87 protein-coding genes, 5 tRNA genes and 1 pseudogene (2 of these 93 cut by a window edge) are annotated in these 115,343 nt (G+C 72.9%); 47 read left to right on the forward strand and 46 right to left on the reverse strand.

What is annotated here, in order from left to right:
• The 11 genes from AACH11_RS09050 to AACH11_RS09100 all read left to right on the forward strand — a co-directional run.
• A protein-coding gene (locus tag AACH11_RS09050; protein WP_341373893.1) for an efflux RND transporter permease subunit crosses the window boundary here: on the forward strand, positions 1-1,758 show its 3' portion. Its footprint begins 1,461 nt before the window's first position; only the last 1,758 of its 3,219 coding nucleotides appear in the window; its start codon lies off the left edge, out of view; it ends in the stop codon at positions 1,756-1,758.
• Positions 1,759-1,916: 158 nt separating this feature from the next.
• Positions 1,917-2,003, forward strand: a tRNA-Leu gene (locus tag AACH11_RS09055).
• A gap of 46 nt (positions 2,004-2,049) precedes the next feature.
• Positions 2,050-3,360, forward strand: coding sequence for a trigger factor (tig, locus tag AACH11_RS09060; RefSeq protein WP_341373894.1), 1,311 nt, complete (start codon positions 2,050-2,052; stop codon positions 3,358-3,360).
• Between the two features lie 135 nt (positions 3,361-3,495).
• Positions 3,496-4,104 (forward strand): ATP-dependent Clp endopeptidase proteolytic subunit ClpP, encoded by a 609-nt coding sequence (gene clpP, locus AACH11_RS09065; RefSeq protein ID WP_341373895.1) that lies wholly within the window; start codon positions 3,496-3,498, stop codon positions 4,102-4,104.
• Between the two features lie 166 nt (positions 4,105-4,270).
• On the forward strand, positions 4,271-5,542 hold the full coding sequence (gene clpX, locus AACH11_RS09070; protein ID WP_341373896.1) for an ATP-dependent Clp protease ATP-binding subunit ClpX: 1,272 nt from the start codon (positions 4,271-4,273) through the stop codon (positions 5,540-5,542).
• Between the two features lie 125 nt (positions 5,543-5,667).
• Positions 5,668-8,106, forward strand: a complete 2,439-nt coding sequence (gene lon, locus AACH11_RS09075; RefSeq protein ID WP_341373897.1) for an endopeptidase La — start codon at positions 5,668-5,670, stop codon at positions 8,104-8,106.
• A 182-nt stretch (positions 8,107-8,288) separates the two neighbouring features.
• Positions 8,289-8,364: transfer RNA gene (locus AACH11_RS09080), tRNA-Gly, on the forward strand.
• Between the two features lie 79 nt (positions 8,365-8,443).
• Positions 8,444-8,517 (forward strand) — tRNA-Cys (locus AACH11_RS09085).
• A gap of 25 nt (positions 8,518-8,542) precedes the next feature.
• Positions 8,543-8,618 (forward strand) — tRNA-Gly (locus AACH11_RS09090).
• A gap of 80 nt (positions 8,619-8,698) precedes the next feature.
• A tRNA-Gly gene (locus AACH11_RS09095) sits at positions 8,699-8,774 on the forward strand.
• A 583-nt stretch (positions 8,775-9,357) separates the two neighbouring features.
• Positions 9,358-11,295 carry a hypothetical protein gene (locus tag AACH11_RS09100; protein ID WP_341373898.1) on the forward strand — a complete coding sequence of 646 codons (1,938 nt, stop codon included), beginning with the start codon at positions 9,358-9,360 and terminating at the stop codon, positions 11,293-11,295.
• 106 nt (positions 11,296-11,401) lie between these two features.
• On the opposite strand, the gene AACH11_RS09105 is transcribed toward AACH11_RS09100, so the two are convergent.
• From AACH11_RS09105 to lptF, 5 genes are all read right to left on the reverse strand, one after another.
• The gene (locus AACH11_RS09105; protein ID WP_341373899.1) at positions 11,402-12,565 is read right to left on the reverse strand and encodes a pyridoxal phosphate-dependent aminotransferase; all 1,164 of its coding nucleotides are present in this window, start codon (positions 12,563-12,565) and stop codon (positions 11,402-11,404) included.
• 138 nt (positions 12,566-12,703) lie between these two features.
• Positions 12,704-13,750 (reverse strand): CysB family HTH-type transcriptional regulator, encoded by a 1,047-nt coding sequence (locus AACH11_RS09110; protein WP_341373900.1) that lies wholly within the window; start codon positions 13,748-13,750, stop codon positions 12,704-12,706.
• Between the two features lie 87 nt (positions 13,751-13,837).
• On the reverse strand, positions 13,838-14,293 hold the full coding sequence (locus tag AACH11_RS09115; RefSeq protein ID WP_341373901.1) for a sirohydrochlorin chelatase: 456 nt from the start codon (positions 14,291-14,293) through the stop codon (positions 13,838-13,840).
• 90 nt (positions 14,294-14,383) lie between these two features.
• On the reverse strand, positions 14,384-15,502 hold the full coding sequence (gene lptG / locus AACH11_RS09120) for an LPS export ABC transporter permease LptG (protein ID WP_341373902.1): 1,119 nt from the start codon (positions 15,500-15,502) through the stop codon (positions 14,384-14,386).
• Positions 15,499-16,617: an LPS export ABC transporter permease LptF gene (gene lptF, locus AACH11_RS09125; RefSeq protein WP_341373903.1), complete on the reverse strand. Its 1,119-nt coding sequence runs from the start codon at positions 16,615-16,617 to the stop codon at positions 15,499-15,501. The genes lptG and lptF overlap by 4 nt, the downstream gene beginning before the upstream one ends.
• On the opposite strand from lptF, the gene AACH11_RS09130 reads away from it, so the two are divergent.
• The 3 genes from AACH11_RS09130 (at position 16,616) to AACH11_RS09140 (ending at position 20,391) form a co-directional block, all read left to right on the forward strand.
• The gene (locus AACH11_RS09130) at positions 16,616-18,211 is read left to right on the forward strand and encodes a leucyl aminopeptidase (protein WP_423228713.1); all 1,596 of its coding nucleotides are present in this window, start codon (positions 16,616-16,618) and stop codon (positions 18,209-18,211) included. The genes lptF and AACH11_RS09130 overlap by 2 nt on opposite strands.
• 2 nt (positions 18,212-18,213) lie before the next feature.
• Positions 18,214-18,786, forward strand: coding sequence for a DNA polymerase III subunit chi (locus AACH11_RS09135; RefSeq protein ID WP_341374083.1), 573 nt, complete (start codon positions 18,214-18,216; stop codon positions 18,784-18,786).
• Between the two features lie 474 nt (positions 18,787-19,260).
• Positions 19,261-20,391, forward strand: coding sequence for a branched-chain amino acid ABC transporter substrate-binding protein (locus tag AACH11_RS09140; RefSeq protein WP_341373904.1), 1,131 nt, complete (start codon positions 19,261-19,263; stop codon positions 20,389-20,391).
• Between the two features lie 108 nt (positions 20,392-20,499).
• Here the strand turns inward: AACH11_RS09140 and malQ are convergent, their stop codons facing one another.
• The 4 genes from malQ to AACH11_RS09160 all read right to left on the reverse strand — a co-directional run bounded on the left by malQ (position 20,500) and on the right by AACH11_RS09160 (position 28,989).
• Positions 20,500-21,996 carry a 4-alpha-glucanotransferase gene (malQ, locus tag AACH11_RS09145; RefSeq protein WP_341373905.1) on the reverse strand — a complete coding sequence of 499 codons (1,497 nt, stop codon included), beginning with the start codon at positions 21,994-21,996 and terminating at the stop codon, positions 20,500-20,502.
• 151 nt (positions 21,997-22,147) lie between these two features.
• Positions 22,148-24,316: a glycogen debranching protein GlgX gene (gene glgX, locus AACH11_RS09150; RefSeq protein ID WP_341373906.1), complete on the reverse strand. Its 2,169-nt coding sequence runs from the start codon at positions 24,314-24,316 to the stop codon at positions 22,148-22,150.
• Complete coding sequence (gene glgB, locus AACH11_RS09155) at positions 24,304-26,532, reverse strand: 1,4-alpha-glucan branching protein GlgB (protein WP_341373907.1); 2,229 nt, start codon at positions 26,530-26,532, stop codon at positions 24,304-24,306. Before glgB ends, glgX begins: the two co-directional genes overlap by 13 nt.
• A 27-nt stretch (positions 26,533-26,559) precedes the next feature.
• Positions 26,560-28,989 (reverse strand): glycogen/starch/alpha-glucan phosphorylase, encoded by a 2,430-nt coding sequence (locus tag AACH11_RS09160; protein ID WP_341373908.1) that lies wholly within the window; start codon positions 28,987-28,989, stop codon positions 26,560-26,562.
• 174 nt (positions 28,990-29,163) lie between these two features.
• Between AACH11_RS09160 and glgC the strand changes: the two genes are divergently transcribed.
• Together glgC and glgA are read left to right on the forward strand one after the other, a co-directional pair.
• Positions 29,164-30,441 carry a glucose-1-phosphate adenylyltransferase gene (gene glgC / locus AACH11_RS09165; protein ID WP_341373909.1) on the forward strand — a complete coding sequence of 426 codons (1,278 nt, stop codon included), beginning with the start codon at positions 29,164-29,166 and terminating at the stop codon, positions 30,439-30,441.
• A gap of 53 nt (positions 30,442-30,494) precedes the next feature.
• Entirely contained in the window at positions 30,495-31,949 is a 1,455-nt protein-coding gene (gene glgA / locus AACH11_RS09170) for a glycogen synthase GlgA (protein ID WP_423228720.1), read from the forward strand.
• A gap of 84 nt (positions 31,950-32,033) precedes the next feature.
• Here glgA and AACH11_RS09175 read toward each other — a convergent pair whose 3' ends face one another.
• Complete coding sequence (locus AACH11_RS09175; protein ID WP_341373911.1) at positions 32,034-33,929, reverse strand: aminopeptidase P family protein; 1,896 nt, start codon at positions 33,927-33,929, stop codon at positions 32,034-32,036.
• A gap of 182 nt (positions 33,930-34,111) precedes the next feature.
• Here AACH11_RS09175 and AACH11_RS09180 point away from each other — a divergent pair, with 182 nt between their 5' ends.
• The 7 genes from AACH11_RS09180 (at position 34,112) to AACH11_RS09210 (ending at position 42,876) form a co-directional block, all read left to right on the forward strand.
• Positions 34,112-34,843: a response regulator transcription factor gene (locus tag AACH11_RS09180; protein ID WP_341373912.1), complete on the forward strand. Its 732-nt coding sequence runs from the start codon at positions 34,112-34,114 to the stop codon at positions 34,841-34,843.
• Complete coding sequence (locus AACH11_RS09185; RefSeq protein ID WP_341373913.1) at positions 34,843-36,363, forward strand: sensor histidine kinase; 1,521 nt, start codon at positions 34,843-34,845, stop codon at positions 36,361-36,363. Before AACH11_RS09180 ends, AACH11_RS09185 begins: the two co-directional genes overlap by 1 nt.
• A gap of 28 nt (positions 36,364-36,391) precedes the next feature.
• Positions 36,392-36,712: a nucleotide pyrophosphohydrolase gene (locus AACH11_RS09190; RefSeq protein WP_341373914.1), complete on the forward strand. Its 321-nt coding sequence runs from the start codon at positions 36,392-36,394 to the stop codon at positions 36,710-36,712.
• A 181-nt stretch (positions 36,713-36,893) separates the two neighbouring features.
• Positions 36,894-37,034: a hypothetical protein gene (locus AACH11_RS09195; protein WP_341373915.1), complete on the forward strand. Its 141-nt coding sequence runs from the start codon at positions 36,894-36,896 to the stop codon at positions 37,032-37,034.
• 474 nt (positions 37,035-37,508) lie between these two features.
• The gene (locus AACH11_RS09200; RefSeq protein ID WP_341373916.1) at positions 37,509-38,963 is read left to right on the forward strand and encodes an HlyD family secretion protein; all 1,455 of its coding nucleotides are present in this window, start codon (positions 37,509-37,511) and stop codon (positions 38,961-38,963) included.
• Positions 38,960-41,206: a peptidase domain-containing ABC transporter gene (locus AACH11_RS09205; RefSeq protein WP_341373917.1), complete on the forward strand. Its 2,247-nt coding sequence runs from the start codon at positions 38,960-38,962 to the stop codon at positions 41,204-41,206. Before AACH11_RS09200 ends, AACH11_RS09205 begins: the two co-directional genes overlap by 4 nt.
• 35 nt (positions 41,207-41,241) lie before the next feature.
• Complete coding sequence (locus AACH11_RS09210; protein WP_341373918.1) at positions 41,242-42,876, forward strand: TolC family protein; 1,635 nt, start codon at positions 41,242-41,244, stop codon at positions 42,874-42,876.
• Positions 42,877-42,882: 6 nt separating this feature from the next.
• On the opposite strand, the gene AACH11_RS09215 is transcribed toward AACH11_RS09210, so the two are convergent.
• Both AACH11_RS09215 and AACH11_RS09220 read right to left on the reverse strand, forming a co-directional pair.
• Entirely contained in the window at positions 42,883-44,004 is a 1,122-nt protein-coding gene (locus AACH11_RS09215) for an NADH-quinone oxidoreductase subunit B family protein (RefSeq protein ID WP_341373919.1), read from the reverse strand.
• A gap of 50 nt (positions 44,005-44,054) precedes the next feature.
• Entirely contained in the window at positions 44,055-45,596 is a 1,542-nt protein-coding gene (locus AACH11_RS09220; RefSeq protein ID WP_341373920.1) for a sigma-54-dependent transcriptional regulator, read from the reverse strand.
• Positions 45,597-45,839: 243 nt separating this feature from the next.
• On the opposite strand from AACH11_RS09220, the gene AACH11_RS09225 reads away from it, so the two are divergent.
• Positions 45,840-47,129: an AGE family epimerase/isomerase gene (locus AACH11_RS09225; RefSeq protein WP_423228714.1), complete on the forward strand. Its 1,290-nt coding sequence runs from the start codon at positions 45,840-45,842 to the stop codon at positions 47,127-47,129.
• A gap of 358 nt (positions 47,130-47,487) precedes the next feature.
• Positions 47,488-49,152: a dienelactone hydrolase family protein gene (locus AACH11_RS09230; RefSeq protein WP_341373922.1), complete on the forward strand. Its 1,665-nt coding sequence runs from the start codon at positions 47,488-47,490 to the stop codon at positions 49,150-49,152.
• Positions 49,153-49,191: 39 nt separating this feature from the next.
• Here AACH11_RS09230 and hypE read toward each other — a convergent pair whose 3' ends face one another.
• From hypE to AACH11_RS09330, 20 genes are all read right to left on the reverse strand, one after another.
• Complete coding sequence (gene hypE / locus AACH11_RS09235; protein WP_341373923.1) at positions 49,192-50,256, reverse strand: hydrogenase expression/formation protein HypE; 1,065 nt, start codon at positions 50,254-50,256, stop codon at positions 49,192-49,194.
• 11 nt (positions 50,257-50,267) lie between these two features.
• Positions 50,268-51,521 (reverse strand): hydrogenase formation protein HypD, encoded by a 1,254-nt coding sequence (gene hypD, locus AACH11_RS09240; protein ID WP_341373924.1) that lies wholly within the window; start codon positions 51,519-51,521, stop codon positions 50,268-50,270.
• Positions 51,522-51,558: 37 nt separating this feature from the next.
• Positions 51,559-51,858 (reverse strand): HypC/HybG/HupF family hydrogenase formation chaperone, encoded by a 300-nt coding sequence (locus AACH11_RS09245; RefSeq protein ID WP_341373925.1) that lies wholly within the window; start codon positions 51,856-51,858, stop codon positions 51,559-51,561.
• 97 nt (positions 51,859-51,955) lie between these two features.
• Entirely contained in the window at positions 51,956-54,919 is a 2,964-nt protein-coding gene (locus AACH11_RS09250; protein ID WP_341373926.1) for a carbamoyltransferase HypF, read from the reverse strand.
• 90 nt (positions 54,920-55,009) lie between these two features.
• Positions 55,010-56,113 carry a hydrogenase nickel incorporation protein HypB gene (hypB, locus tag AACH11_RS09255; protein ID WP_423228715.1) on the reverse strand — a complete coding sequence of 368 codons (1,104 nt, stop codon included), beginning with the start codon at positions 56,111-56,113 and terminating at the stop codon, positions 55,010-55,012.
• 15 nt (positions 56,114-56,128) lie between these two features.
• A complete protein-coding gene (locus AACH11_RS09260; protein ID WP_341373928.1) occupies positions 56,129-56,476 on the reverse strand; it encodes a hydrogenase maturation nickel metallochaperone HypA/HybF in 348 nt (115 codons plus the stop codon).
• Positions 56,469-57,953, reverse strand: a complete 1,485-nt coding sequence (locus AACH11_RS09265) for a hypothetical protein (protein ID WP_341373929.1) — start codon at positions 57,951-57,953, stop codon at positions 56,469-56,471. Before AACH11_RS09265 ends, AACH11_RS09260 begins: the two co-directional genes overlap by 8 nt.
• Before the next feature lie 81 nt (positions 57,954-58,034).
• Positions 58,035-58,925: a [NiFe]-hydrogenase assembly chaperone HybE gene (gene hybE, locus AACH11_RS09270; protein WP_341373930.1), complete on the reverse strand. Its 891-nt coding sequence runs from the start codon at positions 58,923-58,925 to the stop codon at positions 58,035-58,037.
• A gap of 69 nt (positions 58,926-58,994) precedes the next feature.
• The gene (locus tag AACH11_RS09275; protein ID WP_341373931.1) at positions 58,995-59,216 is read right to left on the reverse strand and encodes a rubredoxin; all 222 of its coding nucleotides are present in this window, start codon (positions 59,214-59,216) and stop codon (positions 58,995-58,997) included.
• Between the two features lie 54 nt (positions 59,217-59,270).
• Positions 59,271-60,146: a hydrogenase expression/formation protein gene (locus tag AACH11_RS09280; RefSeq protein ID WP_341373932.1), complete on the reverse strand. Its 876-nt coding sequence runs from the start codon at positions 60,144-60,146 to the stop codon at positions 59,271-59,273.
• A 44-nt stretch (positions 60,147-60,190) separates the two neighbouring features.
• Complete coding sequence (locus AACH11_RS09285; protein WP_341373933.1) at positions 60,191-60,685, reverse strand: thioredoxin domain-containing protein; 495 nt, start codon at positions 60,683-60,685, stop codon at positions 60,191-60,193.
• 88 nt (positions 60,686-60,773) lie between these two features.
• Positions 60,774-61,124 (reverse strand): HypC/HybG/HupF family hydrogenase formation chaperone, encoded by a 351-nt coding sequence (locus AACH11_RS09290; protein ID WP_341373934.1) that lies wholly within the window; start codon positions 61,122-61,124, stop codon positions 60,774-60,776.
• Positions 61,125-61,129: 5 nt separating this feature from the next.
• The gene (locus AACH11_RS09295; RefSeq protein ID WP_341373935.1) at positions 61,130-61,870 is read right to left on the reverse strand and encodes a HyaD/HybD family hydrogenase maturation endopeptidase; all 741 of its coding nucleotides are present in this window, start codon (positions 61,868-61,870) and stop codon (positions 61,130-61,132) included.
• A gap of 139 nt (positions 61,871-62,009) precedes the next feature.
• Positions 62,010-62,414, reverse strand: a complete 405-nt coding sequence (locus AACH11_RS09300) for a HigA family addiction module antitoxin (RefSeq protein ID WP_341373936.1) — start codon at positions 62,412-62,414, stop codon at positions 62,010-62,012.
• A gap of 10 nt (positions 62,415-62,424) precedes the next feature.
• The gene (gene cybH, locus AACH11_RS09305; RefSeq protein WP_341373937.1) at positions 62,425-63,156 is read right to left on the reverse strand and encodes a Ni/Fe-hydrogenase, b-type cytochrome subunit; all 732 of its coding nucleotides are present in this window, start codon (positions 63,154-63,156) and stop codon (positions 62,425-62,427) included.
• 72 nt (positions 63,157-63,228) lie between these two features.
• Complete coding sequence (locus tag AACH11_RS09310) at positions 63,229-63,411, reverse strand: hypothetical protein (protein WP_341373938.1); 183 nt, start codon at positions 63,409-63,411, stop codon at positions 63,229-63,231.
• Positions 63,412-63,517: 106 nt separating this feature from the next.
• On the reverse strand, positions 63,518-65,377 hold the full coding sequence (locus AACH11_RS09315) for a nickel-dependent hydrogenase large subunit (protein ID WP_341373939.1): 1,860 nt from the start codon (positions 65,375-65,377) through the stop codon (positions 63,518-63,520).
• Positions 65,378-65,431: 54 nt separating this feature from the next.
• The gene (locus AACH11_RS09320; protein WP_341373940.1) at positions 65,432-66,532 is read right to left on the reverse strand and encodes a hydrogenase small subunit; all 1,101 of its coding nucleotides are present in this window, start codon (positions 66,530-66,532) and stop codon (positions 65,432-65,434) included.
• A gap of 311 nt (positions 66,533-66,843) precedes the next feature.
• Entirely contained in the window at positions 66,844-68,007 is a 1,164-nt protein-coding gene (locus tag AACH11_RS09325) for a LacI family DNA-binding transcriptional regulator (protein ID WP_341373941.1), read from the reverse strand.
• A gap of 113 nt (positions 68,008-68,120) precedes the next feature.
• A complete protein-coding gene (locus AACH11_RS09330) occupies positions 68,121-70,253 on the reverse strand; it encodes a sigma-54-dependent Fis family transcriptional regulator (protein WP_341373942.1) in 2,133 nt (710 codons plus the stop codon).
• A 357-nt stretch (positions 70,254-70,610) separates the two neighbouring features.
• On the opposite strand from AACH11_RS09330, the gene exaC reads away from it, so the two are divergent.
• The 8 genes from exaC to AACH11_RS09370 all read left to right on the forward strand — a co-directional run bounded on the left by exaC (position 70,611) and on the right by AACH11_RS09370 (position 79,818).
• A complete protein-coding gene (gene exaC, locus AACH11_RS09335; protein WP_341373943.1) occupies positions 70,611-72,134 on the forward strand; it encodes an acetaldehyde dehydrogenase ExaC in 1,524 nt (507 codons plus the stop codon).
• 135 nt (positions 72,135-72,269) lie between these two features.
• Positions 72,270-72,671: a DUF779 domain-containing protein gene (locus tag AACH11_RS09340; RefSeq protein WP_341373944.1), complete on the forward strand. Its 402-nt coding sequence runs from the start codon at positions 72,270-72,272 to the stop codon at positions 72,669-72,671.
• Between the two features lie 265 nt (positions 72,672-72,936).
• Positions 72,937-73,890 (forward strand): helix-turn-helix domain-containing protein, encoded by a 954-nt coding sequence (locus AACH11_RS09345; protein ID WP_341373945.1) that lies wholly within the window; start codon positions 72,937-72,939, stop codon positions 73,888-73,890.
• 204 nt (positions 73,891-74,094) lie between these two features.
• On the forward strand, positions 74,095-75,162 hold the full coding sequence (locus AACH11_RS09350; RefSeq protein WP_341373946.1) for an ABC transporter substrate-binding protein: 1,068 nt from the start codon (positions 74,095-74,097) through the stop codon (positions 75,160-75,162).
• A gap of 61 nt (positions 75,163-75,223) precedes the next feature.
• Positions 75,224-76,039: an ATP-binding cassette domain-containing protein gene (locus AACH11_RS09355; protein ID WP_341373947.1), complete on the forward strand. Its 816-nt coding sequence runs from the start codon at positions 75,224-75,226 to the stop codon at positions 76,037-76,039.
• Positions 76,036-77,295 carry a sugar ABC transporter permease gene (locus AACH11_RS09360; protein ID WP_341373948.1) on the forward strand — a complete coding sequence of 420 codons (1,260 nt, stop codon included), beginning with the start codon at positions 76,036-76,038 and terminating at the stop codon, positions 77,293-77,295. Before AACH11_RS09355 ends, AACH11_RS09360 begins: the two co-directional genes overlap by 4 nt.
• Positions 77,296-77,323: 28 nt before the next feature.
• A complete protein-coding gene (locus AACH11_RS09365) occupies positions 77,324-78,052 on the forward strand; it encodes an SDR family oxidoreductase (RefSeq protein WP_341373949.1) in 729 nt (242 codons plus the stop codon).
• Between the two features lie 116 nt (positions 78,053-78,168).
• Positions 78,169-79,818 (forward strand): FGGY-family carbohydrate kinase, encoded by a 1,650-nt coding sequence (locus AACH11_RS09370; RefSeq protein WP_341373950.1) that lies wholly within the window; start codon positions 78,169-78,171, stop codon positions 79,816-79,818.
• A 186-nt stretch (positions 79,819-80,004) separates the two neighbouring features.
• Here the strand turns inward: AACH11_RS09370 and AACH11_RS09375 are convergent, their stop codons facing one another.
• Entirely contained in the window at positions 80,005-80,982 is a 978-nt protein-coding gene (locus tag AACH11_RS09375; RefSeq protein WP_341373951.1) for a DUF6976 family protein, read from the reverse strand.
• A gap of 100 nt (positions 80,983-81,082) precedes the next feature.
• Positions 81,083-81,298: a hypothetical protein gene (locus AACH11_RS09380; RefSeq protein WP_341373952.1), complete on the reverse strand. Its 216-nt coding sequence runs from the start codon at positions 81,296-81,298 to the stop codon at positions 81,083-81,085.
• A gap of 262 nt (positions 81,299-81,560) precedes the next feature.
• On the opposite strand from AACH11_RS09380, the pseudogene plsY reads away from it, so the two are divergent.
• From plsY to AACH11_RS09400, 4 genes and pseudogenes are all read left to right on the forward strand, one after another.
• Positions 81,561-82,190, forward strand: a pseudogene (plsY, locus tag AACH11_RS09385) (glycerol-3-phosphate 1-O-acyltransferase PlsY); the annotation flags it as partial.
• Between the two features lie 167 nt (positions 82,191-82,357).
• On the forward strand, positions 82,358-82,702 hold the full coding sequence (locus tag AACH11_RS09390) for a RidA family protein (RefSeq protein ID WP_341373953.1): 345 nt from the start codon (positions 82,358-82,360) through the stop codon (positions 82,700-82,702).
• A gap of 315 nt (positions 82,703-83,017) precedes the next feature.
• Positions 83,018-83,644: a HupE/UreJ family protein gene (locus tag AACH11_RS09395; RefSeq protein WP_341373954.1), complete on the forward strand. Its 627-nt coding sequence runs from the start codon at positions 83,018-83,020 to the stop codon at positions 83,642-83,644.
• Positions 83,641-84,300 carry a hypothetical protein gene (locus AACH11_RS09400; RefSeq protein ID WP_341373955.1) on the forward strand — a complete coding sequence of 220 codons (660 nt, stop codon included), beginning with the start codon at positions 83,641-83,643 and terminating at the stop codon, positions 84,298-84,300. The genes AACH11_RS09395 and AACH11_RS09400 overlap by 4 nt, the downstream gene beginning before the upstream one ends.
• Before the next feature lie 58 nt (positions 84,301-84,358).
• Here AACH11_RS09400 and AACH11_RS09405 read toward each other — a convergent pair whose 3' ends face one another.
• The 6 genes from AACH11_RS09405 to AACH11_RS09430 all read right to left on the reverse strand — a co-directional run bounded on the left by AACH11_RS09405 (position 84,359) and on the right by AACH11_RS09430 (position 91,595).
• A complete protein-coding gene (locus AACH11_RS09405; protein WP_341373956.1) occupies positions 84,359-84,991 on the reverse strand; it encodes an L-threonylcarbamoyladenylate synthase in 633 nt (210 codons plus the stop codon).
• A gap of 132 nt (positions 84,992-85,123) precedes the next feature.
• On the reverse strand, positions 85,124-86,137 hold the full coding sequence (locus AACH11_RS09410; protein WP_341373957.1) for a DMT family transporter: 1,014 nt from the start codon (positions 86,135-86,137) through the stop codon (positions 85,124-85,126).
• Complete coding sequence (locus AACH11_RS09415; protein ID WP_341373958.1) at positions 86,134-86,985, reverse strand: 3',5'-nucleoside bisphosphate phosphatase; 852 nt, start codon at positions 86,983-86,985, stop codon at positions 86,134-86,136. The genes AACH11_RS09410 and AACH11_RS09415 overlap by 4 nt, the downstream gene beginning before the upstream one ends.
• Before the next feature lie 242 nt (positions 86,986-87,227).
• Positions 87,228-88,379 carry a PQQ-dependent sugar dehydrogenase gene (locus tag AACH11_RS09420; RefSeq protein ID WP_341373959.1) on the reverse strand — a complete coding sequence of 384 codons (1,152 nt, stop codon included), beginning with the start codon at positions 88,377-88,379 and terminating at the stop codon, positions 87,228-87,230.
• Between the two features lie 46 nt (positions 88,380-88,425).
• Entirely contained in the window at positions 88,426-90,321 is a 1,896-nt protein-coding gene (locus AACH11_RS09425; RefSeq protein ID WP_423228721.1) for a single-stranded-DNA-specific exonuclease RecJ, read from the reverse strand.
• Between the two features lie 263 nt (positions 90,322-90,584).
• Positions 90,585-91,595: a hypothetical protein gene (locus AACH11_RS09430; protein WP_341373960.1), complete on the reverse strand. Its 1,011-nt coding sequence runs from the start codon at positions 91,593-91,595 to the stop codon at positions 90,585-90,587.
• Between the two features lie 80 nt (positions 91,596-91,675).
• Here AACH11_RS09430 and AACH11_RS09435 point away from each other — a divergent pair, with 80 nt between their 5' ends.
• From AACH11_RS09435 to AACH11_RS09445, 3 genes are all read left to right on the forward strand, one after another.
• A complete protein-coding gene (locus tag AACH11_RS09435) occupies positions 91,676-92,953 on the forward strand; it encodes a lipoprotein-releasing ABC transporter permease subunit (RefSeq protein ID WP_341373961.1) in 1,278 nt (425 codons plus the stop codon).
• On the forward strand, positions 92,946-93,683 hold the full coding sequence (gene lolD / locus AACH11_RS09440; RefSeq protein ID WP_341373962.1) for a lipoprotein-releasing ABC transporter ATP-binding protein LolD: 738 nt from the start codon (positions 92,946-92,948) through the stop codon (positions 93,681-93,683). The genes AACH11_RS09435 and lolD overlap by 8 nt, the downstream gene beginning before the upstream one ends.
• A gap of 188 nt (positions 93,684-93,871) precedes the next feature.
• Entirely contained in the window at positions 93,872-96,004 is a 2,133-nt protein-coding gene (locus AACH11_RS09445; protein WP_341373963.1) for a response regulator, read from the forward strand.
• A gap of 18 nt (positions 96,005-96,022) precedes the next feature.
• On the opposite strand, the gene AACH11_RS09450 is transcribed toward AACH11_RS09445, so the two are convergent.
• On the reverse strand, positions 96,023-97,486 hold the full coding sequence (locus AACH11_RS09450; RefSeq protein WP_341373964.1) for a nickel-dependent hydrogenase large subunit: 1,464 nt from the start codon (positions 97,484-97,486) through the stop codon (positions 96,023-96,025).
• 434 nt (positions 97,487-97,920) lie between these two features.
• Here AACH11_RS09450 and AACH11_RS09455 point away from each other — a divergent pair, with 434 nt between their 5' ends.
• Positions 97,921-99,027 (forward strand): DnaJ domain-containing protein, encoded by a 1,107-nt coding sequence (locus AACH11_RS09455; RefSeq protein WP_341373965.1) that lies wholly within the window; start codon positions 97,921-97,923, stop codon positions 99,025-99,027.
• Between the two features lie 136 nt (positions 99,028-99,163).
• A complete protein-coding gene (locus AACH11_RS09460) occupies positions 99,164-99,523 on the forward strand; it encodes a hypothetical protein (protein ID WP_341373966.1) in 360 nt (119 codons plus the stop codon).
• A 174-nt stretch (positions 99,524-99,697) separates the two neighbouring features.
• On the opposite strand, the gene gloA2 is transcribed toward AACH11_RS09460, so the two are convergent.
• Together gloA2 and AACH11_RS09470 are read right to left on the reverse strand one after the other, a co-directional pair.
• Entirely contained in the window at positions 99,698-100,099 is a 402-nt protein-coding gene (gloA2, locus tag AACH11_RS09465; RefSeq protein WP_341373967.1) for an SMU1112c/YaeR family gloxylase I-like metalloprotein, read from the reverse strand.
• A gap of 134 nt (positions 100,100-100,233) precedes the next feature.
• Positions 100,234-103,662, reverse strand: coding sequence for a response regulator (locus AACH11_RS09470; RefSeq protein WP_341373968.1), 3,429 nt, complete (start codon positions 103,660-103,662; stop codon positions 100,234-100,236).
• 243 nt (positions 103,663-103,905) lie between these two features.
• Between AACH11_RS09470 and rimO the strand changes: the two genes are divergently transcribed.
• Positions 103,906-105,324 carry a 30S ribosomal protein S12 methylthiotransferase RimO gene (rimO, locus tag AACH11_RS09475; RefSeq protein ID WP_341373969.1) on the forward strand — a complete coding sequence of 473 codons (1,419 nt, stop codon included), beginning with the start codon at positions 103,906-103,908 and terminating at the stop codon, positions 105,322-105,324.
• Between the two features lie 453 nt (positions 105,325-105,777).
• On the forward strand, positions 105,778-107,019 hold the full coding sequence (locus tag AACH11_RS09480) for a PLP-dependent transferase (protein WP_341373970.1): 1,242 nt from the start codon (positions 105,778-105,780) through the stop codon (positions 107,017-107,019).
• Positions 107,020-107,047: 28 nt separating this feature from the next.
• Here the strand turns inward: AACH11_RS09480 and AACH11_RS09485 are convergent, their stop codons facing one another.
• The gene (locus AACH11_RS09485; protein ID WP_341373971.1) at positions 107,048-108,676 is read right to left on the reverse strand and encodes a methyl-accepting chemotaxis protein; all 1,629 of its coding nucleotides are present in this window, start codon (positions 108,674-108,676) and stop codon (positions 107,048-107,050) included.
• Positions 108,677-109,014: 338 nt separating this feature from the next.
• Here AACH11_RS09485 and AACH11_RS09490 point away from each other — a divergent pair, with 338 nt between their 5' ends.
• The 3 genes from AACH11_RS09490 to AACH11_RS09500 all read left to right on the forward strand — a co-directional run bounded on the left by AACH11_RS09490 (position 109,015) and on the right by AACH11_RS09500 (position 113,194).
• Positions 109,015-110,364 (forward strand): putative bifunctional diguanylate cyclase/phosphodiesterase, encoded by a 1,350-nt coding sequence (locus AACH11_RS09490; protein WP_341373972.1) that lies wholly within the window; start codon positions 109,015-109,017, stop codon positions 110,362-110,364.
• A 35-nt stretch (positions 110,365-110,399) separates the two neighbouring features.
• Positions 110,400-110,819 (forward strand): BLUF domain-containing protein, encoded by a 420-nt coding sequence (locus AACH11_RS09495; protein WP_341373973.1) that lies wholly within the window; start codon positions 110,400-110,402, stop codon positions 110,817-110,819.
• A 143-nt stretch (positions 110,820-110,962) separates the two neighbouring features.
• The gene (locus AACH11_RS09500) at positions 110,963-113,194 is read left to right on the forward strand and encodes a phospholipase C/P1 nuclease family protein (RefSeq protein WP_341373974.1); all 2,232 of its coding nucleotides are present in this window, start codon (positions 110,963-110,965) and stop codon (positions 113,192-113,194) included.
• A 103-nt stretch (positions 113,195-113,297) separates the two neighbouring features.
• Here the strand turns inward: AACH11_RS09500 and argG are convergent, their stop codons facing one another.
• Positions 113,298-114,650 (reverse strand): argininosuccinate synthase, encoded by a 1,353-nt coding sequence (argG, locus tag AACH11_RS09505; protein WP_341373975.1) that lies wholly within the window; start codon positions 114,648-114,650, stop codon positions 113,298-113,300.
• Between the two features lie 108 nt (positions 114,651-114,758).
• A protein-coding gene (locus AACH11_RS09510) for a DMT family transporter (protein WP_341373976.1) crosses the window boundary here: on the reverse strand, positions 114,759-115,343 show its 3' portion. Its footprint extends 303 nt past the window's final position; the window shows 585 of its 888 coding nt (coding positions 304-888); its start codon lies beyond the right edge, outside the window; its stop codon occupies positions 114,759-114,761.

Here is a 115,343-nt window from a genome sequence, read left to right on the forward strand (position 1 = left end):
ATCTTCGCCGTCACCTCGGCCGCGCTGATCATCAGCTGGCTGGTGTCGGTGTACTTCGTGCCCTGGCTCGGGGCGGCGCTGCTGCGGGTGCGGCCGCATGCGAAGGCGGCGCCGGTGCCGGCCGAAGGCGTCGCCGGCAGCGCCTCGCCCGCCCACGACGCCTCCGATGCCGACGACGAATCCTTCGACGGCGGCTTCTACGATCGCCTGCGCCGTGCCGTGGCCTTCTGCGTGCGCCGGCGCTGGCTGACCATCGGGCTGACGCTGGCCCTGTTCGTCGCCGGGCTGGCCGCGATGGGCCGGGTGCAGCAGCAGTTCTTCCCGGATTCGAGCCGGCCCGAGATCCTGGTCGAGCTCTGGCTGCCCGAGGGCTCGACCCAGGCCGAGACCGCGCGCGTGGCCGGGCGCTTCGAGGCGCGGCTGATGCGCGAGACCGGTGTGCACTCGGTCAGCACCTGGATCGGCAGCGGTGTGCCGCGCTTCTATCTGCCGCTCGACCAGGTCTTCCCGCAGAGCAACGTGGCCCAGGTCATCCTGCTGCCCGAGGATCTGGCCGCACGCGAGCGCCTGCGCCGCGGCCTGCCCGAGCTGCTGGCCGCCGAGTTCGGCGAGGTGCGGGCCCGCGTGCGCCTGCTGCCCAACGGCCCGCCGGTCGCCTATCCGGTGATGTTCCGCGTCGTCGGCGACGATCCGGTCGTGCTGCGCGACTGGGCCGAGCAGGCCAAGGCCGTGCTGCGGGCCGACGCGCGCATGCTGGGCGTCAACGACAACTGGAACGAGCGCGTCAAGACCGTCCACCTGAGCGTGGACCAGGACCGTGCGCGGGCGCTCGGCATCAGCAGCCAGCAGATCGCGCAGGCCGCGCGCACGCTGCTGAGCGGCCGCACCGTCGGCGTCTACCGTGAGGGCGATCGCCAGATCGACATCGTGCTGCGCGAGCCGGCGCAGGGGCGCCAGGCCCTCGATGCGCTGCTCGGCGGCCAGCTGCCGACGGCCAGCGGCCGGGCGGTGCCGCTGAGCCAGCTGGTGCAGGTCGGCCTGGGCTGGGAGGAGGGTGTGATGTGGCGCGAGGGCCGTCGCTGGGCCATCACCGTGCAGGGCGATGTCGTGGAAGGCCTGCAGGGGCCGACGGTCTCGGCCGCGCTGTGGCCGCAGCTGCAGACCCTGCGCGACCGCATGCCCGAGGGCTACGACATCCAGATCGCCGGCGCGCAGGAGCAGAGCAGCAAGGGCCAGGGGTCGATCGCCGCCGGCCTGCCGATCATGCTGTTCATCACCTTCACGCTGCTGATGCTGCAGCTGCAGAGCTTCTCGCGGGCGCTGCTGGTGTTCCTCACCGGCCCGCTCGGCCTGGCCGGCGTGGCCGCCGCGCTGCTCTTGCTGGACCGCCCGTTCGGCTTCGTCGCACTGCTCGGCGTGATCGCGCTGATGGGCATGATCATGCGCAACTCGGTGATCCTGATCGACCAGATCGAGCAGGACCGCGCGCGCGGCATGCCGGCCGCGCGGGCCATCGTCGAGGCCACCGTGCGGCGCTTCCGGCCCATCGTGCTGACGGCCGCGGCCGCCGTGCTGGCGATGATTCCGCTGTCGCGCAGCGTGTTCTGGGGGCCGATGGCGGTGGCCATCATGGGCGGGCTGATCGTCGCCACGGCGCTGACGCTGCTGGCCCTGCCGGCGATGTACGCCGCCCTGCTGCGCGTGGATGCCAGCGCCCTGGACGCGGAGGACGGCGGAGGGCCCGTCACAGCCGGCTAGAATCCAGGGTTTACCGAACGCCCGGCCCGGGATTTCGGCATCGAGCGGGCAGCTTGTTTGGCGGCCACCGATGCAGCACACCGGGCCGCAGTCCAGTCGGGCGATGCTTGAAGGCACGGCGGTCCGTCGCGACCCCGGGCCCGAGACAGGAACGACACGCGCGGGTGGCGAAATTGGTAGACGCACCAGGTTTAGGTCCTGACGCCTTCACGGGCGTGCCGGTTCGAGTCCGGCCCCGCGCACCACGTGCTTCACGGCCCCTCAAGGGCCTCCTTTTGCAGCGAGTCCATCATGGCTGTCACTGTTGAAACCCTCGAAAAACTCGAACGCCGCATCACGCTGACCCTCCCGGCCCAGGAGATCGCCAGCGAAGTCGACGCCCGTCTGCGCAAGCTGTCGCGTTCCGTCAAGGTCGACGGCTTCCGCCCCGGCAAGGTGCCGATGTCGGTCGTCGCCCAGCGCTATGGCTACTCGGTGCAGTACGAAGTCGTCAACGACAAGGTCGGCCAGGCCTTCAACAGCGCCGCCAACGAGGCCCAGCTGCGCGTGGCCGGCATGCCCCGCATCGAGCAGAAGGACGAGGCCGGCGAGGGCGAGCTGGCCTTCCTGGCGACCTTCGAGGTCTACCCGGAAGTGACGATCGGCGCCCTCGGCGAGATCGAGGTCGACCGCGTCAACGCCGCCGTCGATGACGCGGCCATCGACCGCACCGTCGAGATCCTGCGCAAGCAGCGCCGCAGCTTCGTCGAGCGTGCCGCCGATGACGGCGCCGCCGAAGGCGACCGCGTGACCATCGACTTCGAAGGCAAGATCGACGGCGAGCCCTTCCAGGGCGGCAAGGCCGAAGGCTTCCAGTTCCTGATCGGCGAAGGCCAGATGCTGGAGCAGTTCGACAAGGCCGTGCGCGGCATGAAGGTCGGCCAGGGCAAGACCTTCCCGCTGCAGTTCCCCGAGGACTACCACGGCAAGGACGTCGCGGGCAAGGAAGCCGACTTCCTGGTCACGATGAAGAAGGTCGAGGCGCAGCAGCTGCCCGAGGTGACGCCGGAGTTCATCCAGTCGCTGGGCATCGAGGCCGGCACCGAGGAGGCCCTGCGCGCCGACGTGCGCAAGAACCTCGAGCGCGAGGTCAAGTTCCGCGTGCTGGCCCGCAACAAGTCGGCCGCCCTCGATGCGCTGATCAAGGCTGCCGAGCTCGACGTGCCCAAGGCGCTGGTCGACAACGAGATCGAGCGCATGACCCAGTCCGCCCGCGAGGACCTGAAGGCCCGCGGCATGAAGGACGCCGACAAGGCCCCGATCCCGGCCGAGGTGTTCCAGCCCCAGGCCGAGCGCCGCGTGCGCCTGGGCCTGATCGTGGCCGAGCTGGTCAAGGGTCAGAACCTGCAGGCCAAGCCCGAGCAGCTGCAGGCCCACGTCCAGGACCTGGCCCAGAGCTACGAGAACCCGGCCGAGGTCGTGGCCTGGTACATGAGCGACCGCTCGCGCATGGCCGAGGTCGAGGCCGTCGTGATCGAGGCCAACGTCACCGAGTACGTGCTCGGCCAGGCCAAGACCCAGGACAAGACCCTGGCATTCGACGAGCTGATGACCGCGGCCTGATCACCGCCACGCCCTGGGTCAGGGCGTGCATCGACGGGGCGTCCGACTGCGTGGTCGGCGCCCCGTTTTTCATCGCCTGCACGCCTTGGATGCTGGGGACATAATCGCCACCAGTTCATTGACACGAGGGATTCCATGAGCGCACTGGATACGCAAGCCCTGGGCATGGTGCCCATGGTCATCGAGCAATCGGGCCGGGGCGAGCGCGCGTACGACATCTACAGCCGTCTGCTGCGCGAACGCATCGTGTTCCTCGTCGGGCCGGTCAACGACGCCACGGCCAACCTGGTCGTCGCCCAGTTGCTGTTCCTCGAGAGCGAGAACCCGGACAAGGACATCTTCCTGTACATCAACAGCCCGGGCGGCAGCGTCTCGGCCGGCCTGTCGATCTACGACACGATGAACTTCATCAAGCCGGACGTCTCCACCCTGTGCATGGGCATGGCCGCCAGCATGGGCAGTTTCCTGATGATGGCCGGCGCGCCGGGCAAGCGTTTCGCCCTGCCCAACAGCAAGGTCATGATCCACCAGCCCTCCGGCGGCGCCCAGGGCCAGGCCACCGACATCGAGATCACCGCGCGCGAGATCCTCAAGACTCGCGAGCAACTCAACCGCATCTATGCGGAACGCACCGGCCAGAGCTACGAGAAGATCGCTGCCGACATGGAGCGTGACTACTACATGTCGGCCGACGAGGCCAAGGCCTACGGCCTGATCGACCAGGTGATCGCCAAGCGCGGCTGAGTGCCGCGCGGGACGGACATCCGGCCGCTGTTCCGTCAAGCGGGCTGCCCCTGCCGGTGCGCGCATCCGTCAAGGATTCCGCACTGCGGTCGGCCTGATTTCCCACCGGGGCGCTTGAACTATCATCGCCCCGACATCCATCCGCCCTAGCAACGCACGCACACCCATGGCCGACAAGAAGGGCGCCTCTGGCGAGAAGGTCCTCTACTGCAGCTTCTGCGGCAAGAGCCAGCACGAGGTCAAGAAGCTGATCGCCGGACCCTCGGTGTTCATCTGCGACGAGTGCATCGAGCTGTGCAACGACATCATCCGCGACGAGACCCCGGCTGAAGCGCCGGCGGGCGGCAAGTCCTCACGCAGTGACCTGCCGGTGCCGACGGAGATCAAGTCCACGCTGGACAACTACGTCATCGGACAGGACGCGGCCAAGCGCACCCTGTCGGTGGCCGTCTACAACCACTACAAGCGCCTGAAGCACATGGGCGCCGGTGGCAAGGACGAGGTCGAGCTGACCAAGAGCAACATCCTGTTGATCGGGCCCACCGGCTCGGGCAAGACGCTGCTGGCCCAGACCCTCGCCCGTCTGCTCAACGTCCCCTTCGTGATCGCCGATGCGACCACGCTGACCGAGGCCGGCTATGTCGGTGAGGACGTCGAGAACATCATCCAGAAGCTGTTGCAGAACTGCAACTACGACGTCGAGCGGGCGCAGCGCGGCATCGTCTACATCGACGAGATCGACAAGATCAGTCGCAAGGCCGACAACCCCAGCATCACCCGCGACGTGAGCGGCGAGGGCGTGCAGCAGGCCCTGCTGAAGCTGGTGGAAGGCACGATGGCCAGCGTGCCGCCGCAGGGCGGACGCAAGCACCCGAACCAGGACTTCCTGCAGATCGACACGACCAACATCCTGTTCATCTGCGGCGGTGCGTTCGACGGCCTGGAGAAGGTCATCCAGAACCGCACCGAGAAGTCGGGCATCGGCTTCGGTGCCAGCGTGCACTCGAAGACCGAGAAGCGCGCGGCCGAGCTGTTCCGTGACGTCGAGCCCGATGACCTGGTCAAGTTCGGCCTGATTCCCGAGCTGGTCGGTCGCCTGCCGGTGGTCGCCACCCTCGGCGAGCTGACCGAGAGCGCGCTGGTGCAGATCCTCACCGAGCCCAAGAACGCGCTGCTCAAGCAGTACCAGAAGCTGTTCGCGATGGACGGTGTCGAGCTGGAGATCCGGCCCTCGGCGCTGAGCGCCATCGCCCGCAAGGCCCTCAAGCGCAAGACCGGTGCCCGCGGCCTGCGCTCGATCATGGAGCATGTGCTGATCGACACCATGTTCGACCTGCCCACGCTCGACGGCGTGGACAAGGTCGTCGTCGACGAGCACATCGTCGAGGAGGGCGCCAAGCCGCTGCTGGTCTATCACGAACAGAAGGCCTCCGCCTGATCCGCGTGCCGAAGTCCGCCGACGCCCGCCCGCGACCGTCGAGGTTGCCGGCGGGCGTCCGCACTTTCGTCGCCCTTGCATTCCCCGCCTCGGCCCTCACGTCGGCCTGAGAAAGAGAGGTTTTCATGTCTGGACACCCCATCCTGCCCCCGGATCCGATCACGCTGCCTCTGCTGCCGCTGCGTGACGTGGTCGTGTTCCCGCACATGGTCATCCCGCTGTTCGTCGGTCGGCCCAAGTCGATCAAGGCGCTCGAGGCGGCGATGGAAGCCGGCCGCCAGATCATGCTGGTCGCGCAGAAGGCCGCCGGCAAGGACGAGCCCAAGCCCGAGGACATGTTCGAGGTCGGCTGCGTCTCCAGCATCCTGCAGATGCTCAAGCTGCCTGACGGCACGGTCAAGGTGCTGGTCGAAGGCGTGCAGCGTGCCAACACCATCGCCATCCACGACGGCGAAGAACATTTCACCGCCGAGGTGTCGCCGGTGCAGCCTGATGCCCAGGCCTCGCCCGAGGTCGAGGCGCTGCGTCGTGCGGTCACCCAGCAGTTCGACCAGTACGTCAAGCTCAACAAGAAGATCCCGCCGGAGATCCTGACCTCGATCGCCGGCATCGACGATCCGGGCCGCCTGGCCGACACGATCGCCGCCCACCTGCCGCTCAAGCTTGAAGCCAAGCAGGCCGTGCTCGACCTCTACGAGACGGCCAAGCGGCTGGAGAAGCTGCTCGAGCTGCTCGAGCACGAGGTCGACATCCTGCAGGTGGAAAAGCGCATCCGTGGCCGCGTCAAGCGGCAGATGGAGAAGAGCCAGCGCGAGTACTACCTCAACGAGCAGGTCAAGGCCATCCAGAAGGAGCTCGGCGACGGCGAGGAGGGCGCGGATCTCGAGGAACTCGAGAAGAAGATCGCTGCGGCGCGCATGAGCAAGGAAGCGCGCAAGAAGGCCGAGAACGAGCTGAAGAAGCTCAAGCTGATGTCACCGATGTCGGCCGAGGCCACGGTCGTGCGCAACTACATCGACACGCTGGTCAACCTGCCCTGGGCCAAGAAGTCCAAGGTCAAGCATGACCTGCCGCTGGCCGAGGACGTGCTCAACGAGGACCACTTCGGCCTCGACAAGGTCAAGGAACGCATCCTCGAGTACCTCGCGGTGCAGCAGCGCGTGGAAAAGGTGAAGTCGCCGATCCTGTGCCTGGTCGGGCCTCCGGGCGTCGGCAAGACCTCGCTCGGCCAGAGCGTGGCGCGCGCCACCGGCCGCAAGTTCGTGCGCATGGCGCTCGGCGGCGTGCGTGACGAGGCCGAGATCCGCGGCCACCGCCGCACCTACATCGGCTCGATGCCGGGCAAGGTGCTGCAGTCGCTGACCAAGGTCGGCACGCGCAACCCGCTGTTCCTGCTCGACGAGATCGACAAGCTGGGCATGGACTTCCGCGGCGACCCGTCGTCGGCGCTGCTGGAGGTGCTCGATCCCGAGCAGAACCACACCTTCGCCGACCACTACGTCGAGGTCGACTTCGACCTGTCGGACGTGATGTTCATCGCCACGTCCAACAGCATGAACATCCCGCCGGCGCTGCTCGACCGGATGGAGGTCATCCGTCTGTCGGGTTACACCGAGGACGAGAAGGTCAACATCGCCCAGCGCTATCTGCTGCCCAAGCAGAAGAAGAACAACGGCGTCGAGGATGCCGAGCTGGAGGTGACCGAGGCGGCGATCCGTGGCGTGATCCGCTACTACACCCGCGAGGCCGGCGTGCGCTCGCTCGAACGCGAGATCTCCAAGATCTGCCGCAAGACCGTCAAGAGCATCCAGCTGAAGAAGGTCGAGGGCCAGGTCGTCGTCACCGAGGACAACCTCAACGACTTCCTGGGCGTGCGCAAGTTCGACTTCGGCCGCGCCGAGAAGAAGAACCAGGTCGGCCAGGTGGTCGGTCTGGCCTGGACCGAGGTGGGTGGCGATCTGCTGACCATCGAGGCGGCGGTGATGCCCGGCAAGGGCGGCACCATCCGCACCGGTTCGCTCGGTGACGTGATGAAGGAATCGGTCGAGGCGGCCCGCACGGTGGTGCGCAGCCGCGCCCGCAGCCTGGGCATCAAGGACGAGCAGTTCGACAAGCGCGACGTGCACATCCACGTGCCTGACGGCGCCACGCCCAAGGACGGCCCGAGCGCCGGCATCGCGATGACGACGGCCTTCGTCTCGGCCCTGACCGGCATCCCGGTCAAGGCCGACGTGGCGATGACCGGCGAGATCACGCTGCGCGGCGAGGTGACGGCCATCGGCGGCCTGAAGGAAAAGCTGTTGGCGGCCCATCGGGGCGGCATCAAGACGGTGCTGATCCCGGAGGAGAACGTCAAGGACCTGCAGGACATCCCCGAGAACGTCAAGAACAGCCTCGAGATCGTGCCGGTGCGCTGGATCGAGAAGGTGCTCGAGACCGCGCTGGAGCGTCTGCCGGATGCCTTGCCTGATGACGAGCCGGTGCCGGTGCCCGTGGCCGCCGATGCGGCCAAGGCCGACGGGGTCGGTGGCGCGGCTGCTGCCGGTGACACGCTGCCGCACTGACGGCGCGGTCTCCAGATGGGCGTGTGGCGGGTGATGAAAATTATTTTGATCACCCGCTTGCACAAACAGCTGAAGCCTGTATAGAATTCGAGCTTCGCTGGACGGCAAACGAAACCAAACGGTTGCAACGGTCAGCGAGGCCTGAAGCAGGTGGGGCAACCCAGACCGATCAGGGCACCCAAGCGGGAATAGCTCAGTTGGTAGAGCGCAACCTTGCCAAGGTTGAGGTCGCGAGTTCGAGCCTCGTTTCCCGCTCCAGGTTTTCAGCGTGGTGATGTCGTGTGGACGAAAGTCGATGCAATGTCATCAGGGCGGCGGAAGCTGTCCAGGGCGCGCCGGCGCGATAGCAAAGCGGTTATGCAACGGATTGCAAATCCGTCTAGTCCGGTTCGACTCCGGATCGCGCCTCCACCGCACCCACGCAAGCGGTATCCCCGCGGGAATAGCTCAGTTGGTAGAGCGCAACCTTGCCAAGGTTGAGGTCGCGAGTTCGAGCCTCGTTTCCCGCTCCATCCTTCCCACCAAGGTCGGATGCAGCACCCGATACCGTTGAAGCAGAGTGATGTCGACATTCGGTGGTCGGCAGAACCATGCGGGAATAGCTCAGTTGGTAGAGCGCAACCTTGCCAAGGTTGAGGTCGCGAGTTCGAGCCTCGTTTCCCGCTCCACACTCAGGACAGCACCGCTGTCCCGCAAACCCCGGCAGATCTTGCATCTGGCCGGGGTTTTTCGTTTTCACGGTGCTCATGCCGGGCGGGTGGAGCCGGCATCCCGTCCCCTGTCTTCTGCAGGCTTCGCCGTGATCCGGTGGCGGTTCAGAGCGGTGTGGACGCGTTTGCCGATGCTCAGGGCGCAGGTTGCGCCCCGCGTCGCCGAGGCACGCTGCCCAGCGTGCCGCGCGGCGGCAGGTCATGGTCTTGGGGGCCTGCCCGACATCTTCGAGCGTCGTCCACGGGCCCTAGGTCGCGGGGGATCGGACGAAGTCGCCTTTCGGCGGCTTGGGCGCTGGATCCTGCGTGCTAGAGTCCGCGCAGTTTTGCGGATTTTCCGTTTCTGTTCTTGCCTCCAGACGCCGTGCGCCGACCGTTGTCCCGCCTGAAGCCCGCCAGTGCCGGGCTTTTCTTGTGCCTGCTGCTTGCCTTCGGCCCAGCTTCTGCGGTCGAGGTCTCGCGCGCTGCCGCGCCTGTGCCCGATCCGGCGGCCACCGGTCTGCGGACTGCCGCCGGATCCGGTGACGTCCAGTTGCAGGAGATGCGCCAGGCGCTTGAGCGCCAGCGCCAGGAGGTGGGCCAGTTGCAGGCCCAGCTGGGTTCCGCGCAGCGGGCTTCGACCTGGATCCCCGTGTTGCTGGTGGGTCTGCTGGGTACGGCGGCCCTGGCGATCTGGCTCGGTCTGCGGGCACGCGCTCTGCATCGTGAGCTGACGGCGGCCCAGGCCGGCATCCCGGCGACCACCGGTACGCTGACGCGCGAGCCCTCGACATCCGGTGGTGGCTGGAACACCGCCTCGGGCGGTGAACAGGTCGGGCCGGGCAGCACGTCGGCGGCCGGCACGATCGGCCTGCGAGCCGTCGGTGGTGCCCGGTTGAGTGACGAGCGGGTGTCCGGTTTCGGTGGCATGTCGCCGTTGTCGGGTACCGCTCGGGGTCTGGTGCCCGGTGTGCGGCCGCAGCCAGCGGGTGCGCCGGCCCATGCCCGTGACGCCGAGCCGACCTCGCCCGCCGTCGCGCTGGTCGAGCGTGGTGGTGCGTTGCGCGAAGCCGCCGACCGTGGCGATTCGACGCTGATCACCGGCGTGCCGCCGCGCGAGGTCTCGGTCGAGGAGTTGATGGACCTGGAACAGCAGGTCGACTTCTTCATGGTGCTTGGTCAGCAGGAGGCGGCGGTCGATCTGCTGGTGGGGCACATCCGCAACACCGGGGGAACCAGTCCGGTGGCCTACCTGAAGCTGCTGGAGATCTATTCCGCGCTCGGTCAGGCCGAGGGCTACGAGCGCACCCGTTCGCGTTTCACGAAGCGCTTCGCCGCCCAGGTGCCGGAGTGGGGTCAGCCGCTGGATGAAGGGCGTGCCCTGGACGGTCACCCCGGCGTGCTCGACCGGCTCCAGCTGCTGTGGCCGCGTCCGGTCGAGGCCTTGCGCGAGCTCGAGCGGATGTTGCGGTTGAGTGCGGGTACCGCGCTGTACGAACTGCCGGCTTTCCGTGAGCTGGTGCTGCTGCACGGTGTCGTCACCGACCTGATCGGTCACCCTCTGGTCGAGCGGGTGCAGGACATCGACATCCTGCTGCCCATCGGCGAGCCTGAGCGCGCCGCCACCTCCGCCGTGCCGTCCGGCGGGGTCTGGGCCGCGTTGCGCGGTACCGAGTCTCCGCGGACAAGCCGGGCGGCCGCCCGCCGCGAGGAGCACGACGCCACGCGGCCCCACGTCGCGACGCCCTTGCCGGAGTCGGGATTCGGCCCCGCGGCCCGGCTGGACCTCGACCTGAGCGATTTCGGGCCGGCGCCGCGCGATTTCAGCGAAAGCTCATCCTTCACGCAGCCGGCGGCGTTCACCACCCATCCGCATCTGTTCCGTGAGAGCCGCGCCGCGGGCCTGTCCGGTCTGGCGCCCTTCGATGGCGATGCCGCAGGCGCACCGAGCTCCCGTCAGGGCGAGTTGTCGGCCTCGCGTCGGCCGGGTGAAGGGCCGGCGGATGCCGCGCATGCGGCGGCTTCCGCCAGGCGGGCGGCCGTGGTCGGCGCGGGGGCTGGCGTGGCGTTGGGTGATCTGGCGGCGATCGATCCGGAGGCGACGCTGGATCTGGCCATGGGCGGCGATCTGGGCGATTCGGCGAGCCGCCCCGCGCCGTTCGATGTCGATCCGATCGCGCCGGGCCGCTCGTCGGCCCGGGCGTCCCATGACGTCTTCGGCTCTGCCGGGGACTCGGGCGCGCTGCTGCCCTTGCCGACGCTCGATCTGGGCGATGACGCGCCGCTGGCTGACGCGCTGCACGCGGCCGCTGCCGGCACCTTGTCGCCGTCCGCGGCCTTGTTGCCGGCCGAGGCCGACGACGCGCCGTCGTCGGCGGCCGCCGTGGTCCTGGGCGATGCCGAGGATCCGCTCGAACTGCCCGATGATCTGGTGTTGCAGGTCGTCGGTGGCGGTGTGGCGCGGGTGGACGATCCGGCGGTCCGTCCCGCGGACAGCTGAGCCTGGGCGCCGGCTGACCAGCCAGCCAACTGGCCTGGCTGGCTGCCTGGCTGCCACATGCCGGCCGGCTGCCGATCGCCGGCCGGACCGCCGGCCGTGCGGCCCCTCAGAGCCTGGCCAGCCGGGTGAGCGCCTGTCGCAGTGTCTCGTCGCGTTTGGCGTAGCACAGGCGGGCCAGGCCCTGGTCCCGCCCGTCACGGTAGAAGGCCGACAGGGGGATCGCCGTGACGCCGATCTCGGTCGTCAGCCAACGGCAGAAATCAATCTCGCCCAGGCTGCTGACCGCGCTGTAGTCCACGCACTGGAAGTAGCTGCCTTCGCTCTGCAGCAGGCGCAGGCGCGTGTCGGCGAGGCCGGCGCGGAACAGATCGCGCTTGGCCTGGTAGAAGGCCGGCAGTTCGCGGTACGGCCGCGGGTCGGCCAGGTGGCGGGCCAGGCCGTGCTGCATCGGCGTGTTCACGGTGAACACGTTGAACTGGTGGACCTTGCGGAATTCGGCCGTCAGCGCGCTCGGCGCCGCGACGGTGCCGACCTTCCAGCCCGTGACATGGAAGGTCTTGCCGAAGCTGCTGACGACGAAGGCACGGGGGGCCAGGCCCGGATGGCCACTGGCGCTCAGGTGCGGCCGGCCGTCGTAGACCATGTGCTCGTAGACCTCGTCGCTGATCAGCAGCACCTCGGTGGGGGCCAGCAGGTCGGCCAGGCCGTCGAGCTCCGCCCGGGTCCAGACCGTGGCGCTCGGGTTGTGCGGGCTGTTGATGATCAGGGCACGGGTGCGCGGCGTGATCGCGCGTGCGATGGCCGCCAGATCGGGCCGGAAGTCGGGCATGGCCAGCGGCACCCGCACCGCCACGCCGCCGGCCAGCGCGATGTTGGGCACGTAGCTGTCGTAGCAGGGGTCGAGCACGATCACCTCGTCGCCCGGGTGCACGACAGCCAGGATGGCCGTGAGGATGGCCTGCGTGGCGCCGGCGGTGATGGTGATCTCGCGCTCGGCGTCGTAGCGCCGACCGTACAGCGCGGCGATCTTGTCGGCCACCGCCTGGCGCAGCGCCGGGATGCCGGCCATCGGCGGGTACTGGTTCAGCCCGTCGGCCATGGCCTGGCTGACCTGGGCCGGCAGGGCCGGATCGCAGTCGAAGTCCGGAAAGCCCTGGCCGAGGTTGACGGCGCCGTGCTCGGCGGCCAAGGCCGACATCACGGTGAAGATGGTGGTGCCGACCTCGGGCAGGCGACTGGTCAGGGTGGGGGTGTGCTCGGGGCGCATCATCGGGATGGGTGTGGAGCGGGCCGGCGGAAGTGGGCTGGCACGGGGTGAAGGGTCGTGACGGCGGGGGGCGATGCGCAGCGGTGCGTGGCGGGTGAGCCGGTGCGGGCCTGTCCCGGGCCTCCGGTCGGGGCGGTCAGCTTACAGCGCGTCGTCCGCGCCGCCGCGGCCCGAGGCGTGTTCAAGGGGTGGCGCGGCCAAGGCGCCCGAGGCCGCCGACGAGGCCGAGGACGACGGCGACGCCGCGGGTGCGGGATCGGGGCGATCGGCCATCGCACGTTCGATCATCGGTCGGCTCAGCCGCTCGGCATCGAGCAGCGCGGCGAAGGCGTAGACGTAATGGCGCAGGTAGGCGCCACGCTTGAAGGCCACGCGCGAGGTGTTGTGGCCGAACAGATGGCCGGCCGGCCGCCAGACCAGGCCGTCGGCCGGTGGATCGTCGCGCACCGCCAGCTCGCTGACGATGCCCACGCCCATGCCCAGGCGCACATAGGTCTTGATCACGTCGGCGTCGATGGCCTCGAGCGCGATGTCCGGCTGCAGCCGGGCGCGGGCGAAGGCGTCGTCGAGCCGGCTGCGGCCGGTGAAGGTCGGGTGGTAGGTGACCAGCGGCTCGGCGGCCAGCTGCGCCAGCGTCGGCCGTTCGACCGCGGCCAGCCGGTGCTCGGCCGGCATCACCAGCACGTGCTGCCAGCTGTGACAGGGCAGGCTGACCAGGCCCTCGGCCTCGCCCAGCATCTCGGTGGCCACGCCGATGTCGGCCACGTCCTCGGCCAGCATGCGGGCGACGTCGGCCGGCGTGCCCTGGTGCAGCACCACCTGCACCTTGGGGAACAGCCGGCGCAGCTGCGCCACCGGTTGCGGCAGGAAGTAGCGGGCCTGGGAATGGGTGGTGGCGATCGACAGCCGGCCGGCGTCCTGCTTGCCGTAGTCCTCGCCGATGCGCCGCAGGTTGCCCACCTCGCGCAGGATGATGTCGACCGCGCGCAGCACCAGCGCGCCAGGCTCGGTGACCCGCCGCAGGCGCTTGCCGTGGCGGGCGAAGATGTCGATGCCCAGCTCTTCCTCGAGTTCGAGGATGGCCTTGCTGACCCCGGGCTGCGACGTGTGCAGGGCCTTGGCCGTCTCGGTCAGGTTGAGGTCGCGGCGCACCGCCTCCTGCACGTAGCGCAGCTGCTGGAGGTTCATGGGCGGGGCTCCGGCCGGTCGGGGGTGGGCAAGGGGGCTGGGTGTCGGGTGGTCGGGTGTCGAGATCCGGCGGCTGCGCGCGGACGCTCAGCGGCGGCCGGCCTGCAGCGCGACATCGGCCATCGCGGCGACCACCGCCTCGGCCTGGCCGATGGCCGGCGCCAGGCGCCAGACGACCTGCGGATGCTGCTCGGCCAGGCGGGCCATCAGCAGCGGGATGTCCTTGCGCACATGGCCGCCGGCCCCGAGGAACAGCGGCACGATGTCGACCTCGCGGCAGCCGGCGGCGGCCAGCTGCTCGCCGGCACCGGGCAGGTCCGGGCTCATGAATTCCAGGAAGCCGAGTGCCACGGCCGGTGCATCGGGCTGCGCACGGCAGCGTGCGGCCACCGCCTCGAACGGGGCGGACCAGGCGGGATCGCGTGCGCCGTGGGCGAACAGCAGCAGACCGCGGGCGGTGGTCGCGGCCTGCGTGCCGTCGCCGACCGGAGCCGGAACCGGAGACGCAGCGGACGGGGCGGACGGGTGCGGGACGGGAGTCATCGGCGGTGGGCGATGGGGTGGGCGGAGGGCGGTTGACGGGGCCGGAGGCAGCAGGAGTCGGCGATGGCCCGGGCCGTGCCGGCGCGCGGATCAGCGGTAGCGCACCAGCCAGGCGAAGGCGGCCATCGACAGGCCCAGGTAGATCAGGCCGGGCATGGCCGCAGCGATCCACGGTGTCCAGCCGTTGAGCACGCCCAGATGGCCGCTGGCATTGTTGAGCAGCACGAAGCTGATGCCGAGCATGATGCCGCCGAAGACCTTGTAGCTGGTGCCGCCAGCGCGCGCGTGCAGATAGGCGAAGGGCAGGGCGAGGGCGACCATCACGATGCAGGCCAGCGGATAGAGCGCCTTCTTCCAGAACTGGATCTCGTGGCGCTGCACGGCCTGGTCCTGCCGTGCCAGGTGGCGCACGTAACGCCAGAGCTCGAAGGTGCCCATCGTCTTGAGCGGCAGCAGCGCGCCCGCGACCACGTCGCGGCCCAGGCCGCTGGGCCAGGCCAGTTGCGGCAGGCTGTCGCTGCGGATGCCGGCGCCTTCGCGCGCGGCCTGCGGCTGCGGCCATTCGACGACCACCGCCTGCTCCAGCTGCCAGGTGCCGCTCTCGTCGACGGTGGCGCGGGCGGCGGTGATGCTGCGCCGCAGCCGGCCGTCGGCGTCGGTCTGGTAGATGCGGATGCCGTCGAGGTGGCTGTCGTCGTCGGCGGCGGCGACGTGGACCGAGACCACCTGCTCGGGCTCGTCGGCGGTGGCGGGGCGGCGCTCGCGCAGCCAGGCGCCAGGGCCGCGCGCGGTGGCGTTGCGGCTGCCGGCCTCCTGCAGCACCGCCAGGCGCTCGGCCAGCGGCGCCACGTAGTCGCCGACGACGAAGGTCAGTGCCGCACCGATCAGGCCCGGCACCGCCAGCAGCCGCAGCGCGCGGCCCGGGCCGAGCCCGGCCGTGCGCAGGATGGTGAATTCGGACGACTGCGCCAGCCGGGCCATCGAATAGATGGTGCCGATCAGCATCGCGATCGGACTGAGCTCGTAGAAGTGGCCGGGCAGCTCCAGCAGCGCCTGGACGAAGGCGCTGCCGACGCCACGTCCGGCGCGGCTGGCGCGGTCGAGCTCGTCGACCACGTCGATGAAGAAGAACAGCGCCAGGAAGGCCACGGCCACGAAGGCCACCGACCAGCCGATGTCGCGGTAGAGCAGGCGGCGGACGGTTCTCATGCGGCCCCCGTCGCGGCGGTGGTGGTCGGCCGCTGGCGCCGCCATGGCCAGCGCAGGCCGTGGCCGCCCTGGTCCCGCCAGCGGATCAGGCCGAGCGCGCCGGCGGCCACCAGCCCGTGCAGCACCAGCAGCGCGGCCGCCAGCGAGAAGCGGCCCGAGGCCACCCAGGCCTGGCTCAGGTTGACCAGGTTGAAGTAGACGATGAAGGCCAGCAGCGCGAACAGCAGGTTCCAGTTGCTGGGCCGGCGCGGCGTGGTGGCCGCCAGGCCGATGCCCAGCAGCGCGAGGTTGACCGAGGCCGCCAGCATGCCGAAACGCCAGGCCAGCTCGCCGCGGTGGCGGCGGTCGTCGCTGCGCAGCAGCTCCAGCGTGTCCATCACCCGGGCGTCGCGCTCCTGTGCGCGGCGGGCGGCCTGGTCGCCGATGATCACCTCGTAGCGTTCGAAGCTGGCCACGGTGCGCCCGCCGTCGTCGGCGGTGGCGTTGCGTTGGCCCTGCTCCAGCCGCAGCAGGCGATCGTCACCTTCGGGCACGACCTGGCCGCGCAGCGCGGTGGTCAGCGATTCGCCGTGCGTGCCGCGGGCCAGCACGAACACATGGTGGCCGAGCACGCCCTGCTCGCTGGCCGAATCGACGAAGAACACGCGGCTGCCGTCGCGCGAGCTCTGGAACACGCCGGGCGAGACGCGCGAGAGGTCCGAGCGCTGCTCGTAGCGCTGGCGCAGTTCGTCACCGGCGCGCTTGGCCCAGGGCCAGACCACCAGCAGCATCGCGCCGGCGGCCAGCAGCACCGGCCAGGCCGTCCACAGCACCGGCCGCACGAAGCGCCGCAGCGTCAGGCCGGCGGCGAACCAGACCGCCATCTCGCTGTCGCGGTACATGCGCCCGAGCGTGACGATGATCGCCACGAACAGCGACAGCGCCAGCATCGTCGGCAGGTAGCCGAGGGCGAAATAGGCCAGCAGCAGGGCCACGTCCTGAGGTGCCACGTTGCCGCTGGCGGCCATGCCGATCACGCGGATCAGCATCATCGTGATCACGATCGTCAGGATGACCACCAGGGTGGCGCCGAAGCTGCGACCCAGCTCTCGGCGCACGGATGAATCGAATAACATGAACCGTCACTTGTCCTTCTGCCCGATTATGGACTTCCGTACTCTCGTGCCCGGCGCTGCCGGTCCTGGCCGCGTCGCCGCCGATGCCCTGCTGCTGCTCGTGGCCGGTCCGTCTCTGCCCGAGGGGCTCGACCCCGCGCTGCAGGCGGCCGTGGCCGGTGCGCTCAAGCTGGGCGACCTGGAGTGCAAGCCGGGCCGTCAGCTGATGCTGCGCGGCGTCGCCGGCTTCAAGGCGCCGCGCGTGCTGGTGGTCATGCTGGGCGAGCCGGGGGCCGACGGCCGCATCGCCGCCAAGGCCCAGCGCCAGGCCGCCCAGGCCGCGCTGCAGACGCTCAAGGCGCTCGACGTCGCCGAGCTGGCCGTGCAGGTGGCGGGCACCGTGCCCACGCCGGCGCTGGCCCGCACGCTGGCGCTGTGCGCGCTGGAGGCCACCTACCAGTACCGGCTGACCAAGCCGAGTGCCGCGGCACCGGCCAAGCTGGCCCGCCTGAGCCTGCTGGCCGCCGACAAGACCGAGGCCGCGGCGCTGCAGGCCGCGCTCGACGAGGGCGCCGGCATCGGCGAAGGCATCGCGCTGGCGCGCGAGCTGGGCAACCGCCCCGGCAACCACTGCACGCCATCCGATCTGGCCGACGAGGCCCGCGCGCTGGGTCGCCAGGGTGCCAAGGCCGGTCTGAAGGTCGACGTGCTCGAACGCAAGCAGATCGAGGCCCTCGGCATGGGCAGCTTCCTGGCGGTGGCGCGTGGCTCCGAGGAGCCGCCGCGCTTCATCGTGCTGGACTACAAGGGCGGCGCGCGTGGCGAGGCCCCGCTGGTGCTGGTCGGCAAGGGCATCACCTTCGACTCCGGCGGCATCTCGATCAAGCCCGCGGGCGAGATGGACGAGATGAAGTTCGACATGTGCGGGGCGGCCAGCGTGCTGGGCACCTTCCGCGCGCTGCTGGCCCTGAAGCCTCGCCTCAACGTCGTCGGCCTGATTCCCGCCTGCGAGAACCTGCCGGACGGCCGCGCGCTCAAGCCGGGCGACGTGGTCACCAGCCTGTCGGGCACCACCATCGAGGTGCTCAACACCGATGCCGAGGGGCGTCTGATCCTGTGCGACGCACTGACCTACGCCGCGCGCTACAAGCCGCGCGCGGTGGTCGACATCGCGACGCTGACCGGTGCCTGCGTGATCGCGCTGGGTGCGGTGCGCTCGGGCCTGTTCAGTGCCGACGATGGCCTGGCCGCCGAACTGCTGGCCGCCGGTGAGGCGGCGCAGGATCTGGCCTGGCGCATGCCGCTGGATGACGACTATGACGAGGGGCTGAAGTCCAACTTCGCCGACGTGGCCAACGTGGCCGGCCGGGCTGCCGGCTCGGTGACGGCGGCGAAGTTCCTGCAGCGTTTCGCACGCGATCTGCGCTGGGCCCATCTGGACATCGCCGGCACCGCCTGGAAGGGCGGCGCGGCCAAGGGGTCCACCGGCCGTCCGGTCGGTCTGCTGGTGCAGTGGCTGCTCGGTCAGCAGGCCGAGCAGGCGGCCGCGCCGCGGCCGGCCGCCCGCACGGCGCGTGCGACGGGCAAGGCCTCGGCCGCGAAACGCGGCGCGTGAGCATGTCGGGCGAGGCCGACGGCCGGGTGCCGACGCCCGGCGCCACCGCGGTGGCCGGCCGGGACCCGCGGGCAGGCGCGCCGGGTACCGGTCGCGAGATCGAGTTCCACCTCGGCGTGGCCGACAAGTTCGACTACGCCTGCCGCCTGCTGCGCAAGATCCACGCGCGCCAGTTGCGCTGCGTGGTCATCGGTGACGCCCGCGCACTGACGCGGCTGGACGCGCAGTTGTGGAGTTTCGATCCGCAGTCCTTCCTGCCGCACATGCGCCTGCGCGCCGGCCAGGCCATCGATCCGGTGCTGGTCCGCACGCCGCTGTGGCTGGCCGACGAGGCGGCGGTCGCCGGCCCGGCCGACGTGCTGCTCAACCTCGGTCCGCAGCCGGCCGACCCGCAGACCCTGGCGCAGTGGGCGCGGGTGGTCGAGCTCGTCGGCGATGACGAGGCGGATCTGCAGGCCGCACGCCAGCGCTGGCGCCTGTACCGCCAGGCCGGCCATGCACCGCGTGACATGCGTCGGGACGCGGGCGCAGGCACGGGCCAGGGCGCTCCGGCGACCCCGTCGGCTGACGCCTGAGGTCGTCGGGCAGGCACGCAACGGTCCGCCGACGCCCGGTGGCCGCTCGCATCCGGCGAGATCGGCCGGCATGCGGTGCGTGCAAGGTGGCGGATCTCCGTCGATCGGCGCCTGATGTCCGACGGAATTCCGCCCTGTGACGGGGCGCCGGGCCCGGCGGGGCCGCAGCCGGACCCGGCCTTCGACATCAGGGGATGCCCCAGGGTGGGGCTGCACGCACCGGGCCGAGACCGTCGGCTGTCCTGGGGCGCCTCCGTGACAACCCTGATCCCCGTCACGGTGCATCGCGGCCGGACGGCGCAGGATCCCCGGATGACCGGCACGCGCTTTGCAAACGGGTCGCTCGCCCACAGGGAAACGCCCGAGCTGCCATGCCCTCGGGTCGGGCGTCAACGGGTGTATCGTCGCAGCCGTTGAGTCACCGCCAGTCTAGGCGGGCCCCTGTTCTCAACCCCCTCTCCCGGAGATCACTGAATGAAGACCAAGCTCAATCTCATCGTCGGTGCCGCAGCCCTGCTGTGGGCTGGCGCCGGCATGGCCCAGGAAGTCGTCGTCAAGATCGGCCACGTGGCCCCGACCTCGGGTGGTCAGGCCCACTACGGCAAGGACAACGAGAACGGCGCGCGTCTGGCGGTCGAGGACCTGAACGCCAAGGGCGTGACGGTCGGCGGCAAGAAGGTCAAGTTCGAGCTGGTCGCCGAAGACGATGCCGCCGATGCCAAGCAAGGCACGGCCGTGGCCCAGAAGCTGTGCGACATGAAGGTCGCCGCGGTCGTCGGTCACCTGAATTCGGGCGTCACCATCCCGGCCTCGAAGATCTACAGCGAGTGCGGCCTGCCGATGATCACCCCGTCGGCGACCAACCCCAAGCTGACGCAGAACGGCTACAAGAACATCTACCGCATCCTGGCCAACGACAACGCGCTGGGTGCCGGTCTGGCCTTCTACGCCTCGGGCACGCTGGGCGCCAAGACCGCGGCCGTGATCGACGACCGCACCGGCTACGGCCAGCCGCTGGCCGAGATCTTCAAGAAGACCGCCGAGGCCAAGGGCATCAAGATCGTCGCCCACGAGTACACCAACGACAAGGCCACGGACTTCACCGCCATCCTGACCTCCATCAAGTCCAAGAAGCCCGACGTGATCTTCTACGGCGGCATGGACCCGCAGGCCGGCCCGATGCTGCGCCAGATGGAACAGCTGGGCATGTCCAACGTCAAGTTCCTGGGCGGCGACGGCATCTGCACGACCGAGATCGTCAAGCTGTCGGGCGGCGCCAAGACCATCGAGAACGTGACCTGCGCCGAAGGCGGCGCGTCGATCCAAAAGATGCCGGGCGGCACCGCCTGGAAGGCCCGTTATGACGCCAAGTACCCGGGCCAGTTCCAGGTCTACAGCCCGTACTCGTACGACGCCACGATGGTGATCGCCGACGCCATGCAGCGCGCCGGCTCGACCGACCCGAAGGTCTTCGGTCCCGAGATCGCCAAGTCGAACTACAAGGGCGTGACCACCCAGGTCCAGTTCGACGGCTCGGGCGAGCTGAAGGTGCCGGCGATGACCTTCATCGTCTTCCGCGACGGCAAGAAGTCGCCGCTGAACTGATCTGTCAGGCGGCAGGGCCCGGCACGCAAGCCGGACTTGCCCGGCACGATGCACGAGGGGCCCCGCGGGGCCCCTTTTTTATGTCGTGCGTGACCGCGCGGTGCGATGTCAGTCCGCGTCGCGCCCGAACAGCCGCGTCATCTCGGCCAGGCGCTGGCCGTGCCAGCCGTGGACCTGGGACCAGTCGAAACGCCAGGCCCACCAGCCTTCGCCCTGGCCGGGCAGGTTCATGCGGGCCGAGCCGTCGAGCGTCAGCACGTCCTGCATCGGGTGGATGCAGGTGTCGGCCACGCTGGCGCTGGCCGCGCGCAGCATGGCCCAGGCGATGTCGTGGCCGTCGGTGGCCAGATAACTGCGCACATGATGGCGCTCGTGATCGCCGGCCCGCGACCACCAGCCCAAGGTCGTGTCGTTGTCGTGGGTGCCGGTGTAGACCACGCTGTCGGGGCTGTGGTGGTGCGGCAGGTAGACGTTGTCGGCGCCGCCGTCGAAGGCGAACTGCAGGATGCGCATGCCGGGGAAGTCCAGCGCCTGACGCAGGGCCACCACGTCGGGCGTCAGGATGCCGAGGTCCTCGGCGATCACCGGCAGCGCGCCGAGTGCGGCCTGGGCGGCATCGAACAGCGCGCGGCCGGGCCCCGGACGCCAGCGGCCGTGGATCGCGGTGGGCTCGTCGGCCGGGATTTCCCAGTAGTCGCAGAAGCCGCGGAAGTGGTCGATGCGCACGATGTCGACCTGCTCGAAGATGTGGCGCAGGCGGGCGATCCACCAGCGGTAGCCGTCGGCCGCATGGGCGCTCCAGCGGTACAGCGGATTGCCCCAGCGCTGGCCGGTGGCGCTGAAGTAGTCGGGTGGCACGCCGGCGATGACCGTCGGCTCGCCGGCGGCATCGAGTTCGAACAGCGCTGGCGCGGCCCAGACCTCGGCACTGTGGTGGGCGATGAAGATCGGTGCGTCGCCGACGATGCGCACGCCGCGGCTGCGCGCATGGGCGCGCAGTGCCTGCCACTGGCGGGCGAAGCACCACTGGACGAAGCGCCAGAAGGCGATGCGCGGGGCCAGGCGCTGGCGCGCCGCGGCCAGGGCGTCGGGCGCGCGCGCGGCGAGGGCGGCGGGCCACTGCGTCCAGCGCAGGCCCGGGTGCGCCTCGTCCAGCGCCATGAACAGCAGGTAATCGTCCAGCCAATGGGCCTGGCCCGCGGCCCAGTCGGCCAGCGCCTGCTGCTGCGTGGCATCGGCCTGACGCGCGAAGCGGGCGGCCGCCTGCTCCAGCCGTGCCATGCGCCAGGGCACGACACGGGCCCAGTCGACGCGGTGCGGGTCGCCACGCGGCGCGTCGGCCAGCTCGGCGCTGTCCAGCCAGCCGCGCTGCTGCAGCTCGCCCAGATCGATCAGCAGCGGGTTGCCGGCGCAGGCCGAGCCGCTCATGTAGGGCGAGTGGCCGGGGCCGATCGGCCCCAGTGGCAGGATCTGCCAGAGGCGCTGGCCGGCCACGCCCAGCCAGTCGATGAAGTGGCGGGCCTCGGGGCCGAGATCGCCGCTGCCGTGCGGGCCGGGCAGCGAGGTCGGGTGCAGCAGGATGCCGCTGGCGCGGGGCAGTCGCATGGGCGGGTTCCGTTCGGGGCAGGAGGATGGCGGGGCGGGGCCGGGCCACCGGAGTGGCGCGGGGCGGCAGATGGGTCAGCGAGCCTCAGCGAGCCTCAGGGAAGGTCAGCGCGCGTCAGGATCGGCCTGTTCCGGTCGCGAGCGCCGGGCATCAGGCCGTGCCATCGCACAGGGCCCGCAGGCAGCGGCCGGCCGAACCGTCGAGCACCAGCACGCTGCGTGCCGGCAGGCGGATCGTGGCCGCATGCAGCCCGCCGGAGGGCTGCACCGCGCTGCTGTCGAGCAGCAGCTGCCAGGCGCGATCGGCGGCATCCGAGGCGGGCAGCGCGAAATCCGCGTCCTGTGGCTCGGCATTGAACAGCAGCAGCAGCGGGCTGGCCGCGCCGCCGGTCGCGCCGACGAGCGCACCCAGCACCCGGCTGGCCGGCTGGCGCCAGTCCCCGTCGCCCAGGCTGCCGCCGCCGCGCCGCAGCCAGCCCAGGTCGGGCCGGCCGTGCGCATCGGCCACGCCGGTGTACCAGTCGGCGCGCAGCGGCTGCACGACGCGGCGCAGGCGCAGCAGCGCGGCGCTGAAGTCGGCCAGCGCGTGGTCGGCCTGCGCCCAGTCGATCCAGGTGGTCGCGTTGTCCTGGCAATAGGGGTTGTTGTTGCCGCCCTGGCTGTGGCCGAGCTCGTCGCCGGCGGCCAGCATCGGCGTGCCCTGGGCCAGCGCCAGCGTGGCCAGCAGCGCGCGCTGCAGCCGCGCGCGCAGGGCCAGCACCTCGGGATCGTCGGTAGCGCCCTCGTGGCCGCAGTTCCAGCTCAGGTTGTGGCCGTGGCCGTCGCGGTTGTGCTCGCCGTTGGCCGCGTTGTGGCGCTGGTCGAAGCTGACCAGATCGCGCAGCGTGAAGCCGTCGTGCGAGACCACGTAGTTGACCGATTCCAGCGGGCTGCGGCCGCGGGCCTGGAAGCGCCCGGCCGAGCCGGCCAGCACATGGGCGAAGGCGCCGCGGTCGGTCGCCCCGCCGAGCCAGAAGGCGCGCAGCGTGTCGCGGCAGCCGTCGTTCCACTCGCGCCAGCCGCGCGGGAAGGCGCCGACCTGCCAGCCGTCGGGGCCGATGTCCCAGGGCTCGGCGATCATCAGACCGGACAGCCAGACCGGCCGCAGCACCGGGTCCTGGGCCAGCGCGCGGAAGAAGGGGCCGTCGCGCTCGAAGCCCTGGTCGCCGCGGGCCAGCACTGGCGCCAGGTCGAAGCGGAAGCCGTCGACGTGCATCTCCTGCACCCAGAAGCGCAGGCTGTCGAGCACCAGCTGCAGCGGGCCGGCGCGCCGCAGGTCGAGCGCGTTGCCGGTGCCCGTCGGGTTCTCGTAGCTGGCCGGCCGCTCCGGCGGCAGGCGGTAGCTGCCGGCGTTGTCCAGGCCGCGCCAGCACAGCGTGGGGCCGTGCTCGTCGCTCTCGGCCGTGTGGTTGTAGACCACGTCCAGCACCACCTCCAGGCCGGCGCGGTGCAGCGCGCGCACCATCGCGCGGAACTCGTCGCGCGCGTGCGCCGGATCGGCCGCCAGCGTCGGCTCGGGGCAGAAGAAGCCGAGGGTGTTGTAGCCCCAGTAGTTGCTCAGGCCCAGGTCGGCCAGGCGGGCCTCGTCGAGCTTGTGCTGCACCGGCAGCAGGCTCAGCGTGGTCACGCCCAGGCGCTGGAGCCAGGCGATGCTGGCCGGATGGGCCAGGCCGGCGTAGGTGCCCCGCAGTTCGGGCGGCAGGGCCTCGTTCAGGCGGCTGAAGCCGCGCACGTGCAGCTCGTAGATCACGCGCTGGCGCGGGTCGATGGCCGGCGGGGTGTCGTCCTGCCAGTCGAAGCCGTCGCCTGCGCCCTCGGCGACGACGCGGCACTTCAGCGCGGTGGCGGCGTTGTCGCGTGGATCGGGCTGCAGCGGGTGCGCCACGTCGTGGCCCATGTGCTCGGGGCCGTGGTCGAAGCGGCCGACGATCTGCCGCGCCCAGGGGTCGAGCAGCAGCTTGCGCGGGTTGTGGCGCTGGCCGCGCTCGGGCCGCCAGGGGCCGTGGGCGCGCAGGCCGTAGAGCAGGCCGGGGCCGGCGGGCAGGCCGCGTTCGGCGAGGGCGTCCGCCGCCAGGCGGCCGTGCCAGACGTCCTCGGTGCGGGCGGGCAGGCGGGCGCGCCAAGCCTCGCGCGCATCGGCGCGCTCGAACAGGCACAGCTCGATGGCCTGCGCATGGCGGGCATGGACGGCGATGTTCAGGTGCTGGCCGTCCCAGTGCACGCCCAGCGGCCAGGGCCGGCCGGGCTGCAGGGGCAGTGTGCCGGGGCTCAGGCCGTCCATGTCCAGAACACGGTGGCCAAGGGCGGCAGATCGATCAGCAGCGACTGTGCGCGGCCGTGCGCCGGCACGTCCTGGCTGCGGGCCTCGCCCAGCGGCGTGCCCAGGTCACTGCCGCCGTAGGCCGCGGCATCGGTGTTCAGCGCCTCGCGCCAGCGTCCGGCGCGCGGCACGCCCACGCGCCAGCCCTGGCGCGGCACCGGCGTGAAGTTGCAGACCACCAGCACCGGCGCCGTGCCGGGCCGGCCGTGGCGCACGAAGGCGAGCACGCTGTGCGCGTCGTCGTCGTGGCTGATCCATTCGAAGCCCTCGGGGCTGCAGTCGCGTTGGTGCAGGGCGGGCTCGGCGCGCAGCAGGTGGTTGAGGTCGCGCACCAGGGCCTGCATGCCGCGGTGGGCCGGGGCGTCGGGGCCGTGGTCGAGCAGATGCCAGTCCAGGCTGCGCGCTTCCGACCATTCCCGTTGTTGGGCGAACTCGCCGCCCATGAACAGCAGCTTCTTGCCCGGATGGCCCCACATGAAGCCCAGGTAGCTCCTCAGGTTGGCGAACTGCTGCCAGCGGTCGCCCGGCATCTTGCCCAGCAGCGAGCCCTTGCCGTGCACCACCTCGTCGTGCGAGAGCGGCAGCACGAACTGCTCGCTGAACGCGTAGACCAGGCCGAAGCTCAACGCCCCGTGATGGTGCCGCCGGTGCACCGGGTCGTGCGCCATGTAGTGCAGCGTGTCGTGCATCCAGCCCATGTTCCACTTGTAGTGGAAGCCCAGGCCACCGGCGTTCGTCGGTCGCGAGACATCGGGAAACGCGGTCGATTCCTCGGCCACGGTGATGGCCTGCGGCCGCTCGGCGCCCACCACCTCGTTCATGCGGCGCAGGAAGGCGATGGCCTCCAGGTTCTCGCGCCCGCCGTGCACGTTGGGGATCCACTGGCCGTCCGCGCGGCTGTAGTCGCGGTAGAGCATCGAGGCCACGGCATCGACGCGCAGGCCGTCGATGCCGTAGCGCTCCAGCCAGTACAGCGCGTTGCCGACCAGCAGGTTGCGCACCTCGGTGCGGCCCAGGTTGTAGATGGCGGTGTGCCAGTCGGGGTGGTAGCCCTCGCGCGGGTCGGCGTATTCGTAGAGGTGGCTGCCGTCGAAGCGGGCCAGGCCGTGGTCGTCGAGCGGGAAATGCGCCGGCACCCAGTCGAGGATGACGCCCAGACCGAGGGCATGGGCGCGCTCGACGAAGCGTTTCAGGCCCTGCGGATCACCGACGATGCGGCCGTCGGCCTGCGGCCGGCTGTGGCGTGCGGTGGGGGCGTGCAGGCCGAGCGTCTGGTAGCCCCAGGAGCCGTCGAACGGGTGCTCGCTGACCGGCATCAGCTCGACGTGGGTGAAGCCCATGTCCGCGCAATAGGGCAGCAGCTGCGCGGCCAGCTCGTCCCAGCTCAGCCAGCGGTCGCCGTCCTCGGGGATGCGGCGCCAGGACGCGGCATGGACCTCGTAGATGCTGATCGGTGCATCGACCGCGTTGGCGGCGCGGCGTGCGGCGTCGGGCGCCACCGCCGCGGGCAGCGGCGCGGTGACGCTGGCGGTGGCCGGGCGCAGCTCGGCGGCGCGGGCCATCGGATCGGCCTTGTGCGGCAGCCGCTGGCCCTGCGCATCGAGCAGCTCGAACTTGTAGCGCTCGCCCAGGCCGAGGCCGGGCACGAACAGCTCCCAGACGCCGCAGTCGCGGCGCAGGCGCATCGGATGGCAGCGGCCGTCCCAGCCGTTGAAGTCGCCGATCACGCTCACGCGCGAGGCGTTCGGCGCCCAGACGGCGAAGCCGGTGCCGGCCACGCCCTCGTGCACGCCGGTGTGGGCGCCCAGCACGCTCCAGGGCCGCAGATGCGTGCCTTCGGCCAGCAGCCAGATGTCGAGCTCGCCCAGCAGCGGGCCCAGGCGATACGGGTCGTCGAGCGTGCGCTGCGTGCCATCGGCCTGGTGCACGCGCAGCCGGTAGCCGCGTTCGCCGGTGGGCAGGGCGACCGGGCCGTCGAACACGCCGTCGGGATGCACCCGCAGCAGCTCGCCCAGGCCACGGTCATCGTGCGCGCCCAGCACCTGCACGGCCCGTGCGCCGGGCAGGAAGGCCCGCACCCAGGCCTGGTCGTCGGCGTCGCGGTGCAGGCCCAGGACGGCGAAAGGGTCGCCGTGGCGGCCCTGGCGGATCAGCTCGATCTCGTGTGGCGACAGCATGCGGCCGACTGTATCCGGCGGTCGCGATCAGGCCTGACCGGCCACGCGCCAGATGCGCTCGGCGTATTCACGGATGGTGCGGTCGGACGAGAAGCCGCCCATGCCGGCGACGTTGAGCACCGCCTTGTGCGACCAGGCCTCGGCATCGCGGTAGAGCGCATCGACGCGCGCCTGGGCGGCGACATAGGCGGCGAAGTCGGCCAGCAGCAGGTAGTGGTCGCCGCCCCACAGCAGGCTGTCGATCAGGCCGCGATAACGCGCAGGTTCGTCGGGGTTGAAGGCGCCGGCGGCGATGCTGTCGAGCACCGCCTGGAGCGCCGGATCGCCGTCGGCGATGCGCATCGGCTGGTAGCCGGCCGCGCGCAGGGCCGTCACCTCGTGGGTCAGCTGGCCGAAGATGAAGATGTTGTCGTCGCCGACGGCCTGGCGGATCTCGATGTTGGCGCCGTCGTCGGTGCCGATGGTCAGCGCGCCGTTGAGCGCCAGCTTCATGTTGCCGGTGCCCGAGGCCTCGGTGCCGGCCGTCGAGATCTGCTCGGACAGATCGGCCGCCGGCATGATGGTCTCGGCCACCGAGACGCCGTAGTTCGGGATGAAGACCAGCTTGAGCCTGTCGCCCACGCGCGGGTCGCGGTTGATGACGGCGCCCACGTCGTGGATCAGGCGGATGATGGACTTGGCCGTGTGGTAGCTGCTGGCGGCCTTGCCGGCGAAGACCACCACGCGCGGCACCACCGGTGCGTCCGGGTTGGCCAGGATGGCCTGGTAGCGGTGCACCACCTGCAGCACGTTGAGCAGCTGGCGCTTGTACTCGTGGATGCGCTTGACCTGGACGTCGAACAGGCTGTCGGGGCTGACGACCACGCCGGTCGTGCGCTCGATCAGCGCGGCCAGGCGCTGCTTGTTGGCCCGCTTGATGGCGCGGAACTCGGCGCGGAAGGCGGCGTCCTCGGCCAGCGGCTTCAGGCGCTGCAGCTGCATCAGGTCGCGCCGCCAGCCGGTGCCGATGCGCGCGTCCAGCAGCGCCGACAGCCCTGGATTGGCCTGCGCCAGCCAGCGCCGCGGCGTGATGCCGTTGGTCATGTTGGTGAAGCGGTCCGGCCACAGAACGGTGAAGTCCTTGAAGATGGTCTCCACCAGCAGGTCCGAGTGCAGCTTCGAGACGCCGTTGACCGTGTGGCTGCCGACGATCGACAGGTTGGCCATGCGCACGCGGCGCTCGCCGGTCTCGTCGATCAGCGAGAGCCGGCGCATGAAGTCGACGTCGCCCGGCCGGGTGGCCTGGGCCAGCGCCATCAGCTCGGCGTTGATGCGGAAGATGATCTCCAGATGGCGCGGCAGCACCTGCTGCATCAGGCTCACCGGCCAGGTCTCCAGCGCCTCGGGCATCAGCGTGTGGTTGGTGTAGCTGAAGGTGCGGCGGGTGATGTCCCAGGCCGCGGCCCAGGACACGCCGTGCTCGTCGACCAGCAGCCGCATCAGTTCGGCCACGCCGATGGCCGGATGGGTGTCATTGAGGTGGATGGCGACCTTGTCGGCCAGGTTGCTCAGCCGGCCGTGCTCGGCCCGGTGGCGGGCGACGATGTCCTGGATGCTGGCGCTGGTGAAGAAGTACTCCTGCTTCAGGCGCAGCTCGCGGCCGGCGGGCGTGGAGTCGTTCGGGTAGAGCACCCAGGAGATGTTCTCGAACTGGTTCTTGAACTCGGCCGCGCGGGCGTAGTCGCCGCTGTTGAAGGCGGCCAGGTCGATGTGGGCCGGGGCGGCGGCCTTCCACAGCCGCAGCGTGCTCACGCGCTCGGTGCCGTGGCCGGGGATCACGTGGTCGTAGGCCTTGGCCGAGACCTCGCCGGCATGGCGCCAGACGGGCTGCGCATCGGGCGACTCGGGCCGCTCGACCCAACCGCCGAAGCGCACCGGGTAGTGCACGTCGGGCCGTGGGAATTCCCACGGCGTGCCGTCCTCCAGCCAGGGATCCGGCTGCTCGACCTGGCGGCCGCCGACGATGCGCTGCGCGAACATGCCGAACTCGTAGCGGATGCCGTAGCCGTAGCTGGGCAGGCCCAGCGCGGCCATGCTGTCGAGGAAGCAGGCCGCCAGCCGGCCCAGGCCGCCGTTGCCGAGCGCGGCGTCGGGCTCGCGGCTCTCGATGTCCTCCAGCTGGCGTGCGTGCGAGCCCACGCTGCCCTCGGCGGCCTCGTTCAGGCCGAGCGCGTCGAGCGCGTTGCCCAGGCTGCGGCCGATCAGGAACTCCATCGACAGGTAGCAGACGCGGCGCGCCTTGAGCGCGCGGTCGCTGGCGTCGGTGGCCACCCAACGGCGCGAGAGCTCGGCCCGTGCGGCCTGCGAGACGGCGGTCATCAGCGCCAGCGGTCCCGCGTCCGCGGGGGCGACCCCGACGGTGTGCAGCAGATGGCGTTCGACACGGGCGGCCAGGGAATCGGACAGCGGAGCGTTCATCGCGTGCGGGACCCGTCACCGGGCCGGTGAGTCAGCGGAAAGTCAGGCTTTGCATTATTCATGCCTTCACGCATGGGCAAGGCTGCGGCCGCATGGCAGCATGCAGAATGAACCCGAGTCGTAACTGCCACCGTCCGGATTCGGTGGCACAGTGGTTGCAAAAGTGAGGAGACCATGAGCCACAACGCTTCTCTCGCACAGAGTTTCGACCTGCCCAAGCGCACCGTCGCGCTGGTGCTGGCCGGAGGCCGCGGCAGCCGCCTGAAGGCACTGACCGACCGCCGTGCCAAGCCCGCCGTCTACTTCGGCGGCAAGTTCCGCATCGTCGACTTCGCCCTCAGCAACTGCCTGAACTCCGGCATCCGCCGCATCGGCGTGATCACGCAGTACAAGAGCCACAGCCTGCTGCGCCACCTGCAGCGCGGCTGGGCCTTCCTGCGCAGCGACATGAACGAGTTCGTCGACCTGATGCCGGCCCAGCAGCGCATCGACGAGGAGAGCTGGTACCGCGGCACCGCCGACGCCGTCTACCAGAACCAGGACATCCTGGCCTCGTATGGCGCCGACTACATCGTGGTGCTGGCCGGCGACCACATCTACAAGATGAACTACGCGCTGATGCTGGCCGACCATGTCGCCCACGGGCGCGACTGCACGGTGGCCTGCATCGAGGTCTCGCGCGAGGAGGCCACCGCCTTCGGCGTGATGGCCGTCGACGAGCAGCGCCGCATCACCGACTTCATCGAGAAGCCGGCCGATCCGCCCGCCATGCCCGGCAAGCCCGGCCGCTCGCTGGCCAGCATGGGCATCTACATCTTCAACGCGCGCTACCTCTACAAGGAGCTGGAGCGCGACATGAACGACCCCGGCTCCAGCCACGACTTCGGCAAGGACATCATCCCGGCGGCCGTGCGCAACGGCGCCGCGGTGGCCCATCCCTTCGACATGAGCTGTGTCGGCGCCAAGTCCGGCGCGCCGTCCTACTGGCGCGACGTCGGCACGATCGACGCGTACTGGGATGCCAACATCGATCTCACGGCCACCGATCCCGAGCTCAACCTCTACGACAACCGCTGGCCGATCTGGACCTACCAGGCGCAGCTGCCGCCCGCCAAGTTCGTGCACAACGCCGAGGACCGGCGCGGGCTGGCCATCGAGTCGCTGGTCTCGGGCGGCTGCATCGTCTCCGGTGCGGTGTTCCGCAGCGTGCTGTTCTCCAGCGTGCGCGTGCACTCGCAGTCCAGCGTCAACTGGAGCGTGCTGCTGCCGGGCGTGCAGGTGGGCCGTGGCGCACGCCTCAACCGGGTGGTGGTCGATCGCGGCTGCGTGATCCCCGACGGCATGGTGATCGGCGAGAACGCCGAGGACGACGAGCAGCGTTTCTACCGCAGCGAGCGCGGCATCACGCTGGTCACGCGCACGATGCTGGCGGCCATCGGCGCTGGCGCATGAGTGCGGTGAGCGCGCGTCTCCTGCCGCGACCGGCGCTCGGTGGCCGCGCCGCGCTGCGCGTGCTGCATGTGGCCGCCGAGGTCTACCCGCTGGTCAAGACCGGCGGGCTGGCCGACGTGGTGGCGGCCTTGCCGCCGGCGCTGGCGGCCGCCGGTGCCGACGTGCGGCTGCTGCTGCCCGGCCTGCCGTCCATCATCGAGGCGGTGCAGGGGCTGCGGGCGGTGCTCGACATCGGCCCGTGCTGCGGCGCGCTGCGTGTGCGGGTGCTGGCCGGCCGGCTGCCGGGCGCCGGCCTGCCGGTCTACGTGATCGAGGCGCCGCAGCTGTGGCAGCGCGGCGGCAGCCCCTACCAGGCCAGCGATGGCAGCGAATGGCCGGACAACCTGCAGCGCTTCAGCCTGCTGGGCCTGATCGGCGCGCGGCTGGCCTCGGGTGAGGTCGACCCTGACTGGGTGCCCGACGTCGTGCATGCCCACGACTGGCATGCGGCCCTGGCCTGCGCCCACATGGCCGAGCACGTGCCCACCCGCGCGGCCAGCGTCTACACGGTGCACAACCTGGCCTTCCAGGGCCTGTTCCCGCTGCCCGACGCCTGGCAGACGGGGCTGGGCTCGCGCTGCTTCAGCCCGGCCGGCCTGGAGTTCCATGGCCAGTTCTCGTTCATGAAGGCCGGGCTGAAGTTCGCCGACAAGGTGACCACCGTCAGCCCGACCTATGCGCGCGAGATCGCCGGCCATGAGCATGGCTGCGGCCTGGACGGCGTGATCCGCGGCCGTGGCGGCGACGTGGTCGGCATCCTCAACGGCCTCGACGAGGCGGTCTGGAGCCCGGCGCGCGATGCGGCTCTGGACGCGCGTTATGACCTCGGCCGCATGGCCGGCAAGACGGCCTGCCGCCAGGCGCTGCAGCGCACGGCCGGCCTGGCCGTCGACGACCGGGCGCTGGTGCTGACGGTGGTCAGCCGGCTGACGGCACAGAAGGGCCTGGACCTGGTGCTGTCGGCGCTGCCGGCGCTGGTGGCCGCGGGCGTGCAGTTCGTCGTCCAGGGCACCGGTGATCCGGCGTTGGAGGCGGCCTTCCGCATGGCCCAGCAGGCCCATCCGGGCCGCGTGGCCGTGCACATCGGCTATGACGAGGCGCGTGCCCACCAGCTGATCGCCGGTGCCGACGTGATCGCCGTGCCCTCGCGCTTCGAGCCCTGCGGCCTGACCCAGATGTACGGCCTGCGCTACGGCACGCCACCGGTGGTGCGGCGCTGCGGCGGCCTGGCCGACACGGTCGACGATGGCGTCACCGGCTTCGTCTTCGACGCGGCCACGCCGGCCGCATTCGAGCAGGCGGTGCGGCGGGCCGCGGCGCTGCGGGCCGATGCCCCGCGCTGGGCCGCGATGCAGGCGGCCGGCATGGACCGTCCGCTGTCCTGGGAAGGGCCGGCGCGGGCCTACCTCGCGCTCTACGTGGAAGCGATCGAGGCGCGCGCGCAGCGGCCGCGGCGGGTGCTGGTCTGAGCGGCGGCGGCCGGGCGCCTCTGGAGGGCCCGGTCCGGCTCCTGGCTCGGCTCCCGGGGGCGGGGAGCGTTGCCGGCCGCCGCCTCAGGGCCGGTCCAGCGGCTGCGTGCGCGCGTCCAGCCAGGCCAGCGCGGCCGCGTCGGCCGGCGCCTGCAGCAGCGGTGCCAGCCGCTCGCGCACCGTCGCGTGGTAGGCGTCGAGCCAGGCGGTCTCGTCGGGCCGCAGCAGCGTCGGCTCGACCAGCCGGGTGTCGATCGGGCACAGCGTCAGCGTCTCGAAGGCCAGCATGGCGCCGAAGCGCTCGTCCTCGGGCGTGGGCTGCGGCACGGTCAGCAGCAGGTTCTCGATGCGGATGCCCCACTGGCCCGGGCGGTAGAGGCCGGGCTCGTTGGAGGTGACCATGCCGGCGCGCAGGGCCATCTGCGGCTCGGGCACGGTCTTGCTGATCGACTGCGGGCCCTCGTGCACGTTGAGGAAGTAGCCGACGCCGTGGCCGGTGCCGTGGCCGTAGTCCAGGCCGTCGGCCCACAGCGGCGCGCGCGCCAGCGCGTCGAGCATCGGCCCTGGCGTGCCCTCGGGGAAGACGGCGCGCGACAGGTTCATCATGCCCTGCAGCACGCGGGTGTAGTCGCGGCGCTGGGCGGCCGTCGGGGCGCCGCCGATCGGCCAGACGCGGGTGATGTCGGTGGTGCCGCCCAGGTACTGGCCGCCGGAGTCGATCAGCAGCAGGCCCGCGCCGTCGAGCCAGCGGAAGGCGTGCGGCTCGGCCCGGTAGTGGGGCAGCGCGCCGTTGGCCTGGTAGCCGGCGATGGTGTCGAAGCTCAGGTCGCGGTAGCCGGGCAGCTTCGCGCGCTCGGCGCTCAGGTGCTCGTCGACGCTGAGCTCGCTGTGGCGCACGCCGGCGGCCAGATCGGCCTCGAAGCGGGCGTAGAAGCGGCACATGGCCGCGCCGTCGTGGGCCATGGCCTCGCGCAGGCAGGCCTGTTCGTGCGCGGTCTTGCGCGACTTCTCCAGCGTGCTGGGATTGATCGCCTCGACCACGGCCACGCCCTCGGCCACCCGCTCGCGCAGGCCCCAGGTGATGCGGCGCGGATCGACCAGCAGCGTGCTGGTGGCCGGCAGCGCGGCCAGCGCGTCGCCGGCCTGCGCGTAGTCGGCCAGGCGCAGGCCGTCGGCGGCCAGTGCGGCCGCCAGCGCGGCGTCGATCTTGCCGGCGCCGACGAACAGCGTGGCCTCGCGGGCGCTCAGCAGCAGGTGGGCGAGGAAGACCGGGTTGAAGGTGACGTCGGCGCCGCGCAGATTGGTGATCCAGGCCACGTCGTCCAGCGTCGAGACCAGGTGGTGGCTGGCGCCGTGGGCGGCCATCGCGGCGCGCACGGTGGCCAGGCGGTCGGCGCGGCTGCGGTCGGTCCAGGTGGCGGTGTGCTCGTAGACCGGGGCGGCCGGCAGGTCCGGGCGGTCGGGCCAGACCGTGGCGTCGAACAGGTCGAGGTCGGTGCGCAGCGTGATGTCGCGCGCCTGCAGCGCGCGCCGCAGCGCCTGGCCACCGGCCAGCCCCAGCACCTGGCCGTCGACGGCGACGGTCGAGCCGGCCGGCAGTTCGCGCGCCAGCCAGGTGATGTGGTGGGTGGCGGCGCCGGTGGGGATCTTCTCGAGTGCGATGCCGCTGCCGGCCAACTGGGTCTCGGCCTGCTCCCAGTAGCGGCTGTCGGCGAACAGCACGGCGCGGTCGGTGGTGACCACCAGCGTGCCCATCGAGCCGGTGAAGCCCGACAGCCAGGCCCGGCCCTGCCAGCGCAGCGGCAGGTACTCGGACAGGTGCGGATCGGCGCTCGGCACCAGCAGCGCCTGGGCGCCGCAGCGCGCCAGCGCCGCGCGCACCCGCAGCAGCCGGGCGGGCACCGGATGGGCCTGCGCGGGCGCGGCCTCGCGGTCATCGGGGGACGGAACGGCGGTGGCGGGCAGGGCGGGGTGCGTCATCGTGCGATCGATTCTAGGAGCCGCCTCCGGTCGGCCCGCTATGCTCAGGGTCTTGCCGAGGGGCGCCGCCCGCCGCCGGCGCTGCCCCGCCGCGTGCCGCGTGCTGCTTGCCGCGTGCACGCCACGCTGGCCACGCCGCCACCCCGGCCGATTCCCGACAACGACAACGACGACGACGAACGATGCGACTGCTGCTGGTCGAGGATGACCGCATGATCGGCGAGACCCTGCGCCAGGCCCTGAAGCTGGAGGGCCATGCGGTGGACTGGGTCTACGACACCCATGCGGCCCAGGCCGCGCTGAGCGGCGAGCGCTTCGACCTCGTGCTGCTGGACCTCGGCCTGCCCGAGCGCGCCGGCCAGGCCGCGCGGCCGCTGGCCGGGCTGGACGTGCTGCGTGGCCTGCGCGCGCGCGGCGACGCGACGCCGGTGATCGTGCTGACCGCGCGCGATGCCACCGCCGACCGCGTCAGCGGCCTGGATGCCGGCGCCGACGACTACCTGGTCAAGCCCTTCGAGCTCGACGAGCTGGCCGCGCGGCTGCGCGCCGTCAGCCGTCGCCATGCCGGCCATGCCGACAGCGCGCTGCGCCACGGCGCGCTGCGGCTGGACACCGCCACCCGCCAGGTCAGCCTGGACGGCCGGCCGGTGCTGCTGTCGGCGCGCGAGTACGCGGTGCTGGAGGCGCTGATGCAGCGCCCCGGTGCGGTGCTGACCCGCGCCCAGCTGGAGGACCGGCTCTACGGCTGGGGCGAGGCGGTCGAGAGCAATGCCGTCAGCGTCTACGTGCACCAGCTGCGCAAGAAGCTGGGCGCCGAGCTGATCCAGAGCATGCGGGGCGTCGGTTACTTCCTGGGCGCGCCGGCGGCCGGCGGTGAGACTGCAGGCACGCCGGCCCCCGGCGGTCCGGCCTGATGCCGACGACCGATCCCGCGCCGGGCGCGGCGCCGGCGCGCGCTGCGGCCGACCTGCCCACCCCGGCCCAGGTTCAGGCCCAGGCCACGCCCACGCCCACCGCCCGCCACTGGCCGCCGCGCCTGCCCGGGCCGGCCGATCTGCCGCTGGTGCAACGCCTGGGCCCGCTGCTGCGGCGCACCCGGCGCTCGATCCGCGCCCGCCTGATCGCCTCGCTGATGCTGGGCCTGGCGGCGGTGGCCGTCAGCGTCGGCATGGTCACCTACCGCAACGTGCTGCACGAGGCCGAGCAGCTGTTCGACTACCAGCTGCGCCAGATGGCGCTGGGCCTGCGCGACCAGGGCGAGATCAGCCCCGACGAGGCCGCCGCGCTCAACGACGAGGACCTGGATTTCGTGATCCAGATCTGGCATCTGGACGGCCGCATCGTCTATGCCTCGCGCCGCCACCGCGCGCTGCCCGGGCGGGCGGTGCTCGGCTATGCCGATGTCGACGTGGCCGGTGGTGAGCGCTGGCGCAGCTTCGCCGTGGCCGCGGCCGGGCGGGTGATCCAGGTCGCGCAGCCGCTGCGCATCCGCCGCGCGCTGGCGGCCGAATCGGCCTGGCGTGCGGTCTGGCCGCTGCTGGCGGGCGCGCCGCTGCTGGCCGCCGCGCTGTGGTGGCTGGTCAGCCGCGCGCTGGCGCCGCTGCAGCGCACGGCCGCGCAGATCGCCGCCCGGGATGCCGCCAGCCTGGAGCCGCTGCCGCTGCGCCATCTGCCCGACGAGGTGGCGCCGTTGGTGCAGGCGCTCAACGGCCTGCTGGGCCGGCTCGATCAGGCGCTCGACGCGCAGCGTGCCTTCATCGCCGATGCGGCCCACGAGCTGCGCAGCCCGCTGACGGCGCTCAAGCTGCAGGCCCAGCTGTTGCAGCGCGTGCCCGCGGGGCCGGACCGCGACGCGGTGCACGCGCAGTTGGTGGCCGGTGTCGACCGCGCCGGCCGCCTGGTGGCCCAGCTGTTGACGCTGGCGCGCAGCGAGCCGGGCGGCGCGCAGGCGGCGCAGGCCAGCTGCGTCGATCTGGCCAGCCTGAGCGCCCAGGTGCTGGCCGATGCGCAGCCGCTGGCCTGCGCCCGCGCCCAGCAGCTGAGCGGGCCGGCGGACGCGGGCGGCCTGCCGATGGCGGTGCGCGGGGATGCCGCCGGTCTGGGTGCGCTGGTGCGCAACCTGGTCGACAACGCCTTGCGCTACACGCCCGACGGCGGCCATGTGCAGCTGGATCTGGCCGCCGTCGCCGATGACCGGGGCCGCCCCGGCTGGCGGCTGCGGGTCGATGACGACGGCCCGGGCATCGCGCCGTCCGAGCGGGAGCGGGTGTTCGAGCGCTTCGTGCGCGGGGCCGCCGGCAACGGCCAGACCGGCTCCGGCCTGGGTCTGGCCATCGTGCGGCGGGTGGCCGAGACCCTGGGCGGCACGGTGACGCTGGGCGACGCGCCCTCGGGCGGGCTGCGCGCCGAGGTCTGGCTGCCGGCGGCCGACTGAACGCCGGCGCCGGCGGGATACTGCGCCCATGGACACCCGTGAACTCCAGGCCGCACTGCGGGCCTTCGGCGCCGCCCGCGGCTGGCTCGATTTCCACAACCCGAAGAACCTGGCGATGGCGCTCAGCGTCGAGGCGGCCGAGGTGGTCGAGCTGTTCCAGTGGCTGACCCCCGAGCAGGCCCGCGCGCTGGCCGACGATCCGGCCGGCCGCCAGCGCATCGGCGAGGAAGTGGCTGACGTGCTGATGTACCTGTTGCGGCTGGCCGATGTCTGCGGCGTGGACCTGCAGGCCGCGGTCACCGACAAACTGGCCCGCAACGCGCTCAAATACCCCGCACCGGGTTCGTGACGGGCGTCACGCTCCGGGGAAGGGGGCGCAACCAGACGTTGCGCGGGACCGGATTCCGGCAACGGTTCCATACAGTTTGGCGGGGATTATTTCTGGGCGGGAAATTAAGATTTCCCTACGTTGCTGGTGGTGATCAACCCCAGCGACGAAACCCCCACCCGCGATACATCTGGAGTCCACCATGAAGGTTCTGAGCAAGAAGGAAATGAAGCAAGTTGGCGGCGGCACCCTGTGGCTGCTGAGCTGGCTGTTCGGCGGCTGGGGCCGCAAGAGCTACGGTGGCAACCAAGGCGGCGGCAGCAACTGCGGCTGCGGCCACTGAGCCTCGCCGAGCCACGTGCTCACAGACAGAGCTGACGTGCGGTGACGCACGGGCAGCCTGCCGGATCGGGCCCTCACGAGGGCCCTTTTCGCGTTCTCGTGGTGCGGCGCCGCCGGACGGCGTGTGATGCCCGGGCCCGGCGCGGGCCATCCGTCACGGAAACCTCCGGCCGGCGGCCCGCGCGTGCGTCGGCCGCGGTGGCGGACGTCGTCCAATCGGCGCCACAGAATCGGCGGCCGACCCTGACCGTCGTCGTCAGTCGTTTCGGGATGTCAGTCGTACTTTCTTTTTCCGTGTCGCAAGGTCGGGCCGGGTCCCGCAGGCCGTTGGGACCGCGCCACGCGCGGCATGCCGGTGTCGGAGGCTGAGCGCCGCCGTCAGCGCGCGTTCGCGCCGACGCAGATCGATCCACGGACCGAGGCCGGCGCGCAGGCGCGGGGCGGCCGTGCCCGGCCTTCCGCCGCGGCAGAGCCGGTGGCGCGCCGACCGCAGCCCCATCCGTTCGCCGAGCCGGCCGAGCCTGTCCAGCCGGCCCAGCCGCGCCAGCGCCAGCGGGCCCGCCAGGAGGCCCCGCGCGACGACGACGAAGCCGCCGACGACGGCGAAGGCCGCGTGCGCTTTCGCGAGCAGGCGCTGCAGGCCCTGGCGCCGCGGGCCCATGGCGACATCCTGCTGAGCCCGGGCCGTGCCTCGGGCTGGACGGCCGCGGTGGCCGCGCTGCTGCTGGCCGCACTCGCCGGCCTGCTGGTGCTGGGCAGCTACACCCGCCGCTCGACCGTCGTTGGCCGGCTGGTGCCGGACCAGGGCCTGTTGCGCATCACGGCGCCCCAGGGCGGGTTGCTGCTCGAACGCCACGCCAGCGAACAGCAGGTGGTGCGCCGCGGCCAGCTGCTGTTCGTGCTGTCGGGCGAACGGCTGGGGCCGGGTCTGCAGGAGGTACAGCGCGACATCGCGCAGCAGATCGCGCTGCGCCGCACCTCGCTCGAAGACGAGCTGCGGCGGCTCGATGACGGCCAGTCCCGCGAGGCCGAGCGCCAGCGCCAGCGCGAGAGCGTGCTGGAGGCCGAGCAGGCCCGGCTGGAGCGCCAGCTGCAGCTGCAGGCCTCCCGTGTGGAGGCGGCGCAGGACGCGGTCACCCGCTACCGGTCCCTGGCCGCCCAGGGCTATGTCTCGCGCGACGAGCTGCAGCTGCGCGAGGTCGATCTGACCGAGCAGCGCGCCCGCGGCGAGGCGCTGCAGCGCGAACGGCTGGCGCTGCGGCGCGATGCCGAGTCGGGCCGCCGCGAGCTCGATGCCCAGCGCCTGCGCCAGGGCTCCCAACGGGCCGAGACCGAGCGCGCGCTGGCCCTGCTGCAGCAGGAGCTCACCGAGACGGAGGCGCGCCGGCGCATCGTCGTCACCGCCCCGGCCGACGGCGTGCTCAGCCTGGTGCGGGGCGAGCCCGGCCAGAGCGTCGAGCCCCAGGCCGTGCTCGCCCAGCTGCTGCCCCAGGGCGCGGACCTGCAGGCGCGGCTGTATGCGCCCAGCCGCGCGGCCGGCTTCACCCAGGCGGGCACCGCGGTGCAGCTGCGCTACGACGCCTATCCCTGGCAGAAGTTCGGTCAGGCCACCGGCCAGGTGCTGACGGTCGGTCGCACGCCGGCACCGGCCGACGAGGTGCCACCGGCCACCGATCCGCAGGCCGCGGCCGAGGCCATGTTTCCCATCACCGTCCGCCTGCCCGCGCAGAGCGTGGCCGGCACGTCCGGTCCGCTGCCGCTGAGCCCGGGCATGCGGGTCGAGGCCGTCCTGATGCACGAGAGTCGTCCCTTGTACGAATGGGTGCTGGAGCCCGTGTTCGCCCTGCGCAGCCGGCTGGCGCCGCCGGGCGTGACACTGCCGCCGGTGCCACCCACGCCGCCGGCCGCCGCCGCCGGAGGCCGGCCATGAGCGCCACCACTGCCGGTGGGCGCCACCGCGACGGCGCCGGATCGGCGCCCCGCGGCGACGAGGGCCCGGTCCACGGCCCCGCCTTGAACGCCCGCCTGCAATGGGGCGGTGGCCGCCGCGTGCCGGTGCTGCTGCAGACCGAGGCCAGCGAGTGCGGCCTGGCCTGCCTGGGCATGCTGCTGGGCGCCCATGGCGTGAGCACCGATCTGCCCACGCTGCGGGGCCGGCACGGCCCGGTGCCGCACGGCATGAGCGTGGCCGACTTCGTCGACATGGCCGAGCGCGAGCAGCTGGTCACGCGGGCCGTGCAGCTGGAGATGTCGGACCTGCCGCAGCTGCGGCTGCCGGCCATGCTGCACTGGGACATGGCCCATTTCGTCGTGCTGGTGGCCTTGCGCGGCCGCCAGGCGGTGATCCACGACCCGGCCATCGGCGAGCGCACGCTCGGCCTCGACGAGTTCGGCGAGCACTTCACCGGCGTGGCCGTCGAGGCCTGGCCGGCCGGCGGCTTCGCCCGCCGTGACGAGGCCCGCGCGGTCTCGCTGCGGCAGCTGGTGGGCCGGGTCAGCGGCCTGGGCGCCACGCTGTGGCGGGTGCTGGCGCTGTCGCTGGCGGTCGAGGCCCTGGCCCTGCTCAGTCCGCTGTTCGCGCAATGGGTGGTCGACCATGTGATCGTCGCCCGCGACGCCTCGCTGCTGACCACGCTCGGCCTGGGCTTCGTGCTGGTGCTGCTGATCCAGCAGGGCCTGCAGCTGATGCGCAGCTGGGTGCTGCTGCGCGTGGGCACCCAGCTGCGCGTGCAGTGGCGCAGCAACGTGCTGTCGCACCTGATGCGCCTGCCGCTGGACTACTTCGCGCGCCGTCACCTCGGTGACCTGATGTCGCGCTTCGAGTCGGTCGGCAACATCCAGCGCGTGCTGACCAGCACCTTCGTCGAGGCCGGCATCGACGGCCTGATGGTGCTGCTGACCTTCGGCCTGATGCTGGCCTACAGCCCCGTGCTGGCCGGCTTCGCGGCGCTGTCGGTGGTGTTGTACGCGGTGCTGCGCCAGGCGCTGTACGGGCCGTCGCGCGCGGCCGCTTCCGACCGGCTGATCCGCGCCGCGCTCGAGCAGAGCCATCTGCTGGAGTCCCTGCGCGGCATGCGGGCGATCCGCCTGTTCGCGCGCCAGCACGAGCGGCTGGCGAGCTGGCAGTCGCTGATGGTGGCCGACGTCAACGCCGATGTCCGCGCCCAGCGTCTGGACGTGATCTACCAGGCCGCCCGGCGCACGCTGTCGGGCGCGGCGGCGCTGGGGCTGATGTGGCTGGGCGCCCGCAGCGTGATGGCGGGCGAGCTGACGGTGGGCATGCTGCTGGCCTTCGTCGCCTACCGCACCCAGTTCGACACCCGGGCCACCGAGCTGATCAACCGCTGGTTCGAGCTGCGCATGCTGGGCCTGGACGCCCAGCGCCTGGGCGACATCGTGCTGACCCCGACCGAGCCCGAGCAGCGCCGGCCCCGGCGCGAGCCCGCCGCGGGCGCCACGGCGCCGCCGGCCATCACGCTGCAGGCGCTGGGCTTCCGCTATGCCGGCACCGGGCCGGACGTGCTGGCGGACATCGACCTGCACATTCCGGCGGGCCAGTCGGTGGCCATCGCCGGGCCCTCGGGCTGCGGCAAGTCCACGCTGGTGCAACTGCTGCTGGGCATCTTCACGCCGACCCAGGGCCAGGTCCTGATCGACGGCCGGGCGCTGGAGTCCTCGGCCGTCCAGGCCTGGCGGCGGCAGGTCGGCACGGTGATGCAGGACGACGTGCTGTTCGCCGGCACGATCGCCGAGAACATCGCGTTCTTCGATCCCCGGCCCGACACCGCGCGCATCGAGTCCTGCGCCCGTCTGGCCGAGGTGCACGAGGACGTCACGGCCCTGCCCATGGGCTACCACACGCTGGTCGGCGACATGGGTGCCGCGTTGTCGGGTGGGCAGAAGCAGCGCGTGCTGCTGGCGCGCGCGCTCTATGGACGGCCGCGGGTGCTGGTGCTCGACGAGGCCACCAGCCAGCTCGACGTGGCCCGCGAGGCCCGCATCGGCCAGGCCATCGCGGCGATGTCGCTGACGCGCATCGTCGTCGCGCACCGGCCGCAGACCCTGGCCCTGGTCGACCGGGTGATCGAACTGCGCGATGGCCGCATCGTGCACGACGAGTCCTCGGCCGAGCATCTGGCCCGTCTGCAGCGGCATTGGGTGGCCCCGCGATGAGCGGCGGTCCGCAGGGGCGCCGCGGCGCGCAGGGGATGGACAAGGAGACGGGCGTGGGGATGCGGGCAGGGCATGACGGTCCGGGCGGGGATGCCGTGGACGGGGTGGGCGGTGGTGACGAGGGCCGTGGCGGCTGTGACGGTCGTGACGGCCGTGACGGTCTTGGCGAGCGCGGCAGCCGCGCCCGTACCTGGGCGCGGCGGGTGGGTGCGGCGTCGGGCCGGGTCCTGCTCGCGTCGGTGGGCGTGCTGTCGTCCGTGCAGGCCCAGCCGCAGGTGGTGCGTCCGGTCGCGATCGGGACAATGGGTACGGTGGAGTCGATCGGCTCCGTCGGGGTGGTGCCGGCGGACGAGCCCGCCGCCGATCCGGTGAGCGGCTGTGCGCCCTGGCCGCTGGCGGCCGCGCGGCCGGGCGAGGTGGCGCGGCCGCTGCCGCTGGCGCTGGAGCCCGTGCTGCGTCTGGCGGCGTGCCGGGCCGTGGCCTGGCGGCGTGCCGGTGTGGAGCTGCAGGCCGCGCAGGCCCAGCGTGACCAGGCGCGGGCCGCCTACTGGCCACAGTGGTCGGTCGCCACCTCGCGCACCCGCATCGCGGGGGTCGATGCCGGCAGCCAGGAGCGCTCGGTGAGCGGCCGCTGGACGGTGCTGGACTTCGGCGCCCGGGCCGCGGCCGTGCGGGCCGGCGAGCAGGGCATCCAGGCCGCCGAGGCCGAGCGTCAGGCGCGCTGGCTGCAGGCGCTGGCCTCGACGGTGGACCTGTACGCCGACGCCCTGGCCGCCGATGGCCGGCTGACCGCGGCCCGTGCCAACGTCGACAGTGCGCGCACCGCCGAGCGGGTGGCCGCCCAGCGCCAGCGCGGCGGTGCCGCCTCGCTGGGCGAGACGCTGCAGGCCCAGCGCGCGCGCAGCCAGGCGGCGCTGGAGCTGACGCGGGCCGGGGCCGCGCGGGAACGGGCGCTGCACGCGCTGGCCCTGGCGCTGGGCCTGCCCGCGTCCGCGGCCCTGCAGCTGGATGCCGCGGCGGCGCTGGACGAGGCGATGCCGCCGTCCGGGCCCGGCACGGCCACCCCGACCACCCCGACCACCCCGGCCACCCCGGCCACCCCGGCGGGCCTGCCCTTGGCGGAGCATCCCCAGCGCCGCGCCGCCGAGGCCCGTCAGATGCAGGCCCAGGACCGTCTGGCGGCCGCCCGGGCCGAGCGTTGGGGCGCGGTGCAGATCGACGGCAGTCTGTCCCGGGTCAAGGACAGTGCCGGGGGCTACAGCAGCCGCACCGTGGGCCTGAGCTGGAGTCTGCCGCTGCTCGACGGCGGCCTGGGGGCCAGCCGCCAGCGCGAAGCCGAGGCCCAGGTGGAGGCCGCCCGGCTGGATGCCGAGCAGGCGGCGCGCGGCCTGCGCCAGCAGCGGCTGCTGCAGCAGACGGCACTGGACGGCGAACGCGAGGCGCTGCAGGAGTCGGCCCGCCTGCTGGCCGCGGCCGAGCAGGCCTGGGACGTGGTGCAGGAACGCTTCCGCCTGGGCGTCAGCAGCTACACCGAGCTGCTGGCGACGCAGGACGCGCTGGCCGCCGCCCGGCTGCAGCGGGCCGGTGCGCAGGCCGAATGGCTGCGCGCCCGCTGGCAGCTGGCCCTGGCCGGCGGCCTGCCCCTGCCCGAGGGGCTGATGCGGCCCTGAGCCGGATCAGCCCAGGCGCGTCTTGCGCGGCGTCGGTGGCACCACCCGGTGGTCGGCCGTCGCATTGGTCTTGACCCGCTTCGGCGTCGCGCTCTTGCTCAGCGAGGCGAGGGCGACGAACCAGGCCTTGGGCATGTCGGTGGGCAGGCCGATCGGGATGCCGGCCAGCTTGGGCGTGCTGTCGAAGGCATGGCCCGGGTTCTGGAAGCCGGGTTCGGTGCAGCTGATGCAGCCGTAGCCGCCGCGGGTGCAACTGCCCTCGCCATTCCAGGGCCGGCTGTTGCAGTCGGCATGGGCCTGGGTGCCCTTGCAGCCCTGGTGTTCCATCATGCAGCCCAGGTCGCCGGGCTTCTCGGCACTGGCCTTGAACTCGTAGAACTCGTTGCGGGTGCAGCCGTGGTGCACCAGGTGGTCGGCATAGAAGCGCGGGCGGGCCAGGGCGTCGAGCGCGTCGGCCGTCAGCGTGTCCTCGGCCAGCGCCATCAGCGTCTCGATCACCCAGCCCGGATGGGTCGGGCAGCCGGCCACGTTGACCACCGGCAGGCCGCCGCCGGCGCGGAAATCCGCCCCCAGCAGGCCGCCGGGTCGTTCGTCCTCGTACTGCAGGCCGCAGGCCTCGGTCGGATCGGCGAGCGGGTGGCCGGTGCCGGCCGCGCCCGTCAGACCCAGGCCGCCGGCCAGCGAGCTGGCCAGGCCCGCGGCCACGCCGCCGGGCGCCAGCGGCGCGACCGCCGACATGCCGCCCCAGGCCGCGCAGCTGCCCACCGCCACCACATGGCGGGCGACGCCGGCCAGCTCGCGCACCCAGTCCATCATCGGCCGGCCGGTGCCGGCCAGCAGGTGGAAGCGGCCGCTGCCGCCGGGCCCGCGCAGGATGGCGCCCTCGACGCACAGCACGTCCAGCCGCTGGCGACCGCTGCGGCAGTCCTCCAGCAGGGCCCGCACCTCGTCACCGCTGGCCAGGCTCAGCGACGGGTGCCACAGCAGGTCCAGGCCCGCGTCGGCCAGCAGGGCGCCGAAGTCGGGCGTGTCGGCGCACAGCAGCGACATCGTGCAGCCGCCGCAGCCGCCGGACTGCAGCCACAGCACCGTCAGCCGGGACGGGCTCTGCGCTGCGGGAGAGGGCATCGACGGCGACATGGCAGGCTCTTCGGTCTGGCGGTCTGGCGGTCAGGTGCTCAGTTCTCGAGCCCGAAGCGCTGCAGCTTGGCGCGCAGGCCGACGCGTGACAGGCCCAGCTCCTTGGCGGCCTGGGTCTTGTTCCAGCGGTGGCGCAGCAGCACCTCGCGCAGCACCATGGCCTCGATGGCGTCCAGCCGCTCGGCCAGCGTGCCCTTGGCCGGCACGCCCTGGGGCAGGGCACTGCCGCTGCCGGCCGTGGCCGCGGCCGCACCGGTCTGGCCGGCCAGCAGGCGGCGTGAGAAGTCCCGCGCCTGCACGCCGATGCACAGGGCGCCGTCGGCTGCGGCATGCACATCCTCGGCCAGCGCCAGGGCCCGTGCGATCTCGTTGCGCAGCTCGCGGATGTTGCCGGGCCAGGGATAGCCCAGCAGCACCGCACGCGCATCGTCGGCGAAGCGGGCGCCGGGGCGGCCGAGCTCGGCCATCGACAGCTGCAGCAGGTGCTCGGCGATCGGCACGATGTCGCCCGGGCGCTCGCGCAGCGGCGGCATCTGCAGCGTGACGCCGGCCAGCCGGTAGTACAGGTCCTCGCGGAAGCGGCCGGCGCGCACCTCCTCCTCGATCGGGCGGTGCGTGGCGGCGATCACCCGCACGTCGACCGGCACGGCGCGCGTCGAGCCCACCGGCCGCAGTTCGCCCTCCTGCAGCACGCGCAGCAGCTTGACCTGGAACATCGGCGAGGTCTCGCCGATCTCGTCGAGGAAGATGGTGCCGCCGTGCGCGCGCTGGAACAGGCCGGTGTGGTCGTCGACCGCGCCGGTGAAGGCACCGCGCTTGTGGCCGAACAGCTCGGACTCCAGCAGCGTGTCGGGAATCGCCGCGCAGTTCTCGACCACGAAGGGCCCGGCCGCGCGCGGTGACGCGTAGTGCACGGCGCGCGCCAGCAGCTCCTTGCCGGTGCCCGATTCGCCCAGCACCAGCAGCGACAGGTCGTAGCGGGCGATGCGCTCGGCCATCGTGCACACCGCATCCAGCGGTGAGCCGGCCGCACGCACGATGCGCTCGAAGCCGAAGACCTGGCGCGCCTCGCGCAGCTTCTCGCTGCGGCGCTCGCGCAGCGCGGGCGTGCCGGCACGCAGGTCGAGCTCGATGCGCTGCAGGCCGTGCTGCAGCCGCCGCGCCTCGACGGCGTGGCGCACGGTGCCCAGCAGGTGGTCGGGCACCCAGGGCTTGAGCACGTACTGGAAGATGCCGGCCTCGTTGACGCCGGCGATGATGTCCTCGCTGTCGGCATAGCCGCTGATGACGATGCGCACCACCTGCGGCCACTGCTCGCGCACCTCCTTGAGGAAGGCCACGCCGGACTGGCCGGGCATGCGCTGGTCGCACAGGATGACGGCCACGTCGTGGCGTTCGAGCAGGGCGCGCGCGGCCGTGGTGTCGCTGGCGCACAGGATGCGGAAGTCCTCGTCCAGCGTGCGCCGCATCGCCTCCTGCGAGCGCACCTCGTCGTCGACCAGCAGCACCAGCGGCAGATCCTCGCCGCCGGCGGGCCAGTCCGTGGCGGTGTCGTACGGATCAGGGGCGGTGAGGCTCATGCGGTGACGGACAGCGGGCGGTGCGACGGCGCGCCATTGTGCATCGCCGTGCCGGCGCGCCGTGAGGGCCGTGGTGCAGGACTGGCCGCCACGTGCCTGCGCGGCCGATCGCCGCCGGCTGCGCGGGTTCCCCGGGGAAAGCACGGGGCGGGAATGCCCGGCCGCGGCGGCTGCCGGCCCCGGGCCCGCGGCTATGCTCATCGCGACCTTCCGGTCGTACGACTGCTCCTCATGATGCCTGCCATGCCTTCTGCCTCCCACGGCGCTGCGGTCCCGCCCTGGCCCGATTTCCGCGATCCCGCCTTCCTGCGCGGCCATGTCCGCCAGACGCTCGGCTTCTATGCCGGACGTGCGCTCGATCCCGCTGGCGGCTTCTTCCATTTCTTCAAGGACGATGGCACCGTCTACGAGCGCCGGGTGCGCCATCTCGTCAGCAGCACGCGCTTCGTCTTCAACCATGCGACCGCCTTCCGTGCCTTCGGCGACGAGTCCGATCGCGCGGCCGCGCGCCACGGCCTGGCCTTCGTGCAGCAGGCCCATGCCCATCCGCAGGGCGGCCATGCCTGGATGATCGACTGGGACGGCACCCGCGCCCACCTGCTCGACGACAGCCATCAGGCCTACGGTCAGGCCTTCGTGCTGCTGGCCCACGCGCACGCGCTGATGGCCGGCATCGAGGAGGCGCGCGCCGGCCTCGATGCCGCCGTCGGCCTGCTCGACCGCCGCTTCTGGGAGCCGGCCCACACGCTGTACGCCGACGAGGCCACGGCCGACTGGCGCATCGGCGCCTACCGCGGCCAGAACGCCAACATGCATGCCTGCGAGGCCTTCCTCGCCGCCCATGAGGCAACGCAGGATGAACGTTACCTGAGGCGCTCGCTGCAACTGGCCGAGGCCGTCACCCAGGGTCTGGCCGGCCAGAGCGACGGCCTGGTCTGGGAGCACTACGACAGCCACTGGCGGGTCGACCTCGACTACAACCGCCACGACCGGACGAACATCTTCCGCCCCTGGGGCTTCCAGACCGGCCATCTGACCGAATGGGCCAAGCTGCTGCTGCAGCTGCGCCGGCGCCTGCAGCAGGCGCAGCAGGACGTGCCCGACTGGCTGCTGCCCACGGCCACCCGCTTCTTCGACACCGCGATGCAGCGGGGCTGGGACGAGGTGCACGGCGGCCTGGTCTACGGCTTCGGCCCCGACGGCGCGGTGTGCGACGCCGACAAGTACTTCTGGGTCCAGGCCGAAAGCCTGGCCGCCGCGGCCTGGCTGGCCGTCACCCAGCAGGGCTGCGCCGGACCCGGCATGGCCGCCGCCGCCGAGCGCAGCTGGACCTGGTACCGCCGCATCTGGGCCTATGCCTGGCAGCACATGATCGACCACCGCCACGGCGCCTGGTACCGCATCCGCACGCCCGACAACCGCGCCTACGGCGACGAGAAGAGCCCGGCCGGCAAGACCGATTACCACACGATGGGAGCCTGCCACGACGTGCTGCGCGCGCTCGGTGAGCCGATGGCCGCGCCGCGGGCCTGAGCCACGGGTCTGGCCAGGCGCGCTTGCCGCCGGTCCGGACCGGCGGCGGAGGTGCTCCTCAAGACTGCGGAAAACCTGATGCGCAGGATGAGCGTCCAGTCCGATACTGGCCGCCATCGCGGCCTGCAGGCCGGGCGGCACGGTGGCCGTCCCGCGGCTGCGCTCGGGGAGCACACAGGTGACGGATCGGGATCCATGCGCAGGCCGGCTGCACGCGTTCGGCCAAGGTGACGGTGACTTTCCACGGCTGGGCGTCCGGCCGGGCGGCTGGCGGTGCGGCAGCCCGATCGGCACCTCGATCGGCCGTGCAGGAGGCTGGCTGCGCACGGCGCTGGCCGCGGCGACGCTGGGGGCCACGGTGGCATTGGCAGGCGGTGCTCCGGCCCAGGCCGCGCTGCTCGTCGATGCCCGGCCGGGTGGCTGGAGCGATGTCTGCGTGGCCTGCGGCAGCACCGGCACGACCTGGGGTTATGCGCTGCACACCGACCGTGCGCTGACGCTGACGGCGCTGGGCGCCTGGGACAGCGACAGCGATGGCCTGGGCCGGGCGGTCGAGGTCGGTCTGTGGGATGCGGCCGGCACGCTGCTGGCGTCGGTCGGCGTCGATGACGCCAGCGCCTGGCGTGCGGCGTCGGCCGAAGCGGGCGGCTCCTGGCTGCTGGCCTCGATCGCGGCACTGTGGCTGGCCCCGGGCGACTATCGGCTCGGACAGGTCGTCACCGACCAGGGGCCGACCTGGCTGCTGCCCGCGGGCGTCAGCACCGCCGACGGCGTGCAGCTGACGCAGAGCCTGACGCAGTGGTCTGGCGACAGCGGCCTGGGCCTGCCCGAGGACCCGAGCGCGCAACTGGTGCTCGGCCCGACCGCCTGGGCCGTGCCCGCGCCCGACGGCCTGGCACTGGCCGGCCTGGCGCTGGTCCTGCTGTGGGGTGGCCGCCTGCATCGGAGGCGCCGGGTGCGTGCGGTGCCGGTCGGATCTGGCGGAACGTGCCGGCCGGTCGATGGGGAGCACCGCTCCGACCGTGCCCCGGGCCTGACGCCGGGACCGAGGAGCCTTCCGGACCTGGACCTGGGCCTGGCCCTGGGACTGTGCCTCGGGCTGGGCCTGTGCCTGTCCGCGGGCACGGCCCGGGCCGCCTGTCCGGGCCAGACGGTGCCGGCCACCGAGTTCGTCCGTTTCAGCTCGCCCGACCTGGCCAGCACGCCGCCCGCGCTGCTGACGATCCAGGGCAAGCTGTCCTGGCCCGGTTCGACCGATGGCGTCAGCCGCTGCGCGGGCACGCGCAAGCTGCCGGCGGTGCTGATCCTGCACGGCTCGTCGGGCGTCGACAGCCGCGGTGACTACTACCAGCAGGCGTTGAACGCCGCCGGTTTCGTCACGCTGCAGATCGACATGTGGGAGGCGCGTGGCGTCGGCGGTCTGGTCTCGCGCCCGGCCGCGCCGATCCTGACCTATCCGGATGCCTTCTCCGCCCTGGCCCTGCTGGCGGCCCGGCCCGAGGTCGATGCGCAGCGCATCGGCGTCATCGGCTTCTCCTGGGGCGGCGTCGTCAGCCTGGGCACCTCGGAGGCGACCTATGCGGCGATGTTCGGCGGTGGCCGGCGCTTCGCGGCGCACGTGGCGCATTACCCCGTGTGTTATGGCGCCAACAACACCGGCATTCCGGCCTTCCAGCCCAATGTGCGCACCGGCACCCAGTACCGCGTGCCCACCGGCGCGCCGGTGCTGATCCAGATCGGCACGCTGGACGACTACGACAACGGCGCGGCCCATTGCCAGAACCTGGCGGCCCAGATCAACGCCGCCTACGGCCCGCTGATGCAGGTGCAGACCCATGCCGGCGCCTACCACGGCTGGGACCGCCTGATGATCCCGGTCGATGTGCCCGATCCCTATGGCAACGAGGGCAGCTACCTCAAGGGCCTGAGCGGCATGCCGATGGTGCGCATCCGGCCGGACCCGGCGGCCGCGGCAGCGGCACGCGTGCGTGCGGTGGCCTTCTTCAAGGACACGCTGCGCTGAGCGAGCGGCGGGGCCGCGCTGCCGCAGGGTCCGCGCGGCTCAGCAGATCCGCGGCAGCGGTTCGCCGCTGAGCCAGTCGACCACGCGCTGACCACCGAAGCGCGTGGTCATCGTGACGAAGTGGTGCTCGTCGGCGCGCACGCGGCCGATGCGCGCGGCGGCCGTGCCCAGCGGGTCGGCGCGCAGCGCGGCCAGCGCCGCGTCGGCGTGCTCGGCCGCGACGATGGCGACCAGCTTGCCCTCGTTGGCGATGTAGAGCGGGTCCAGTCCGAGCAGCTCGCAGGCGGCCTCGACCTGGGGCGCGATCGGCAGCGCCGCCTCGTCGAGCGCGATGCCCACGCGCGACTGGCGTGCGATCTCGTTGAGCGTGGTGCCCAGGCCGCCACGCGTGGGGTCGCGCAGCGTGCGCACCGCACCCTCGGGCACGGCGGCCAGCAGCCGCGCGACCAGGCCGTGCAGCGCCGCGCTGTCGCTGCGCACCTCGGTGTCGAAGCCCAGGGATTCGCGCTGCGACAGCACGGCCACGCCGTGGTCGCCCAGCGTGCCCGAGACCAGCACCACGTCGCCCGGCCGCGCCCGGGCACCACCGATCTCGCGGCCCGGTGGCAGCGCGCCGATGCCGGTGGTGCTGATGTAGACGCCGTCGCCGTGGCCCTGCTCGACGACCTTGGTGTCGCCGGTGACGATGGCCACGCCGGCCGCCCGTGCGGCGGCCGCCATCGACTGCACGATGCGCTGCAGATCGGCCAGCGGGAAGCCTTCCTCCAGGATGAAGCTGGCCGACAACCACAGGGGCACCGCCCCCATCACCGCCACGTCGTTGACCGTGCCGTGCACGGCCAGGCTGCCGATGTCGCCGCCGGGAAAGAACAGTGGCGAGATCACGTGCGCATCGGTGGCCATCACCAGGCGGTGGCCGGCGGCCGGCGCGGGCAGAGCCAGCACGGCACCGTCGTTGCCTTCGCGCAGGGCGGGGTTGTCGAAGGCGCGGGCGAAGACCTCCTCGATCAGCTGCAGGCCGGCGCGGCCGCCGGCGCCGTGGTTCATGTCGATGCGGCCGTGCTTGAGGTCCAGCGGGCGGATGTAGTCGGGCTTGACGGGCATGACGGTCGACTTCAGGTGACGGAGGGGCGGGCGTTGGTGGCCGTGGTGGCCGTGGTGGCCGTGGCGCCCGTGGTGGGCGCCGGCCGCGTCGGCTCGGCGCGGATCGGGATGTCGCGGAAACGGCCGTAGGTGTAGTGGGCGGCGCAGGCGCCCTCGCTGGAGACCATGCAGCTGCCCATCGGGCTGTCGGGCGTGCAGACGTTGCCGAACAGCGTGCAGTCGGTGGGCTGGCGCACGCCGCGCAGGATGGCACCGCACTCGCACTTGGGGTGGTCGGCCACCGGGCGGTAGTGCAGCTCGAAACGGCGCTCGGCATCGAAGGCGGCGTAGCGCTCGCGGATGCGCAGTGCGCTGTTGGCCACCTCACCCAGGCCGCGCCATTCGAAGTGTTCGCGGTGCTCGAAGACCTCGGCCACCACCGCCTGCGCGGCGGCATTGCCCTCGCGCGTGACGGCGCGGGTGAACTCGTTCTCGACCACGGCGCGGCCGCTGTTGACCTGGCGCACCAGCATCAGGATGGCCTGCATCACGTCCAGCGGCTCGAAGCCGGCGATCACCACCGGCTTGTGGCGCTCGATGGCGAAGGGCTCGTAGGGCGCCGAGCCGATGACGATCGAGACATGGGCCGGGCCGACGAAGCCGTCCAGCGGCACGGTGGCCAGGCCGGCCTCGCCCGCCAGACGCGCGGCCTCAGGGGCCGACAGGATGTGGTCGACCGCGGCCGGCGTCAGCACATGGCAGCACAGCACGCTGAAGTTGCGCAGGCCGAGCGCCTCGGCCTGGCGGATGGCGAGCGCCGTCGGCGGCGTGGTGGTCTCGAAGCCGATGGCGAAGAACACCACCTCGCGCTGCGGGTTGTCGCGCGCCAGCGCCACCGCGTCGGCGGCCGACCAGACCATGCGGATGTCGGCGCCGCGGGCCTTGGCCTTCATCAGGCTCAGGCGCTCGGGCGAGCCCGGCGCAGGCGAGGCCGGCACGCGCATCGTGTCGCCATAGGTGGCGACGATGGCGCCGCGGTCGAGCGCCAGACCGATGGCCTGGTCGATGCGGCCGATCGGCAGCACGCAGACCGGACAGCCCGGGCCGTGGATCATCCTCACGTTGGGCGGCAGCAGCTCGATCACGCCATAACGGGCGATCGCATGGGTGTGGCCGCCGCAGAACTCCATGAAACGGTAGTCGCGCTGCGGGTCGGCCTCGGCCTGGATGCGATCGGCGATCTGGCGGGCGAGCGCGCCGTCGCGGAATTCGTCGACGTACTTCATCGGCGGGGTCTCCTGGGTGGGGTCTGCGGCGGGCGGATCAGCGTGCCGCGGTGTCGGTGGCCGTGGCGGTCGACGTGGCCGCGGAGGCCGCCGTGACCGGCCCGGCCTCGGCCGGCGACTCGCCCGCGCCCAGCTCGGCGAACAGCGCCAGCGTGCGGGCGGCCTCTTCGGCGTCGATCTCGCCGATGGCATGGCCGACGTGGACGATGACGTAGCTGTCGACCGCGGCCTGCGGCGTCAGTGCGACGCTGATGGTCTTGCGCACGCCGCCGAGCTCGACGACGGCCTGGGCCTCGGGCAGCAGCTGCACGATGCGGGCGGGAAGGGCGAGGCACATGGGGCGGACTTTCGATCGGAAGAAGGACGGAAGGGGCGAGGTGACGGTGGCGGGCGGGTGCTCGGGCCTGCGCTCGGACGGGTGTTCCGGTGGGCGTTCAGACAGGCCTTGCGCCGGGCATCCAGCGCGGTGCTGCCGAGGTGGGCGAGGGGGCAGAGGGGGCCGAGAGGGTGGCGCCGTCTGGATGGACCGGGGCGACCGGCGAGGCGGCGGACGGGTCCGCGCGGCCGGCGGCCAGCCGGGCGAGGGCGACCGCGGCCTGGCCGAGGCTCAGGCCACCGTCGCCGCAGGGCAGGGCACGGGCCTCCAGCAGGCGCAGGGCGGGGCGGCCGCGGTCCGGGCCGAGGGCCTGCAGGCCCTGCAGCAGATGGCGCCGCAGCAGGCGGTTGATCAGGCAGCCGCCGCCCAGCACGACGGTGTGCAGGCCGCGGGCGCGGGCATGGTGGTCGACCCAGGCGGCCAGCGCGTGGCCGAGGTCGGCGTGGAAGCGGGCGGCCTGGATGCTCATGTCGGCGGTCAGGTCGGCACCCAGGTCCGTGCTCGGCTCGGCGCGGGCGTTCAGTTCGGTGGTCAGCCCCGCGGCCGCGCCCGCGCCAGATCGCGCGGGCGCTGACGACGGGACGGGCCGCGTCACGGGCGGGCTCGCCGGTCGCAGCGCACCCCGGTCCCCGATGCGCGCCAGCGCGGCCTCGACCAGTGGCGCCCACAGCGCCTGCGGCCGCAGGCGGCCCTGCGCATCGAGCCAGTCGGCAGCCTGCAGCGCCAGGCCGGTGTCCGATGATGGCGGCCCGGCCGGTCGTGCACCGCAGGTCGCGGGTGAGGCACGCGCCGCGCAGGCCTCCAGCCGCATCGCGGCATCGGCCTCGTGCTGCTGCACGTCGCAGATGCCGAGCAGGGCGGCGGCCGCATCGAACAGGCGCCCGGCGCTGCTGCTGTGGGCCAGGTGGTCGGCGCCGCGCGCCAGCAGGCCGGCCAGGGCGGTGGCCTGGGGCTGGTCCGGCCACAGTCGGGCGATCTGCGCGCCCTGGCTGCTGGCCTGCAGCAATGCGGCACCCAGGCGCCAGGGTTCGCGCGCGGCACGGTCGCCGCCGGGCAGCGGCAGCGGCGGCAGATGATCGATGCGGCGGAAGCCGCCGCAGGCGTCGAGGGCCAGCAGTTCGCCGCCCCAGGCGTCATGCCGGGTGTCGCGCCGGGTGTCGTACCGGACCTTGGACGTCGGACGTGGGGTACGGGCTTCGGCAGGCGCCTGAGTCTTGCCGTTGTGGTCAGTCTCCGGGCCAAGGTGCCCGCTTGTCTCCAGCGCGGCCGCGGTCTGGCCGTCGCCCAGGCCGTGGCCGTCCAGCACCAGGGCCAGGGCGGGTCCGCACCATCCGTGCTCGGCCAGCACGGCGGCCGCATGGGCATGGTGGTGCTGCACCGGGTGCAGCGGCAGATCGTCCTCGGCCGCCCAGTGCGCGGCCTGGCGGCTGGCGGCAGCGTCCGGATGCAGGTCGTGCGCGATGTGGCGCGGCCGCACGCCGAGGAAATCGGCCAGCCGGGCGGCAGCCTCGCGGTGCGCCTGGCGTGCGGCCGGGCTGTCCAGATCACCCAGATGAGGCGACACGAATGCCTCGGCGCCGCGGGTGATGCAGACGGTGCTCTTGAGGTGCGCGCCAGCGGCGAGCACCGGCGGCAGGCCGGCCCAGGCGGCGGGCAGCGGGATCGGCTCGGGCACGTGGCCACGGGCGCGGCGGATGAAGGGGGCGAACAGCGGGGCGCTGTTCGCGGTGCCTCCCGCGGTGCCCTCCGTGGTGCCTTCCGCGTTGCCTTCCGTGGTGCCTTCCGTGGTGCCGGGGCTTGCGGTCGCCGGCTCGCCCGGCATCGGCCGGCGCACGCTGTCGTCGAGTCGGCCGAGGATGGCGCGGTCGTGCACCAGCAGCGCGTCGGCCAGGCCGCGGCCCAGGCGGCTGACGGCCTCGTCCTCGTCGATGACCAGCGGCTCGCCGCCCGGGTTCGCGCTGGTGACCACCAGCAGCGCGGGCGAGGCGGCCGCGCGCCAGCCGGCATCGGCGGGGCTGCCGTCGAGCGCGTGCAGCAGCAGCCCGTGCAGTGGCGTGGCCGGCAGCATCAGGCCCCATTCGTCGAGACCGGGCGCGATCAGGCCGTGGCTGTCGGGCAGCGCACGCGCGACATCGGGGCGGCAGGGCAGCAGCAGGATGGGCCGCGCCGGGCTCGCCAGCAGGGCCGCTGTGGCGTCATCGACCTGCAGCCACTGCCGCGCACTCTCGACGTTGGCCGCCATCAGCGCGAAGGGCTTGCCGGCGCGCTGCTTGGCCAGACGCAGGCGCTGCAGCGGCGCGGCCTGGCGGGCATCGCAGACCAGCTGGTAGCCGCCCGCGCCCTTGACCGCCAGCACCTGACCGGCGCGCAGGCGGCGTGCGGCCTCGACCAGCACATCGTCGGCGGGCAGCGGCCGGCCGTCGGGATCGCGCAAGGCCAGCCGTGGGCCGCAGTGCGGACAGGCCAGCGGCTGGGCATGGTGGCGGCGGTCGGCCGGATCGGCGTACTCGCGGGCGCAGTCGGCGCACAGCGCGTAGCCGGCCAGGCTGGTGTGGGCGCGGTCGTAGGGCAGGCGTGCGGTCACGCTCCAGCGCGGGCCGCACTGGGTGCAGTTGATGAAGGGATGGCGCCAGCGGCGGGCAGCGGGGTCGAACAGCTCGTCCAGGCAGTCGTCGCAAGGGGCGGTGTCGGGCGGCAGCGTGGTGTGGATGTCGCCGTCCGCCTGGCTGGTGCGCAGCACGAAGCCCGTGGCTGTCAGCTCCTCGTCGGGCGGGCAGGTCCGCCGCTCCTGGCTGCGGATGCGGGCCAGCGGGGGCGGGGCGTCCCGCAGGGCCTGCCACAGCGCCTGCAGCGCGGCCGGCGGGCCCTGCAGCTCGGCCTCCAGGCCCTCACCGTCGTTGCGCGCCCAGCCGTCCAGGCCCAGCCGTGCGGCCTGGCGCGCCAGCCATGGACGCATGCCCACGCCCTGCACCGCGCCGTGCAGGCGCAGGTGCCAACGTTCGGTCTCAGGTGTCGTGGGCATGGGCGGTGGGCGGGGTGGAAGGGAGCCGTGCGGACCGGCGTGCGGGCGGATGGGGCGTGTGGCGTGGCGGGACGGGACAGGGCCTGGGCCTCAGGCTGCGGCGTCCTGCAGCAGCCAGTCCAGCCAGGCGTCCATGCCGGTGCCGGTGCGTGCCGACACCAGCAGCACCTCGATCGACGGGTTCACGCGCTGTGCATACGCGATGCAGGCGGCCACGTCGAAGTCCAGGTGCGGCAGCAGGTCGACCTTGTTGAGCACCATCAGCCGGGCGGCCGCGAACATGTCCGGGTACTTCAGGGGCTTGTCCTCGCCTTCGGTCACCGAGAGGATGGCGATCTTGGCCCGCTCGCCCAGATCCCACATCGCCGGGCAGACCAGGTTGCCGACGTTCTCGATGAACAGCAGCGGGCCGGCGGTGGGCGGTGCTTCGGCGTCGGCGTCGGTGTCGGCGGTGGCGTCGGCGTCGGCCGTCCGGGCTGCGTCGGGGGTGTGGCCGTGGCCGTGCCCGTGCGTGTGCCACGGCAGGTGGGCGAAGGCGTCGGCGACCATGCGGGCGTCGAGGTGGCAGCCCTTGCCGGTGTTGACCTGGATCGCCGGGGCGCCGGTGGCGCGGATGCGGTCGGCGTCGTGGCTGGTCTGCTGGTCGCCCTCGATCACGCCGACGGTGCGTCCGGGGTCCCGCGCACGCAGGGCGTGGATGGTCGCGCACAGCAGCGTGGTCTTGCCCGAGCCGGGGCTGGAGACCAGGTTCCAGGCCTGCACGCCGTGCTGGGCGAAGTGCGCACGGTTGGCGGCGGCCAGCGCGTTGTTGGCGCCCAGCACGTCGGCTTCCAGGCGGATCGCGCGCGCCTGGCTCATGCCGGGCACCGAGACGCGGGCGCTGCCGGCGCCGTAGTGCAGATCGCCGGTGCGTGGGTCGATGGCGACGGCCGCTTCGTCCACGCTCACCGCGGACGGTGCGCTGGCCGTACGCTGCGGGTGCGCAGGGGCCGGGTCGTGCCCTGCGGCAGGCACGTGCCGGTGAGGCTCGTGGTGGTGGGCGTGGTGGTCGTGATGATGGTGCCCGTGAGGGTGCTCGGCGTCATGGCCATGCGCATGGGCTTGGGGATGGGGATGGGGATGGGGATGGGCATGCCCGTGCCCGTGGCCCTCGATCGTCGCGCCGGTGCCGGCGCAGCCGCAGACGACACACATGTCGTGCTCCTCGTTTCAGTCGTCATGGACCAGCAGCTCGACGACACGCAGTTCGGTGCCGCCGGTGGGCTGGATCTGGTGGCCGCCGCAGTCCGGACAGGCGGCGATGCGGTCGGTGATGGTGATGGCATGGCTGCAACGCAGGCACCAGGCCGGCGCGGGCGGCTCGTCGATGACGATCTCGGCGCCGTCCAGGCAGGTGCCGGGCATCAGGCTGTCGAGCGCGAAGCGCAGCGCGCGCACCTCGACATTGGACAGTGCGCCGGCCTCCAGCCGCAGCCGCTGCACGCGCACGAAGCCCTCGCGGCGGGCGGTGTCCTCGACCAGCTGCAGCACGCCGCCGGCCAGGCTGAGCTCATGCATGGCGGATCTCCTCGGATGTCGGGTCAGCGGTGGGGGGGCCGGCCGCGGGGTCGATGGTGCAGGGCATGCAGGGATCGTAGGCAAAGGCGAGCCCCTGCGCGCCACGTGCGCCTTCGGCCGAGGCGGGCAGCTCACACAGGGCCTGGGCCAGCGTGCCCCGCGGGTGGAAGTTCCATTCGGTCGGCGCCAGCACCTGGGCTTCGGCCAGATGCCGGCCGCCGCTGCCGGCCGCCAGCCGCAGCCGGTGCAGCAGCAGACCGCGGGCGGTCTCGACCCAGGCCAGGCCGGCGCCGTCGTCGAGCTGCACGGCGCCACAGGCCAGCCGTGCGGCGCCGAAGGCGGCAGGCGCACTGCCGATGGGGTCCTCATGTCCAGAGTTTGCTCCGGTGTGGGCCACCGGGGGCGCGGAGGGGGCGCTGCCCAGGTGGATGTCGGGCTGCAGCAGCTGCAGCAGATCGACCAGACGCGCCAGCAGCCGGCTGCCGGCCTCGGCCATGCGGTGGCGGCGCGGTGCGTGGTGGCGGCTCCAGGGGCCGGTGTCGGGCACGGTCTGCTGCCACTGGGGCCTGCGGGTCCAGCCCGGGGTGGCCAGATCGCGGCCCAGGCGTTCGAAGGCCAGGCGGCCGTGGTCCAGCAGGTCCAGCGGGCGGTGAGGCGTGGCCAGGCGCGAGAGCGCGGGCCACAGCGCTGTCAGCCAGCGCGCCAGCGGCGTGTCCGCACACGACAACTGCGCGGCCAGCGCCGGCCCGCCCCCGTCATCCCAGGCGGCCAGCCAGTCGGCACTGCGGCCGCCGCACCAATGGGCGTCGACCCAGGCGGCGGCTTCGGCCCGGCGCGCCTGGCAGCTGCCGACATCGGCCCCTTCGGCCAGCGGATGCAGCCAGGGGCTGCCGTGCAGACTGCGCGTCAGCTCGGCGGCCGCCGGGCCGCCGCCGAGCCGGGCGGGGCCGTCATGGGCCAGGCGCAGTGCCTGCTCGCGGGCGGTGCTCCAGGTCAGGTGCTGACGGGCCAGGGCGTCGGGGCGCCAGACGTGGCGGCGTGGGTCCACCGCTGGCAGGCCGGCGGGGAGGCGCGCGATCGCATGGCCTGCCGGCCGGTCCCCGTCGTCCGTGCCGTCCGTGCCGTCCATGCTGCCCATGGCGTCCAGGCCATTCACGTCGTCCTGCAGCCGGTGGTGGATGCCCGCGCGGGCCGCCTGCAACGCCAGTGTCGCAGCCAGTGTGTGAGCACCGCTGCACAGGCTGTGCAGGCGGCCGACCAGCGCGGGCCAGTCATCGGCAGGGCGGCCGGCCGCGAGCCGGCTGGCCAGCGCGGGCCGGCCGCCGTGGATCGGCCCCTCGGCGTCGAGGGCGGCCGCCCCGTGTGGTGCCAGCGTGGTGCCCGGCCGCAGGTGCAGGGCGCCGATCAGCGACTGCAGCGTGGCAGACGGTTGTCGTGCCGCAGCGGGCGGGCGCAGGGGCGAGAGCTCAGGGGTCACGGGATGCCGCGGGATGGTTCGTCGGGGGGAGGGGGGCGTCGGAGATCGGGTCCGCGGGGGCGGTGGGCGGGCTTCAGTCCGTCATTCCGACCGGCCGTCCGAGCGGTGCCGTGATGGCCGCGCATCGGTCGTCCCGCGGCCGAACAGGAAGCCGCGCCGGGAGTGCGCCGTCGCTGGAATGGCTGCGCCGGGGACCTGCGACCCGTGCAGCGGCAGCGGCGGCGCCGGCTGGCGCTTCGGCATCGGGGATGGTGGTGCCGTCGGCCGGCCGGCCTCGGTGGGGGGGCGGCGGACCGCCTCGGCCGGCACCGCAGGTCGTCCGTCAGGCGTGCCGACCATCCCTGCATCCTGCGGTGCCTGCCGCATCAGGCGCAGCACCTCGTGGGCGACCGCACAGGCCTGGCCCTGGTCGGTGAACTGCAGCACCGGGCTGAACAGCGAGCACTGCGCGCCGTGGGTGCCGGCGTCCGCCGCCCGACGGCCGGTGTCGCCACGGGCGTCCGGCATCGCGTCCCGGCCGCCCGCCGCGCCGAAGTCGTCGCCCTCGCCGTCCCTGTCACCGATGTCGATGCCGGTCCACGGCAAGGGCTCGACCGCGCCGATGAACTCGGCCTGCAGGCCGCCGCAGTCCAGCACGGCCTTGGCGCCCGGCGCGGGCAGCAGGGCCGCGGCGGTGCCGTCCAGCGGCAGCTGCACCAGGTTCATCGACCAGGGCGTCAGCAGCACGCCGACGGCCATCCAGCCGTGGCCTGCAGCGCCATCCGCCGTACCCTGCGTCCGTTCAGGTCCGCCGTTGGCGGGCACGCGCAGCGGCTGCCAGCCGATGGCCTGCACCTGCAGCGCCGGATTCAGCAGCGGCAGGTCCCGCATCCGCTCACGGGCGATGCGGCGCATCTGCTGCTGCAGCGCCTGGGCGCGTGCGGCGCACAGCGCGATCCGTGCAGCGTCGGGCATCGGCAGGCACAGGGTCATCGCGGTCTCCGGCTCGGTGGGACGGGGCAAGGGCGGATGGGGCGGTCGGCACCGGCACGGCGTTCCGGCTCAGGCCGCGCCGGGCTCCGGCAGCACCATGAACTGCTCGGCATCGCCGTCGCACTGCGGGCAGCGCCAGTGGGCGGGCAGGTCGGTGAAGGCGGTGCCCGGCGGGATCTGCCACTGGGCATCGCCCATGGCCGGGTCATAGACCCACCAGCAGATCTTGCATTCGAGCCGGGCGGTGGCCGGCAGGCGTGCACGGTCACCGAGATAGCTGCCTTCGAACATCAGGGGTGTCCTGTCGGGGAGGATGAGGGGACGGCGCAGGGCGGGGCGTGTGGTTCAGCCCTGGGCGACCCAGGCCAGCACTTCGTCGAAGCGTTCGAGCGTGTCGGCCAGGTCCTCGGCCGCGGCCAGCGCCACCTCGGGCAGCGCGCAGACCTCGACCGAGTTCAGGATCACCGTGTCCTGCGAGTTGTAGTAGACGACGCGCCAGGTGTGGGCGACCTCGGCATTGGTGATGCGGCAGTTGCCGTAGCCGCGCGACAGGATCAGCACGCGGCCGGTGCCCAGCACATGGTCGAGAAAGCCGATGTCGATCGGCGTCAGCGGCAGCAGCGACAGGTTGACGACCTGGGCCGGCTGGCCGGCACGCCACTGCTGGCGGTGGTCCTCCAGCTCGGTGAGCACCGGCAGCGCGTTCATCACGCCGGCAGGGGCGGCCAGCAGGTCGGGGCGCGGGCGGCCGGCGTCCTCGCGGGCGGCGCGGCCCAGCACCTCGGGCGCGGCACCGACCTCGATGCGGTCACGCACGCGGCCGTCGGCCAGCACCTCGATCACGCGCCAGATGCCGGCGAACACCGACTCCTGGATCTGCGCCTGGGCCTGGCCATGGTCCTCGCGCGGCAGCACCTGGGCACTGACCTCGCCCTCGCCCAGCACCTGGTGGATCAGGGCCAGATCGGCGGCGGCCAGGCCGTCGAGCGCCACCGGTGCGGCCGGCTCGCCGGCGACGACACGGGCCAGCGCCGCGCGCACCGCATGCAGTGCCGCCACGGCGCCGTCATGGCCGTGCAGCTCCTCGGGCTCGGGCAGCAGCGGCGCACGGTAGGTGTCCATGCCCTGGGGCAGGCTCAGGTAGTCCAGCTGCTCGTCCTCGGTCTGGCTGCCGGGGCCGGCGGCGACGACGGGGATCGGAAAGGGCTTGAGCGGGATCATCGGTTTCGGCTCCAGGCGCGAACAGGGCGGATCGGCGGATCGGTTCAGTGGCAGGACGGTGCAGCGGCGCCGCTGGCGCCTTCCGCGACGACGGCGATGCCCACGCCCGGCGTGCGGCGGGCCGGCAGGGCCAGGGCCTGGCCGACGCGCACGACGTAGTCGTCCCAGTCCAGCATGCCGGGAATGAGGGTCACATAGCCGCCGTCACGCAGGAACAGCAGCGAGGGCCAGCGGTTGGCGGCGAAGCGCGTGGCCAGCGCGTCCTCGTCGGCGCGGGTGACGACGCCCACGCGCAGCCGGCCCGGATAGGCCTTCTGCAGCTCGGGCAGCACCACGGCCACGTCCAGCACCTCGGGAAAGCGCACCGGATCGCCGTGGAAGAACAGCACCTGGTCGCCGGACTCGGCGCACAGCGCGTCGATCTGGCCGCGGCCGATCCAGCGCGCACCGTGGTGGCTGACCAGGCGGGCGACCAGAGGGGCGGCGCCGGCGGCGGGGTCGATGTCGTCGGGGAAGGGCGGCAGGGTGGGCAGGGTCATGTCGGTGCGGTCAGGTGGCCGGGTGGATGGGCTTCAGGCGCAGCAGGATGAAGGGCAGGGGCAGGGGCAGGGCAGGGTCAGGGCAGGGTCAGGTCCGGCCGCCGGTCAGGCGGGCCAGGTCCTCGGCGCTCCAGGCCGAGGGCAGGGCGAAGCCGGGGTCGGCCGGGGCGCGGGGATCGGTGGCGTCGGAGGCCGGGTTGCCGGCCGGTGGGCCGCCGAGCCCCATCGCCTGCTCGATCAGGTCCAGCGTGGCGTCGACCTCGGCCGCGCGGGTGGCGCTCAGGCGCTCACGTGCGCCTTCCAGGAACACCAGCAGCCAGTCGCCGGGGGCGACCTCGCCGACGAGGGCGGTGTCGACCTCGCGCTGCTGGCCGCGGCCGAGCACCAGGGCATGGCCGGGCCGGGTGCGCAGGACCTGCATGGGAATGCCGATGCACATGAGGATCACCCCGCCGTCGGCATGAAGCGGGCGTCGCCGATGCGGCAGGCCGCCTCGGCCGTCGGACGGCCCCGCTCGTAGACCTCGATGGCCAGCGTGGGCTGGCCGACGGCGTCCGCCTCCTGCGGGGCCTGCTCGCGCGGCACGGGTGCGGCGCCCCAGGCGCGCAGCTCGTCGAGGGCCAGCGCCAGCGCGCGGTCCATCGCCGCGCGCACCACCGGGCGCAGGCTGCCGCCGTAGTCCTCCAGTTGCTCGGGCTGGCAGCCGATCAGCAGCACCTGCTGCGGATAACGGCCGGTCAACTGCGCCAGCGACAGCACCTCCTGGAAGCCGGTCTGGTGCAGGCTCATCTTCTTGGCGCCGAGAAAGCGCGGCACCTCCTCGTCGCGCACCAGCTTCAGCGTGCCGGGTGCCAGGCCGTAGTCGATGGCGTCGAGGATCAGCAGCCGGCGTGCGGCCTGCACATGCTGGATCAGGTACAGGCCCTGGGTGCCGCCGTCGACCAGCCTGACCTGGGGCGGGAAGCGCCAGCCGGCGTCCAGGGCCTCGACGCAGCGCACGCCGAAGCCCTCGTCGGCCCACAGCAGGTTGCCGATGCCCAGCACGATGATCGTTTCGCCGCGGCCGGCATCGGCCTCGGCGCTGCGTGCGGCCAGCAGCGCCTGCTCGGCCGGGCTGGGGCCGTCGCCGCTGGACGGGGTGTCACCGTTGGGGTGACAGGAGGTGACGGGCGTGCTCGGTGTCATGGTGGGGTGGTCGAGCGCAAGCTGCGGGAGGACGAGGGGGCCCGGTGGCGACGGCGTCACCGGGGGGATGCGTCAGGCGCGGCGGCAGGTCGCCGCGAGGCGCTGCGGGCCGGGGCCTGACCGTGGATCTGCGGGGCGCTCAGGCCACCGCGCTGTCGCCCGGGTTCTGGCGTTGGGGACGGCTGGCCGGTGTCGGCGGCAGCCGGCCGTCGGCGGTGGCGCGCGGCGTGGCACGGCGGCGTCGCCAGTCACGCCAGGTCTGGTAGACGTCCCAGTCGGCCTGCAAGGCCAGCCACTGCACCGCCGGCAGGCCGAAGGCCAGCGCGCAGCGGATGGCGGTGTCGGCCGACATCGCGCGCTGGCCGCTGACCAGCTCGTGCATGCGGCGGCGGCTGATGCCCAGCCGGCGGGCGGCCTCGCTCTGCGTCAGCGCCAGCGGCCGCAGGTAGTGCCGCTCCAGGAAGCGGCCCGGATGCGGGGGCAGACGGTGCGGCACGCCGGCGGGCGTCAGCGGCAGGGTGCGGGCGTGGGCGTGGGCAGGCATGGCCGGCCGCTCACTGCTTGAAGGTGCGGTAGCCGCTGACCATCGTGCTGATGATGCTCTGGCGGCCCATGATGTCCTCGCGGATCGCGGCATAGACGTGCAGGGTGACGAAGATCACCATGCCCCACATGCCCAGGCGGTGCCAGGTGTGCACGTCCTGGCTCTGGCCGAACAGCGGGATCACCCAGCCGAACAGGTGATCGGCCCAGGAGCCGGCGCCCAGCCCCTCGCCGTACAGCGCGAAGCCGGTGCAGACCATGAAGATCGAGAACAGGAAGAAGCCACAGAACATCGCCAGCCGGGCCATCGGGTTGTGGCCGACGTACTGGCTGGGCTGCGGGATCAGGAAGGCATACCACTTCAGCATCGTGATCACCTCGCGCCAGTAGGCGGCGGTGAACAGCGGCAGCGTGAACAGCTCGCGCGCATGGTGGTTGCCGACGAAGGCCCAGTAGATGCGGCCCATCAGTCCGACCGCCAGCACGTAGCCGGCGGCGAAATGGGCGAAGCGGATGTAGCCCATCAGGAAATGCGCACTGGCCTCGCCGGGCATCGTCGGCAGCGGCGCGCCGATGAAGTAGCCGGTGACGGCCAGCACCGTGATGGCCAGGGCGTTGACCCAGTGCCACAGGCGCACCGGGGCTTCGTAGACATAGACCGAGCGCGTGCTGCGGCCGTGCGCGATGGCGGACTGGTCGATGCCGGTGGCGGCGGCCAGGTCCTGCGGGGTGGCTTCGGACATCCTCGTCTCCTCATGGGGGTGGCGGCAGGGGGCGGCGTGGCCGCTCACCCCGCGCGCCGTCGGCGCCGGCTTTCAGCGGCGCTTGATCAGCCAGACGGCCGCCACGGCGGCCACCAGCAGGGTGGGCACGATCCAGTCGGCGTGGGGGTGCAGGGCCTCGGCGCCGTGGCCGGGGTGGGCGCTGGCGGCGGTCGCGGCCAGGGCGGCGATCAGGCCGGTGGCGGTGCGGGTCAGGGCGGTGGTGGTGAGGCGCATGGGTGGGCTCTTCAGGTGCGTTGGAAGGGGGGGCGCCGGCGGTCGCGCGGCGGTCGCGGGCGCGCCAGGAGCGTGCCCGAAGCCGCACGGTCGCGCCATGCGCGAATCAGCGTACCTTGACCGTCGTGAGCTCCCGGCCGTCCTCGCTCATCACGTGGGTGGAGCAGGCCAGGCAGGGGTCGAAGGAATGCAGCGTGCGCAGGATCTCGACCGGCTGCTCGGGGTTGACCATCGGCGTGTTCAGCAGCGAGGCCTCGAAGGCGCCGATCTGGCCCTTGTGGTCGCGCGGGCTGCCGTTCCAGGTGGTCGGCACCACGCACTGGTAGTTCTCGATCCTGCCGTCCTTGATCCTGATCCAGTGGCCCAGCATGCCGCGCGGCGCGGCCACCGTGCCCACGCCCTTGGCCTCCTTCGGCCAGGTCGACGGATCCCACTTCTCGACGTTGGCGGTGGCGGTGTCGCCGGCCTTGATGTTGGCGATCAGCGCCTTGTAGTCGTCCAGCATCATCTCGGCGCAGTACTGGCTCTCCAGTGCGCGGGCCAGCGTGCGGCCGATGGTGGTGGGCAGCAGCTGCTTGGCCGTGTACTGGGTCTCCGGCAGGCCGAGGGCCTTGGGGATCGCGCTGTTGATGGCCGCGGCCGAGGACTCGATCTGTTCCTTCACGCGCTGGCAGTGGGCATTGCCCTTGAGCGCGTGGGCATAACCCAGGATGTAGCGCGACAGCGGACCGACCTCGACCGCATGGCCGCGCCAGCGCGGGCTCTTGATCCAGCTGTACTTGGCGCTCTCGTCGACCTGCTCGATCGCGGTACGCGTGCCCTTGAACTTCGGCCCCTCGGGCTTGTAGTGGGGCTCGGTCACGCCGTCCCAGGGGTGCAGGCCCTGGGTCTCGTCGCCGTACTGGTACCAGCTGTGGGTGACGAACTCCTGCACCTGCTCCGGGTCGCGCGGGTCGATCGGGTGGATCTTGTCCCAGTCGCCGTTCAGGATCACGCCGCCGGGCAGCTGGTGGGTCGAGGGGTCGTAGGCCACCTTCTCGTAGGTGCCGTAGTCGGCGACGTTGGTCGCGCTCAGGCCGCCGCCGTAGAGCCAGCCGGCCTGCTTGTAGAGCGTGCCGATGGCCAGCACGTCCGGCACGTAGACGTTGTTGTTGAACTCGATCATCTCGCGGATGCGGGCCTCGACGAAGTTCAGCCGCTCCATCGTGATGGGCGCGCCGACGGCGCCGTCGCCGTCGAGCTTGATCGCGCACGGCATGCCGCCGACGAGGTAGTTCGGGTGCGGGTTCTTGCCACCGAAGATGGTGTGCACCTTCACCCATTCCTTCTGCAGGTCGAGGGCCTCCAGGTAGTGGGTGACGGCCATCAGGTTGGCCTCGGGCGGCAGCACATAGGCCTTGGAGCCCCAGTAGCCGTTCATGAAGGGGCCGAGCTGGCCGCTCTCGACGAACTTCTTCAGCCGGTTCTGGATGTCGCGGAAGTAGCCGGGCGAGCTCAGCGGGTGGCTGGGCGAGACCAGGTGCTGCAGCTCGCTGGTGCGCTTCGGATCGGCCTTGAGCGCCGACACCACGTCGACCCAGTCCAGCGCATGCAGGTGGTAGAAGTGCACCGCGTGGTCATGCACCTGCAGCGTCTTGGCCATCATCTCGCGGATGAGGTGGGCGTTCTTCGGGATGCGGATGCCGAGCGCGTCCTCGACCGCGCGCACGCTGGTCAGCGCGTGGCAGCCGGTGCACACGCCGCAGATGCGCTCGACGAAGGCCCAGGCGTCACGCGGGTCGCGGCCCTTCAGGATGACCTCCAGGCCGCGCCACATGGTGCCGGTGGACACCGCGTTGCGGATCACGTTGTTGGAGTCGACGTTCACCTCGCAGCGCATGTGGCCTTCGATGCGGGTGACGGGGTCGACGACGATGCGGCGGCCGCTGTCGTCGAGCTTGAAGCCTTGGGTATCGATCACGCCCATGGGGATACTTTCAGAGTCGGTGTGCTGGCGTCAGCGCGGGGGTAAACGCCGGGATCAAGCGGTCTCGTGCGGCTGGGTGGTGTCGGCGCGCGGGCTGGCCGCGCGCTTGACGGCGCTGACCGCCGCATGCGCGACCACCGCCGCACCGACCACGCCGGCGGCCGTGCCGCCGACCGTGTCCGCGTTGGCCTCGATGCCGAACTGCTTGATGTTGGTGAGCCGGTCGTAGAACGAGCCCTTGTCCCAGAAGCCGTCCTCCGAGCAGCCGATGCAGCCGTGGCCGGCCTTGATCGGGAAGCTGGTGCCCTCGTTCCACATCACGGTCGAGCAGGCGTTGTAGGTCGTCGGGCCCTTGCAGCCGACCTTGTAGAGGCAGTAGCCCTTGCGCGCGAACTCGTCGTCGAAGGCCTCGACGAACTGGCCGGCGTCGAAGTGCGGCCGGCGGTAGCACTTGTCGTGGATGCGCTGGCTGTAGAACATCTTCGGCCGTCCCTGACGGTCGAGTTCAGGCACCTTGTCGAAGGTCAGCATGTAGGTGATGACGCCGGTCATCACCTCGGCGATCGGCGGGCAGCCCGGCACCTTGATGATGGGCTTGTCGGTGATCACCTTGTGGATCGGCGTGGCCGCCGTCGGGTTGGGCTTGGCCGCCTGCACGCAGCCCCAGGATGCGCAACTGCCCCAGGCGATGACGGCCTTGCAGTCCTTGGCCACGCGCTGGAGCTTCTCGATGAAGGGCTTGCCGGACTGGATGCAGAACATGCCGTCCTCGTTGAGCGGCGGATTGCCCTCGACGGCCAGGATGTAGTTGCCCTTGTACTTGGTGATGATCTCGTCGAGGATGGCCTCGGCCTGGTGGCCGGCGGCGGCCATCAGCGTGTCGTCGTAGTCCAGCGAGATCATCGACAGCACGACGTCCTTGGCCAGCGGATGCGCGCTGCGGATGAACGATTCGCTGCAGCAGGTGCATTCCAGGCCGTGCAGCCACAGCACCGGCGTGCGCGGCTTGGTCTCCATGGCGTGCGCGATCTGCGGCACGAAGGCCGGGCCCAGCCCCAGCGAGGTGGCCGTCAGCGAGCAGTACTTCATGAAGCTGCGACGCGAGATGCCCTGTCGGCGCATCACCTCGTAGAACGTTTCCAGCTGGGTCCCCATGGGCCTGACTCCTCGGATCGATGTGTGGTCTGACATCGACCGCCCGGTGCCCGCTGTCGGCGGATGCGGCGGCCGTGTGACCTGACCGATCTCAAGTCGCGTGCCTGCCGGGGGTGGAGGGTGGGTTTCCACCAGGGCGTGCGCGGCCTCTCCTGGGAGAAAGCGCGGTTTTCACTCGCGCGACCGCCGGCCCGGGCCGTGCCCGGGCGGGTGGGGGTGGAAAGTGGGTGACCGTCTGGGCGGCGCTTGTGACAGCGTGGTGACCGGTGCCGGGCCCGCCATGGGGCGTGGTCCGGCGGCCCGGCCGGCCGTCAGAAGGCCGGGGCGGGCGGACGGTCCGCGGTGTCCGTGGGCGGGGCGTCGAGCACGATGTCGACCGGCGTCGGGCCCGCCGCGGGCGCCGCCGGATGCGGCGCCTGGGCCGGTGCCGGCCAGGGCGTGGTCAGGCTCTCGCGCGGATCCAGCCGGCCGGCCACGGCCTGCAGCGGCTGGGCCAGCGCCAGCCCGGCGGCGGCGGTGCGCAGCTGGTCCAGCGCGGCGCCGGCCAGCACGTCGGCATCGGCCCGCCAGACGGCGATCGCCGGCCAGACCCGGTCGGCGCCCGGCGCATCGGCCAGCGCCAGCACGCTGAGCTGCTGCGGCAGGGCCCAGCCGGCGGCCTGCAGGGCCGCGCACAGGCCGAGTGCCGCATCGGCATGGTGGACGAGCACCGCCGTCGGCGGCTCGGCCATCGCGCACAGCCGCGCGGCGGCGGCCGCACCGCCACCGGCATGGGGCTCGCCCTGCAGCAGCCAGTCGGCCTGCGGCGCGATGCCGGCCAGCTGCAGCGCGTCATGCCAGGCCTGCTGCTGGGTGGCGCTGGCGTCGAGCATCGGATCGCCCCCCAGCAGCGCGATGCGGCGGTGGCCGAGGGCCAGCAGCTGTGCCATCGCGCCCCGGGCGTCGAGCGCCCCGTCGGGCGCGACGGCCGGCAGCCGTGGGTCGGGCGTGTGGGCATCCTCGATCGCCAGCACCGGCAGTCCGGCGTCGGCCAGCGCTTCGACGAGGCCGAACTGGGCGGGGCGCAGGGCCAGCAGCGCGTCGCAGCTGTGGGTCAGCAGGGCCAGCGCGCGCTGCGGCGGTTCGGGCGAGGGCTCGGGCAGCGGGCTGACCAGCAGGCCGTCGCCGCGCGCGGCCGTCTGCCGTGCCAGCGCATCCAGCAGCGCGCCGACGAAGGGCGCGCCCGGATCGGGTGCCAGCACGCCGATGACCAGCGGCCGGTTGGCCACCACCGGTCCGCCGCTGCCGCGCGAGGACGCCAGGCGCTGGGCGCTGCGGTTGCCGACATAGCCCATCTCGGCGGCCAGCTGCTGGATCATCGTGCGCAGCGCGGCCGAGACCCCGGGCTGCTGGTTCAGGGCCCGCGACGCGGTCATGGCCGAGACGCCGGCGGCGGCGGCGATCTGGGCCAGCGTGGGGGGCGTGGGCTTGCTCATCAGGGCAGGGCGGGACGGAAGGGTGCGGGCAGCGGGCAGTCGGCGCCGCGAGGGCGCGCGCAGCCCCGCGTTATACCCGTTGTGCGCGGGCCGTCCGTCGCGTCGGGCCGGCCTCAGCCCGCCTGCATCGCCCGCAGCTTGCGGTAGAGCGTGTTGCGGCTGATGCCCAGGCGCCGCGCGGCCTCCGACAGGTTGCCGTTGCAGGTCTCCAGCACCCGGCGCAGCGTGGCCTGCTGCTGCAGCCGCAGGTCATGCGGCGCCTCCTCCAGCGAGACCGGGCCGTCGGCTTCGGGGCGCGGGGCCCGCAGCGCGGCGAGATCCTCGGCCAGGTCGTCGGGCAGGTGCGGCCAGTCGATCACGCTCTCGTGGTCGGACAGCAGCGCGCAGCCGGTGCGCAGCGCATTGGCCAGCTGGCGCAGATTGCCCGGCCAGCGGTAGCGCTCGAAGGCCATCTGCAGCGAGGGCGACAGGCTCAGGCCGCGCTGCGGCTCGAACTCGCCGAGCATGCGCTGCAGCAGCGCCACCAGGTCCTCGCGCTCGCGCAGCGCGGGCAGTTGCAGGCTCAGGCCGTTGATGCGGTAGTACAGATCCTCGCGGAAGCGCCCGTCGGTGATGGCCTGGCGCAGCTGGCGGTGGGTGGCGCAGATCAGGGTGAAGTCCACCGGCACCGCCTTGCCGCCGCCCAGCGGCACCACCGCGCGCTCCTGCAGCACGCGCAGCAGCCGGGCCTGCATGGCCAGCGGCATGTCGCCGATCTCGTCGAGGAACAGGGTGCCGCCGTGGGCCTCGCGCACGCGGCCGGGCGCACCCTCGCGGCGGGCGCCGGTGAAGGCGCCGGGCTGGTAGCCGAACAGCTCGGCCTCGATCAGCGTCTCGGGCAGCGCCGCGCAGTTGACGGCGACGAAGGGGGCCTTGCGGCGCGGCCCGCTGTCGTGCACCGCCCGCGCGAACCATTCCTTGCCGACGCCGGACTCGCCCTGCAGCAGCAGCGCGATCGGCTTGTCGAGCACGCGCCGGGCGCGGGTGATGGCCGCACGCAGCGTCGCATCCCCGGTGTCGAGACGGCCGAGCGCATCGTTGGCGGCCGACAGCTGCGGCGCACGGCCGCCGACGCCGTCGAGCCCGTCGTCGTCCAGGCCGTCCGCGCTGTGCAGGCGGCGGGCCGGGCCGTCGGTGGGCGCGATCGGTACGGCGGTCCGGGGCCGGGGCGCCGTGGCCCGGCCGTCGGTGGCCGCGGCCACCGGCTCCGCGGGCGCCGCCGTCTGGCCCAGGGCCACCTGCAGCCCGGGCAGCACCCGGCTGCCGGCCTCCATGCGCAGCCACAGGCGCTGGCCGTCCGGCCGCTGGCAGGGGCGCGCCAGCTCGGGCTGCGAGGCCCAGCGCAGCAGCTGCTCCAGCGGCAGGCCCAGCACTGCCTCGATGCGGGCATGGCCGAGGGCCTGCTGGCCCAGGCCCAGCAGCTTCAGCGCCTGGCTGTTGGCGCCGATCAGCAGCCCGTCCTCGGCCAGCGCCAGCAGGCCCTCGCCGAGCGTGCCCAGGCCCTCGGCCTGCAGGTGCAGGCGCAGCCGCAGGCCGCCGGCATGCCAGGTGTCGAACAGCCGGTGCTCGACCATCTGCGCCGCCGCGCAGGCCAGGCCCAGCGTGTGGCCGAGGTGGCCGGGCTGCCAGCCGCGCTGCTCACCGGAGATGTCGATCACGCCGATCAGCCGCCCGGCCGGATCGACGATGGGCGCGGCCGAGCAGGTCAGGAAGGCGTTGCGGTCCAGGAAGTGCTCGGCGCCGTGGATGACCACCGGCTGCTGTTCGACCAGCGCGGTGCCGATGGCGTTGGTGCCGCGGTACTGCTCCTGCCAGGTGGCGCCCGGGCGCAAGGCCACGCGCTCGGCGCGGCCGAGGAAGCCGCCCTCGCCGAGCGCCTGCAGCACCATGCCCTGGGCATCGGCCAGGATCAGCACGCTGTCGGTGGTCTGCACGTGCGGGGCCAGGAACTCGAGCACCGGCCGTGCGTGCGACATCAGCTCGTACTGGCGCTCGAGCGCGCGGGCCAGCTGCGCCGCCGACGCGTGCGGCCCGCCGGACCGCCGGCCGGCCGGACTCAGGCCGGCGCCCACGCTGCGTTGCCAGCTGCGTGCCAGCAGCGGACCCAGCAATTCGGCGTCGGCCTCGCCGTGGTCGAGCAGCTGCTGTCGCGCACGACGCAGTTCGAGATTGGAGCGGGGGACAGGGCGCACCAGGGGCAGATTCATCGCAGGCCTGTTCAGGGACTCGTGATCCCGTCGTTATGCAACGTCGTTCATGAGTGCTTTCCCGGGAACGCTTCCGATTTCAGCAGAAAAGCGTTCCTCGGCTGTGCAAGGTCGTGACAGTGACAGGCCTTGCGCAGGCAGTTGGCACAGATGTTTGCAGGATCGGTGCCAGAGCAGGGCGGTATTCCGGCAGCTTTTCCATCGATTCCGGTGCAAAGGACTGTCACAGGGCGTGTGGCATGCCGGCTGCACCCATTCTGTCCAGCGAGCCGGCGGTCACCCCGGTGGCCGCCTCGCGTGAACCAGGAGCCGGTGCCCACCGGCGCCGTCCTTGCCCGAACCTCGAAGGAGACACAGATGACTGTCTACGCTGCTCCCGGCGCCGCCGGTGCCAAGATCGCCTACAAGGCCCGTTACGACAACTTCATCAACGGTCAGTTCGTCGCCCCCGCCGACGGCCAGTACTTCGACGTCATCACCCCGATCAACGGCAAGGTCTACACCCAGGCCGCCCGCTCGACCGCCGTCGACGTCGAGCGCGCCCTGGACGCTGCCCACGCCGCTGCCGCCAAGTGGGGCAAGACCTCGCCGGCCGAGCGCGCCAACACGCTGCTGAAGATCGCCGACCGCCTGGAAGCCAACCTCGAGCTGCTGGCCTACGCCGAGTCGGTCGACAACGGCAAGCCGATGCGCGAGACGCTGAACGCCGACATCCCGCTGGCCGTCGACCACTTCCGCTACTTCGCCGGCTGCCTGCGCGCCCAGGAAGGCTCGATCTCCGAGATCGACCACAACACGATCGCCTACCACTTCCACGAGCCGCTGGGCGTCGTCGGCCAGATCATCCCCTGGAACTTCCCGATCCTGATGGCCGCCTGGAAGCTGGCGCCCGCCATCGGCGCCGGCAACGTCGTCGTGCTCAAGCCGGCCGAGTCGACCCCGATCAGCATCCTGGTGCTGGTCGAGCTGATCGCCGACCTGCTGCCCCCGGGCGTGCTGAACATCATCAACGGTTTCGGCCGTGAGGCCGGCATGCCGCTGGCCACCAGCAAGCGCATCGCCAAGATCGCCTTCACCGGCTCGACCGCCACCGGTCGCGTGATCGCCCAGGCCGCCGCCGGCAACCTGATCCCGGCCACGCTGGAGCTGGGCGGCAAGTCGCCCAACCTCTTCTTCGACAACGTGATGGCCGAGGACGACGAGTTCCTCGACAAGGCGATCGAAGGCCTGGTGCTGTTCGCGTTCAACCAGGGCGAGGTCTGCACCTGCCCGAGCCGCGCGGTGATCCAGGAGTCGATCTACGACCGCTTCATCGAGCGCGCCCTCAAGCGCGTGGCCGCCATCAAGCAGGGCAACCCGCTGGACACCGAGACCATGATCGGCGCCCAGGCCAGCCAGATGCAGATGGACAAGATCCAGTCCTACCTGGAACTGGGCAAGCAGGAAGGCGCGCAGGTGCTGATCGGTGGCAACCGCGCCGAGATCGGTGGCGACCTGGCCGGCGGCTACTACGTCCAGCCGACCCTGTTCAAGGGCCACAACAAGATGCGCATCTTCCAGGAAGAGATCTTCGGCCCGGTGCTGGCCGTGACCACCTTCAAGGACGAGGCCGAGGCCCTGCAGATCGCCAACGACACGCCGTACGGCCTGGGCGCCGGCGTGTGGACGCGTGACGGCAGCCAGGCCTACCGCCTGGGCCGTGCCATCCAGGCCGGCCGCGTGTGGACCAACTGCTACCACGCCTACCCGGCGCACGCCGCCTTCGGTGGCTACAAGGAATCGGGCATCGGCCGCGAGACCCACAAGGCCATGCTGGACCACTACCAGCAAACGAAGAACCTGCTGGTCAGCTACAACCCGAACAAGCTGGGCTTCTTCTGATCCTGGCGGTGCGGTGCGCGGGCCCTGTGGCGCGCGTGCCGACCCCATCGAGCCGGGCGCGCCGTGGGCCGCCCGCTGATCCCACCAAGGGCGGCCCACGGGCCGCCCTTCGTCGTTTCCGGAGCCTGCCCGACCATGTCCCGACTGACCGCCACCCCGGCCGCCACCGCCCTGATCGAGCGCCTGCGCGCGCGCCACGGCGAGGTCTTCTTCTACCTCAGCCACGGCTGCTGCGACGGCACCACCCCGCTGTGCCTGGCGCCGGGCGAGATGACGCTCTCGCCCACCGACCGCCGCTGGGGCACGGTGGCCGACGCCGCCTTCTGGCTGTCCGCCGGCCAGGCCGAGTACCTGGCCAGCATCGCGCTGACGCTGGACGCCCAAGCCGGCAACAACGGCGCCTTCAGCCTGGAGGACGGCAGCGGCGAGCGCTTCGTGCTGCAGCAGCGCCTGATGACGGACGAGGAGCTGGCGGCGGCCACCGCCCCTGGCGCCCCGGATGCGGGCATGCCGGCCGGCCCCGCATCGCTCGGCTGAGCCCCGTGGCCCGGGCCTCCTGCCCGGGTCCGATCCGGCCAGCCTAGGGAAACTACGCAATCCCGACGGTGTGGGCTGGCTTCGATGTCAAGAAAGTACAGGTCACCGGCCTGCGCCGTAGTAGTGGCGCGCGCGGCCGGATCCTAAGATGCACGCCATCGGACAGCGGTTTTCCCCGCCGTCCGCGCCCGGCGGACCGCAGCGCCGGTGCGCTTCCAGGGCCCGCTTCCGGCCATTCCGCGTTGCATCCGAAGGAGACCGAGTGATGAAACCTGATCTTGAAGTCGTGCAGATCGGTCAGGCGGAATCGTTCAAGGCCTGGGAACACGGGTATCCGTACCACACGGTGCGCTGGCATTTCCATCCGGAATATGAGCTGCACCATGTCGTGCACACCGACGGCCAGTTCTTCGTCGGTGATTTCATCGGCGCCTACGGCCCGGGCCAGCTGGTGCTGACCGGCCCCAATCTGCCGCACAACTGGGTCAGCGATCTGCCGGCCGGGCGCGCGGTGCCGCTGCGCAGCCGGGTGCTGCAGTTCACCGAGCGCTTCATCCACGACACCACCGCGCTGCTGCCCGAGCTGGCGGCACTGCAGCCGCTGCTGCAGCTCAGCCGCCGCGGCGTGCTGTTCACGGCCCACACCACGCGCCAGGTGGCGCTGCTGCTGGCCGAACTGGTGGCCGCCGGCGGGCTGCGGCGCATCGAGCTGTTCATGTCCATCGTCGGCGCGCTCAGCCGCGATGCGGGTGCCGCGCCGCTGGCCAGCGAGGCCTATCACCCGGATCCCTCGGGCTTCATGGCCACCGGCATCAACGAGGCGCTGGCCCATATCCGCGCCCACCTGACCGAGGATTTCAATGAAACCGATCTGGCCGGCATTTCCCGGCTGAGCCCGAGCGGTTTTTCGCGCAGTTTCCGGCGCCACACCGGCATGGGTCTGGCGCAGTACGTGAACCGGCTGCGCATCAATCTGGCCTGCCAGCTGATGATGAGCGAGCCGTCGATGCCGATCACCGACATCTGTTTCGCCGCGGGTTTCCGCAACATCTCGAACTTCAACCGCCAGTTCCTGCGCCAGAAGGGCCTGAACCCTTCGCACTTCAGGGCGTTGCTGGCCGGTCGCACGGCCGAGGCCGTCGCCGATCGCGCGGCTGATCCGAGGGCCGACGCGCCGCCAACGCCGCCCGCGGTGGCGGCCGAGGCCATGGCCGCCTGAGGCCGCGGGGCGATCCGCCCCCGGGCCGCGCCGGCCCGTTTCTCACCCTCCCACACGACCGGTGATCCGCGCCCGACGCGGACCGCCCGGCCGTCTGCATCCCGACGTTCCGCGACGCCGGCGCGCGGAGCGCTTCCACGAGGCCCTTCAGGGCCCTTGCCCGGCAGGCCGGCCTGCCACGTTCATACCCCCAGGAGACAGACGATGAACCCGACGCTCAAGACCCTGCTGCGTGCGACCCTGTGTGCCGCGGGTGCCGCCGCGGCCGCCGGCAGCACCGGCGCGCTGGCCGCCCCGGCCGGCACCGTGGCCTTCCTGATGCCCGACCAGGCCTCGACCCGTTACGAGCAGCACGACTGGCCGGGCTTCAAGGCCGAGATGGCCCGTCTGTGCCCGGACTGCAAGGTGCTCTACCAGAACGCCAATGCCGACGTCTCGCTGCAGCAGCAGCAGTTCAATTCGGTGATCGCGCAGGGCGCCAAGGTCATCGTGCTCGATCCGGTGGATTCCACCGCCGCGGCCTCGCTGGTGCGCTCGGCGCAGTCGCAGGGCGTCAAGGTCATCGCCTATGACCGTCCGGTGCCGGCCACCCCGGCCGACTTCTACGTCTCCTTCGACAACGAGGGCATCGGCCGGGCCATCGCCGAGTCGCTGATGCAGCAGCTCAAGGCCATGGGCGTGCCCACCGGCAAGGGCGGCGTGCTGCAGGTCAACGGCTCGCCCACCGACGCGGCCGCCGGCCTGATCAAGAACGGCATCCGCGCCGGCATCAAGGCCGGCGGCTACAGGACGCTGGCCGAGTTCGACACGCCGGAATGGGCGCCGCCCAAGGCCCAGCAGTGGGTCAGCGGCCAGATCACGCGCTTCGGTGGCGAGATCGTCGGCGTGGTGGCGGCCAACGACGGCACGGCCGGCGGCACCATCGCCGCCTTCAAGGCCGCCGGCCGCAAGCCGGTGCCGCCGGTCAGCGGCAACGACGCCACCCTGGCCGCGCTGCAGCTGATCATCGCCGGCGATCAGTACAACACCATCTCCAAGCCCAGCGAGATCGTGGCCGCCGCCGCCGCGCGGGTGGCCGTCGGCTTCCTCGACGGCAAGGCGCCCAAGGCCGAGACCACGCTCTACAACACGCCCTCGCAGCTGTTCACGCCGGCGGTGGTGACGGCGAAGAACCTGAAGGCCGAGATCGTCGACAAGGGCATCGCCAGCGCCGAGCAGCTGTGCACCGGCCGCTATGCCGAGGGCTGCCGCACGCTGGGCCTCACGCGCTGAGTCCGTCCTGCGGGGCGGCGGCGCTCGCCGCCCGCCGCCCCGCGTCCTTCCGGAGATTCCCATGAACGACGACGCGAAGCCCGCGCGTGGCCGGCCCGTGCTGAGCCTGCGGCGCATCTGCAAGCAGTTCGGTGCCGTCTCGGCGCTGACCGACATCGACCTCGACGTGCATGCCGGCGAGGTGGTCGCACTCGTCGGCGACAACGGCGCCGGCAAGTCCACCCTGATCAAGGTGCTGGCCGGCGTGCATCAACCCACGTCCGGCACGATCACCTTCGATGGCCGCGAGGTCACGCTCGACAGCCCGTCCCGGGCGCTGGATCTGGGCATCGCCACCGTGTTCCAGGACCTGGCGCTGTGCGAGAACCTGGACGTCGTGGCCAACATCTTTCTCGGCCGTGAGAAGGACCCCTGGCAGCTCGACGAGGTGGCGATGGAGGTGCGTGCCTGGACGCTGCTCAACGAGCTGTCGGCGCGCATCCCGAGCGTGCGCGACGTGGTCGCCGCGCTGTCGGGCGGCCAGCGGCAGACGGTGGCCATCGCCCGCTCGCTGCTGCTCGACCCGCAGCTGATCATGCTCGACGAGCCCACCGCGGCCCTCGGCGTGGCGCAGACCGCCGAGGTGCTGAACCTGATCGAGCGCGTGCGTGACCGCGGCCATGCCGTGATCATCATCAGCCACAACATGGAGGACGTGCGGGCGGTGGCCGACCGCATCGTCGTGCTGCGCCTCGGGCGCAACAACGGCGTCTTCACGCCCGACTCCTCGAACCAGGAACTGGTCGCCGCGATCACCGGCGCCAGCGAGAACGCGGTGTCGCGCCGCGCCGTCCGGCGCCAGAGTCTGCGCGACGCCCCACTGGAGCACACCCCATGAACCCGCATTCCCCCGCGGCGGTCGCACCGCCGCCGCTGCTCGATCGCAGCGATGTCCGCGTCCACCACGCGTCCACCCTCGGCGAGGCCGTCGCCGCCTTCGCCGCCCGGGTGCGCGCGGGCGATCTGGGCTCGCTGCCGGTGGTCGTCGGCCTGCTCATCATCTGGAGCGTCTTCTCGCTGCTCAATCCGGTCTTCCTGTCGCCGGACAACCTGGTCAACCTGCTGTTCGACTGCTCGACCGTCGGCGTCATCGCGCTCGGCATCGTCTGCGTGCTGCTGCTCGGCCAGATCGATCTGTCGGTGGGCTCGATGAGCGGCTTCGCCTCGGCCCTGGTCGGCACGTTGTGGGTGAACCAGGGCTGGCCGGTGGCCGCGGCCATCGCTGCGGCGCTGGCGGTGGGCGCGGGTTTCGGCGCGCTGTACGCGGCGCTGCTCAACCGGCTGGGCATGCCCAGCTTCGTCACCACGCTGGCCGGGCTGCTGGCCATCCTCGGCATGCAGTTGTGGGTGCTGGGGCCGAGTGGCTCGATCAACCTGCCCTACGGGGCGGCCATGGTCGAGTTCGGCCAGTCGATGGTGCTGCCCACGCCGCTGTCGTGCGTGCTGGCCCTGCTGCCGGGTGCGGCGATGCTGGCCGGCGGGCTGCGCACGCGGGCCCGGCGCACGGCGGCCCGGCTGTCGGCGCCGTTGCTCGGCGGCCTGCTGGCGCGCAGCCTGGGGCTGTCGGCGGTGCTGGTGGCCATCGTGCTCTACCTCGGCCAGGGTCGCGGCGTGCCGCTGATGTTCGCGCTGTTCGTCGCGCTGGCGGTGCTGCTGCAGTACGCGCTGCAGCGCACCCGCTGGGGGCGCTCGATGTTCGCCGTCGGCGGCAACCCGGAGGCGGCGCGCCGCGCCGGCATCCCGGTGCGGGCGATCTACACCAGCGCCTTCGTGCTGTGCGCCGGTCTGTCGGCGCTCGGCGGGGTGCTGGCGGCCGCGCGCCTGGCCTCGGCCAGCCAGCAGGCGGGCACCGGCGACGTCAACCTGAACGCCATCGCCGCGGCGGTGATCGGCGGCACCAGCCTGTTCGGCGGCCGCGGCAGCGCCTGGTCGGCGGTGCTCGGGATCATCGTCATCCAGTCGATCGCCAGCGGCCTGACGCTGTTGAACCTGTCCTCGTCGCTGCGTTTCATGATCACCGGCGCCGTGCTGGCGATCGCGGTGATCGTCGATTCCCTGGCGCGGCAGTCCCGCGTCTCGCACGGCCGCGCCTGAGCGCGCGGTGCCTCCGGAGCAGATTCCCATGAGTGTTTCCATCGCGGGCAAGGTCGCCGCCATCACCGGTGCCGCCTCGGGCATCGGCCTCGAATGCGCGCGCCAGCTGCTGGCCGCCGGCGCCAGCGTGGTGCTGATCGACCGGGACGCCGATCGCCTGGCGTCGCTGTGCGCCGAGCTCGGCCCCGGCGCCCGGCCGCTGGTGCTGGACCTGCTGCAGCCGGCCGAGGTCTCGGCCCTGCTGCCGCGCATCCTGGCGCTGGCCGGCGGGCTCGACATCTTCCACGCCAATGCCGGGGCCTACATCGGCGGGCCGGTGGCCGAGGGGGACCCCGACGTCTGGGACCGGGTGCTGCAGCTCAACGTGGCCGCGGCCTTCCGCAGCGTGCACGCGGTGCTGCCGCACCTGATCGCGCAGAAGTCGGGTGACATCGTCTTCACCAGCTCGATCGCCGGCCTGGTGCCGGTGGTCTGGGAGCCGGTCTACACCGCGTCGAAGTTCGCGGTGCAGGCCTTCGTCCACACCACGCGGCGGCAGCTGGCGCCGCACGGCATCCGCGTCGGCGCCGTGGCGCCGGGGCCGGTGGTCACCGCCTTGCTCGACGACTGGCCGCGGGCGAAGATGGACGAGGCCCTGGCCAACGGCAGCCTGATGCAGCCGCAGGAGGTGGCCGAGGCGCTGCTGTTCATGCTGACGCGACCGCGCGGCGTGACGGTGCGCGACCTCGTCATCCTGCCCAACAGCGTCGAGCTCTGAGCGCCACCGGGTCCGCGGGCTGCCGCCCGCCGGGCCCGGGTGCGACACCCGCCCGATCTCCGCCCGATCCCTCCCCGCGACCCGTCGTCGCGGGACCGAACCGCCGAAAGGACTCCATGACCGCCGCAGACAGCCGCCACGTGATCGGCGTGGACGTGGGCACCGGCAGCGCACGCGCCGGCATCTTCGACCTGCGTGGCCGCATGATCGCCAGCGCCCGCCACGACATCACCACCTTCCACGCGGCCGGCGCCATCGTCGAGCAGTCCAGCGCCCAGGTCTGGCAGGCCGTCTGCCACGCCGTGCGCCAGGCCCTGGCCGAGGCCGCGCTGGCGCCGCACCAGATCGCCGGCCTCGGCTTCGACGCCACCTGCTCGCTGGTGGTGCTGGGCGAGGGCGGCCGCCCGCTGCCGGTGGGCCCCAGCGAGGACCCGGCGCGCGACATCATCGTCTGGATGGACCACCGCGCGGTCGAGCAGGCCGCGCGCATCAATGCCGGTGCCCATCCGGTACTGCGTTATGTGGGTGGCCGCATCTCGCCCGAGATGCAGACGCCGAAGCTGCTGTGGCTGCGCGAGCGGCGGCCGCAGGTCTTCGACGCCGCCTGGCAGTTCCTCGACCTGACCGACTTCCTGAGCTGGCGCGCCACCGGCGACCTGGCCCGCTCGACCTGCACCCTGACCTGCAAATGGACCTATCTGGCCCATGAGCGACGCTGGGACGACGACTACTTCCAGCGCATCGGCCTGGGCGTGCTGGCCGACGAGGGCTACCGCCGCATCGGCACCCGCGTGGTCGAGCCCGGTACCGCGCTGGGGCAGGGGCTGAGCGCGGCGGCTGCCGCCGAGCTGGGCCTTGCGCCGGGGACACCGGTGGCCGCCGGTCTGATCGACGCCCATGCCGGCGGCCTGGCCACGGTCGGCGCGCCGGGCGATCCCCGTGACAGCCTGGCCTATGTCTTCGGCACCTCGTCGTGCACGATGACGACCACGCGCGAGCCGGTGTTCGTCCCTGGCGTCTGGGGGCCCTACCACTCGGCGATGGTGCCTGCAGCCTGGCTCAACGAGGGCGGGCAATCGGTGGCCGGCGCGGCGATCGACCGTCTGCTGGGCCTGCACCCGGCAGCCGCGTCGGTCCGCCAGACCGCCGCGCAGCAGGGCCTGGCGCTGGCCGAATGGCTGGCGCAGCAGCTGGCCCAGCGCCATCCGCAGGCCAGCGACAGCGTGCGCCTGGCCGCCGGCCTGCACGTGGTGCCGGAGTTCCTCGGCAACCGCGCGCCCCATGCCGATCCGCAGGCGCGCGGCGCCATCGTCGGCCTCGGCATGGAGACCGACACCGACAGCCTGCTGGCGCTGTACGTGGCCGGTCTGCTGGGCATCGGCTACGGGCTGCGCCAGATCATCGAGGCCCAGACGGCCGCCGGCGCGCCGATCCGCCAGATCGTCATCAGCGGCGGCGCCGGCCGCCTGGATCTGGTGCGCCAGCTGCTGGCCGACGCCACCGGCTGCCCGGTGATCGCCACCCAGGCCGACGAGCCGGTGCTGCTGGGCGCGGCCATGCTCGGCGCGGTGGCCGGCGGCTGCTTCAGCGCGGTGCCGGGCGCGATGGACGCGATGTCCCATCGGGGCCGCAGCCATGCGCCGGTCGAGGGCGAGCTCGCGGCCCTGCACGCTCGGCGCTATCAGGCCTTCGTCCGCCTGCAGGACGTCATGCGCGAGCTGCGGGCGCAGGAGGCCGCGGCCGTGGGCTCGGCGCCGGCCGCCTAGCCCGCCGGCTGGTGCCAGGGTCGGTGCCAGGGTCGGTGCCAGGGCCGGTGCCAGGGCCGGTGCCAGGGCCGGTGCGCGCCGTGGCCGGCCATGAAAAAAGGGCCGGCTCACGCCGACCCTTCACCGCCTCGCGGCGGGCTGCGGGATCGTCCCAACGACGTCCCCGTGCTCGTGTGCGGGTTCAGGTCACTGGATGCGGACCATCACCAGCGTCTGGTTCAGCAGCTGGTAGGCCACCTCGCCGAAGGTCACCGGGCCGGCGACGCCGCCGATGGCCTTGCCTTCCAGCTCGCCGAACAGGAAGTTCAGGATGCAGTTGCAGCCCATCACCACGCCGGCCGGATCCACGTCGCCCAGGCGGGCGCGGAAGGCGCCGGCATAGTCGGCCACCGGCCCGGCGAAGCGGTAGTCGACGCCCGGGAACAGCGGTGCATACAGGTTGACGCCGTCGGCATCCAGGCTCTGGATCGAGGCGTTCAGATGGGCGCCACCGAAATCGCCGACCAGCGGCAGCTTGCCGTGCTCCAGGCCGCGGCCGCGCACGTAGTCGGCGAAGCTGCGGCGCTCGCCGTTGACCAGCACGCTGGTCTGGCGGAAGCTGGTTTCCTCGAAGCGCAGCACGTCGCCGCCATCGGGCTCGAACAGGTTGACGATCTCCAGCGAGACCAGCTTGTCGGCCGGCACGTTGACGTAGGCCACGACCGTGCGGTCCTCGTGCTTGGTGGCGCTGCGGCCGTCATAGACCTTGGGGCTGATCTTGCCCAGGTCGTTCAGGTGCACGCCCGAGATCCAGCCGACGGTCGGCTTGAGGAAGGCGTCCTCGTAGCTGGCGGCCTCGGCCGAGAAGCGCTGGTGGCACTGGCCGCCGGCCGGGATGATGGTGAAGGAAAAGCCGTTGTCCGGCGCCTTGCCGGCGATCGAGGCCAGTTCGTCGGCACCGTAGCAGGCGAAGCTGACCGTGCCCATGCCACTGAGGTCCGTCGCGAAGACCTGACCGTCGGTGACGACCTTGCCGCCCTCGGCGGTCATGAAATAGGGGATGGTGCCGGCGACCCAGTTGCCGGCCGGCAGCTGGTCCAGTGCGGACTCGGGGCCGGCGAGCGTCAGCGGCGTGCCGCGGCGGATCAGGTCGGCCGCTTCGGCGACGGTGATGAGCTTGTTCATGGTCTGGAGGTCCGGATGCGGTGTCTGGGGCGTCTCGCGCGGGCCGCGGGCGGCTCCGGCTGCGGTCGCGTCGGGGAGGGTCTCGAGGGGTCTGCGCCCGTCAGAGCGCCGCCAGCTGGGCCACTTCGGCCGGCAGCGCGCGCTCCCACTTGGCGAAGAACGCCTGGATCTCCTTGACCTTGACGTCCATCGGATCCGTGCTGCGCTCGATGCGCTTGCTCAGCAGCTGGGTGCCCAGGTGCTGGGTCTTGAGGCGATTGAGGGCACCGGTGGCCAGCTTCTGCCAGCAGGGATGGTTGGGTGCGGGAAGGCTCATGGTCGGGGCATCCTTCGGGGGGCGCGTCGTGGCGGCGCCTGTGTCAGGCCGTTCAGGCAGTTCAGGAAGGCGCCCGTGGTACTGCTCCCTGGCGCCTGTGTGGACATCGGCATCTCCCGCCGCGGACTTGAGCGGTGGGGTGCTCCGTGACAACCCGGGGGCGTTCGGAGCCACGATCGGGGCCCGTGCGTGACGTGCGCTGCGCCGCGCGCACCGGTCCTCCGGTGGACGGTGCGGCGGCGCAACGTAAACTCCCGCCCCTATGGATGAAGTCGCCTGGATTGATCTGGCCTACCCGTACACGGCCTTTGTGCTGGCCTACCTGCTGGGTTCGCTGTCGTTTGCCGTCATCGTCAGCAAGGCGATGCGTCTGCCGGATCCGCGCGAGTACGGCTCGGGCAACCCGGGGGCGACCAATGTGCTGCGCTCGGGCCACAAGCTGGCCGCGGTGGCCACGCTGCTGCTGGACGCGGCCAAGGGCTATGTGGCGGTGTCGCTGGCCCAGCACTATTCGCTGCGCTTCGATTTCGACGACACCACGATCGCCTTCTGCGGCGTGGCCGCCTTCATCGGACATCTGTTTCCGGTGTTCTTCCGGTTCCAGGGCGGCAAGGGCGTGGCCACGGCGGCCGGCGTGCTGCTGGCCTACGAGCCCATGCTGGGCGTGGCCACGCTGCTGATCTGGGCGCTGGTGGCGCTGATCACGCGCTATTCGTCGCTGGCGGCGATCCTGGCGTCGATGTTCGCGCCGGTCTTCATGATCGCCTACTACGACCGCCCCACCGGCACGCTGGCCGTGGCGGTGATGAGCCTGCTGCTGGTCTGGCGCCACTGGCGCAACATCCTGCGCCTGACGCGTGGCTCCGAGCCGCGCATCGGCGAAAAGGAGCAGCCCAAGAAGCGGCGCCGCCACCGCAAGCTGCGCAGCGCACCGATCGGCGAGTTCCGCCCCAGCATGCTCGATGCGTCGATGAGCACGCAGACCGGCGAGCCGCCGGAGCTGCCGGTGGTAGGCTCGCCCTCCGTTCCCGAATACCGGGGTTCCAAGGAAAGTCACTGATGGTTCAGCGTTTTGATGTCGGTGCCCGCATGTCCGAAATGGCGGTGCACAACGGGGTGGCCTATCTGGCCGGTCAGGTCGCGGCGGCTGCGGCCCCGACGATCGAGGAGCAGACCCGCGAGGTCCTGGCCGCGGTCGACGCGCTGCTGGCACGTGCCGGCACCGACAAGACCAAGATCCTGCGCGCGCAGATCTATCTGGCCGATCTGGCCGATTTCCCCGGCATGAACGGTGTCTGGGAGAGCTGGGTCGTCGCCGGTCACACGCCTCCGCGTGCGACGGTGCAGGCCGCGCTCGCCAAGCCCGAATGGAAGGTCGAGATCGTCGTCACCGCGGCGATCTGAGCCGGTCGTCCCGTGCAGGCCTGATCCGGGCCTGCCGACGGTCACCGCCCGGTGGCCGGGGCTGCAAGGATGATCTGACGCCAGCGGCGGCCCGAGTGCCTCGCTGGCGTCGTCGTTTCGGGGGGGCTTCCGCCCTGCCGAGCGGGTGCGCCGGGCGGAAATCTCCACGCCACACGGCTGCGGCATACTGGTCCGGACGTCCCCGGGCGTTGCCGCCCGGGCCTCTCCTTCCTCCTGCTGCGTGCCGGGTCTCGTCTTCTGTCTGCCGCGGGCCGTGGCGGATGTCGATCGGGTCAGGTGACGTGGATCCCCTCCATGATGTCCGTCGTCAAGCGCCTTCCGTCGCCCTCGCTGCCGCGTCCGTCCCGCGGTCTGGTCCTGTTGCTGCTGGCCCTGTGTGCCGGTGCGGCGCGGGCGCATGACGGTGCCGCCGGGCTGGCCGGCGGCTTCCTCAGCGGCTTCATGCATCCGCTGGCCGGGCCGGACCATGTCGTGGCGATGGTGGCCGTCGGCCTGTGGGGCGCGGTCCTGGGCCAGCCCGCGCTGTGGTTGCTGCCGGTGGTCTTTCCGCTGGTGATGGCCGTCGGCGGTGCGCTGGGCGTGCTGGGGGTGCCGCTGCCGGCTGTCGAGACCGGCATCGCGCTGTCCGGCCTGGTGCTGGGGCTGGCGGTGGCGCTGGCCGTGCGGCCGCCGCTGTGGCTGGCGGCGGTGCTGGTCGGGATCTTCGCGGTCTTCCACGGCCATGCCCACGGCACGGAGCTGCCGTCGGCCGCCAGCCCGCTGGCCTACAGCCTGGGCTTCGTGCTGGCCACCGGGCTGCTGCACCTGGCCGGCATCGGCTGTGGCGCGCTCTGGCGGGGGCGGACGGGCCGGCTGGCCGTGCGCGCCGGCGGTGGGGCGATCGCGCTGGCCGGCGCCGGCTTCCTGCTGCACGTCTGGTGAGCCGGCCGCAGCCGGTGCCGCGCTCCTGGGAGGGCCTGCGGCGCCAGGCGATCGGTCGGGCGCTGGCCGCTGGGCTGATGGCGGCCAGCCTGCCGGCCGGTGCGCACAGCCCGTCGACCGGTCTCAAGGGCTTGTATGCCGGCGTGCTGCATCCCTGGGGCCATGTCCCGGGCGCCTTGCTGCTGATCGTGCTCGGCCTGTGGCTGGGCCAGGGGCGACGGGCCTGTGCGCCCCTGGTGTCCGCCCTGGCCACCGTGTCGACGCTGGTGGCCGCCGCCGCCGGCCTGTTGCCGGCCCTGCCTGCGGCTGCCGTGCTGCTGGCCGCGGTCGCTGTCGGTCTGCTGCTCATCCTGGCCTGGCCCTCGCGCGAGCAGGGCGGGCGGGCGGCGTGGGCGGCGCCGGTGCTGGCGCCGCTGGCCTTCGTGCTCGCCGCCTGGGCCGGTGGACCGGATGCGCCGCTGCCGCGCGAGCTGGCCAGCCTGTGGTCGCTGACCGGCATGGCGCTGGGGTGCTGGCTGATGCCGGCCTATGCCGCGCTGGCGGCGATGGCCCTGCAGCGGCGGGGCTGGCTGGCCGTCGGCCTGCGGGTGATCGGGGCCTGGATCGTGGCCGCGGCGCTGCTGGTGCTGGCCCTGCAGCTGCGCGCGCCGGCCTGAGCGGCCCGGCGCGATCGCGTGCTGGCCCACGTCGGCCTGCGCGGATGGGGCCCGGCGCTCAGTCCGGCGCCAGGCCCAGCCGGGCCGGATCGCCACGGCCCAGTCGCACCAGACGCGGCTCGCCCTCGGTGAGGTCGATCACGGTGGTCGGGGCCATCGCGCAGGCCCCGGCATCGAGCACCGCCTGCACCGTGTGCTCGAAGCGCTCGCGGATCTCCTGCGGATCGTTCAGCGGCTCGTCCTCGCCGGGCGGGATCAGCGTGGTGGCCAGCAGTGGCTGGCCCAGCTCCTCCAGCAGCGCCTGGGTCACGCGGTGCTCGGGCACGCGCAGGCCGACGGTGCGGCGTGACGGGTGGCTGAGCCGGCGTGGCACTTCCTTGGTCGCCTCGAGGATGTAGGTGTAGGGGCCGGGCGTGCCCGCCTTCAGCAGCCGGTACTGGCGGTTGTCGACGCGGGCGTAGTTGGCCAGCTCCGACAGGTCGCGGCACAGCAGCGTCAGGTGATGGCGTTCGTCGACCTGGCGGATGCGGCGCAGCGCGGTGGCGGCGTTCTTGTCGTCCAGGTGGCAGACCAGCGCGTAGCTGGAATCGGTGGGCACCGCGCAGACACCGCCCGCGTGCAGGATCTGCGCGGCCTGGCGCAGCAGCCGCGGTTGCGGGTTGTCGGGGTGCAGTTCGAAGTACAGGGACATGCGGGAGACCGGGAGCAGGCGAGGGCAGCGCCGGGAAGGACGACGGACGGCGGACGGACCCGCCACGCGGCACCGGGGCCACCCTCGCCCCGGCGCGACCCTGGGCGGCCGCCGGCCCGATCATCCCCCCGATCAGTCGGTCACGGTGTCGGCCTGGACCGCATTGGTGGCCGCCGGGCGTCGCAGATTGAGCCAGGCACTGGTCGCGCCGCAGCCGGTGATGACCGCGATGCCGACCCAGGACCAGTCGTCCGGCCAGTGGCCGGCGACGAGCCAGGCCATCAGGGTGGCCCAGGCGATCTGGCTGTAGCTGAACGGCATCAGCAGGGACGCCGGCGCCTGACCCAGCGCCAGGATCAGCACCAGATGGCCGATGGTGCCCAGCAGGCCGACCAGCGCCAGGATGGCCCAGGGGCCGGGGCCGAGTTCGTCCAGGCCGTCCCAGGGGGTCAGGCCCTGGGCCAGCAGCCAGGCGCTGCCGATGATCACGCCGACCCAGCCGGTGCACAGGTGGGTGGCATAGGGATCCTCCAGCGAGGCCAGGCGCCGCGTCAGCACCTGGAAGCTGCCGAAGGCCAGCGCGCCGGCCAGCGGATACAGCGCCCCGGGGCCGAACAGGGCACCGCCCGGCCGGATGATGATCAGCGCGCCGACCATCGCGCCGGCCACCAGCGCCCAGCGTCCGGCCGACACCCGTTCGCCGAGCGCGAAGGCCGCCAGCGCCGTGGCCAGCACCGGCGCCAGCATCACCACCGCGGTGAACTCGGGCACCGGCAGATGGCGCAGGCCGAGGAAGCTGCAGACGGTGGAGACCATCAGCAGCAGGCCGCGCATCAGCTGGAACTTCGGATGCGCGATGCGCAGCGGCCGGCGCCGGGCCAGGAACCACAGGCCCATCAGCCCGCCCTGGGCCAGGTAGCGCCACCACAGCATCACGACCACCGGCAGCACCAGACCGCCGGTGGCGTGTCCCGAGGACAGCTCGCGCACGGCGGTGTCCATGCCGGCGAAGCAGGCGGTGGCCAGCAGCATCAGCGCCAGGCCGGCGGCGGGATGGGCGGCCGCCGGGGCTTCGGCCGCCGAGACCGGCAGGGGGGGCGATGCCGGGGCCCGGACCAGGGGCGCCGCCGGGGGGGTGGGGGTCAAGGTCGCGCGGGGCGCAGCTTCTGCCATACGGGGGTCAGGCGGCCGGACAGATCGGGCAGGGCGCCCAGATCGGTGCGGCTTTCCTCGGGAGAGTGGAAGTCACTGCCGCGCGAGGCGAGCAGGTCGAATTCGAGCGCCAGCTCCTGGTACTTGAGCACGTCGGCCTGGCCGTGGCTGCCGGTCAGCACCTCCACGCCCAGACCGCCGTGCTGGCGGAACTCGGAGAACAGCGCGTATTCCTCGTTCGGCGTGAGGCGGTAGCGCCCGGGATGGGCGACCACCGCGATACCGCCGGCACCGGTGATCCAGCCGACCGCGTCGCCCAGCTTCGCCCAGCGGTGGGGCACATGGCCGGGCTTGCCGTCGGCCAGGTAGTGGCGGAACACCTCGTGCGTGCTGGCGCACACGCCGGTCTCCACCAGCCAGCGCGCGAAGTGGGTGCGCGAGATCAGGTCCGGGTTGCCGACATAGGCCAGCGCGCCCTCGAAGGCACCCTTGTGGCCGACCTGGGCCAGCGCATCGGCCATCTCGTGGGCCCGCTGCAGGCGGCCGCCGCGGGTGGCCGCCAAGCCCTGGCGCAGCGCTGCGTGGTCGGGATCGAAGCCCAGGCCGACGATGTGCACCGTCACGCCGATGAAGGTGACCGAGACCTCGACGCCGGTGACGAAATCCAGCCCCAGGGCGCGGGCGGTGCGCGCAGCCTCGTCCAGCCCCGAGATCTCGTCATGGTCGGTCAGCGCCCACAGCTCGACGCCGTTGGCGTGGGCCCGGGCGGCCAGGTCGGCGGGGCTGAGCGTGCCGTCGGAGTGGCGGCTGTGGCAGTGCAGGTCGGCGTTGATCAGGTGCACATCCGGGATTGTCCTCGGTCCGCGCTGTGCCTGCAGGCCGCAAGAGATGGCAACCCTGCCGGCTTCCCCGGGCTTGAGGCCATGGAAACAAACTAACGCCTGATGGTTGCGGCTCCAGGCGGGGCGGTCGGTCTGGAGGAGGTCGGGCGACGGGAGGCGGCGGGTGGTTGCGGCCCGGCCGCTCAGGAGCGCTCAGGAGCGCCCAAGTGCTCTCAAGTGCGCTCAAGGGCTCTCGAGTGCCTTCAGGGCCGCAGCCGCAGGATCCGGCCGTCCGGGCTGTCGGTCAGCAGGTACAGCCAGCCGTCGGGGCCCTGGCGCACGTCGCGGATGCGCTCGCCCAGGTCCTGCAGCAGGCGTTCCTGGGCGACCGGGCGCTGGCGTTCGTCCAGCGTGATGCGCACCAGGGCCTGGGCCCGTAGCGCACCGATGAACAGGCTGCCCTGCCAGCCGGGATAGCGCTCGCTGCTCAGGAAGGCCATGCCGCTGGGGGCGATCGAGGTCGGGCCCCACCACAGCAGCGGCGGCTCGACATCGGCCCGCTCGCCGCCCTCGCCGATGCGGGTGCCGGTCACGTAGTTGCGGCCCCAGGTCACCTCGGGCCAGCCGAAGAAGCGCCCGCCGCGGGTCAGGTTCAGCTCGTCGCCGCCCTGCGGGCCGTGCTCGGTCGTCCACAGCTCGCCGGTGCGCGGGTGCAGTGCGGCGCCCTGCGGGTTGCGGTGACCCCAGCTCCAGATCTCGGGCCGTGCGCCGCTGCGCCCGGTCAGCGGGTTGTCGGCGGGCGCGCGGCCCTCGGTGTCCAGGCGCACGATCTTGCCCAGCGCGTTGTCCAGTTTCGGCGCCTGGTCCTTGGCGCTGAAGCGCTCGCCCAGCGTCAGGAACAGGCGGCCCTGGCGGTCGAAGACGATGCGCCCGCCGTAGTGCAGCGCGCCGCCGAGCTTGGGCTGCTGGCGGTAGACGACCTGCACCTCGCTCAGGCGCGGCGGCTGGCTGTCGGGATCGAGCCGGCCGCGGGCCAGCGCCGTGCCGTTGCGTGAGCCGTCCGCGGCATCGGCCTCGACGTAGCTCCACCAGACGCGCTGGTTCTGCCGCCAGTCGGGGTCGAGCACCACGTCCAGCAGGCCGCCCTGACCGCCGGCGACCACCGGCGGCAGCCCGGCCACCGGCGCGCTCAGCCGGCCGTCGGCCGCGACCACGCGCAGCCGGCCCGGGCGCTCGGTCACCAGCATCCGGCCGTCGGGCAGGAAGGCCAGCGACCAGGGGTTGACCAGGCCGTGGGCGACCGTCTCGGCCTTGGGCGCCGCACGGGCCGGGGCCGGGGCGGCGGCCAGGAGCAGCACCGCCGAGAGCGCGAGGGCGAGGGTGAGGGCTGTGGGGGTGGAGCGGCGTGCGGTCATCGCGTTCGGAGTGTCCGTGGGAGCGAAGGTTTCAGCCCGCGTGGCTTCAGCCCACCGCCGCCTCGACCACCATCTGCAGCCGGCTCTGGCCCTGGAACTCGTCGAGCGCGACGCGGTAGGCCAGGCGCACGCGCTCGGGCACCGGCTCGGTGTGGCCGAACCAGATCGCGTCGCGCGGGGCGGCGTCGGGGCGGGCGGTGCAGCGCACGCGCAGCTTCAGGTGCTTCTCGCCGACCAGGCGCTGCTGGATCACCTGCACCTCGTCGCAGAACAGCGGCGGCTCGAAGCCCTGGCCCCAGACCTGGGCGTCGAGTGCGGCCACCGTCTGCGCCTGCCAGTGTTCGGCCGGCAGCGGGCCGTCGGTGGACAGGCGGCGGGCCAGGGTGTCGGGTGCCAGTTGCGCCGCGGCCACCTCGCGCAGCGCCTGGGCGAAGCGCGGCCAGTCGGCCTCGGCCAGCGTGCAGCCGGCGGCCATCGCGTGGCCGCCGAAGCGCTGGAACAGCCCCGGATGGCGCTTGGCCACCAGGTCCAGCGCGTCGCGCAGGTGGAAGCCGGGGATCGAGCGGCCCGAGCCCTTGAGCCAGCCGTCCTGGCCGCGCGCCAGCACGAAGGTCGGCCGGTGCAGCCGGTCCTTGATGCGGCCGGCGACGATGCCGACGATGCCCTCGTGGAACTCGGGGTCGAACAGCACCAGGGCGGGCGGGATGGCGGCGGCCGCGGCCCGCTCCGTGGCTGCGGAGGTTCCGGCGGGCTGGTCGGCATCCGCCCGTCCGACTGCGCCATCGGCCTCGCGGGCCGCGGTGGCCGTGGAGTCCGTTGAGGCCGCGGTGGCCACGACGCAGGCCTGCAGCAGATCGCCCAGCTGCTCGTCGAGCCGGGCCTCGGCCTGCAGCCGCATCTCGGTCTCGATCACGCGGCGTTCGCGGTTGATCGCGTCGAGCTGCTGGGCGAGCTGCAGCGCCCGCGCGCTGTCGTCGGTGGCCAGGCATTCGATGCCCAGCGTCATGTCCGACAGGCGGCCGGCGGCGTTGATGCGCGGGCCCAGCGCGAAGGCGAAGTCCTGGGCCGAGGCGCGGGCCGGCTGGCGGCCGGCGGCCGTGAACAGCGCGGCCACGCCGGGCTGCATCTGGCCGGCGCGCACGCGCTTGAGGCCCTGCGCCACCAGGCGGCGGTTGTTGGCATCGAGCTTGACCACGTCGGCCACGGTGCCGAGGGCCACCAGATCCAGCAGCGTGTCCAGCCGCGGCTGCGGCACGCCGGCCTCGTCCCAGACGCCGCGCGCGCGCAGCTCGGCACGCAGCGCCATCAGCACGTAGAACATCACGCCGACGCCGGCGATCGCCTTGCTGGGGAAGTCGCAGCCGGGCTGGTTCGGGTTGACGATCACGTCGGCCTCGGGCAGCCGCACCTGGCCGGCGTCGTCGACGGCCGGCAGATGGTGGTCGGTGACCAGCACGCGCATGCCGCAGGCGCGGGCATGGGCCACGCCCTCGACGCTGGCGATGCCGTTGTCCACCGTCACCAGCACGCGCGGAGCCTGGGCGCGGGCCAGCTCGACGATGGCCGGCGTCAGGCCGTAGCCGTGGACGGCGCGGTCGGGCACGACATAGCCGATGACCGGGGCCGGCGTGCCGCGGGCCGCGGCCAGCGCACCGCCGAGCAGGCGCAGGCCGCGCAGCGCGACGGCGCAGGCGGTGGCGCCGTCACAGTCGTAGTCGGCGACGATGCAGATGCGCTCGCCGGCGGCCAGCGCATCGGCCAGCAGCCGCGCGCCGTCGGTGCAGCCGGCCAGCTGCTGCGGCGGCAGCAGCCGGGCCAGGCCGTCGTCGAGCTCCTGCGCCTCGCGCACGCCGCGGGCGGCCAGCAGCCGTGCCAGCAGCGGCGGCACGCCGGCCTGCTCCAGCGCCCAGGCGGCGCGCGGCGGCACGTCACGCTCGATCAGCTGCGGGGCGGGGGCGGCCCAGGTCTGCGGCGGCGGGTTGTCGGTGGCGGGCGGCACGGCCGCGCCCGACGACGCCCCGGCTCCGGCCCGTCCGTCGGACCGCGGATCGGCGATCGCCAGCGGCGTCACGGGGCGCGGCGCATCCTTCGGCGTCGTGGTGGTGGTGGTGGTGGTGGTGGTGGTGGCCGTGGCCGTGGCCGTGGCGGCCGGCGTTTCGGCGGCCGGTTCGGCCGGTGTGGCCGCGTCGAAATCGAACAGGTCCTTCACAGCGCCTCCAGCACCGGGCGGGCGGGCTGGCGGGCGCCGGGGCGCAGCCGCTGCCACAGCGACAGGGATCCGGCCGCGCGCTGCCAGCTGCGCGCATGGCGTTCGCCGCACAGCGTCAGCGTCACGGCCTGGCCGGCACGGGCGGCCTCCAGCAGCGGGGCCAGCGTCAGCGCGTCCACGCGCTGCCAGGCCTGGACCCAGGCGGCCAGATCGCCAGCCAGGGCCGGTGCGCGCAGGTGCTCGACGAGTTCGGGCTCGGGCGCCGTCGTGGCTGCGCCACCCGCCGCGCCACCCACTGCGCCCGCACGGCCGGTGCGCGCGGCGTCGGTGGCCGGCCGCGGCCCGCCGCCCGACAGCCAGAACGAGTTGATCGCCTGCAGCCCGCGCGCCTCGCGCGCCGCGTTCACCGGATGGGCGTGCCACAGCATCTGCGCCTCGGCCTGCAGGCGGCGCACGCGCAGCGCATCCGGGTGGCTGTTCAGCCACGGATCGACATTGCGACCGACCACCCGGTCCAGCGAGGCGCAGGGCAGGCGGGCCAGCCGTTCGTGCGTCAGGTACCAGCGCGTGGGTCGGGCCCGGTGCAGCGTGTAGCCCTCGTCCTCGGCCAGCGGGTGCAGGGCGTCGAACAGCGCCTGCGCCTCGGCCTCGGACAGATCCAGCGTGGCCGGGTCGGTCAGCGAGACCTGCTCGGTGCCCATGTGCCAGTGCACCGGGTGCAGCCAGGCGACGCCGCGCTGCGGATCGTCGGGCAGGCGCACGCCGTCGGCCGCGGCCGCGGCGGCGGCCAGCGGCAGCAGGCCGTCGGCCAGCGGCCAGCCGCGCGCACGCGCCAGCACCCGCTCATGCGGCGGGCTGAGGTCGAGTTCATCCCCGGCATCGCCGTCCTGCGGGGCGGCTGCGGTCAGCAGCGCCAGCAGGCGTTCGAGGTGGGGCAGGTCGAGGCCGGCGAGGGCCTGCGGATCGGCGCCGGCGCCCGGGCCGGCAAAAGGAAGCACCAGGTGCATGCGGCCCATTATCGGGGGGCCGCGCGCCACGGCCGGATCCGGCCCGTCGGAGCGCCGCGAGCGGTTAGCATGCCGGCCCCATGAGATCGGTGTTTGCGGGCTGGAACATGCCCTATGAATGGCAGATCGGCTGGCGCTACACCCGCGCCGGCCGGGCGGGCCGCCGCAATGGCTTCATCTCCTTCATCAGCCTGGTGTCGGTGCTGGGCATCGCGCTCGGCGTGGCGGCGCTGATCATCGTGCTGTCGGTGATGAACGGCTTCCAGAAGGAGGTCACCGGGCGCATGCTCAGCGTGGTCTCCCACATCGAGGTCTTCGACAGCCAGGGCGGTGCGCTGGCCGACTGGCAGCCGCTGGCCGAGAAGCTGACGCGCCAGGCGGGCGTGGTCGCCGCCGCGCCCTTCATCGCCAGCCAGTCGCTGATCGGCCATGGCGAGGAGATGCGCGGCGCCGTGGTGCGCGGCATCGATCCGGCGCGCGAGGCCGCCGTCACCCCGCTGGCCGCGCAGCTGCGCGACACCACGCTGGCCGCGCTGCAGCCCGGCGCCTGGAACATCGTGCTCGGCGAGGAGCTGGCCCGGCTGCTGCGCGTGCGCGTCGGCGACGAGGTCACGCTGGTGGCGCCGGGCGGCCAGATGACGCCGGCCGGCACGCTGCCGCGCTTCAAGACCTTCCATGTCGCCGGCACCTTCCATGTCGGCCACTACGAGTACGACAGCGCGCTGGCGCTGATCCATCTGGAGGACGCCCAGCGCCTGTACCGGCTCGAAGGCCCGTCGGGCCTGCAGCTCAAGCTCGCCGATCTGCACCAGGCCCCGCGCATCGGCGAGCAGCTGCTGCCCGAGCTGCCGCCGCTGGCCGCGCTGCGCGACTGGACGCAGACCAACCGCGTCTGGTTCGACGCCGTGCAGGTCGAGAAACGCATGATGGCCATCATCCTGACGCTGATCGTCGCGGTGGCCGCCTTCAACCTGGTCAGCACGCTGGTGATGACGGTGACCGACAAGCGGGCCGACATCGCCATCCTGCGCACGCTCGGCGCGGCGCCGCGCTCGATCATGGCCATCTTCGTCGTGCAGGGTGCGGCCAGCGGGGTGATCGGCACGCTGGCCGGGGTCGGGCTCGGCCTGGCGGTGGCCTTCCACATCGACGTCATCGTGCCGGCCATCGAGCGCGCGCTGGGCGTGAGCTTCCTGCCGGGCAACATCTACCTGATCACCCGCATGCCCAGCGATCCGCAGTGGGGCGACGTGATGCCGATCACCGTGATCTCGCTGGTGCTGGCCTTCGTCGCCACGCTGTACCCGAGCTGGCGCGCCAGCCGCATCAACCCGGCCGAGGCCTTGCGTTATGAGTGATCCGCTGAGCGTGGCGGCCGGTGCGCCGGCAGCGCCTGCTGCCTTCGATCATGAGGTGTTGCGTTGCACCGGCCTGGGCAAGCGATACGACGAGGGCGGCCTGAGCGTCGAGGTGCTGGCCGACATCGATCTGGCCGTGCAGGCCGGGCGCACGCTGGCCATCGTCGGCTCGTCGGGCTCGGGCAAGAGCACGCTGCTGCACCTGCTGGGCGGGCTGGACGCGCCCAGCCGTGGCCGGGTCGTGCTCCAGGGCCAGGATCTGTCCGGCCTGTCGCCGGCGGCCCTCGGCGCCTGGCGCAACCGCCATCTGGGCTTCGTCTACCAGTTCCACCACCTGCTGCCGGAGTTCAGCGCGCTGGACAACGTGGCGATGCCGCTGCGCATCCGCCGCGAATCGCCGGCACGCGCCCGCGAGGCGGCGGCGCAGCTGCTCGAACGCGTGGGCCTGAGCGCGCGCATGGCCCACGCGCCATCGCAGCTGTCGGGCGGCGAGCGCCAGCGGGTGGCGATCGCCCGCGCGCTGGTCACCGGCCCGGCCTGCGTGCTGGCCGACGAGCCCACCGGCAACCTCGACCGCGGCAGCGCCGATGTGGTGTTCCAGCTGATGCTGGCGCTGGCGCGCGAGCGCGGCACCGCCTTCGTGATGGTGACGCACGACCCGGCGCTGGCCGCGCGCTGCGACCGCCAGCTGTCGCTGCGCGCCGGGCGGCTCGATCCGCCGTCGGGCTGAGTGCGGCGGGGCGCGGCGGGGTGGGGCGCCCGCCGCCGTCCCGCGGCGGGCATGCCCGGCTGCAGCGGCCGGCGCGCCGATGGTAGAAACGCCGCATGCGTGCCGATGAGCCTCCCGCCACCGACCGCCCGTCAGAGGCTGTCCCCGCTGTTCCCGCTGTTCCTGCCGTCCCCGATGCGGCTCCGGCGGTGGTCGCCCCTGAGGCCACCACCGCCCCGAGCCTGCAGTCCGAACTCGCCGCCGCCCGTGCCGAGACCGCCGCGCTGCAGGCCACCGTGCAGGCCCTGCAGGCCGATCTGCGGCAGGCGCGCGACGACGCCGCCCGCGCCCGCGAGCGCAACGCCTTCCTGGAGAGCCTGCTCGACCACCTGCCCGGCCGCGTCGCCTACTGGGATGCCGGTCTGCGGCTGCGCCATGCCAATGCCTCGTGGTTCGCGTTCAACCGGCTCGATCCGGTCGCCTCGATCGGCCAGGCGGCGCACACGCTGCGGCCGTCCTTCGTCGCGCCCGAATCGCTGGTGCGCATGACGCGGGCGCTCGAAGGCCATGCCCAGACCTACGAGCGCGAGACCTGGCGCGACGACCGCCGCCAGGTCGACCTGATCGCCCATCTGCCCGACGGTGACGAGCAGGGCCGCGTGCACGGCTTCGTGGTGCTGGCCACCGACGTCACCGAGCTCAAGCGCACGCAGGATGCGCTGGCCGGTGCGCGCGACGCGGCGGACGCCGCCAGCCGCGCCAAGAGCGCCTTCCTGGCCAACATGAGCCACGAGATCCGCACGCCGATGAACGCCATCATCGGCCTGGCCCATCTGCTGCGGCGCGATGCGCTCGACAGCCTGCAGTGCGACCGGCTGGACAAGCTCGGTGACGCCGCCCAGCACCTGCTGCGCCTGCTCAACGACGTGCTGGACCTCAGCAAGATCGACGCCGGCAAGCTGGTGCTCGAACGCACCGCCTTCGCGCCCGAGCTGCTGCTGGGCCGGGTGCTGGAGATGGTCGGCGAGCCGGCGCGGGCCAAGGGCCTGGAGCTGGTGCTCGATGCCAGCGGCCTGCCGCCACGCGTCTTCGGCGACCCGACGCGGCTCAGCCAGGCCCTGCTGAACCTGCTGAGCAATGCGGTGAAGTTCACCGAGCAGGGCTTCGTGCGCCTGCGCGCCGAGCCGCAGTGGCGCCATGGCGAGCAGCTGCAGCTGCGCATCGAGGTCCACGACAGCGGCATCGGCATCGTCGCGACGGACCTGCCGCGGTTGTTCACCGCCTTCGAGCAGGCCGACGCCAGCATGACCCGGCGCTACGGCGGCACCGGCCTGGGCCTGGCGCTGACGCGCGAGCTGGCGCGGCTGATGGACGGCGAGGTCGGTGTCGACAGCCAGCCCGGCCAGGGCAGCCGCTTCTGGATGACGCTGCGCCTGGGCTGCGATGCCGAGGCCCAGGCCCCGCTGCCGGCGCCCGAGCTGCGCGGCCTGCGCGCGCTGCTGGTCGATGACCTGCCCGAGGCGCGGGCGGCGCTGCGCGACCAGCTCGAACAGTTCGGTCTCGAGGTCGAACTGGCGACCGACGGCCAGGACGCGCTGCGCCGCGCCGAGCGGGCGCTGCACCACGGCAGTCCGCACGACGTGGCCCTCGTCGACTGGCGCATGCCCGGGATCGACGGCTGCGAGACGGTGCGCCGGCTCGACGCGCTGCTGGGCCATGCCCGCCCGCCGGTGCTGCTGGTCAGCGCCTGGGACGAGGCGGCCCTGCGTCAGCAGGCGCAGACGCTGGCCGCCTGCTCGGTGCTGATCAAGCCGGTGTGCGCGTCGGTGCTGCTCGACCATCTGCTGCTGGCCGTGCGCCGTCATGGCGGCGTGCCGGTGCCGCAGCCCGGCGAGGTCGACCTGGCCGAGCGCACGCTGCGCGAGCGCCATGCCGGCGCCCATGTGCTGCTGGTCGACGACAACCCGGTCAACCGCGAGGTCGCCACCGCGCTGCTGCAGCGCGCCGGTCTGCGCGTGAGCACGGCCGACGGCGGTGTGGCCGCGCTGCAGCAGCTGATGCAGCACCGCCCCGACCTCGTGCTGATGGACGTGCAGATGCCCGGCCTGGACGGCCTGGGCGCGACCCGTGCCTTGCGCGCGCTGCCGCGGCCCTGGTTGCCGGTGCTGGCGATGACCGCCCATGCCGGCGACGAGGCCCGCCGCGCCTGCCTGGCCGCCGGCATGGACGACCACCTGGTCAAGCCGGTCGAGGCCGGCACGCTGTATGCGCGGCTGCTGCACTGGCTGGCGCAGCCGGCGCCGCCGGTCGCACCGGTGGTCGGGCCGGTGGAGCCGATCTGAGGGCGCGGCGGCCGGCCCTCAGTGCACGGTGCAGACCATGCAGGGGTCGAAGCTGCGCACGATGTGCTGCACCGCCACCGGCGTGGTCTCGCCCGGGCGCACCGGCGCGCCGACGAGGGCGGCCTCCAGCGCGCCGGGGCGGCCGTCGCGGTCGCGCGGCGAGAAGTTCCAGCTCGTCGGCGCGATGATCTGGTAGTGCGCCAGGCGGCCCTGCTCGATGCGCAGCCAGTGGCCGAGCGCGCCGCGGGCGGCCTCGGTCAGGCCGCAGCCCTCGGCCTGGTCGGGCCAGGCGTGCTCGGTGTGGAAGGGCTCGCCCGGGCGCAGCGCGCGCAGCCAGTCCTCCATCCAGACCACCAGCTGGCACAGCTCGCGCACCCGCGCCAGCACGCGCTGGGTGGCGCCCACGCCGTCACGTGCGACGAGGTCGTGCAGCAGCGGCACGCCGCCGACCAGTGCCCGGGCGATGGCGCCGCATTCGGCCACCTCTCCGGCCAGGCGCGGCGCCTTGTTCCAGGTGTAGGCGCCGGGCTTGTCGGCCGCCGGCAGGGTCTGGCCCTGGGCCGGATGGCGCGCGGCGGTCTCGCCCGCGTTGAGCCAGGCGTGGGCGCTGTCCTCGGTGACGGCGGCCGGATCGAAGGGGCGGGCGGCGGCATCGCCCGCCCGCCAGGTGCCGCGCGGCAGCGCCCAGCCGCCACCCGGCTGCGCATAGGCGCCGTGGCACAGCATCACCGTGTGGCTGAGGCCGAGCCGCTGCAGCGCCAGATCGTCGGCGATGCGCCACCACAGGCGCAGGTCGCCGCGGTCGGGCGCGGCGTCGACCCAGGCGGCCAGGGCGCCCGCGTCGGCCAGCGCCAGCCAGGGCTCCAGCGGCGTGTCGCCCAGCAGATCGCGTTCGAGAAAGCCGCGCAGCTCGCGCACCCGGGTGATCAGGCGCAGGCGCTCGGCCGCGTCGATCGCGCGCGTGCTGCCGCCCGGGCGCACGCCGTGCGTGTGCGGCCAGCGCCCGCCGAGCGTGCCCAGCAGTGTGAACCAGCGCTGGCGGGCGGCGATCGCCGCCCGCTGCTGACGGCCCTGCAGCGGCGCCCAGCGCGCCAGCGCCTCGGCATGCCAGGGCCGGTCGGCATAGACCGGCCGCGTGAAGTCGGGCAGGAAGAACAGGTAGAAGTGGCTCAGGTGATCGGCCGCGTTCTCGGTCGCCGCCATCAGGTTCAGCGCCAGGCGGCCGTTGGGCGGCGGCTGCACGCCGATGGCATCGGCCAGCGCCAGCGCCGCGGCCACCGACTGGCTGACCGAGCAGATGCCGCAGATGCGCGGCACGATGGCCAGCGCGTCGGCCGCCGGCCGGCCCGGCAGCATCTGCTCGAAGCCGCGGTACATGGTCGAGACCACGCGGGCCTCGGCCACCTGGCCCTCGGCCAGCGTCAGCTGCACCTCCAGGTCCCCTTCCACCCGGTTGAAGGGGCCGACGATCAGCCGGCTCATCGCGTGAGCCGGCGCAGGCGGCGGCGCGTGTCAGGGCCGGGCAGGCCGGCGGGGCTGGCGGGGCTGACGGGGCTGACGGGGCTGACGGGGCTGACGGGGCCGGCGGGGCTGACGTCAGGGGCGGGCAGGGCGGGGCGCGCGGACATGGGCGGGATCATCGCCGATTGCCGGGGGGCGCTTGGCAGATGGGAGCTGGGCGATGGGCGATGGATCCGTGCGGCCTGTGCGGCCCGTGCGGCCCGTGCGCCGCCACGCGTACCACCGCTCTCGCCACCCGGACCCGCGTGCGCACGGCACGGCCGCATCCGCCGTGCACGCACCGCCGCGATGCACGCGCCTGACGCCGCTCAAGCCCGCCGGCCGTTGTCCGATAAGGTCGAACAGTGGCCGGGTGCTGTTCCTTGCCCGTCCCACCCGTCTGGCCGCCCACGCGCATGTCCGATCCCCCTGACGACCCGCTGAACGACGCTTGCGCGGACAACCGGCGCAACCACTACCGCGTCCTGCACGTGCAGCCCGAGGCGCCGATCGAGGTCATCAAGGCCAGCTACCGCACGCTGATGCTGCAGCTGCGCACCCATCCCGATCTCGGCGGCCGCCACACCGAGGCGGCCATGGTCAACGCCGCCTGGCATGTGTTGTCCGATCCGCTGCGCCGCGCCGACTACGACGCCCGCCTGCGCCGCCAGACCGAGGCCGCACGCGGCGCGCTCGACGCCCAGGATGACCCCGGCGGCCACGCCGGCGCCAGCGCCCGCGGTCCCAGCCGCCGCGCGCCGACGGACGGCTTCCAGCCCTTTGCCGCCCGCCGGGCCCAGGCCGCCTACGGCCAGGCCGGCACCGGCGCGGGGCCGGCTGCCGGTCCGGCTGCGGCGTCGGGGGCCGGCTCAGGCCCCGGTGCCGACCCGCCGCCGGGCGCACGGGCCGGTGCCGCCGCCGACGCCGACGCCTCGGCCGCGGCGTCGTCCGCCGAGGCGTCCGGCGCCCCCGGCGCCCCCGCCGGCCGCCGGCCCGACGACGCCAGCGCGGACGATCACCCCGGCAGCCGCAGCAGTGCCTGGCCCGTGCCCTGGCCCGAACGCGGCGACGGCAGCGGTCTGCGCCTGAGCCCGCTGCCGCCGCGCCATGTCTGCCCGCTGTGCGGCCATGCCAATCTGCTGACGCTGCGGCCCGACAGCCGCTGCGCCCGCTGCCAGGCGCCGCTGGCCCCGCTGCCCCAGCCGGGGCGCCAGGGCCAGGAGCTGTTCGGCCGCCGCGACGCGGTGCGGCGTGACCAGGGCCATGTGGCCAGCCTGCACGTCGGCTGGCCGGCGCCGGCCCTGCCGGTGCGCTGGCGCGACCTGTCGCTGACCGGCGCCAGCGTCTATGTGCCGCAGCCGATCGAGCCGGGCCAGCGTGTGTGGCTGCTCGACCAGGCCCTGGAGGCGGTGGCCGAGGTCGTCGGCTGCCGGCCGCAGGGCAGTCTGCAGGTGCTGCACCTGCGCCTGCTCAGCGCGGTGATGCTGCAGTCCACCGGCGTGTTCGTCTCCGCCCAGGCCTGAGCTGTGACCGGAGGCCGGACCGGACCCGGCCCGGCGGCGGTCGGGCCGAGCCGCCGCCGGCCTGTGGCAACATGCGCCCCCTTTTTTGCTCATTCCCGACGGCGGCCGCACCCAAGGCCGGGCCGTCCGACCCCTCATGGACCTGAAACTGCCCATCACCATCCAGGACGAAATGGACGACGAGGTGATCCAGAGCCGTGGCCTGCTCGACCTGGCCAGCGGCGAGATCACCGACGTCCGTTACGAGGACCACGACCTGGAAGACGACGGCTTTCCGGCCGAGCGCGACGACTACGACTTCACCTGCGGCACGCTGAGCAACGGCAGCCGCGACGTCGAATTCCGCGTCGAGGTCGACGTCGTCGGCCGCCGCTACTCGATCACGCCGAGCGAGCTGCTGGAGCTCAAGGGCCGCGCCGCCAAGCTGTTCTCGACCAATCCCGACGCGCCGCCGGCCCCGCCGCCGGCCAAGAAGGCGCCGCGCCGCCGCGCCTGAGCCCTGGCGGGCGTCCGCCCCGCCCACGCCCACGCCCGGGGCGTTCCGGGAGGCCGTGGCCGGTGGGCGCAGGCGGTCGCTGCGGTTGATACCGGGCGGCGACGCCCCACACCGGCGGTCCGGCAGGCGTTTGCGGTGTCCGGACGCGGGCCGGGCACCGGCGCGTGCGCGGGCTCAGTCCCCGGCCGGCGCCTGTTCGTAGAGCTCCAGCGGCAGCCCGTCGGGGTCGGCGAAGAAGGTGTAGGCGCGGCCGGTGTATTCGTCGATGCGGATCGGCTCGACGGCCACGCCGGCGGCCTCCAGCTCGGCCTTGGCCGCCGCCACGTCGGCGACGACGAAGGCGATGTGGCGTGCGCCGCAGGCCTCGGGCCGGCTCGGCCGCGCCGGTGGCGACGGAAACGAGAAGAGCTCGATCTGTCCGCCGTCAGGCAGGGCCAGATCGCACTTCCAGGAATCGCGCGCGGCGCGGTGGTGCTCGGCCTGCACGCGCAGGCCGAGGATGGCGGTGTAGAAATGCCGCGAGCGCGCGTAGTCCGACGCGATCACGGCCACATGGTGCAGGCCTTGCAGGATCATGGGGCGGCAGGGGTGGCGGGTCGGCCGACAGGGGCCGATCGGGGCTGATACGGGCTGGTATGGCCGGATGGGCGGCCGTGGAAGGGATGGCGTGGCGACGGCCTCCGGCCATCGGCGCCTCCCACCAGCCGATGCTACGGCCGACCCGCCCGAGGATCGGCGCCCTGGCGCGGGTCCGCCGACAGGTGCTGCCGCGCCGCCGCCACCGACGCATCCCAGATCCGCAGCAGCGTCTGGGCGTCCGCGGCCGTGAGGTGATCGGCGGCGCCGTCCGCGCCGTCCACGCCTTCGGCCGGATCGCCGGGGTCCGCTCCGCCCGCGCCTCCCGCTCCGGCCGCCGCGCCGTGGCCGCAGGCCAGGGCCGAGGCCGTCGTCCAGCCGGCTTCGACCGTCTCGCAGGCCTGTTGCAGCCGCAGCGCGCCGATCTGCGCGGCCGAGCCCTTGAGCGTGTGGACCAGATGGCCGACCAGCCGGCTGTCCGCCGCGGCCCAGGCCTGCTGCAAGCGCGCGCGCGCCGCGGGCTGGTGGTCGACGAAGTGGTTGAGCATGGCCCGGTACAGCGCCTGCCCCCCGCCGCACAGCATCAGGCCGCGTTGCAGGTCGATCAGCACGGCCTCGGCCGGCGGCGGCGGCGCCACCGGTGCGCGCCGGCCGTGCTGCAGCCAGTGCCCGACCTGCAGCACGAGGCTGGTCGGGAGGACCGGCTTGCACAGGTGATCGTCCATGCCGGCCGCCAGGCAGCGCTGGCGGTCTTCCTCGGCGCCGTTGGCCGTCAGGGCGATCACCGGGACCCGGTGCAGCGCCGGCATCTGGCGCAGCACCTCGGTCGTGCGCACGCCGTCGAGCCGCGGCATCTGCACGTCCATCAGCACCAGATCGGGCGTGTGGTGCTCCAGCCATTCCAGTGCCATCAGGCCGTCCTCGGCGGTCGACACCTCGATGCCCGCATGGCGCAGCGCATCGGCCGCCACCTCCCGGTTCAAGGCGTTGTCGTCGACGACCAGCACATGGGGCCGCCGTGAAGGCGCCGGGGCGGCGGCCGGCACGGGCGCGATCCCGGCGGCCGCGTCCGGGGCCGCGGCGGCGCCGGCGACGGGCCCGACCGGAAGCTCCGGTGGCCGGTCCGGCGAGCGCTCCTCCCGGCTCTCGCCGGGCCCGGCCTCCGGTGGCGAGCGCACGGCGAGGAGCCGTTGCAGCAGATGGTCGAGCTGGCGGGGTTGCAGCGGCTTGTCCAGCCGCGCGTCGAAGCCTTCGGGCAGCGGGCCACCCACGGTCGGCGGGCTGAACAGTGCCAGCAGCGGAGGCCCCGGCAGCTGCAGGGCGCGGATGGCCAGACCCAGCGCCGTGCCGTCCATGTCCGGCATCTGCGCATCGATGCAGATCAGGGCGGGGGCCTGCTCGCCGGCCTGCTCGGTGACCAGACGCGCCAGCGCATGGGCGGCGTCATCGACGGCGGTCACCGTCAGTCCGGCCGCCTGCAGCCGCTGCTGCAGCGCCTGGCGGGCCGGTGGCAGGTCGTCGATCACCAGGGCCCGCAGGCCGGACAGGGCGGCCAGGGCCGTCCGGGACGGTGCGGCCGCGAGGCCGTCGCCATCGCCGGTGGCCTGCGCGGGTGGCCGCCGCTCGGGGCCGGTGTGACGGCGGCAGGGCAGATCGAGCTGCCACGGGGCGTCGTCGGCCGGGCCATCGGCGGCGGTGATCTCCTGCCGCATCCAGCGCCCGCCCAGGCGCTCACACAGCGCACGGGCCAGCGATTCGGCCAGGCAGGCGGTCGCGCGCAGGGCGGCGGGGGGTGTCGATGACGGCCGTCCGGCCGGCGTGCCCGGGCGTGCGGCCGCGCTCTGCAGGGTCAGCTCCAGCCGCAGCCGCCCTTCGGCGGGGCCTTCCGCGGGGCCCTCGGCCGGTCCACCCGGTGCGGCCTGTGCGCCAGGCCCGCCGAGCGCCGCGTCACCCTCGCGTGCCGGTCCGCCGGGGCCGGTCGATCCGCTGCGGGCCTCCCGGGGCGGTCCACCGGGCGGGGTGTCCGGCGACGGCCCCAGCGTCACCACCAGCGCCCCGGCATCGGCCGAGGCCTGCAGCACCGCATGGCCCAGGCCGAGCAGCAGCGCCCGCCAGAGCGTGGGCGTGGCCACCCGCCAGTCGTCGACGGCCGGGTCGACCTGCAGCACCAGCTCCCGATGACGGGCGCGGCCGGCACGGGCCAGGCGCTGCAGGGCCTCGGCCGCCAGCAGGCCCAGGGGGGCGGGGGTCTCGTCATGGCCGTTGCCGCCGGACGGGGCCGGGCTCCGGGTGCTGCCCGGGGCGGCATCGTGCGCCGGGGGCGATGGCGGCTCGGTCACCGCGTCCAGCAGCAGCTGCAGGTCCTGCAGCAGTTGCCAGGATTCGGCCGCCGCGCCCTGTCCCGCCAGCGGGCCGAGGGCGGTGCCCAGGCGCTGCAGCGGGGCCCGCCAGCTGGTGGCCAACCACTGCAGCTGCAGGTTCATGGCCCGCGTCTCGGCGCGGGCCAGCTCGGCGTCCTGCGCCTCCAGGGACAGGTCGCACAGGCCCAGCACGCAGCCCGTGGCGCTGCGCCGCCCATGGAGCTGCAGCAGGCGGCGCCGGCCGTCGCCGTCGCGCCAGGGCAGGTGCAGCACCGGCAGCAGGGCCCCGTCGGGCCCCTGGCCGCCGGTCCACAACCAGCTGTGGGCGAGGCTGCCGAGCACCTGGGCATCGCTGAGCCCGCGCTGGCACCAGTCGGCGATCGGCATGCCCGGCGTCACCGGACCGGCCAGGGCCCGGAAGGCCGGGTTGGCGTCGACGATGCCGCCGTCGCGCAGCACCGCCAGTGCGGCGGGCGCCTGCTCGAACAGCGGCTGGAAGCGGGCCGCCTGGTGGCAGTCCTGCAGTTCATGCCGCAGCAGGGCCAGTTGCTGCTCGGCCTCTACCAGGGCGGTGATGTCCCGCGACAGCATCAGCACGTGCTCGTCATCGTCCTGGCCGGCGGCCGTCTTGCGTCCGGAGGCCAGTTCGAACCAGCGCGCCTGTCCGTCCGGCAGGGTCAGCTGGATGCGGCGGCCCTGGTCGCGGCCGTGAAGCTGCGCGGCGGCGAGCGATTCATGGACGATGGCCGCCGCCGCGGGCGGCAGCAGGTCATCGACCCGCCGGCCGATGATGTGCTGCGGCGCGGCGGCCAGCAGCGCCGAATCCTGGCCCACATGGACCGCCACGTAGCGCCCGGCCAGATCGAATTCGAACAGCAGGTCGGGCAGGGCGGCCAGCGTGGCGTCGAGCTGGCGTGACAGGCGCCGGGCCTGGACGGCGGCGGCCTCGCGTTCGGCCTCGACACGGGCGTGGGCCCGGCGCAGGCCTTGCAGCCGCAGCTGGGCCAGCAAGGCCCAGCCCGCCCCGACGATGCCGAGCGCCGCCCCCAGCCAGGGGCCCCAGAGGGTGACATCGGTGCCGAGCGCGCCGGCCGCTCCGGCGGCCGCCGGCTGTGCCAGCGCGGCGGTGCCGAGCACCGGCACCAGGCCCCCGGCCAGCGCCCGTGCCAGGCCAGCCGCCCGGGCCCACGGGTGCGGGGTCATGGCGCCGGCGATACCGGTGGCGTCGGCTGCATCGGCGGCAAGGCGGCGCCGACGGCCCGGACAGCGGGGCGCGGACGCGACAGGACGAGGGCGTGGGGGCATGCGGCGCAGGCGTGGGCTGGATCAGGGCGTGATACTGCGCGTGCCCGACTCCAGTGCAGTCTACGACGCCGGGACCGGGTTTCGCGACCCGACGCCGGGCCCGTTTCCCGGTGCGCGGCGGACATCGCCGACAATCGGGGCATGAGCGCAGACTCCTCCCCCGCGCCGCACGCAGCCGCTGCGGCCCCCAAGATCGGCTTCGTCAGTCTCGGTTGTCCGAAGGCGCTGACGGATTCCGAACTGATCCTGACCCAGCTCAGCGCCGAAGGCTATGCGACCAGCAAGACCTTCGAGGGCGCCGATCTGGTGATCGTCAACACCTGCGGCTTCATCGATGATGCCGTGAAGGAAAGCCTGGACACCATCGGCGAGGCGCTGGCGGCCAACGGCAAGGTGATCGTCACCGGCTGTCTCGGTGCCAAGGCCGGCGACGGTGGCGGCAACCTGGTGCAGCAGGTGCATCCCAAGGTGCTGGCCGTCACCGGGCCGCATGCCACGCAGGAGGTGATGGACGCCGTCCACACCCATGTGCCCAAGCCGCACGATCCCTTCGTCGACCTGCTGCCCGAGGTGCGCAGCCAGTTCCGCGGCGAGGCCGGCATCAAGCTGACGCCGCGGCACTACGCCTACCTGAAGATCAGCGAGGGCTGCAACCACCGCTGCACCTTCTGCATCATCCCCAGCATGCGCGGCGATCTGGTCTCGCGTCCGGTCGGCGATGTGCTGAAGGAGGCGCAGGCGCTGTTCGAGAGCGGCGTCAAGGAGCTGCTGGTCGTCAGCCAGGACACGAGCGCCTACGGTGTCGACGTCAAGTACCGCACCGGTTTCTGGGACGGCCGTCCGGTCAGGACCCGCATGACCGAGCTGTGCATCGCGCTGGCCGAGCTGGCGGGCAAGCACGGCGCCTGGGTGCGGCTGCACTACGTCTACCCGTATCCGCACGTGGACGAGCTGCTGCCGCTGATGCGCGACGGCCTGATCCTGCCCTACCTGGACGTGCCGTTCCAGCACAGCCATCCCGACGTGCTGCGGCGCATGAAGCGGCCGGCCTCGGGCGAGAAGAACCTGGACCGTCTGCTGGCCTGGCGCGAGGCCTGCCCGGATCTGGTCATCCGCAGCACCTTCATCGCCGGTTTTCCGGGCGAGACGGAAGCGGAGTTCGAGCATCTGCTGGACTTCGTGCGCGCGGCGCAGATCGACCGCGCGGGTTGCTTCGCCTACTCGCCGGTGACGGGTGCGGCGGCCAACGAGCTGCCGGGCGCGCTGCCTGACGCCTTGCGTGAGGAGCGTCGGGCGCGTTTCATGGCGGTGGCCGAGGAGGTGTCGGTGCAGCGTCTGGCGCGTCGGGTGGGTGCGACGATGCAGGTGCTGGTCGATCATGCGCCGGCACTCGGTCGCAAGGGCGGCCGCGGCCGCAGCTTCGCCGATGCGCCGGAGATCGATGGCACCGTGCGTCTGCTGCCGCCGGAGAAGGCCAGCAAGACGCTGAAGGTCGGTGAGTTCACCAAGGCCCGGATCATCGCGGTCGAGGGGCATGACCTGATCGGGTTGCCGGTCTGACGGTCTGACGTTCGTTCTGCTGGCTCCTTGGCTGGCTGGCTGGCTGGTGGGTGGGGTCGGAGCGGGCGCGCCGGGATGGGGTGCCCCCTTTCACTCCATGTCCCCCGCCCTCGGCCCTGCGGGCCTCGGGCTCCTCCTTGACTTGCGTGAAAGGGGGCACCCCATCCCGGCGCTCGGCGATGACCTCGGCACGCGAGGTCTGCGACCGTGGACGTGCCGACCGTGGACCTGCGGTGTCTGCGACCGTGGACCTGCGGGGTGCTTCACGGGGGCGAGGGCGCCGGGTGGCTGGATCACGCAGGTCAAGGAGGAGGGCCGCAGGCCCGGGGGACACGGAGTGATCCGGCCACCCGGTGACCTCGGCCCTCGCGCAGGTCTGCGGCCAGCGATCGCCCGCCCAGCGAACAACCTCGCCAAGCCTCCCCACCCCCGGCCTTCGGTAGCATGGCCCCGATGAGCCAAGCCCCGAAGCCCCCCCTGGAGCCGATCACCGGCCTGATCCACCACCCCTACCGCGCCCCCGAAGGCTGGGACGCCGTGCCGCCGGGTGTCTTCAAGGGCTCGACCGTCTGCTTCCCCGATGTGGCCGCCATGCGTGCACGCCACTGGACACAGCGTGGCGTCTACACCTACGGACTGAGGGGCACGCCGACCACCTACACGCTGGAGGAACGGCTGGCCACCCTCGAGGGCGGCACGCACTGCGTGCTGGCACCGTCCGGCCTCGCCGCCATCGCCACCGTCAACCAGGCGCTGCTGCGCACGGGCGACGTGCTGTTCCTGCCCGCCAATGTCTACGGCCCCTCGCGCGAGCTGGCGCGCCACGAACTGGCCGACTGGGGCATCAGCCACCGCCTGTACGACCCCCTGCAGCCGCAGACGCTGGCCGACGCCCTGGCCGCCGAGCCGGCGCAGCAGGCCGACGGCCGGCCGCGCACCCGCCTGGTCTGGCTGGAGGCCGCCGGCTCGGTGACGATGGAGTTCCCCGACCTGACCGGCCTGCTGGCCGCCGCCCGCACCCACGGCGCGATCACCGCGCTCGACAACACCTGGGGCGCGGGCCTGGCGCTGCGGGCCTTCGATCTGGCGGACGATGGCCAGGGCGGGCGCTGCGGTGTCGACATCAGCATGCACGCGCTGACCAAGTACCCCTCGGGCGGCGCCGATGTGCTGATGGGCAGCATCGTCACCCGCGACGAGGCGCTGCACCGGCGCATCCTGGCCACCCACGGTCGGCTCGGCCTGGGCGTGGCGGCCAATGACGTGGAGGCGGTGCTGCGCGGGCTGCCGACCGTGGCGCTGCGCTACCACGCACAGGACGCGGCCGCCCGCCAGCTGGCGCAGTGGCTGGCCGGCCAGCCGCGCGTCGCCCGCGTGCTGCATCCGGCCTTGCCGGACGCCCCCGGCCATGCGCACTGGGCCACGCACTGCACCGCGGCGGCCGGCATCTTCTCGGTCCTGCTCGATCCGGCGCTGAGCGCCGCCCAGGTCGACGGTTTCGTCGACGGGCTGCAGCTGTTTCGCATCGGCTACAGCTGGGGCGGGCCGGTCAGCCTGGCCGTGCCCTACGACCTGCGCCTGATGCGCGAGGACCGCCGCGGCCTGGACGGCCACCTGGTGCGGCTGTGCATCGGCCTGGAGGCCGTGGCCGATCTGCAGGCCGATCTGGCGCGGGGGCTGGCCGCGCTGGGCTGATCCCTCGGGCCGCACCGGGCCCGCGGCGTCAGAAGAAGTCGACCGAACTGCCCGTCGTGGCCGGCGGGGCCGCCGGTCCGGCCTGCCGCTGCGCGGCGTCCCGCGGGCTGCGGGCCGCGGTCGATGTCCGGGCCGGGGGCGATGTCTCGGTCGAGTACGAGTACGAGTGCGAGTGCGAGTGCGAGTGCGAGGTCGACGTCTCGGTCGACGCCGGCGCATCGTCGGCCAGCATGCCTTCGGCGGCCACCGCCTCGCGCAGGCGCTCGGCGCTCTCGTGCATGGCCTGCGAGGCCATCACCGAGCCGGCCACCATGGCCGCGTTGGCGTCCGTCAGCTCGGTGATCCGCACCAGCCCGTCGAGCACCCCCTGCAGGGCCTGCGCCTGGTCCTGGGCGTCGTCATTGAGGCGGCCCATGTGGCCGGCCACGCTGTCGACGGCTTCGCAGGTCTGGCCCAGCGTGCGGTGCAGTGCGCTGACCTCGCGTGCGCCGTCATCGGCCAGCTCGGTCGTGCGGCGGATCTGGGCGCGCACCGCCTCGGCCATCTGCGCGCTGCGCTGCGCCAGCGTGCGCACCTCGGCGGCGACGACGGCGAAGCCGCGGCCGGCCTCGCCCGCGCGAGCGGCCTCGACGGCCGCGTTGAGCGCCAGCAGATTGGTCTGGAAGGCCACGCCCTCGATCGCCGACAGGCTCTCGCGCATCGCGCCGGCGGCCTGCTGGATGCGGGCCATCGCCTGCTCGGCCGCATCGGCGGCCTGGCTGCCGGCGTGGCCCTGTTCGCGCAGCTGCTCGCAGTGGCTGCGCACGCGCGTGGCCAGCTCGGCGGTCTGGCTGACGCGGCCGCTGAGTGCACGCACCTCGCCCTCGCTGGCCTTGAGCTGCAGCGTCTGCTCATCGGTGCGCATGGCCAGCGACTGGGCATTGCCGGACATGGTGTCGCCGGCGGCGGCCACGTCCTGCGTGCCCTGCATCAGCGTGTCCACCAGCGTGTGCAGGCGGTCCTGGGTGCGCTGCAGCGCGCGCACGCTGCGCCGGGTGCGTGCCTGCAGCACCATCAGCCCCTCGACCAGCATCACCAGCATCGCGGCCAGGCCCAGCAGCACCCGTCCGTAACGCAGTTCGATCTCGGTGTAGGCGCCGGCCAGGCAGGCGACGGTCAGCAGCGGATGGGCCAGCAGCATGGCGGCCACCGCCCGGTGGCTGCGCAGGCGCCCATGGCGCCAGGCCAGCGCGACGCAGCCGACCAGCAGCAGGTCGTAGGCGGCATTGGCCCAGGGGCGGGAGAGCGTCGTCAGCGCCATCGCGCCGGCCGTCGCGCCGAACACCAGTGCGCTGGCCACGCGCAGGCGCTGGCGGGCCCCGCGGTCGAGCTCCAGGGCCAGCGCGAAGGCCTCCAGCGCCAGGCCCCAGACCAGCATCGACAGCAGCAGCGCCGTCAGCGTCAAGGGCGGGATGTGGGCCAGCCGCACCTCCAGGCCGTAGTAGACGGCGCCGATGGTCGCGCTGACGGTCAGCAGCAGCCACTGACGTTGGCGCAAATGCCACCAGGTGGCACCGCCGACGGCCGTGAGCACCGCGGCGAACAGCGCGGCGCACAGCGAGAGCACCTGGGTGGTGCCCAGGGCGGACAGCACGGCAGGGGCGGGGGTGTGCGGCATCGGAGGTGGGGCGAGCATCAGGGCGATGCTGCCCACATCGGTTGTTCGCGGCCGCGCTGCAGGGGGCGAGGGCGGTCCGCGGGGGCCCGGTGCGCATGCCGCCCGGCCGAGCGTGACGGGCTGCGCGCCAGGCGCAGCCAGCGCCGCGGCCCGCTGACGGGTCCGGCTGGATGCCGAGGGATGCCAGGCCCGCCCCGGGGCGCTTCCCGGAGCGCGATGTCCGGCCCGCCCCTGCCCATCCGGGGGGACCTTCCGGATCAAGTCGGCCGCCGTTCTGCCGACCTTGCGGGAACGATGCGGCACCGACGGTGCCGCCGGCCCTGTGCGACTGCTGACCGATGACCTCTTGCGCGCCGTCCGACCCCCTGCCGCTGGATGCCCTGACCGGCCTGTGCCAGCGGCCGGCCTTCCGTCGCCTGCTGGCCGCCCGCCTGGCGCAGGCGCCGCAGGAGGAGCTGACGTTGCTGTGGGTCGACCTGGACCGCTTCCAGGCCGTCAACGAGGCCCACGGGCTGGACACCGGCGACGCCGTGTTGACGACGATGGCCGGGCGCCTGCGGGCGCTGGCCGGCCCGGCCGCGCTGCTCGGCCGGGCCGGTGACGACGTGTTCGTGTGGGCGGTGCCCCAGGGGGAGTCGTCGGGCGGGGTGGCCGCGCTGGCACGGGATCTGGCGGCGCGGCTGCACCTGCCCTGCGTGCCGGCGCGCGCGGACGGACCGGACCCGGCCCTGACCGTCAGCGCCAGCATCGGCATCGCGGTCGCGCCCTGGGATGCCACCGAGGCCGATGCGCTGCTGCGGGCCGCCGAGCTCGCGGCCCGCGCGGCCAAGTCCCTGGGCGGCGACCAGCAGTGCTTCTACGAGCCGGCGATGGGGCGGCAGCAGGGCCGCGAGCGCCAGCTCGAATCCCGCCTGCACGAGGCCGTCGCGCGGGGAGATCTGGCGCTGGTCTTCCAGCCCCAGGTGCGGATGGGCGACGGCCAGGTCCAGGGCCTGGAGGCCCTGCTGCGCTGGCGTCATCCCGAGCTGGGGCCGATCAGCCCGGCCGAGTTCATCCCGCTGGCCGAGCGCAGCGGCCTGATCGTGCCGATCGGCCGCTGGGTGCTGCACGAGGCCTGCCGCCAGGCGGCGCAGTGGCCGCAGCCGCTGCGCGTGGCGGTCAACGTCTCGGCCCGCCAGCTGCGCGCGCGCGGCCTGGCCCAGGACGTCTTCGACGCCCTGCGGGCCAGCGGCCTGCCGCCGCAGCGGCTGGAGCTGGAGATCACCGAGGCCGGCCTGATCGATGATCCGGAGCAGGTCGGCAGCCTGCTGCACGGCCTGCGCGAGCGCGGCATCCGGCTCGCCCTCGATGATTTCGGCACCGGCTATTCGTCGCTGGCCTACCTGCGCCGCTTCCCCTTCGATGTGCTCAAGATCGACCGCAGCTTCGTCGTCGATGCCGCGGCGCGCGACGATGCGCGGGCGGTGCTGCAGGCCATCAGCACGCTGGGCCATGCCCTCGGCATGAGCACCGTGGCCGAGGGCGTCGAGACGCCGGAGCAGCTGGCCACCGTGCAGGCCTGTGGCTGCAGCGAGATCCAGGGCTATCTGTTCAGTGCGCCACGGCCACCACAGCAGGTGCTGGAGGCCTTGCGCGATGGCTGGCCGTCATGGCCCGCGCCGCCGGTGCCCGTCACCGGCCTCTCCTGATGCCCGCGACCGGCACAGGCTTCAAGGAAACACCCATGTACGAGCAACTGGTCTATGTCAGCCGGGCCTCGCCCGGCGTCGGCCCGCGCGATTGCCACGACATCATCCGCACCGCCCACAACCGCAACCGCCTGCTGGGCCTGACCGGCGGACTGCTGCTGCTCGACGGCTTCTTCGTGCAGGTGCTCGAAGGCGATCGCCGGCGGGTGCGGCAGCGCTTCGAGGTCATCGCGCGCGATCCGCGCCACGCGGCGATCCAGCTGCGTGGCCAGCGTCACTCCGACCGCCTGCAGTTCGCCGGCGAGTGGATGGCCCTGCGCCACCGCGACGAGCTGCCGCCCGGTCTGCTCGAACAGCTGGGCTACCGGCCGGGGCTGCCGTCCGTCGCCTTCGATGCCGACCGTCTGGTGGCCTTCGTCCAGACCTGCTGCACCGCGCCGCTGACCACGGCCTGAGCGGCCTCTGCGCCCCCGGTCCGCAGCCCCCGGGCCTGCGGGGCTCGGTGCGGTGGCGCGGCCGGCCACCGCCTAGCATCGCGGATCAGCGGTGCCGCCTGCCGTCGGGTCGGTCCCGGCGCACGGCGCCGGGAGACCTGCGCTTGGCCCACCGTTTCACCCGCGGCAACACCGCCGCCACCGCGTCGCTCAAGGACCTGATCGAGGCCCGCGACGCCTACCACCTGCACCTGGCCAACCTGCCCCATGTGGTGGGCACGGCGCTGGGCCGCTACCGCATCCGCGACACCGATGCCGACTGGCTGGCGCCGGCGCCCACCCCGGCGGCGGTGCCCGCCGGTGCGGCCAGCGCCGCCGTCGCGGTGCCGCCGCCGCCCCGCACGCTGGCCAACAGCGCGGTGCGCGACTGGTCCTGGCCGGCGGTGCTGGTCTTCGTCGATGCCTGGTGCGAGCCGCAGCAGCTGGCCGAGCGCCCCGGCGCGGCCGTGCCCCCGCTGCTGCACCTGCCCGACGGCCGCCAGGTGCTGACCTGTGTCGTGCGGGTGGCGCCGCGCACTCAGCGGCTGGCCTCCGAGACGATGGCGCGCACCGGCGTGCGCCGGCCGGGACCGGGCCTGCAGATGCTGGCCGAGCACCAGGGCCTGACGCGCACCGGCGTGGTCTCGGCGCTCGTCAGCGACGGTGAGACGGTCTACGCGCTGGGCAGCCGCCACGTCAGCGGCCAGTGCCACGACGTCTGGGTGCTGACGCGCGATGGCCGCCAGCGCATCGGCCGGCCCGGCGCACGTGCCGTCGACCACGTGCCGCTGGAGGACCACTATCCCGGCGTGACGCCCGGCCGCGCCCGCCTCACGCTGGACGCCGCGCTGATCCCGCTGGAGCGGGCCGACCGCTGGACGCCGCGCCTGCTGGGCATCGGCGCGCCGGGCGAGCCGCTGGACCTGGGCCCGCACACGCTGTCACTCGGCATCATCGGCTGCCCGGTGATGGCGATGCTGCCGGGCGGCCACCGGGTCGAGGGCTCGGTGCAGGGCCTGTTCTTCCGCCATGCCGGGCTGGGTGGGCAGGACCACGTGACCGAGTACCTGATCGGCCCGCGGCCGGGCGAGCGCGCGGTCGACACCCGCCCGGGCGATTCCGGCGTGGTCTGGTTCTGGGACCACGACGTGCCCGGCGAGCGCGGCCCCGGCGCCGATCCGCAGGCCCCGCTGCGGCCGCTGGCCATCCAGTGGGGCGGTCAGGGCTGGCTGGACGCGGGCCCGGCCACCGGCGGCGAGTTCGCGCTGGCCGCAGGCTTCGCCAGCGTCTGCCGCGCGCTCGACGTGCGCCTGCTGCGCGACGAGGACAGCGATCTCGGCCGTTACTGGGGCAAGGTCGGCCACTACCACATCGGCTGGGTGGCCTGCGCGCGGCTGAAGTCGGCCCGCGCCCGCGCCTTCTTCGCCGCCAACGCGGCGGCCATCGGCGTCAGCGACGGCGATCTGGCCGCCGGCCGGCTGCCGAGCGCGACCCAGACCAGCGGCTTCATCGCGCTGGCCGACGTGCCCGATCTGGTCTGGCGCAGCCGCCGGCCCAAGGACGCGGCCAACCACTTCGCCGCCATCGACCAGCCCGGCGCCGGGCCGTACGCCGGCCGCACGCTGCTGTCGATGTGGTTGGAGGACCCGGCCAGCCGCACGCCGCAGGTCTGGACGGCCTTCCACGATGCGCTCGATCCGCGCTCGGTGCCACGCAGCCGTGGCGCGCTGCCCTTTCGCGTGGCCCAGCTCCATGCGCTGATGGTCGAGCGCCTGCGGGCCCGTGATCTGGCCGGTTATCTGTGTGCCGCTGGCGTGCTCGCCCATCACGTGGGCGACGCGGCCCAGCCGCTGCACCTGTCCAGCCTGCACCACGGCGACACCGGCACGGACGACGATGACGAGGTGCATGCCGTCTACGAGGACGACATGCTGGAGCAGTGCCGCGAGGCGCTGATGGCCGGCGTGGCCGCGCGCCTGGCGCAGGCGGCCACGCCGCGGCCGTTCAAGGGCGCCGCGGCGGCGGCCGATCAGGTGATGCGCCTGATGCAGCGCACCCTGGCGCGCCTGCCACCGACCGAGATCCTGGCCACCTGGCAGGCCGTGCGCGGCCGCGGCCAGGCGCGCGCGATGTGGGCGGTGCTGGGCGAGCGCACGATGGACGCGATGGCCGACAGCGCCGTGACCCTGGCCTGGCTGTGGCAGTCCGCCTGGACCGAGGCCGGCGCCGACGCGGCCGGTGCCTGGACGCTGCGCGCGCTGCGCGAGCCGGTCAGCACCGCCGCGCTGAAGGCCCTGTACGAGGACAAGACCTTCGCCGAATCGCGCTGGCTGGCGCAGATGACGATGCCGGGCTGACGGGAGGCCGGGGCCGGCGCCTGCCGCACCCGGCGCACCCGGCGCATCAGGCGCATCAGGCGCCCGGGACCGCCTGTGCAGGCCCGGGCAGGTCTGCCGTCGCTCAGCCCTGGCTGGCCTCGCCCGGCGACGACAGCAGCGGGATCGCGCCGTCGCTGGTCGCGCCCAGCAGGCCGGTGCGGGTGTAGATGCCCAGCTTGTCGCGGGTGTCGACGATGTCGAGGTTGCGCATGGTCAGCTGGCCGATGCGGTCGGCCGGGCTGAACGGCGCGTCCTCGACCTTCTCCATCGACAGGCGCTCGGGCTTGTAGGTCAGGTTGGGGCTGACCGTGTTCATGATCGAGTAGTCGTTGCCGCGGCGCAGTTCCAGCGTCACCTCGCCGGTGATGGCCTTGGCCACCCAGCGTTGCGCCGTCTCGCGCAGCATCATGCTCTGCGGGTCGAACCAGCGGCCGTGGTACAGCAGCTTGCCCAGGCGGCGGCCGTTGGCGCGGTACTGCTCGATGGTGTCCTCGTTGTGGATGCCGGTCACCAGGCGCTCGTAGGCGATGTGCAGCAGCGCCATGCCCGGGGCTTCATAGATGCCGCGGCTCTTGGCCTCGATGATGCGGTTCTCGATCTGGTCGCACATGCCCAGGCCGTGGCGGCCGCCGATCTTGTTGGCCTCCTCGAAGAGCGCGACCAGCGAGCCCGGACGCTGGCCGTTGATCGCCACCGGCACGCCCTCGGCGAACTCGATGCTCACGCTCTCGGCCTTGACCGCCACGTCGTCACGCCAGAAGGCCACGCCCATGATGGGCTTGACGATGTGCATGCCGGCGTTCAGGAACTCCAGGTCCTTGGCCTCGTGCGTGGCGCCCAGCATGTTGCTGTCGGTGCTGTACGCCTTCTCGACCGACATCTTGTAGTCGAAGCCGTTGGCGATGAGGAACTCGCTCATCTCCTTGCGGCCGCCCAGCTCGTCGATGAAGGTCTGGTCCAGCCAGGGCTTGTAGATGCGCAGCGCCGGGTTGGCCAGCAGGCCGTAGCGGTAGAAGCGCTCGATGTCGTTGCCCTTGAAGGTGCTGCCATCGCCCCAGATGTGGACGTTGTCCTCCTTCATGGCCACCACCAGCGCGGTGCCGGTCACGGCACGGCCCAGCGGCGTGGTGTTGAAGTAGGTGGCGCCACCGGTGGCCACGTGGAAGGCGCCGCACTGGATGGCGGCCAGGCCTTCGGCGGCCAGCTGGCCACGGCAGTCGATCAGGCGGGCGATCTCGGCGCCATAGGCCAGGGCCTTGCGCGGGATGTCGTCGTAGTCGCTCTCATCCGGCTGACCGAGGTTGGCGGTGTAGGCGCAGGGCACGGCGCCCTTGTTCTTCATCCAGCGCACGGCGGCGCTGGTGTCCAGACCGCCGGAGAACGCGATGCCGACGCGCTCGCCCAGGGGAAGCTTCTGCAGGATGTTGGCAGCCACGGTGTGAGCCCTTTGTTCTGACTGACTTTGACTGGCGGTGCCGGCCGCCGGACCCGGACCGGGCCCGGCACACGGGGCCGGCCGCGCGCGCGAGGAAAACCCGTGATTCTAGGCGGCCGGCCGCCGCGGCCACAGGCCGAGCACCAGCACCGTGCCGACCAGGATCACCCCGCCACCGACCAGCATCGGCAGCGTCACCGCCTCGCCCAGCACCGCCGCGCCCCAGGCGGCGGCGAACACCGGCACCAGGAAGGTGACCGACGCGGCGGAGGTGGCGCCGACCTGGGCCAGCAGCCGGAAGTACAGGATGTAGGCCACGCCCGAGCACAGAAAGGCCAGCACCGCCATCAGCAGCCACTGCAGCGGCGTGGCGGAGACCGCCGGCCAGGTCAGCAGCGCCGGGCCGGCCAGCACCAGCGTGGCCGACAGCTGCGAGCCGGCGGCCATGGCCATCGCCGGCACGCCCTTCAGCCGGCTGCGGCTGTAGCAGGCGGCATGCGCGTACATCAGCGTGGCGGCGATGCAGGCGGCCACCGCCAGCGCATTGGCACGGTCGAGCTGGCCGGTCTGCAGACCGGCCTTGACCAGGGCCAGCCCGGTGACGCCGATGAAGCCCAGCACCAGGCCGGCGATGCGCCAGCCGGTCAGCCGGTCGCCCAGCCACAGCCAGGCCAGCAGCGCGGTGTAGAGCGG

The sequence above is a fragment of the Pseudaquabacterium rugosum genome (genome assembly GCF_038066575.1).
Classification (GTDB): domain Bacteria; phylum Pseudomonadota; class Gammaproteobacteria; order Burkholderiales; family Burkholderiaceae_C; genus Pseudaquabacterium; species Pseudaquabacterium rugosum.

Excerpts from the sequence above, each read along its gene's own strand:
- AACH11_RS09130 (WP_423228713.1), top strand. The coding sequence starts at position 16,616 with ATGAACCGTCACTTGTCCTTCTGCCCGATTATGGACTTCCGTACTCTC.
- AACH11_RS09100 (WP_341373898.1), top strand. The coding sequence starts at position 9,358 with ATGCGCCAGGCGCTTGAGCGCCAGCGCCAGGAGGTGGGCCAGTTGCAG.
- AACH11_RS09395 (WP_341373954.1), top strand. The coding sequence starts at position 83,018 with ATGATGTCCGTCGTCAAGCGCCTTCCGTCGCCCTCGCTGCCGCGTCCG.
- AACH11_RS09430 (WP_341373960.1), bottom strand. The coding sequence starts at position 91,595 with ATGCACCTGGTGCTTCCTTTTGCCGGCCCGGGCGCCGGCGCCGATCCG.
- AACH11_RS09110 (WP_341373900.1), bottom strand. The coding sequence starts at position 13,750 with ATGAACCTCCAGCAGCTGCGCTACGTGCAGGAGGCGGTGCGCCGCGAC.
- AACH11_RS09185 (WP_341373913.1), top strand. The coding sequence starts at position 34,843 with ATGCCGACGACCGATCCCGCGCCGGGCGCGGCGCCGGCGCGCGCTGCG.
- clpP (WP_341373895.1), top strand. The coding sequence starts at position 3,496 with ATGAGCGCACTGGATACGCAAGCCCTGGGCATGGTGCCCATGGTCATC.
- lolD (WP_341373962.1), top strand. The coding sequence starts at position 92,946 with ATGAGTGATCCGCTGAGCGTGGCGGCCGGTGCGCCGGCAGCGCCTGCT.
- tig (WP_341373894.1), top strand. The coding sequence starts at position 2,050 with ATGGCTGTCACTGTTGAAACCCTCGAAAAACTCGAACGCCGCATCACG.
- AACH11_RS09350 (WP_341373946.1), top strand. The coding sequence starts at position 74,095 with ATGAACCCGACGCTCAAGACCCTGCTGCGTGCGACCCTGTGTGCCGCG.
- AACH11_RS09310 (WP_341373938.1), bottom strand. The coding sequence starts at position 63,411 with ATGCGCCTCACCACCACCGCCCTGACCCGCACCGCCACCGGCCTGATC.
- AACH11_RS09190 (WP_341373914.1), top strand. The coding sequence starts at position 36,392 with ATGGACACCCGTGAACTCCAGGCCGCACTGCGGGCCTTCGGCGCCGCC.
- rimO (WP_341373969.1), top strand. The coding sequence starts at position 103,906 with ATGAGCGCAGACTCCTCCCCCGCGCCGCACGCAGCCGCTGCGGCCCCC.
- AACH11_RS09285 (WP_341373933.1), bottom strand. The coding sequence starts at position 60,685 with ATGACCCTGCCCACCCTGCCGCCCTTCCCCGACGACATCGACCCCGCC.
- clpX (WP_341373896.1), top strand. The coding sequence starts at position 4,271 with ATGGCCGACAAGAAGGGCGCCTCTGGCGAGAAGGTCCTCTACTGCAGC.
- AACH11_RS09225 (WP_423228714.1), top strand. The coding sequence starts at position 45,840 with ATGCCTTCTGCCTCCCACGGCGCTGCGGTCCCGCCCTGGCCCGATTTC.
- hypD (WP_341373924.1), bottom strand. The coding sequence starts at position 51,521 with ATGAAGTACGTCGACGAATTCCGCGACGGCGCGCTCGCCCGCCAGATC.
- AACH11_RS09485 (WP_341373971.1), bottom strand. The coding sequence starts at position 108,676 with ATGCCGCACACCCCCGCCCCTGCCGTGCTGTCCGCCCTGGGCACCACC.
- AACH11_RS09215 (WP_341373919.1), bottom strand. The coding sequence starts at position 44,004 with ATGCCCTCTCCCGCAGCGCAGAGCCCGTCCCGGCTGACGGTGCTGTGG.
- lptG (WP_341373902.1), bottom strand. The coding sequence starts at position 15,502 with ATGAGAACCGTCCGCCGCCTGCTCTACCGCGACATCGGCTGGTCGGTG.
- AACH11_RS09340 (WP_341373944.1), top strand. The coding sequence starts at position 72,270 with ATGTCCCGACTGACCGCCACCCCGGCCGCCACCGCCCTGATCGAGCGC.
- AACH11_RS09325 (WP_341373941.1), bottom strand. The coding sequence starts at position 68,007 with ATGAGCAAGCCCACGCCCCCCACGCTGGCCCAGATCGCCGCCGCCGCC.
- AACH11_RS09405 (WP_341373956.1), bottom strand. The coding sequence starts at position 84,991 with ATGTCCCTGTACTTCGAACTGCACCCCGACAACCCGCAACCGCGGCTG.
- lon (WP_341373897.1), top strand. The coding sequence starts at position 5,668 with ATGTCTGGACACCCCATCCTGCCCCCGGATCCGATCACGCTGCCTCTG.
- AACH11_RS09290 (WP_341373934.1), bottom strand. The coding sequence starts at position 61,124 with ATGTGCATCGGCATTCCCATGCAGGTCCTGCGCACCCGGCCCGGCCAT.
- AACH11_RS09365 (WP_341373949.1), top strand. The coding sequence starts at position 77,324 with ATGAGTGTTTCCATCGCGGGCAAGGTCGCCGCCATCACCGGTGCCGCC.
- AACH11_RS09115 (WP_341373901.1), bottom strand. The coding sequence starts at position 14,293 with ATGACTCCCGTCCCGCACCCGTCCGCCCCGTCCGCTGCGTCTCCGGTT.
- AACH11_RS09420 (WP_341373959.1), bottom strand. The coding sequence starts at position 88,379 with ATGACCGCACGCCGCTCCACCCCCACAGCCCTCACCCTCGCCCTCGCG.
- exaC (WP_341373943.1), top strand. The coding sequence starts at position 70,611 with ATGACTGTCTACGCTGCTCCCGGCGCCGCCGGTGCCAAGATCGCCTAC.
- AACH11_RS09300 (WP_341373936.1), bottom strand. The coding sequence starts at position 62,414 with ATGCCTGCCCACGCCCACGCCCGCACCCTGCCGCTGACGCCCGCCGGC.
- AACH11_RS09460 (WP_341373966.1), top strand. The coding sequence starts at position 99,164 with ATGGACCTGAAACTGCCCATCACCATCCAGGACGAAATGGACGACGAG.
- AACH11_RS09275 (WP_341373931.1), bottom strand. The coding sequence starts at position 59,216 with ATGTTCGAAGGCAGCTATCTCGGTGACCGTGCACGCCTGCCGGCCACC.
- AACH11_RS09455 (WP_341373965.1), top strand. The coding sequence starts at position 97,921 with ATGTCCGATCCCCCTGACGACCCGCTGAACGACGCTTGCGCGGACAAC.
- AACH11_RS09180 (WP_341373912.1), top strand. The coding sequence starts at position 34,112 with ATGCGACTGCTGCTGGTCGAGGATGACCGCATGATCGGCGAGACCCTG.
- AACH11_RS09320 (WP_341373940.1), bottom strand. The coding sequence starts at position 66,532 with ATGGGGACCCAGCTGGAAACGTTCTACGAGGTGATGCGCCGACAGGGC.
- malQ (WP_341373905.1), bottom strand. The coding sequence starts at position 21,996 with ATGCGACTGCCCCGCGCCAGCGGCATCCTGCTGCACCCGACCTCGCTG.
- gloA2 (WP_341373967.1), bottom strand. The coding sequence starts at position 100,099 with ATGATCCTGCAAGGCCTGCACCATGTGGCCGTGATCGCGTCGGACTAC.
- AACH11_RS09450 (WP_341373964.1), bottom strand. The coding sequence starts at position 97,486 with ATGAGCCGGCTGATCGTCGGCCCCTTCAACCGGGTGGAAGGGGACCTG.
- AACH11_RS09315 (WP_341373939.1), bottom strand. The coding sequence starts at position 65,377 with ATGGGCGTGATCGATACCCAAGGCTTCAAGCTCGACGACAGCGGCCGC.
- glgC (WP_341373909.1), top strand. The coding sequence starts at position 29,164 with ATGAGCCACAACGCTTCTCTCGCACAGAGTTTCGACCTGCCCAAGCGC.
- lptF (WP_341373903.1), bottom strand. The coding sequence starts at position 16,617 with ATGTTATTCGATTCATCCGTGCGCCGAGAGCTGGGTCGCAGCTTCGGC.
- AACH11_RS09490 (WP_341373972.1), top strand. The coding sequence starts at position 109,015 with ATGACCTCTTGCGCGCCGTCCGACCCCCTGCCGCTGGATGCCCTGACC.
- AACH11_RS09260 (WP_341373928.1), bottom strand. The coding sequence starts at position 56,476 with ATGCATGAGCTCAGCCTGGCCGGCGGCGTGCTGCAGCTGGTCGAGGAC.
- hypB (WP_423228715.1), bottom strand. The coding sequence starts at position 56,113 with ATGTGTGTCGTCTGCGGCTGCGCCGGCACCGGCGCGACGATCGAGGGC.
- hypE (WP_341373923.1), bottom strand. The coding sequence starts at position 50,256 with ATGCCCGTCAAGCCCGACTACATCCGCCCGCTGGACCTCAAGCACGGC.
- AACH11_RS09390 (WP_341373953.1), top strand. The coding sequence starts at position 82,358 with ATGGTTCAGCGTTTTGATGTCGGTGCCCGCATGTCCGAAATGGCGGTG.
- hybE (WP_341373930.1), bottom strand. The coding sequence starts at position 58,925 with ATGACCCTGTGCCTGCCGATGCCCGACGCTGCACGGATCGCGCTGTGC.
- AACH11_RS09135 (WP_341374083.1), top strand. The coding sequence starts at position 18,214 with ATGTCGGGCGAGGCCGACGGCCGGGTGCCGACGCCCGGCGCCACCGCG.
- AACH11_RS09435 (WP_341373961.1), top strand. The coding sequence starts at position 91,676 with ATGAGATCGGTGTTTGCGGGCTGGAACATGCCCTATGAATGGCAGATC.
- cybH (WP_341373937.1), bottom strand. The coding sequence starts at position 63,156 with ATGTCCGAAGCCACCCCGCAGGACCTGGCCGCCGCCACCGGCATCGAC.
- AACH11_RS09160 (WP_341373908.1), bottom strand. The coding sequence starts at position 28,989 with ATGAACGCTCCGCTGTCCGATTCCCTGGCCGCCCGTGTCGAACGCCAT.
- glgB (WP_341373907.1), bottom strand. The coding sequence starts at position 26,532 with ATGCTGTCGCCACACGAGATCGAGCTGATCCGCCAGGGCCGCCACGGC.
- AACH11_RS09175 (WP_341373911.1), bottom strand. The coding sequence starts at position 33,929 with ATGACGCACCCCGCCCTGCCCGCCACCGCCGTTCCGTCCCCCGATGAC.
- AACH11_RS09245 (WP_341373925.1), bottom strand. The coding sequence starts at position 51,858 with ATGTGCCTCGCCCTTCCCGCCCGCATCGTGCAGCTGCTGCCCGAGGCC.
- AACH11_RS09205 (WP_341373917.1), top strand. The coding sequence starts at position 38,960 with ATGAGCGCCACCACTGCCGGTGGGCGCCACCGCGACGGCGCCGGATCG.
- AACH11_RS09295 (WP_341373935.1), bottom strand. The coding sequence starts at position 61,870 with ATGACACCGAGCACGCCCGTCACCTCCTGTCACCCCAACGGTGACACC.
- AACH11_RS09380 (WP_341373952.1), bottom strand. The coding sequence starts at position 81,298 with ATGAGCCTTCCCGCACCCAACCATCCCTGCTGGCAGAAGCTGGCCACC.
- AACH11_RS09195 (WP_341373915.1), top strand. The coding sequence starts at position 36,894 with ATGAAGGTTCTGAGCAAGAAGGAAATGAAGCAAGTTGGCGGCGGCACC.
- AACH11_RS09140 (WP_341373904.1), top strand. The coding sequence starts at position 19,261 with ATGAAGACCAAGCTCAATCTCATCGTCGGTGCCGCAGCCCTGCTGTGG.
- AACH11_RS09355 (WP_341373947.1), top strand. The coding sequence starts at position 75,224 with ATGAACGACGACGCGAAGCCCGCGCGTGGCCGGCCCGTGCTGAGCCTG.
- AACH11_RS09480 (WP_341373970.1), top strand. The coding sequence starts at position 105,778 with ATGAGCCAAGCCCCGAAGCCCCCCCTGGAGCCGATCACCGGCCTGATC.
- AACH11_RS09495 (WP_341373973.1), top strand. The coding sequence starts at position 110,400 with ATGTACGAGCAACTGGTCTATGTCAGCCGGGCCTCGCCCGGCGTCGGC.
- AACH11_RS09345 (WP_341373945.1), top strand. The coding sequence starts at position 72,937 with ATGAAACCTGATCTTGAAGTCGTGCAGATCGGTCAGGCGGAATCGTTC.
- AACH11_RS09105 (WP_341373899.1), bottom strand. The coding sequence starts at position 12,565 with ATGATGCGCCCCGAGCACACCCCCACCCTGACCAGTCGCCTGCCCGAG.
- AACH11_RS09210 (WP_341373918.1), top strand. The coding sequence starts at position 41,242 with ATGGACAAGGAGACGGGCGTGGGGATGCGGGCAGGGCATGACGGTCCG.
- glgX (WP_341373906.1), bottom strand. The coding sequence starts at position 24,316 with ATGGACGGCCTGAGCCCCGGCACACTGCCCCTGCAGCCCGGCCGGCCC.
- AACH11_RS09375 (WP_341373951.1), bottom strand. The coding sequence starts at position 80,982 with ATGAACAAGCTCATCACCGTCGCCGAAGCGGCCGACCTGATCCGCCGC.
- AACH11_RS09470 (WP_341373968.1), bottom strand. The coding sequence starts at position 103,662 with ATGACCCCGCACCCGTGGGCCCGGGCGGCTGGCCTGGCACGGGCGCTG.
- AACH11_RS09330 (WP_341373942.1), bottom strand. The coding sequence starts at position 70,253 with ATGAATCTGCCCCTGGTGCGCCCTGTCCCCCGCTCCAATCTCGAACTG.
- AACH11_RS09250 (WP_341373926.1), bottom strand. The coding sequence starts at position 54,919 with ATGCCCACGACACCTGAGACCGAACGTTGGCACCTGCGCCTGCACGGC.
- AACH11_RS09220 (WP_341373920.1), bottom strand. The coding sequence starts at position 45,596 with ATGAGCCTCACCGCCCCTGATCCGTACGACACCGCCACGGACTGGCCC.
- AACH11_RS09360 (WP_341373948.1), top strand. The coding sequence starts at position 76,036 with ATGAACCCGCATTCCCCCGCGGCGGTCGCACCGCCGCCGCTGCTCGAT.
- AACH11_RS09370 (WP_341373950.1), top strand. The coding sequence starts at position 78,169 with ATGACCGCCGCAGACAGCCGCCACGTGATCGGCGTGGACGTGGGCACC.
- AACH11_RS09280 (WP_341373932.1), bottom strand. The coding sequence starts at position 60,146 with ATGATCCCGCTCAAGCCCTTTCCGATCCCCGTCGTCGCCGCCGGCCCC.